The organism is Pseudomonas sp. Sample_21 (assembly GCF_004307525.1).
GTDB lineage: Bacteria > Pseudomonadota > Gammaproteobacteria > Pseudomonadales > Pseudomonadaceae > Aquipseudomonas > Aquipseudomonas atacamensis.
In genome coordinates, this window is record NZ_RCNZ01000079.1 from 1 (window position 1) to 115,343 (window position 115,343).

95 protein-coding genes and 1 pseudogene (1 of these 96 running past the window's edge) are annotated in these 115,343 nt (G+C 60.8%); 38 read left to right on the forward strand and 58 right to left on the reverse strand.

Annotation, left to right across the window (positions count from 1 at the left end; translation table 11 throughout):
• The 6 genes from D8U71_RS13855 to D8U71_RS13880 form a co-directional block, all read right to left on the reverse strand.
• A partial coding sequence (locus tag D8U71_RS13855) for a fumarate reductase/succinate dehydrogenase flavoprotein subunit (protein ID WP_130887972.1) occupies positions 1 to 1,037 on the reverse strand: 1,037 nt, incomplete at its 3' end.
• Positions 1,034 to 1,786: a GntR family transcriptional regulator gene (locus D8U71_RS13860; RefSeq protein ID WP_130887973.1), complete on the reverse strand. Its 753-nt coding sequence runs from the start codon at positions 1,784 to 1,786 to the stop codon at positions 1,034 to 1,036. The genes D8U71_RS13860 and D8U71_RS13855, both read right to left, overlap by 4 nt.
• A 214-nt stretch (positions 1,787 to 2,000) precedes the next feature.
• Positions 2,001 to 2,966 (reverse strand): Gfo/Idh/MocA family oxidoreductase, encoded by a 966-nt coding sequence (locus D8U71_RS13865; RefSeq protein WP_130887974.1) that lies wholly within the window; start codon positions 2,964 to 2,966, stop codon positions 2,001 to 2,003.
• Between the two features lie 9 nt (positions 2,967 to 2,975).
• A complete protein-coding gene (locus tag D8U71_RS13870) occupies positions 2,976 to 3,863 on the reverse strand; it encodes a Dyp-type peroxidase (protein WP_125927448.1) in 888 nt (295 codons plus the stop codon).
• A gap of 74 nt (positions 3,864 to 3,937) precedes the next feature.
• Positions 3,938 to 4,675, reverse strand: a complete 738-nt coding sequence (locus D8U71_RS13875) for a DUF72 domain-containing protein (protein WP_177434907.1) — start codon at positions 4,673 to 4,675, stop codon at positions 3,938 to 3,940.
• Positions 4,676 to 4,685: 10 nt separating this feature from the next.
• Positions 4,686 to 6,473: a thiamine pyrophosphate-requiring protein gene (locus tag D8U71_RS13880; protein ID WP_024012702.1), complete on the reverse strand. Its 1,788-nt coding sequence runs from the start codon at positions 6,471 to 6,473 to the stop codon at positions 4,686 to 4,688.
• Between the two features lie 181 nt (positions 6,474 to 6,654).
• Between D8U71_RS13880 and D8U71_RS13885 the strand changes: the two genes are divergently transcribed.
• From D8U71_RS13885 to D8U71_RS13900, 4 genes are all read left to right on the forward strand, one after another.
• Positions 6,655 to 7,158, forward strand: a complete 504-nt coding sequence (locus D8U71_RS13885) for a cupin (RefSeq protein WP_130887975.1) — start codon at positions 6,655 to 6,657, stop codon at positions 7,156 to 7,158.
• Positions 7,159 to 7,391: 233 nt separating this feature from the next.
• Entirely contained in the window at positions 7,392 to 8,231 is an 840-nt protein-coding gene (gene yghU, locus D8U71_RS13890) for a glutathione-dependent disulfide-bond oxidoreductase (RefSeq protein WP_130887976.1), read from the forward strand.
• 269 nt (positions 8,232 to 8,500) lie between these two features.
• Entirely contained in the window at positions 8,501 to 10,669 is a 2,169-nt protein-coding gene (locus D8U71_RS13895) for a TonB-dependent siderophore receptor (RefSeq protein WP_130887977.1), read from the forward strand.
• 127 nt (positions 10,670 to 10,796) lie between these two features.
• Positions 10,797 to 11,990 (forward strand): GAF domain-containing sensor histidine kinase, encoded by a 1,194-nt coding sequence (locus D8U71_RS13900; RefSeq protein ID WP_130887978.1) that lies wholly within the window; start codon positions 10,797 to 10,799, stop codon positions 11,988 to 11,990.
• Positions 11,991 to 11,998: 8 nt separating this feature from the next.
• Here the strand turns inward: D8U71_RS13900 and D8U71_RS13905 are convergent, their stop codons facing one another.
• Entirely contained in the window at positions 11,999 to 12,931 is a 933-nt protein-coding gene (locus D8U71_RS13905; RefSeq protein WP_130887979.1) for an AraC family transcriptional regulator, read from the reverse strand.
• A 542-nt stretch (positions 12,932 to 13,473) separates the two neighbouring features.
• Here D8U71_RS13905 and D8U71_RS13910 point away from each other — a divergent pair.
• From D8U71_RS13910 to D8U71_RS13925, 4 genes are all read left to right on the forward strand, one after another.
• Positions 13,474 to 14,823 (forward strand): MFS transporter, encoded by a 1,350-nt coding sequence (locus D8U71_RS13910; RefSeq protein WP_056785134.1) that lies wholly within the window; start codon positions 13,474 to 13,476, stop codon positions 14,821 to 14,823.
• 98 nt (positions 14,824 to 14,921) lie between these two features.
• A complete protein-coding gene (locus D8U71_RS13915; protein WP_130887980.1) occupies positions 14,922 to 15,614 on the forward strand; it encodes a fumarylacetoacetate hydrolase family protein in 693 nt (230 codons plus the stop codon).
• 33 nt (positions 15,615 to 15,647) lie between these two features.
• On the forward strand, positions 15,648 to 16,406 hold the full coding sequence (locus tag D8U71_RS13920; protein ID WP_071172046.1) for an SDR family oxidoreductase: 759 nt from the start codon (positions 15,648 to 15,650) through the stop codon (positions 16,404 to 16,406).
• 31 nt (positions 16,407 to 16,437) lie between these two features.
• Positions 16,438 to 17,394 (forward strand): 2-hydroxyacid dehydrogenase, encoded by a 957-nt coding sequence (locus D8U71_RS13925; RefSeq protein WP_130887981.1) that lies wholly within the window; start codon positions 16,438 to 16,440, stop codon positions 17,392 to 17,394.
• 813 nt (positions 17,395 to 18,207) lie between these two features.
• Here D8U71_RS13925 and D8U71_RS13930 read toward each other — a convergent pair.
• The gene (locus D8U71_RS13930) at positions 18,208 to 18,549 is read right to left on the reverse strand and encodes a hypothetical protein (protein WP_071172017.1); all 342 of its coding nucleotides are present in this window, start codon (positions 18,547 to 18,549) and stop codon (positions 18,208 to 18,210) included.
• Positions 18,550 to 18,634: 85 nt separating this feature from the next.
• On the reverse strand, positions 18,635 to 19,276 hold the full coding sequence (locus D8U71_RS13935; RefSeq protein WP_051600691.1) for a class II glutamine amidotransferase: 642 nt from the start codon (positions 19,274 to 19,276) through the stop codon (positions 18,635 to 18,637).
• Positions 19,277 to 19,443: 167 nt separating this feature from the next.
• On the opposite strand from D8U71_RS13935, the gene D8U71_RS13940 reads away from it, so the two are divergent.
• From D8U71_RS13940 to D8U71_RS13950, 3 genes are all read left to right on the forward strand, one after another.
• Positions 19,444 to 19,692 (forward strand): hypothetical protein, encoded by a 249-nt coding sequence (locus D8U71_RS13940; RefSeq protein WP_123442669.1) that lies wholly within the window; start codon positions 19,444 to 19,446, stop codon positions 19,690 to 19,692.
• A gap of 105 nt (positions 19,693 to 19,797) precedes the next feature.
• Positions 19,798 to 20,955 carry a GGDEF domain-containing protein gene (locus tag D8U71_RS13945; RefSeq protein ID WP_073474876.1) on the forward strand — a complete coding sequence of 386 codons (1,158 nt, stop codon included), beginning with the start codon at positions 19,798 to 19,800 and terminating at the stop codon, positions 20,953 to 20,955.
• 8 nt (positions 20,956 to 20,963) lie between these two features.
• On the forward strand, positions 20,964 to 21,479 hold the full coding sequence (locus D8U71_RS13950; RefSeq protein WP_125927958.1) for a PaaI family thioesterase: 516 nt from the start codon (positions 20,964 to 20,966) through the stop codon (positions 21,477 to 21,479).
• A gap of 196 nt (positions 21,480 to 21,675) precedes the next feature.
• Here the strand turns inward: D8U71_RS13950 and D8U71_RS13955 are convergent, their stop codons facing one another.
• Positions 21,676 to 23,880 (reverse strand): OsmC domain/YcaO domain-containing protein, encoded by a 2,205-nt coding sequence (locus tag D8U71_RS13955; RefSeq protein WP_125927957.1) that lies wholly within the window; start codon positions 23,878 to 23,880, stop codon positions 21,676 to 21,678.
• Positions 23,881 to 24,100: 220 nt separating this feature from the next.
• On the opposite strand from D8U71_RS13955, the gene D8U71_RS13960 reads away from it, so the two are divergent.
• Positions 24,101 to 26,710: an EAL domain-containing protein gene (locus D8U71_RS13960; protein ID WP_130887982.1), complete on the forward strand. Its 2,610-nt coding sequence runs from the start codon at positions 24,101 to 24,103 to the stop codon at positions 26,708 to 26,710.
• Positions 26,711 to 26,713: 3 nt separating this feature from the next.
• On the opposite strand, the gene cydB is transcribed toward D8U71_RS13960, so the two are convergent.
• From cydB to ppk2, 5 genes are all read right to left on the reverse strand, one after another.
• On the reverse strand, positions 26,714 to 27,715 hold the full coding sequence (gene cydB / locus D8U71_RS13965; RefSeq protein WP_130887983.1) for a cytochrome d ubiquinol oxidase subunit II: 1,002 nt from the start codon (positions 27,713 to 27,715) through the stop codon (positions 26,714 to 26,716).
• 12 nt (positions 27,716 to 27,727) lie between these two features.
• Positions 27,728 to 29,077, reverse strand: a complete 1,350-nt coding sequence (locus D8U71_RS13970; RefSeq protein ID WP_241664223.1) for a cytochrome ubiquinol oxidase subunit I — start codon at positions 29,075 to 29,077, stop codon at positions 27,728 to 27,730.
• A gap of 27 nt (positions 29,078 to 29,104) precedes the next feature.
• Positions 29,105 to 29,494: a VOC family protein gene (locus D8U71_RS13975; protein ID WP_122507046.1), complete on the reverse strand. Its 390-nt coding sequence runs from the start codon at positions 29,492 to 29,494 to the stop codon at positions 29,105 to 29,107.
• Between the two features lie 23 nt (positions 29,495 to 29,517).
• The gene (locus D8U71_RS13980; protein ID WP_016774424.1) at positions 29,518 to 29,733 is read right to left on the reverse strand and encodes a hypothetical protein; all 216 of its coding nucleotides are present in this window, start codon (positions 29,731 to 29,733) and stop codon (positions 29,518 to 29,520) included.
• A 699-nt stretch (positions 29,734 to 30,432) separates the two neighbouring features.
• Positions 30,433 to 31,248 (reverse strand): polyphosphate kinase 2, encoded by an 816-nt coding sequence (gene ppk2 / locus D8U71_RS13985; RefSeq protein ID WP_130888068.1) that lies wholly within the window; start codon positions 31,246 to 31,248, stop codon positions 30,433 to 30,435.
• 190 nt (positions 31,249 to 31,438) lie between these two features.
• On the opposite strand from ppk2, the gene D8U71_RS13990 reads away from it, so the two are divergent.
• The 5 genes from D8U71_RS13990 (at position 31,439) to msrA (ending at position 36,021) form a co-directional block, all read left to right on the forward strand.
• Entirely contained in the window at positions 31,439 to 33,565 is a 2,127-nt protein-coding gene (locus tag D8U71_RS13990; protein ID WP_130887985.1) for a TonB-dependent receptor, read from the forward strand.
• Between the two features lie 85 nt (positions 33,566 to 33,650).
• On the forward strand, positions 33,651 to 34,010 hold the full coding sequence (locus D8U71_RS13995; protein ID WP_125926178.1) for a hypothetical protein: 360 nt from the start codon (positions 33,651 to 33,653) through the stop codon (positions 34,008 to 34,010).
• A 97-nt stretch (positions 34,011 to 34,107) separates the two neighbouring features.
• On the forward strand, positions 34,108 to 34,569 hold the full coding sequence (locus tag D8U71_RS14000; RefSeq protein ID WP_122507041.1) for an NUDIX domain-containing protein: 462 nt from the start codon (positions 34,108 to 34,110) through the stop codon (positions 34,567 to 34,569).
• Positions 34,570 to 34,604: 35 nt separating this feature from the next.
• Complete coding sequence (sseB, locus tag D8U71_RS14005) at positions 34,605 to 35,390, forward strand: enhanced serine sensitivity protein SseB (RefSeq protein WP_130887986.1); 786 nt, start codon at positions 34,605 to 34,607, stop codon at positions 35,388 to 35,390.
• Positions 35,391 to 35,514: 124 nt separating this feature from the next.
• On the forward strand, positions 35,515 to 36,021 hold the full coding sequence (msrA, locus tag D8U71_RS14010) for a peptide-methionine (S)-S-oxide reductase MsrA (protein WP_016774420.1): 507 nt from the start codon (positions 35,515 to 35,517) through the stop codon (positions 36,019 to 36,021).
• Positions 36,022 to 36,039: 18 nt separating this feature from the next.
• Here msrA and D8U71_RS14015 read toward each other — a convergent pair whose 3' ends face one another.
• Positions 36,040 to 37,257 (reverse strand): MFS transporter, encoded by a 1,218-nt coding sequence (locus tag D8U71_RS14015; RefSeq protein ID WP_016774419.1) that lies wholly within the window; start codon positions 37,255 to 37,257, stop codon positions 36,040 to 36,042.
• Between the two features lie 129 nt (positions 37,258 to 37,386).
• Here D8U71_RS14015 and D8U71_RS14020 point away from each other — a divergent pair, with 129 nt between their 5' ends.
• On the forward strand, positions 37,387 to 38,010 hold the full coding sequence (locus D8U71_RS14020; RefSeq protein ID WP_016774418.1) for a TetR/AcrR family transcriptional regulator: 624 nt from the start codon (positions 37,387 to 37,389) through the stop codon (positions 38,008 to 38,010).
• A gap of 5 nt (positions 38,011 to 38,015) precedes the next feature.
• Here D8U71_RS14020 and D8U71_RS14025 read toward each other — a convergent pair whose 3' ends face one another.
• Positions 38,016 to 39,242: an MFS transporter gene (locus D8U71_RS14025; RefSeq protein WP_130887987.1), complete on the reverse strand. Its 1,227-nt coding sequence runs from the start codon at positions 39,240 to 39,242 to the stop codon at positions 38,016 to 38,018.
• A 62-nt stretch (positions 39,243 to 39,304) separates the two neighbouring features.
• On the opposite strand from D8U71_RS14025, the gene D8U71_RS14030 reads away from it, so the two are divergent.
• Positions 39,305 to 40,303 carry an AraC family transcriptional regulator gene (locus tag D8U71_RS14030; RefSeq protein ID WP_130887988.1) on the forward strand — a complete coding sequence of 333 codons (999 nt, stop codon included), beginning with the start codon at positions 39,305 to 39,307 and terminating at the stop codon, positions 40,301 to 40,303.
• Between the two features lie 39 nt (positions 40,304 to 40,342).
• Here D8U71_RS14030 and D8U71_RS14035 read toward each other — a convergent pair whose 3' ends face one another.
• From D8U71_RS14035 to D8U71_RS14045, 3 genes are all read right to left on the reverse strand, one after another.
• Entirely contained in the window at positions 40,343 to 40,975 is a 633-nt protein-coding gene (locus D8U71_RS14035; RefSeq protein ID WP_241664224.1) for a carboxymuconolactone decarboxylase family protein, read from the reverse strand.
• A gap of 141 nt (positions 40,976 to 41,116) precedes the next feature.
• Positions 41,117 to 41,554 carry a cyclophilin-like fold protein gene (locus D8U71_RS14040; RefSeq protein WP_241664225.1) on the reverse strand — a complete coding sequence of 146 codons (438 nt, stop codon included), beginning with the start codon at positions 41,552 to 41,554 and terminating at the stop codon, positions 41,117 to 41,119.
• A 24-nt stretch (positions 41,555 to 41,578) separates the two neighbouring features.
• Positions 41,579 to 42,607, reverse strand: coding sequence for an alpha/beta hydrolase (locus D8U71_RS14045; protein ID WP_130887990.1), 1,029 nt, complete (start codon positions 42,605 to 42,607; stop codon positions 41,579 to 41,581).
• A gap of 134 nt (positions 42,608 to 42,741) precedes the next feature.
• Here D8U71_RS14045 and D8U71_RS14050 point away from each other — a divergent pair, with 134 nt between their 5' ends.
• The gene (locus D8U71_RS14050) at positions 42,742 to 43,644 is read left to right on the forward strand and encodes a LysR family transcriptional regulator (RefSeq protein WP_130887991.1); all 903 of its coding nucleotides are present in this window, start codon (positions 42,742 to 42,744) and stop codon (positions 43,642 to 43,644) included.
• 202 nt (positions 43,645 to 43,846) lie between these two features.
• On the opposite strand, the gene D8U71_RS14060 is transcribed toward D8U71_RS14050, so the two are convergent.
• From D8U71_RS14060 to D8U71_RS14075, 4 genes are all read right to left on the reverse strand, one after another.
• The gene (locus tag D8U71_RS14060; protein WP_130887993.1) at positions 43,847 to 44,089 is read right to left on the reverse strand and encodes a hypothetical protein; all 243 of its coding nucleotides are present in this window, start codon (positions 44,087 to 44,089) and stop codon (positions 43,847 to 43,849) included.
• A complete protein-coding gene (locus tag D8U71_RS14065; RefSeq protein ID WP_130887994.1) occupies positions 44,089 to 44,619 on the reverse strand; it encodes a hypothetical protein in 531 nt (176 codons plus the stop codon). The genes D8U71_RS14060 and D8U71_RS14065 overlap by 1 nt, the downstream gene beginning before the upstream one ends.
• Before the next feature lie 49 nt (positions 44,620 to 44,668).
• Positions 44,669 to 44,893: a DUF2188 domain-containing protein gene (locus tag D8U71_RS14070; protein WP_039758787.1), complete on the reverse strand. Its 225-nt coding sequence runs from the start codon at positions 44,891 to 44,893 to the stop codon at positions 44,669 to 44,671.
• An 82-nt stretch (positions 44,894 to 44,975) separates the two neighbouring features.
• Positions 44,976 to 45,893: a LysR substrate-binding domain-containing protein gene (locus D8U71_RS14075; RefSeq protein ID WP_024012668.1), complete on the reverse strand. Its 918-nt coding sequence runs from the start codon at positions 45,891 to 45,893 to the stop codon at positions 44,976 to 44,978.
• Positions 45,894 to 46,087: 194 nt separating this feature from the next.
• On the opposite strand from D8U71_RS14075, the gene D8U71_RS14080 reads away from it, so the two are divergent.
• The 9 genes from D8U71_RS14080 (at position 46,088) to D8U71_RS14120 (ending at position 68,114) form a co-directional block, all read left to right on the forward strand.
• On the forward strand, positions 46,088 to 46,837 hold the full coding sequence (locus D8U71_RS14080) for an SDR family NAD(P)-dependent oxidoreductase (protein ID WP_122610062.1): 750 nt from the start codon (positions 46,088 to 46,090) through the stop codon (positions 46,835 to 46,837).
• A 100-nt stretch (positions 46,838 to 46,937) separates the two neighbouring features.
• Complete coding sequence (locus D8U71_RS14085; RefSeq protein ID WP_130887995.1) at positions 46,938 to 48,236, forward strand: MFS transporter; 1,299 nt, start codon at positions 46,938 to 46,940, stop codon at positions 48,234 to 48,236.
• A gap of 17 nt (positions 48,237 to 48,253) precedes the next feature.
• Complete coding sequence (locus tag D8U71_RS14090; protein ID WP_130887996.1) at positions 48,254 to 49,102, forward strand: transketolase; 849 nt, start codon at positions 48,254 to 48,256, stop codon at positions 49,100 to 49,102.
• The gene (locus tag D8U71_RS14095) at positions 49,099 to 50,127 is read left to right on the forward strand and encodes a transketolase family protein (RefSeq protein WP_122699152.1); all 1,029 of its coding nucleotides are present in this window, start codon (positions 49,099 to 49,101) and stop codon (positions 50,125 to 50,127) included. Before D8U71_RS14090 ends, D8U71_RS14095 begins: the two co-directional genes overlap by 4 nt.
• 61 nt (positions 50,128 to 50,188) lie before the next feature.
• Positions 50,189 to 51,148, forward strand: a complete 960-nt coding sequence (locus tag D8U71_RS14100; RefSeq protein WP_130887997.1) for an alpha/beta hydrolase — start codon at positions 50,189 to 50,191, stop codon at positions 51,146 to 51,148.
• Positions 51,149 to 51,555: 407 nt separating this feature from the next.
• On the forward strand, positions 51,556 to 63,282 hold the full coding sequence (locus D8U71_RS14105; RefSeq protein WP_130887998.1) for a BapA/Bap/LapF family large adhesin: 11,727 nt from the start codon (positions 51,556 to 51,558) through the stop codon (positions 63,280 to 63,282).
• 73 nt (positions 63,283 to 63,355) lie between these two features.
• A complete protein-coding gene (locus D8U71_RS14110) occupies positions 63,356 to 64,762 on the forward strand; it encodes a TolC family outer membrane protein (protein WP_125926192.1) in 1,407 nt (468 codons plus the stop codon).
• A complete protein-coding gene (locus D8U71_RS14115) occupies positions 64,759 to 66,921 on the forward strand; it encodes a type I secretion system permease/ATPase (RefSeq protein ID WP_130887999.1) in 2,163 nt (720 codons plus the stop codon). Before D8U71_RS14110 ends, D8U71_RS14115 begins: the two co-directional genes overlap by 4 nt.
• A gap of 8 nt (positions 66,922 to 66,929) precedes the next feature.
• Positions 66,930 to 68,114, forward strand: a complete 1,185-nt coding sequence (locus D8U71_RS14120) for an HlyD family type I secretion periplasmic adaptor subunit (RefSeq protein ID WP_038862077.1) — start codon at positions 66,930 to 66,932, stop codon at positions 68,112 to 68,114.
• Here D8U71_RS14120 and D8U71_RS14125 read toward each other — a convergent pair whose 3' ends face one another.
• The gene (locus D8U71_RS14125; protein ID WP_125916053.1) at positions 68,115 to 68,711 is read right to left on the reverse strand and encodes a trypsin-like peptidase domain-containing protein; all 597 of its coding nucleotides are present in this window, start codon (positions 68,709 to 68,711) and stop codon (positions 68,115 to 68,117) included.
• Between the two features lie 238 nt (positions 68,712 to 68,949).
• Complete coding sequence (locus D8U71_RS14130) at positions 68,950 to 70,839, reverse strand: sigma-54-dependent Fis family transcriptional regulator (protein WP_130888000.1); 1,890 nt, start codon at positions 70,837 to 70,839, stop codon at positions 68,950 to 68,952.
• Between the two features lie 246 nt (positions 70,840 to 71,085).
• Between D8U71_RS14130 and D8U71_RS14135 the strand changes: the two genes are divergently transcribed.
• Both D8U71_RS14135 and D8U71_RS14140 read left to right on the forward strand, forming a co-directional pair.
• Positions 71,086 to 72,909 (forward strand): NAD(P)/FAD-dependent oxidoreductase, encoded by a 1,824-nt coding sequence (locus D8U71_RS14135; protein ID WP_130888001.1) that lies wholly within the window; start codon positions 71,086 to 71,088, stop codon positions 72,907 to 72,909.
• A gap of 114 nt (positions 72,910 to 73,023) precedes the next feature.
• Positions 73,024 to 74,028 carry an NAD(P)-dependent oxidoreductase gene (locus D8U71_RS14140; RefSeq protein WP_130888002.1) on the forward strand — a complete coding sequence of 335 codons (1,005 nt, stop codon included), beginning with the start codon at positions 73,024 to 73,026 and terminating at the stop codon, positions 74,026 to 74,028.
• Between the two features lie 20 nt (positions 74,029 to 74,048).
• Here the strand turns inward: D8U71_RS14140 and D8U71_RS14145 are convergent, their stop codons facing one another.
• The 13 genes and pseudogenes from D8U71_RS14145 to D8U71_RS14205 all read right to left on the reverse strand — a co-directional run bounded on the left by D8U71_RS14145 (position 74,049) and on the right by D8U71_RS14205 (position 90,966).
• Positions 74,049 to 75,158: an NAD(P)/FAD-dependent oxidoreductase gene (locus D8U71_RS14145; protein WP_130888003.1), complete on the reverse strand. Its 1,110-nt coding sequence runs from the start codon at positions 75,156 to 75,158 to the stop codon at positions 74,049 to 74,051.
• A complete protein-coding gene (locus tag D8U71_RS14150) occupies positions 75,155 to 76,258 on the reverse strand; it encodes a DegT/DnrJ/EryC1/StrS family aminotransferase (protein ID WP_130888004.1) in 1,104 nt (367 codons plus the stop codon). The genes D8U71_RS14145 and D8U71_RS14150 overlap by 4 nt, the downstream gene beginning before the upstream one ends.
• Complete coding sequence (locus tag D8U71_RS14155) at positions 76,242 to 77,483, reverse strand: MFS transporter (RefSeq protein ID WP_110599251.1); 1,242 nt, start codon at positions 77,481 to 77,483, stop codon at positions 76,242 to 76,244. The genes D8U71_RS14150 and D8U71_RS14155 overlap by 17 nt, the downstream gene beginning before the upstream one ends.
• Positions 77,480 to 79,744, reverse strand: a complete 2,265-nt coding sequence (locus tag D8U71_RS28485; protein ID WP_206663208.1) for a glycoside hydrolase family 65 protein — start codon at positions 79,742 to 79,744, stop codon at positions 77,480 to 77,482. The genes D8U71_RS14155 and D8U71_RS28485 overlap by 4 nt, the downstream gene beginning before the upstream one ends.
• On the reverse strand, positions 79,738 to 81,450 hold the full coding sequence (locus D8U71_RS14165) for an NAD-dependent epimerase/dehydratase family protein (RefSeq protein WP_130888005.1): 1,713 nt from the start codon (positions 81,448 to 81,450) through the stop codon (positions 79,738 to 79,740). The genes D8U71_RS28485 and D8U71_RS14165 overlap by 7 nt, the downstream gene beginning before the upstream one ends.
• Positions 81,451 to 81,463: 13 nt before the next feature.
• Positions 81,464 to 81,946: an adenylyltransferase/cytidyltransferase family protein gene (locus tag D8U71_RS14170; protein ID WP_039758830.1), complete on the reverse strand. Its 483-nt coding sequence runs from the start codon at positions 81,944 to 81,946 to the stop codon at positions 81,464 to 81,466.
• A 6-nt stretch (positions 81,947 to 81,952) separates the two neighbouring features.
• Positions 81,953 to 82,456 (reverse strand): GNAT family N-acetyltransferase, encoded by a 504-nt coding sequence (locus D8U71_RS14175; protein ID WP_130888006.1) that lies wholly within the window; start codon positions 82,454 to 82,456, stop codon positions 81,953 to 81,955.
• Entirely contained in the window at positions 82,446 to 83,759 is a 1,314-nt protein-coding gene (locus tag D8U71_RS14180; RefSeq protein WP_130888007.1) for an aminotransferase class III-fold pyridoxal phosphate-dependent enzyme, read from the reverse strand. Before D8U71_RS14180 ends, D8U71_RS14175 begins: the two co-directional genes overlap by 11 nt.
• Positions 83,760 to 84,280: 521 nt before the next feature.
• Complete coding sequence (locus tag D8U71_RS14185; RefSeq protein WP_130888008.1) at positions 84,281 to 87,370, reverse strand: efflux RND transporter permease subunit; 3,090 nt, start codon at positions 87,368 to 87,370, stop codon at positions 84,281 to 84,283.
• Positions 87,367 to 88,476 carry an efflux RND transporter periplasmic adaptor subunit gene (locus D8U71_RS14190; RefSeq protein WP_130888009.1) on the reverse strand — a complete coding sequence of 370 codons (1,110 nt, stop codon included), beginning with the start codon at positions 88,474 to 88,476 and terminating at the stop codon, positions 87,367 to 87,369. The genes D8U71_RS14185 and D8U71_RS14190 overlap by 4 nt, the downstream gene beginning before the upstream one ends.
• 99 nt (positions 88,477 to 88,575) lie before the next feature.
• Positions 88,576 to 88,744: pseudogene (locus D8U71_RS28620) on the reverse strand (transporter); the annotation flags it as partial.
• 138 nt (positions 88,745 to 88,882) lie between these two features.
• On the reverse strand, positions 88,883 to 89,509 hold the full coding sequence (locus D8U71_RS14200; RefSeq protein ID WP_130888010.1) for a TetR/AcrR family transcriptional regulator: 627 nt from the start codon (positions 89,507 to 89,509) through the stop codon (positions 88,883 to 88,885).
• A gap of 134 nt (positions 89,510 to 89,643) precedes the next feature.
• Positions 89,644 to 90,966, reverse strand: coding sequence for an APC family permease (locus D8U71_RS14205; RefSeq protein WP_130888011.1), 1,323 nt, complete (start codon positions 90,964 to 90,966; stop codon positions 89,644 to 89,646).
• Positions 90,967 to 91,513: 547 nt separating this feature from the next.
• Here D8U71_RS14205 and D8U71_RS14210 point away from each other — a divergent pair.
• Positions 91,514 to 91,876, forward strand: a complete 363-nt coding sequence (locus D8U71_RS14210) for a DUF6124 family protein (RefSeq protein ID WP_130888012.1) — start codon at positions 91,514 to 91,516, stop codon at positions 91,874 to 91,876.
• 84 nt (positions 91,877 to 91,960) lie between these two features.
• Here D8U71_RS14210 and D8U71_RS14215 read toward each other — a convergent pair whose 3' ends face one another.
• Genes D8U71_RS14215 through D8U71_RS14225 form a run of 3 tightly spaced genes read right to left on the reverse strand, consistent with a single transcriptional unit; the run spans position 91,961 to position 93,490 of the window.
• Positions 91,961 to 92,062, reverse strand: a complete 102-nt coding sequence (locus D8U71_RS14215; RefSeq protein WP_110599553.1) for a YHYH domain-containing protein — start codon at positions 92,060 to 92,062, stop codon at positions 91,961 to 91,963.
• On the reverse strand, positions 92,041 to 93,177 hold the full coding sequence (locus D8U71_RS14220) for a nickel/cobalt efflux protein RcnA (RefSeq protein WP_130888013.1): 1,137 nt from the start codon (positions 93,175 to 93,177) through the stop codon (positions 92,041 to 92,043). The genes D8U71_RS14215 and D8U71_RS14220 overlap by 22 nt, the downstream gene beginning before the upstream one ends.
• A gap of 7 nt (positions 93,178 to 93,184) precedes the next feature.
• Positions 93,185 to 93,490: a metal-sensing transcriptional repressor gene (locus D8U71_RS14225; protein WP_122699136.1), complete on the reverse strand. Its 306-nt coding sequence runs from the start codon at positions 93,488 to 93,490 to the stop codon at positions 93,185 to 93,187.
• A 513-nt stretch (positions 93,491 to 94,003) separates the two neighbouring features.
• Between D8U71_RS14225 and D8U71_RS14235 the strand changes: the two genes are divergently transcribed.
• Positions 94,004 to 94,741 (forward strand): HupE/UreJ family protein, encoded by a 738-nt coding sequence (locus D8U71_RS14235; RefSeq protein WP_130888014.1) that lies wholly within the window; start codon positions 94,004 to 94,006, stop codon positions 94,739 to 94,741.
• Positions 94,742 to 94,753: 12 nt separating this feature from the next.
• Positions 94,754 to 95,419, forward strand: coding sequence for a transmembrane anchor protein (locus D8U71_RS14240; protein WP_130888015.1), 666 nt, complete (start codon positions 94,754 to 94,756; stop codon positions 95,417 to 95,419).
• Between the two features lie 69 nt (positions 95,420 to 95,488).
• Here the strand turns inward: D8U71_RS14240 and D8U71_RS14245 are convergent, their stop codons facing one another.
• Positions 95,489 to 96,463, reverse strand: coding sequence for an AraC family transcriptional regulator (locus tag D8U71_RS14245; RefSeq protein WP_241664226.1), 975 nt, complete (start codon positions 96,461 to 96,463; stop codon positions 95,489 to 95,491).
• A gap of 190 nt (positions 96,464 to 96,653) precedes the next feature.
• Between D8U71_RS14245 and D8U71_RS14250 the strand changes: the two genes are divergently transcribed.
• Positions 96,654 to 97,166 carry a nuclear transport factor 2 family protein gene (locus tag D8U71_RS14250; RefSeq protein WP_130888016.1) on the forward strand — a complete coding sequence of 171 codons (513 nt, stop codon included), beginning with the start codon at positions 96,654 to 96,656 and terminating at the stop codon, positions 97,164 to 97,166.
• Positions 97,167 to 97,385: 219 nt separating this feature from the next.
• Here D8U71_RS14250 and D8U71_RS14255 read toward each other — a convergent pair whose 3' ends face one another.
• The 13 genes from D8U71_RS14255 to D8U71_RS14315 all read right to left on the reverse strand — a co-directional run bounded on the left by D8U71_RS14255 (position 97,386) and on the right by D8U71_RS14315 (position 109,801).
• Positions 97,386 to 98,681, reverse strand: a complete 1,296-nt coding sequence (locus D8U71_RS14255) for an OprD family outer membrane porin (protein ID WP_232245415.1) — start codon at positions 98,679 to 98,681, stop codon at positions 97,386 to 97,388.
• 133 nt (positions 98,682 to 98,814) lie between these two features.
• Positions 98,815 to 99,741 (reverse strand): alpha/beta hydrolase, encoded by a 927-nt coding sequence (locus tag D8U71_RS14260; RefSeq protein WP_130888018.1) that lies wholly within the window; start codon positions 99,739 to 99,741, stop codon positions 98,815 to 98,817.
• A 139-nt stretch (positions 99,742 to 99,880) separates the two neighbouring features.
• Positions 99,881 to 100,771 carry an alpha/beta hydrolase gene (locus tag D8U71_RS14265; RefSeq protein ID WP_158561663.1) on the reverse strand — a complete coding sequence of 297 codons (891 nt, stop codon included), beginning with the start codon at positions 100,769 to 100,771 and terminating at the stop codon, positions 99,881 to 99,883.
• A gap of 60 nt (positions 100,772 to 100,831) precedes the next feature.
• On the reverse strand, positions 100,832 to 101,749 hold the full coding sequence (locus tag D8U71_RS14270; RefSeq protein ID WP_194087864.1) for a transporter: 918 nt from the start codon (positions 101,747 to 101,749) through the stop codon (positions 100,832 to 100,834).
• 121 nt (positions 101,750 to 101,870) lie between these two features.
• Positions 101,871 to 102,890, reverse strand: coding sequence for a 4-hydroxy-2-oxovalerate aldolase (gene dmpG / locus D8U71_RS14275; protein ID WP_130888019.1), 1,020 nt, complete (start codon positions 102,888 to 102,890; stop codon positions 101,871 to 101,873).
• Positions 102,887 to 103,840, reverse strand: a complete 954-nt coding sequence (locus tag D8U71_RS14280) for an acetaldehyde dehydrogenase (acetylating) (protein WP_125926146.1) — start codon at positions 103,838 to 103,840, stop codon at positions 102,887 to 102,889. Before D8U71_RS14280 ends, dmpG begins: the two co-directional genes overlap by 4 nt.
• Before the next feature lie 63 nt (positions 103,841 to 103,903).
• Positions 103,904 to 104,335 carry a RidA family protein gene (locus D8U71_RS14285; RefSeq protein WP_116254804.1) on the reverse strand — a complete coding sequence of 144 codons (432 nt, stop codon included), beginning with the start codon at positions 104,333 to 104,335 and terminating at the stop codon, positions 103,904 to 103,906.
• Between the two features lie 4 nt (positions 104,336 to 104,339).
• Complete coding sequence (locus D8U71_RS14290) at positions 104,340 to 105,110, reverse strand: fumarylacetoacetate hydrolase family protein (RefSeq protein ID WP_116254805.1); 771 nt, start codon at positions 105,108 to 105,110, stop codon at positions 104,340 to 104,342.
• A 10-nt stretch (positions 105,111 to 105,120) separates the two neighbouring features.
• Positions 105,121 to 105,903, reverse strand: a complete 783-nt coding sequence (locus D8U71_RS14295; protein WP_125926144.1) for a fumarylacetoacetate hydrolase family protein — start codon at positions 105,901 to 105,903, stop codon at positions 105,121 to 105,123.
• Positions 105,900 to 107,372: a 2-hydroxymuconic semialdehyde dehydrogenase gene (locus D8U71_RS14300; RefSeq protein ID WP_116254807.1), complete on the reverse strand. Its 1,473-nt coding sequence runs from the start codon at positions 107,370 to 107,372 to the stop codon at positions 105,900 to 105,902. Before D8U71_RS14300 ends, D8U71_RS14295 begins: the two co-directional genes overlap by 4 nt.
• A gap of 198 nt (positions 107,373 to 107,570) precedes the next feature.
• Positions 107,571 to 108,386 (reverse strand): tRNA U-34 5-methylaminomethyl-2-thiouridine biosynthesis protein, encoded by an 816-nt coding sequence (locus tag D8U71_RS14305; protein WP_116254808.1) that lies wholly within the window; start codon positions 108,384 to 108,386, stop codon positions 107,571 to 107,573.
• A 39-nt stretch (positions 108,387 to 108,425) separates the two neighbouring features.
• Entirely contained in the window at positions 108,426 to 109,343 is a 918-nt protein-coding gene (locus D8U71_RS14310) for a tRNA U-34 5-methylaminomethyl-2-thiouridine biosynthesis protein (protein ID WP_116254809.1), read from the reverse strand.
• 29 nt (positions 109,344 to 109,372) lie between these two features.
• Complete coding sequence (locus tag D8U71_RS14315; protein ID WP_177434908.1) at positions 109,373 to 109,801, reverse strand: RidA family protein; 429 nt, start codon at positions 109,799 to 109,801, stop codon at positions 109,373 to 109,375.
• Between the two features lie 206 nt (positions 109,802 to 110,007).
• On the opposite strand from D8U71_RS14315, the gene D8U71_RS14320 reads away from it, so the two are divergent.
• On the forward strand, positions 110,008 to 110,544 hold the full coding sequence (locus tag D8U71_RS14320; RefSeq protein WP_241664227.1) for a MarR family winged helix-turn-helix transcriptional regulator: 537 nt from the start codon (positions 110,008 to 110,010) through the stop codon (positions 110,542 to 110,544).
• Positions 110,545 to 111,190: 646 nt separating this feature from the next.
• Here D8U71_RS14320 and D8U71_RS14325 read toward each other — a convergent pair.
• Together D8U71_RS14325 and D8U71_RS14330 are read right to left on the reverse strand one after the other, a co-directional pair.
• On the reverse strand, positions 111,191 to 112,117 hold the full coding sequence (locus D8U71_RS14325) for a DMT family transporter (RefSeq protein WP_177434909.1): 927 nt from the start codon (positions 112,115 to 112,117) through the stop codon (positions 111,191 to 111,193).
• Positions 112,118 to 112,348: 231 nt separating this feature from the next.
• The gene (locus tag D8U71_RS14330; RefSeq protein WP_130888022.1) at positions 112,349 to 113,266 is read right to left on the reverse strand and encodes a LysR family transcriptional regulator; all 918 of its coding nucleotides are present in this window, start codon (positions 113,264 to 113,266) and stop codon (positions 112,349 to 112,351) included.
• Between the two features lie 145 nt (positions 113,267 to 113,411).
• On the opposite strand from D8U71_RS14330, the gene D8U71_RS14335 reads away from it, so the two are divergent.
• Both D8U71_RS14335 and D8U71_RS14340 read left to right on the forward strand, forming a co-directional pair.
• Complete coding sequence (locus tag D8U71_RS14335; RefSeq protein ID WP_125926138.1) at positions 113,412 to 114,458, forward strand: SDR family oxidoreductase; 1,047 nt, start codon at positions 113,412 to 113,414, stop codon at positions 114,456 to 114,458.
• A 58-nt stretch (positions 114,459 to 114,516) separates the two neighbouring features.
• Positions 114,517 to 115,343, forward strand: the 5' portion of a protein-coding gene (locus D8U71_RS14340; protein WP_125926137.1) for an MFS transporter. It continues 484 nt past the right edge of the window; 827 of the gene's 1,311 nt are visible here — the first part of the coding sequence; it begins with the start codon at positions 114,517 to 114,519; the stop codon falls past the right edge of the window.

Genomic DNA, 115,343 nt, shown 5'->3' on the forward strand with positions numbered 1-115,343 from the left:
GAAATGTGCATTTCGACCATCTGCGTGCGGTAGTCGGTGCCGCGATTGGCGTGGAACTGGCCACGGCTCGGGCGCTCGTTGCTGTGCAGGATTTCCTCGATGTTCTGGATGGTTTCCTCGGCCAGGTGATCGAGTTTAAGGAACACCGGGCCGTTGCCGCTTTCCAGTTCCTGGTGAAATTCCCACATCATCTGCCCGCTCCAGTAGTCGCACTCGATGAAGCGTTCGCCCTTGTTGTTGGCGGTGTAGCCACCCAGCGGGCCGGTGACGTACGCGCAAGCCGGGCCGTTGTAATCCTTGATCAACGGGTTGATCTGGAAGCACTCGAGATTGGCCAATTCGGCGCCGGCGTGATAGGCCATCGCGTAGCCGTCGCCGGCATTGGTCGGGTTTTCGTAGGTGCCCATCAGATAGCCCGACGACGGCAGGCCGAGGCGCCCGGCCGCGCCGCAGGCGAGAATCACCGCTTTGGCCTTGATCACATGGAAGTCGGCGGTGCGGCAATCGAAGCCCATCACACCGTTGACCGCGCCCTCCTCGTCGGTCAGCAACCGCGTGCAGACCAGGCGATTGGTGATGCTTACCCGCGCGCGTTTCAACTGCCGATACAGGACTTTCTTGATGTCGTGCCCTTCCGGCATCGGCAGCACATAGGCGCCCATGTGGTGGACCTTTTTTACCGCGTAGTCACCGGTCTCGTCTTTCTCGAACTTCACGCCCCAGCGGTCGAGTTGTTCGATGGTTTCAAAACTGTGCGTCGCATAGGCGTAGACCGCCGCCTGATTGACGATGCCGTCATTGGCGATGGTGATTTCCTTGGTGTACTGCTCCGGTGTCGAGTGGCCGGGAATGATCGCGTTGTTCAGGCCATCCATGCCCATGCTGATCGCGCCGCTGCGCTTGACGTTGGCCTTGTCGACCAGCAAAACGCGCAAATCGCGGTTCTTCTCCTTGGCCTTGATCGCCGCCATTGGCCCGGCCGTACCGCCGCCAATCACGACGATGTCGTATTCCTGTTCTAGAACTTTGCGGGTCATGCCTGCTCCCCTTTTTGCCGGTCGATCCGCAGGCGGTACTGGAACGCATCGCCACGGTAATAAAGGTGTTCAAAGTCCAGCGGCTGGCCTTGGGCATCGTGGGTCAAGCGCTCGATGCGCATGATCGGCGAGCCCGCTTCGACGTTGAGCGCCTGGGTCAGGTCGCTGTCAGCCAGCACTGCGTCGATGGCCAGATCGGCGTGGCCGAGGGCGATGCCGCAGTCGTTTTCGAGGATCAGAAAGATGTCGCGGGTGACCAGATCCGCCTTCTCCAGCCTTTCGCCTACCGTTTTAGGCAGGTAGGTGATTTCCAGCGAGATAGGCTCGCGGTTGATCAGGCGCACGCGTTTGATCTGCGCGACGATCTCACCTTCGGCCACCTGCAGACGCTCGGCGACACGCTTGTCGGCCGGAATGAATTTGAAACTGCGCAGGCGGTTGATCACCTCGTAGCCGCGCCCGGTCATCGACTCGGCGAGGCCTTGCAGGCTGCTGACGTTCTGAAAGGTTTTCGGTTTGGCGACGAAGGTGCCCTTGCCATGGATCTTGAAGATCAGGCCTTCCTTTTGCAGATCACCGAGTGCCTGGCGCACGGTGATGCGGCTGACTTTGAACAGCGCACCGAGTTCGCTTTCGGAAGGCATCTGACTGTCTTGCGGGTATTCACCGTCGAGAATCCGCGCACGGAGCACGTCGCGCAGTTGGGTGTGCAGCGGAACGCTACTGAGGGAGAGAACGTTATCGGTCATCGCGGGATCACTTGTTATAACGAGTTATGACGTGATCTTAGAGAGGTTATGACGAGGTTGAGAAATATTGTTTGGGCATAACCTTAGATGCGCGTTGCGCCGGAAGACCTGTGGGAGCGAGCCTGCTCGCGAAAGCATTCTGTCAGTCAATACCTCCGTGACTGACACACCGCTTTCGCGAGCAGGCTCGCTCCCACAGGGGATCGTGAGCTATTCAGCGTTTGAGGATCTCGTCCATTACCCAATCGGTCTTGACGGCTTGCTCGGCCACGGCGGGATGCTGTGAATCACCCCGAATATGCGCATTCATCCCCAGCACGTGATGCCACTGAATATGCTCGTGATGAGCGATCTCCAGGCTGATCTGCTCATCGGCATCCAGCTGCACCGGATGCTCGTCAAACACCGAAAACCCGATGCGCCCTTTGCTGCCGATGATCTCGACCCGATCCTCGCGCCGGTCCGCAACAAAGTTCCAGCAGCCCATGCCCAGCGCTCCGGAAGCGAACCGCCACGTGGCGCTGACCGCATCTTCCGCCGCGTACAGACCCGCCTGACGCGCGGTGAAACCGGCGACCTCAACGATGTCGCCAAGCAGATACTGAAACAGGTCCAAGCCATGGCTGGCCAGGTCGGCAAAATAGCCGCCGCCAGCCACCGCAGGGTCGGTGCGCCAATTATCGCGACCCTCAAGATCAGCCGGCGACGGCGCTTTGGTCAGCGTCCAGCTCAGATGGCGGACATCGCCGATGCGCCCCTCCTCCAGCCATTGCCGCACCTGAGCGAAGCGCGGCAGCGAGCGGCGGTAATAGGAGACGAACAAGTGCAGACCGGCAACAGCAAACGCTTGCTGCATCTCGCGGCTTTGCCCGGCGTTGAGTGCCATGGGCTTTTCCACGCAGCAATGCTTGCCGGCGGCGGCGACTTTCAGGCTGTAGGCATGGTGGCTGTCGGGCGGCGTGGCGATGTACACCGCGTCCACCTCGGGATCGTTGATCAGCGCATCGACATCGGTGTAGACGCGACTAATGCCGTGGCGCGCAGCGTAGTCGGTCACCGCTTCGAGGCGACGACCCATCACCGCAATCAGTGCCGAACCGGGCGCCTTGTAAAAGGCCGGTCCGCTCTTGCGTTCAGCGACACTGCCGCAACCGATCATGCCCCAGTGCACCACGTTCATAGGCAGTCCTCAGCCGATGCGCAACGCGCGCAGATCAAGGCGTCCGTCCTTGAGCGGCGGGCACCAGTAGTAGCCGCCGGTGATTGGCCGGCTGATCTGGTACAAGCCATCGGCAATACCGTCCTCCAGGCCGCTCATGCGCCGCAGCTGTGCCTCGAAGGCATCCAGCGAAAAGCCGAAGGCGAGGAACATCAAACCGGCACGATCGCCTTCAATCCACGGCATCGAGCGGCGCACGACGAAGGCTTCCGGGGCGAAGCTCTCCTGCGCGGTGCGTTTGACGTGGGCGGAGATTGGCGCGTCGTCGATTTCTTCGTTATCGCTCAAGCGCCGTCCCATGATGTCGTCCTTGGCGCCGGCAGACAGGCGATGAAAACCCTTGAGGTCGTGCTGCCACTGCTGGATCGCGGCGAAGCTGCCACCGACCAGTCCGTCTGCGCCGGAGCTCAGCAGCGCGGCGGCGACAGCGGCGTCATCGTGGGGGTTTTCCGTGCCGTCTTCGTAACCGGTGAGGTCGTGGCCGTCCATGTGGCGGAAGGCTTCCTGCATCTCGACCAGACGCAAGGCCGGGGCCAGCGCGGCTTCGATAGCGTTGCAGCGGTTGAGCAGTTCACCACGGTCGATACCGTGCAACCAGATCCACAGGGCATGCTGGGTCGACGGGTTGTTCACGCCAACGCCGGTCAGCGCGGGGAAGCTGCGCAGGCCAGCGATTTCGACATTCAGCGCCTTGGTCAACGACTCACCAAAACCAACCACCGCCGACTTGCCATCCACCAGCATCAGCAGGCTGTCGATCGCTTGTGGCAAGGCTTCAACCGACGCCAGGGCGAAAAACAGATGACGTGCTTGCGCAGGAACAGGGGTAGCGAGAATGCCCGGCTGGTAGTAACTCATGTGAACTCCTTGAAAAAGTGCGCGGAGTTTACCTGTAGCCGGATCGTTTGTGTGGGTGGCGAGAGCGTCGTCGTTCAGCGTTCACCGCCTTCGATCAACGCCCTAAAAGCCAGCGCATCGGCCGTGGCGGCGCCGCTGGCGGTGTTGTCGAAGATGCACCAGATGTCTCTGCCGTCGGCCTTCGCGCGCCGCAGGTTCTGAGCAAGCTGGTGCAGATAGGCCGCTTCATAAGCGCTGTGATAAATCCGTGGCGAGCCGTGCAGGCGCCAATACTGCAGGCCTTGCCAGCCACCCGGCGCGGTGTCGCTGCTGATCCGCGAGGGATCGACCACCGCCTGGGCAATCTGCAGCTCCACCAGCATTGCCTCAGCCTCAGTCCACGATTCGTGTCGCGGCTCCAGCACTACACTGCCCGTGAACCGTTCGCGCAGGGCATGAAAAAACGCCTCGGCCACCGGCGCATCGAAGGCAAGTTTCGGTGGCAGTTGCACCAGCAGGCAACCGAGTCGATCTCCCAAGCCCTGGCACTGTCCGAGAAACTCATCGAGCGCGGCCGCGCTGTCCGCCAGCCGCTGTTCATGGGTGATGAGCTTCGGCACTTTCACGGCGAAGCGAAAGTCCGGCGCTACCGAGTCGGCCCAGCGCTCGTAGGTCTGACGCCGATGCGGGCGATAGAACGAGCTGTTGATTTCCACACAGTTGAAGCGCGCGGCGTAGCGTTGCAGGTGCGTGCCTTCGTTGGGGAATGCCGGCCAGTGCTCGCGAGCGAGACTCCAGCCGGCGCAACCGATGTAGATGGTCGACTCGTTCAAGCGCACACCGTCATTTCTTCCCGGGCAACACGGCGCCCAACACCTGCTTGGCGGTCTGCACGATCACCCCGGCTTCGTCCGGATCGCCCTTGAGCAGGGTCGTGGCGAATTTCTTCGCTTGCTCAAGCTTGATGTGCGGTGGCAGCGGCGGCACGTTCGGGTCGGTCTTGAACTCGATCAGCACCGGCACTTCCGAGGCGAGTGCCTGTTCCCACGCAGCGGCGACCTCTTCTTCACGATCAACGAAAATGCCCTTGAGGCCGATGGAAATCGCGAACAGGTGATACGGCACATCGGGAATACTTTGCGACGCTTCGAATTTGGGATCACCCTCCATTACCCGCTGCTCCCAGGTGACCTGATTGAGGTCTTCGTTGTTGAACACCGCGCAGATCCATTTCGGGCTTTGCCATTGCCGCCAGTATTTGGCGACAGTGATCAGCTCGGCCATGTTGTTCATCTGCATCGCGCCGTCGCCGACCAAGGCAATGACCGGGCGTTCCGGGAAGGCAAATTTCGCTGCGATCGCATAGGGCACCGCCGCGCCCATTGAGGCCAGGCCACCGGACAGTGAGCATTTCATGCCTCGGCGGATTTTCAGGTCACGGGCGAACCAGTTGGCGCAAGAGCCAGAGTCGCTGGTGATAATCGCCTGCTCGGGCAAACGCGGCGACAACTCGTAGACCACCCGTTGCGGATTGACTGGATCGGCTTTGGCCATGGCGCGTTTTTCCAGGGTTTTCTCCCAGCTGCTGCGCCAGCCTTCGATCTTCTTGCGCCACTTGTTCGAGGTTTTCTGTTCCAGCAAGGGCAGCAATGCGGCAAGGGTTTCCGCTGAATCACCGACCAGATTGACCTCCATCGGATAACGCAGGCTGAGCATGTCCGGCTGCAAGTCGATCTGCACGCCGCGCGCCTGGCCTTCCTTGGGCAGAAACTCGGAATACGGGAAGCCCGAACCGATCATCAGCAAGGTGTCGCACTCGCTCATCAGCTTGTAGCTGGGCTCGGTGCCGAGCAGGCCGATGCTGCCGGTGACCCACTGCAAGTCATCGGGGAGTGCCGCTTTGCCCAGCAAGGCTTTAGCGACACCGGCACCGAGTTTTTCTGCCACGGCGATGACCAGGTCGGTCGCCTCCAGCGCACCGGCACCGACCAGAATCGCGACTTTCTCGCCGCTGTTCAGCACCTCGGCGGCGCGTTGCAGATCGGCGGCATAAGGAACGACTTTCGGCTTGCTGTAGCCGACGCCGGAATGCGCGGTGCCATGGGCGCGCGCCGGTTGTTCGTAAGGCAGATCCTGCAAGTCATTGGGCAGAATCAACGCGGTGACGCGGCGCTCGCCGACCGCAGTGCGCACCGCGCGATCAAGCAGATGGCGCACTTGCGATGGTGCCGAAGCCTGCTGCACAAACGCACCGGCGACATCCTTGAACATCGACACCAGATCCAGTTCCTGCTGGTAGTGACTGCCCAGCGCCGTGCGCGCCTGCTGACCAACGATGGCCAGCACCGGCATGTGGTCCATGCGCGCATCGTAGAGGCCGGTGATCAGGTGCGAAGCGCCGGGGCCGGAAGTAGCGATGCACACGCCCAGCTCGCCGGTGAACTTGGCGTGGGCCGAGGCCATGAACGCAGCCATTTCCTCGTGCCGTGCCTGAACGAATTCGATCTTGCCTTTGGCCCGGCTCATGGCGCCGAACACGCCATTGATGCCATCCCCCGGATAACCAAAAATTCGCGTGACGCCCCATTCGCTGAGCCGCTCAACCAGAAAATCACCTACTGTCATCGTCATCTTGACCCTCGCCATTTACCGCTGCATGGACATGTAAGGGTCTGGACAGCCCGCTGCGCGATGAAGTTTCGCTGGATTTTCCGGGCATCAACTTCGGCGCCGTGTTTGCGCGGCAATGATTTTTTGAGGCGATTGCCCTGCGCTGCGGTCGACTGATAAATCGAGCGAAGGAGGATTGGCCATGACTGAAGTACAAACCCTGCTGCTTCAACGCAATGACTGGGTGCCGAACAATCCGCGTCTGCCAGTGCTGATCTACCGCCGTGCGGTGGCCGTCGAGGGCAACGATCCGGCAGCACGCTTCGAGCAGACGTTCGGCGCCAATGGCTGGCCGGCGCAATGGCGCTACGGCATTTATGACTATCACCACTACCACACTGAAGGCCACGAAGTGCTTGGCGTGGCGGCCGGGCAGGCGCGGTTGATGTTGGGCGGGCCTGATGGGCAAGTCGTCGACGTCTGCGCTGGGGATGTGTTGTTGCTGCCGGCCGGGACCGGGCACTGCAATCTGGGATCAAGTGATGATTTTCTGGTGGTGGGTGCTTATCCGCCGGGGCAGCAGGCGGACATTTGCCGGGCCGCGCCGAGTGATGCGCAGTTGGCGCGGATCGAGGGGCTGGCGTTTCCTGAGACAGATCCGGTGCAGGGACTCGGGGGTGCGGTTGGGCAGTATTGGAGCCGTTAGGCGCGGCGCCCCCTGCCGGCGCTTTCGCGAGCAGGCTCGCTCCCACGGGAGAGTTGTGCCTGACTCCGAACCTGTGGGAGCTGGCTTGCCAGCGATTGCGGTGGGTCAGCCAATATTGATGCTGGATGTGCCGCCGTCATCGCTGGCAAGCCAGCTCCCACAAGGTAGTGTTCTCAATCCTTTCGAGATACGGTGTCTACCTGTTCTCTCCCAGCATCGACGAGGTCCGTTTCATGAGCAATGCGTCTTACGTTCCGCCCAAGGTCTGGAAACACGAAGCCCCTTCCGGCGGCCATTTCGCCAGCATCAACCGGCCGATCGCCGGGCCGACCCACGATAAGGAACTGCCGGTCGGCAAGCATCCGCTGCAACTGTATTCGCTGGCCACGCCCAACGGTGTCAAAGTCACCATCATGCTCGAAGAGTTGCTCGCACTCGGCCACAGCGAGGCTGAATACGACGCGTGGCTGATCCGCATTGGCGAGGGCGATCAGTTCTCCAGCGGCTTTGTAGAGGTCAACCCGAACTCGAAAATCCCGGCGCTGCTGGATCGCAGCGTCGAGCCGCCGATCCGGGTGTTCGAGTCCGGCTCGATCCTGCTGTATCTCGCGGAAAAGTTCGGCGCCTTGCTGCCCAAGGATCCGGCTGGTCGCACCGAAACCCTCAACTGGCTGTTCTGGCAAATGGGCTCGGCGCCGTACCTGGGCGGCGGCTTTGGGCACTTCTACGCGTATGCGCCGGAGAAGCTCGAATATCCGATCAACCGCTTCACCATGGAAGCCAAACGGCAGCTGGATGTGCTCAACCGCCGTCTCGCCGACAATGCCTATCTCGCCGGCAACGATTACACCATCGCCGACATCGCCGTGTGGCCCTGGTACGGGCAACTGGTGCGCAACAACGTTTACTCGGCGGCGGAATTTCTCGCCGCGCATGAGTACACCCATGTGCAGCGCTGGGCCGAAGCAATCGCCAAGCGGCCAGCGGTCATGCGTGGGCAGCGAGTGAATCGCACCTGGGGTGATGAAGACAGTCAGGTGCCGGAGCGGCATGGGGCGAAGGATCTGGACTGATTTCAAAAAAACCGCATGACCCTGTGGGAGCGAGCCTGCTCGCGAAAGCGGATATCAGACAACGAATCTGTTGAATGACCCACCGCCTTCGCGAGCAGGCTCGCTCCCACATTTGCGTCCGAAGGCCATCGAATCCAATTGTGAAAAAATCATTAACTAACTGACTCGTACGGGTTTATTCCCCCGGAAACTTCCGACATACTAATGCGAATAATTCTTACATGCACTCGCATTAGTTTCGTTTGGGTAAATCTTGGGGAAGCAGATAGATGTCGTTTCACACCATTCACCGCCGCTCGAACCTTTCACCTAACCTCCTCGCAATCGCCATCGGCATGGCCAGCATCGCTCCTGCGTTGGCTGAAGAAACCGCAGCCACAGCGCCCGCCAATGGCCCGCTGGAACTGCAAGCGACCGAAATCGGCGCTACGCAGATGAGCAGCACCACCGAAGACACGCAGTCCTACACCACCGGCCCGATGCAGACCGCGACCAAGCTGTCGCTGACCATGCGCGAAACGCCGCAGGCGGTGACGGTGATCACTCGCCAGCGCATGGACGACCAGAACATGACCAGCGTCAACGACGTGGTGCGCGGCACGCCGGGGCTGTTCCTCAGCGAGGCCAGCGGCCCGGGCCGGCAGACTTACAAGGCGCGCGGTTTCGACATCGACAACATCATGTACGACGGCCTGCCCAGCTCGTATTCGCCGTTCACTTTGGCCGTGCAACCGAACCTGGCGATGTTCGACCGGGTGGAAATCGTCCGTGGCGCGACCGGCCTGGTCACCGGTGCCGGCAACCCGTCGGCGGCGATCAACATGGTGCGCAAACGCCCGACCGCCGATCAGCGCGTGACCCTCACCGGCGCCGCCGGCAGCTGGGATGACTACCGTGGTGAAGTCGACGCCTCCAGCCCGCTGAACGACAGCGGCACCCTGCGTGGCCGGGTGGTGACGTCGTATCAGGGCGCCGATAGTTTTCGCGACAAGGAAGAAAACGATCACGGCCTGTTCTACGCCATCGGTGAAGCCGACCTGAGCGACAGCACCACGGCGACCCTCGGTTTCTCCCGGCAGAACGATCAGACCAATTATTTCTGGGGCGGCCTGCCGATCGGCGAAGACGGCCACCACCTTGATCTGCCCCGCTCCACTTACCCGGGCACCGACTGGGAAAACCGCAAGCTGCAAGTCGACACCGTATTCGGTGAAGTCGAACACCGTTTCGACAACGACTGGAAACTGCATGTTGGCGGTTCCACTTCGACAACCGAAGGCGAATTCTCCGGCACGTACCTGTCGCGTTACGACGGCCCGCTGGAAACCACCGCCTACCAATCGCACCACACCGACAAGCAACGCGCCTTCGATGGTTTCGCCAGCGGCCCGTTCGAAGCGTTCGGCCGTACCCACGAACTGGTAGTCGGCGCCAGCAATCGGGTGTACGACGCCACCACCAAGGAATACTCGCCCTACGACACCGGCCTGCCGATCGCCGCGCCAAAACCTGACTTCGTGCGTAGCGGCAAATCGCGCAACGTCACCACTCAGGACGCGGTTTACCTGACCACGCGCTTGAGCCTGGCCGACCCGCTGACGTTGATCCTCGGCAGTCGTCTGGACTGGTATGACTACGACGATCGCAGCGCCGACGGCGACTTAAAAGTCACCCGCAACCTGACCCGTTACGCCGGCCTGATCTACAAACTCGATGACCATCACTCGGTCTACGCCAGCTACACCGACATCTTCACCCCGCAAACCCAGAAGGACCTCGGCGGCAAAGTGCTTGAGCCGATCGTCGGTGAAAACTACGAAGTCGGTATCAAGGGCGAATATTTCGACGGCGCGCTGAACGGCAGCGTGGCGGTGTTCCAGATGGACCAGACCAACCGCGCCACCCAGGCGGCGACCCAGCTCGGCTGCCCGGAACTGACCTGCTACGAAACCTCTGGCAAGGTTCGCGCCCAAGGCGTGGACATGGAACTGCAAGGTGCGCTGACCGAGCAATGGCAAGTCGGCGCCGGCTACACCTACACCCGCGCCCACTACATCAAGGACGAAAACCCGGCCAACAATAACCAGAAATTCGATACCGACATGCCCGAGCACCTGTTCAAGGTCTCCACCGTGTATCGTTTCAAAGGCCCGCTGGAAAAACTGCGCGTGGGCGGCAACGTCTACTGGCAGAGCCGCATGTACAACGACATCGCTCTGGCCAACGGCGGCAGCTATCGCCTCGAACAGGGCGGCTACGCGGTCACCGACCTGATGGCCGGTTACGAGGTCAACAAGCACCTCGACCTGCAGGTCAACGCCAACAACATCTTTGACCGCAAGTACTATTCCTCCATCGGCACCGACGTGACCTGGGGCTCGACCGATAACTACGGCACCCCGCGCAGCTACATGATGACCGCCAAGTACAAGTTCTGAGGCGATAGCGCTCAGCAAGCACCACACAGGGCGCCGGGAGTTTTCCCGGCGCCCTTTTTTGCAGGTTCATTAGGCATGTCCAACGTTTACCGATAGTCTCTTGCGACACTTTCGCGAAGCGCCTGCCATGCCCCAGACAGATTTCTCCTCCGACCTCCAGGCCATCGGCAGCATTGACGCTGTGCCGGTGATCCTGAGCATGGTCAAGCACATGACCGGCATGCGCTTCGCCGCCGTAGCGCGGGTCACCGAGAGCAAGTGGATCGCCTGCGCCGTGGATGATTCGATTGACTTCGGCCTGTTGCCCGGCGGCGAACTGGTGCTGGAATCGACGATTTGTCATGAGATCCGTCAGCACCATCAGCCGGTGATCTTCGGCCATGCCAGCCAGCACCCGCTGTTCTCCACGCATCACACGCCGAAAACCTATGGTCTGGAAAGCTACATTTCCATTCCGATCATCAAGGCCGATGGCGAGTTCTTCGGCACGCTGTGCGCCATTGATTCGGTGCCGGCAAATCTTGATGACTCGGCCATCGAAAAGACCCTCACCCTCTTCGCCCAACTGATTGCGATGAGCCTGGATACCCAAGGCCATTTGCACGCGACCAAAACCGCGCTGGCCGATGCCAACGAAATGGGCCGTCTGCGCGAGCAGTTCATCGCCGTACTGGGCCATGACTTGCGCACGCCACTCAGTGCCATCCGCATGAGTGCCGATCTGCTGGACAGCAAAGTCGAGGACAAGCGCTCGCGCACGCTGCTGTCGGCGATTCGCACCAGCTCGGTGCGCATGGGCGTGCTGATCGAAAACATCCTCGACTTCGCCCGGGGTCGGCTCGGCAGTGGCATCCCGGTGCAGCGCAAACTGGTCGATGACTTGCAGCAAACGCTGCGCCAGACCCTGGAAGAAATCCAGGTGGCGTACCCGCAGGCGAATTTTATTGATTCGCTTGAGGTGCCGACCGGGGTCTATTGCGACCCGCTGCGGATCAGCCAGTTGTTGTCGAATCTGCTGGGCAACGCGGTGACCCACGGTTCTACGGCCGAACCGATCGTGCTCAAAGCCTTTGCCGAGGGCGACGAAATCGTTATTTCGTTGACCAATCAGGGCACGCCAATCCCGCCTGCGCTGATGCCGCTGCTGTTCGAACCGTTTTCCCGTTCCGAAGCAGGCCAGCGTCATGAAGGGTTGGGACTGGGCTTGTACATCGCCGGGCAGATAGCCAATGCGCACAACGGCACCTTGAGCGTGACGTCCGACCGTGAAACGGGCACCTGTTTTGTCGCGCGCTTCCCTGCCCGCTTCAAGTGGGTCTGAGCGCCGCTCTAAGTATTCAGTGGCGTCTGCGGCGTGTCCGGGTTGAGCTGGCGGCGGCGGAACTGCCCCGGTGGCTGGCCATGAATCTGGCGAAACCGCCGGGAGAAATAGGCCTCATCGGCGAACCCGCACAACCGCGCCACTTCGCCCACCGAGCGCGTGCTGTTGAGGAGGAAGTTGCGCGCGGCGTGCATGCGCCGCTCCAGCACCAGCTCGGTGAAGGTCTTGCCGATCTCTTTGCGCAGCCAGTGCGTCAGGTAGGTCGGTGACAGATAGGTCGCAGCGGCGACTTTGATCAGGTTGAGATCAGGATCGGCGATGTTCTTCCGCAAGTATTCGAACATGCGGCTCAAAGCGTCGCGACGACTGTTCTCGGCGGCATTCTCTTCTGCCAAGCGCTTGAGCGGCTCGGCATAGAGAAAACACACGCTGCCGATCATCTGCAGCAACAAGCCCTTGAGCATTTCCCGCGTGCCGAACTGACGGTTCTCATCGAGTGCGCGCATCTGTTCGATCAGGCCGCAGACCTGAGCGAAATCCTCATCGTTCAAAATGAAATCCAGATGTTCCTGAAAGCGGAACGGCGATAGCTCAGGCGCGAGCAGGATCGACACCTCTTCCAGATCCATCGGGTCGCATTGCAGATGCGGCAAGAGAAACGTCTGGGAAAAATTGATGACGATGAAATTACTGTCTGCGGGATGCGGAATCACATGCACGCGGTGCGGCAGGATGAACGCCAGGGTGTTGCGCGGGAATGGCCGCTGCACGCTGCCGATGTGCTGCACGGTGTCGCCACCGAGGTTGATCTGGATCTGGAAGTACTCGTGCCGGTGAGGCGCGGTTTCGGCGCGCCGCCCCTTTTTGTCGCGAATGTAGAAATCGGTCAATTCGCTGCGTTGCTGCATGACGTAGGTCGGGATACGGCTGGGTGAAGACATGGGCAGAAGGTCCTCCGGGCAGTGAGGTGACGCCTGTCATCTTGCAGGGTTGGGAGGTAGGCGGCAATGAGTCATACGATGACGTTGGCTTTTTTGAATGAAGCCTCCCCATGTGCCTGTCCAAAAACCGCATTACTATAAAAATACAAATAGTCGATATTTTTCAGCCAGTTGAGATCTAAACCTGATCTTTATTCTCAAGACAAATCGTATTTATCTTTTTGGACACGTTCGCCAAACCCACTTTTTTCAAGAAAAAACGTTCTAACCCATCGGTTGATTTAGAACCGTTGTACGACCACTGTAATGACCAACGCAGCCCAACCTCTTTCAAAAACAATCAAAGGTGCGCACGTCATGATCCTGCTATTTCCCCTCGCCGCCCCGCCCGACCTCCCCTTGAAAATCAATCGCACAAAGACGTTCCTGAACGTCTGAACGCCGCGCTGCAGCCCGTTCGCTTGCCTTGCCCCACACGTTGCGGGCAACGGCATCGGCTGCTCGAAAAATCTCGACTCTTCTAACAATAACGAGGTCTCCGCATGTCCAACTCCCATTCTTCCAGTGCCACGGTGCCGCCGGTGATAGCCGGTGCACGCGATGCCGTTTCGGCGCAGCGCCTGCCTACCCGGCGGCGCTGGTTCATGCTGTCGCTGCTGCTGATCGCGACGATCATCAATTACATCGACCGGGTGAACATCTCGATCGCCGCGCCGTTCATGGCCAAGGACTTGGGCCTGGACAAGATCGAGATGGGCCTGATCTTTTCCGCGTTCGCCTGGACCTATGCCTTGGCGCTGGTGCCGGCCGGCTTCATCGCTGATCGGTTTGGCTCGCGCTTCACCTACGGCGTATCGCTGATCAGTTGGTCGACCGTCACCGTTTGCCAGGGTTTCGCCACGGGGTTTGCCTCGCTGTTCGGCCTGCGCCTGGCGGTCGGCGCCATGGAAGCCCCGGCTTTTCCGGCCAACAGCCGCGCGGTGACGGTGTGGTTCCCGGCGCGGGAACGCGGGATGGCCAGCAGCATTTACGTGTGCGGCCAGTACCTCGGCACGGCGCTGTTCACCGGCGCGCTGTTGTGGCTGGCGACCACCTTTGACTGGCGCCACGTGTTCTACAGCACCGGCGCACTCGGCATCGTCTTCGGTGTGCTGTGGCTGTACCTGTATCGCGATCCGCTGAACTGCAAGAAAGTCAGCCAGGAAGAATTGAAGTACATCGAAACCGGCGGCGGTCTGGTCAAGAGCAGCCAGGAGCGCACCCGCTTCAACTGGCGGCAGATTGCCGAGCTGTTCAGCTATCGGCAGATCTGGGCGATCTGCATCGGCAAATTCGCCAGCACCTCGGCGCTGTACTTCTTCCTCACCTGGTTCCCGACCTACCTGATCGAAGAACGCAAACTGACCATGATCAAGGCCGGGATCTTCGCCGTGCTGCCCTTCGTCGGTGCCACGGTGGGGATTCTGCTGGCCGGCATCGTTTCCGACTTGCTGATCCGTCGCGGCTACTCGATGTCGTTTGCGCGCAAGTTGCCGCTGGTGGTCGGTTCGATGCTGGGCATGTCGATCGTGCTGGTGAATTTCACTGACTCCAACCTGATCTGCATCGCCGTGCTGACCATCGCCTTCTTCGCCCAAGGCATCGCGTCCTCGTCGTGGGCGGCGGTATCGGAAGTCGCGCCGAAAGAGCTGATCGGCCTCACCGGCGGCATTACCAGCCTGGCGGCGAATATCGGTGGCATCGTCACGCCGATCGTGATCGGCGCCATCGTCCACGCCACCGGCACCTTCGCCTATGCCTTCTGGTTCATTGGCGGCGTCGCGCTGATCGGCACCCTCTCCTATTCGTTACTGCTCGGACGCCTGTATCGCATCGAGCTGAAGGTGCGCTGAGGCAAGAACCCGGATTTGTCCAAACGCAGGCGGCTTTCGTCCAACTTCACCGACGCCAGCCGCCGTACGCTGCCCTTTCAAACAGGATGACCCGCAGGATGAACATGACTGAATACGTCTTTACCCCGGATCTGCCCGTGACCTTGCCGGTACTCGGCACCGAGCAGCGCTTCCCCATTGGCCGGGTGTTCTGCGTCGGCCGCAACTACCCATGGCCGGACACTCAAGGCCAGTCGCGCCAGCCGCCGGTGTTTTTCATGAAACCGCCGAGCTGCGTGGTCGATGCCGTCGGCGACATCGCCTTCCCGACAGTGTGCGAGGACTTCGTTCACGAAATCGAACTGGTCGTGGCCATCGGTGAAGGCGGCGCCAATATCCCTGAAGATCAGGCTCTGGCCTACGTGTGGGGCTACGCCGCCGGCCTCGACTTGACCCGCCGCGATGTGCAACGCGCAGCCAAGAGCAACGGCCTGCCGTGGGAAGGCGCCAAGGTGTTCGACGGCGCCGCGCCGATGACTGCCGTCGTCCCGGTGAGCCGCAGCGGCCATCCCGAGGGCGAATTGTGGCTGAACGTCAACGGCGAAGAACGCCAGCGCGACAATCTCGACAGCCAGATCTGGTCGGTCAGTGAAGTAATCGCGCGCATCTCGCAATCCGTGGCCCTGCGCGCCGGCGACCTGATCATGACCGGCAGCCCCGCCGGCGTTGACAGCCTGCAACCGGGCGACGTGATCAGCGCCGGCATCGACGGCATCGGCCACCTGGAAATGCGCGTCGGCCCACGGCCCTGATTCCAGCGGATTGAGAAAAAGGAGAACAACAATATGACGACCTCTTTGAAAGTTGCGCTGGTGACCGGCGCCGGCAGTGGCATCGGCCGCGCCGTGGCGCTGGGCCTGATGGCTGACGGTTTCACCCTCGTGCTCGCCGGACGCCGGCCCGAGCCCTTGCAAGCGTTGGCCGAACTGGCGCAGAGCCAGGGTCACCCAGCGCTGGCGGTACCCACCGACGTGCGCGATCCGGCCAGTGTCGACGTGCTGTTCGCGACCATTGCCGAGGTCTACGGCCGCCTCGATGTGGTCTTCAACAACGCCGGCGTCAACGCCCCCGCCGTGCCGCTGGACGAGCTGACCTTCGAGCAGTGGCGCAACGTGATCGACACCAACCTCAACGGTGTCTTTCTCTGCGCTCGCGGCGCCTTCGGGCTGATGCGCAAACAACAGCCACAGGGCGGACGAATCATCAACAACGGTTCGATTTCCGCACACACACCGCGCCCGTTCAGCAGCGCCTACACCGCGAGCAAACACGCCGTGCTCGGCCTGACCAAATCCCTGGCGCTGGACGGCCGCGAATTCAACATCGCCTGCAGCCAGATCGACATCGGCAATGCCCTGACGGAAATGTCGGTGCGCATGACCAAAGGCGTACGCCAGGCCAACGGCAGCATCGCCGTCGAGCCGATGGTCGACGTCAAACACGTCGCCGATGCGGTGCGCTACATCGCCGGCCTGCCGCTGTCGGCCAACGTCCTGAACATGACCGTCATGGCCAGCGCCATGCCGTTTGCCGGCCGCGGTTGAGCCGGCCTTTTTATTGCGTAACGAGGTAGCCATGAAGCCAGAAATCCTGCAACTGAGCCCGATCCTGATCCCGGCAATCAACGCGCGTCTGGACCAACTGTTCACCGTACGCCGCTACTACCAGCAAGCGGACAAACCCGCCTACATAAACGAACACGGCGCCAACATCCGTGGCGTGATCACCGGCGGCCACACCGGCATCAGCCAGGCGCTGATGGCGCAACTGCCGAACCTGGAAGTCGTCGCGGTCAACGGCGTCGGCACCGATGCCGTCGATCTGGCCTACGCCCGCGATCGCGGCATCCGCGTCACCGCCACCATCGGCGCCCTCACCGAAGACGTCGCCGACCTCGCCATCGGCCTGCTCATCTCGGTCTGTCGCGGCCTGTGCACCAGCGACCGCTACGTGCGCTCCGGCCAATGGCCACAAAGCCCGACCCCACTCGCCCCGCTGCCCTTGGCCCGACAAGTTTCCGGCATGCGCATCGGCATCGTCGGCATGGGCCGCGTCGGCCGCGCCATCGCCACCCGCGCCGCCGCCTTCGGCTGCCCGATCAGCTACACCGACCTGCAACCGATGAGCGACGTCCCCCACACCTTCGTCGCCGACCTCAAACAACTGGCCCGCGACAGCGACGCCCTGATCCTCGCCGCCGCGGCGGACAAGGGCGAAGCGATCATCGACGCGCCAGTGCTGCAAGCGCTGGGCAAGGACGGTTATCTGATTAACGTCGCCCGGGGCAAACTGGTGAACGAGGCGGATCTGGTGGCCGCGCTTTCGGCTGGGGAAATCGCCGGGGCTGGGCTGGATGTATTCGTTGATGAACCGAATGTGCCTGAAGCGTTGTTTGCTAATGAACAAGTGGTGCTGCAACCGCATCGGGCCAGCGCAACATTGCAGACTCGCACGCGGATGGGGGAAATGGTGGTGGCGAGTCTGGTTGATACGTTTGCGGGGAAAGTGCCGGTTGGGTGTGTGACGGGGTGAACGGGTTCCGGAGCGCTGTTCGTGATCGCGGCGCACACCGCCTTCGCGAGCAGGCTCGCTCCCACAGGTTTGATTGCGTACATTCAGTGAGAAATGGGGCGTCTGTCAGGCCGCCTTCGCTGGCAAGCCAGCTCCCACAGGTTTTTGTGGCGTGAACAGGAATTGGTCAACACCCAACGTCCAATGCAGGCTTGCTCTCAACAGAAAAGCAAAAGCGAAGGCCAGATCAAAAGATCGCAGCCTTCGGCAGCTCCAGTTGGATCGCGTTCCGCTCAAGAACAGGTCGGCTGTCAGGCCGCCTTCGCGAGCAGGCTCGCTCCCACAGAAAAGCAAAAGCAAACCATGCAGGCCGTCCCGCCACCCAACACGATGAGCGTTAGCTCGAGTAGCTTTTGATCCTGGAGCCCGTCGGCAGGCTGAGTGGAGGGATTGATCCGGGGGTGGGAGCGCAGCGACCGTCTGGCGCAGCCAGACACAGCGGAAGGAGGTGCAGCGAAGCAAACCGTAGCCGCTGCGCCCGGATCGATCCCGGAGCGAAGGAACCCCGAGCCCCAGCGAGCGGGCCGAACGTCAGGGCGAAGCCTTTTTGGGTACTTTTTCGGCGTCTGGAAAAAGTGCCTCGCCGTAAGGGCGAAACCGCCAGCCGCAACACCACCAAAAAAGGATATACACCCAAAAACCCCAAAGCATGGTCGGCCCAAAGGCCGCCAAGACCAAAAAAAAACCCCACAACCGAAAACCAGTGTGGGGCCAAAAAATTGGTTGGTTGCGGCCAACCAAAGGAGCTCTGTCAAAACCCGTCAAGCGCTCAGATCAAATACACTCCTGAGCCGCCCGCTCAAAACTCGAAGGCAACAAATTCGACGCCAGCAAATGCCGCTCATAAATGAACACCTTGCCGCCCTTCCCCGCCTTGTACGCCTCCAGCACGTTATCCGCCGACACCTTGCTCGGCACCACAATCCGATAACTGCGCTGACTCTGCGAAACCGTCGGATTCAAGGCACTGCCCTGCAATTTCGGCACCACGCAATCGGCGTACTGCGCCGGCGTCTTGCTGGTCTGCAAGGTCAGGGTCGGATCGTTCGGCGCCGAAGCGCAACCGGCGAGCAACAGGGAAACAAAAGCCATGGCTGGCACGAATAAAGGACGCATGGAGTAAATCCTGAAAATAAAGGTTCGGTTCAACCGGCAACGGTTCGACTTCACGGCGCCGCCGTTGCCATTTACGTTTTAAGAATCAGCTCGACGCCACCAGGGCCTTGAGCGACACATCGAATTGCTTCAGCGCATTGAGTTGCAGGTCACGCTGCTGATTGATCTGCGCGGCGATCTGCGGCGCCGCCTGGTTGTGCACCCAGACCGAAGGCAACTCTTGCTCGATCGCTCCCTCGGCCTTGCCGATGTACTGCAGATCGGCGTCGTAGAACCGTGCGGAAAAACGCGCCTCGACCAAACTGTTGCGCTGAGTCAGCAAGCGGTTGAACGTGTCGAGCTTGACCACCACGTCCGGATGGGCCTGAACCAGCGCATCGAGGTTGTCATAGACGGTCACCGAGACGAACTGCTGTTGCAGCGAACTCACCAGCCAGTCGAGGGCCAGTTCCGGGTCGGAGCTGCCGACAAAGGCGTCGCGGATTCGCGAGTCCAGTGCGTCTTTCGCACCGTTCAGCGCCATGTCGTGGTAGCGCTCCAGGTATTGCAGGTTCTGCAACGTGTTTTCGCTCAACAACACACCCACGGTCTGCGTGTGCTGCAACGCCGAGGCGCTGGCGGCGATGGGTTGCAGGTGACACGACCGGGCGTCGTCTGCGTAAGCCGGTGCAGTAACCACCCCGCCCATCAGCAGGGCGATCATTGCCAGTCGAGTCAGAATGTTCATCGCGCAATTTCCTTGAGCTGCGTCTTCGATGGAGGCGATTTTCCGCCGATCGCCGGCAAAGCAGAACTTGCGTTTCTTGATGGTCACTATTACTTCCAGCAATAGTTGCGCGTCGCGCAGACTGATGCACACTGAGCACATTCAAGAAAAATGATGAGGGTCTCGCCTTGAGAACGTTTGATCTGATCCGTGACGCCGTGCTGCCCGAATATCGCGATCGCGTAGCCGAATACCTGATGCAGTACGAAAGCGTCCTGCTGGACAAAAACGCCCGCGATGCACAATTGATCCGCGACACTGCCCAGCAACTGCGCGGTTATCTGCGCGGGCTCAACACCACGCGGGTGCTGGGCATGGCCTATTGGGAAGAGCTCGATCGCCGCGTGGTAGACACCTGGCTAAGCCCGCAAGAGTGACCGCTGGAGCGCCAGTGGTCTGCCCGGCAACGCGCCCCCTGCGAAAAACCTGACCAAACGCTTACAATCGCAGGCCTATTGCCATACAGACAGGCCTGCCCGGAAATGCCGCTCGACCCGCCAACGATGCTGACCATCACGATCGCCCTCGCAGCCGCTGCCGCGCTGTACCTGGCGGTCGAGTGGCGCAGCATCCGTGAGCCTTCGCTACTGTTCTGGAGCGCCGGTTTCGCCACCATCACCATCGGTTCCACCCTCGCTCTGCTGCGCAGCAGCGGTTTTCTGCTGCTGGGCATCTGGTTCGCCAACGGCCTGCTGGTGACCGCGCACTTCTTTTTCCTGCTCGGCGTGGCGCGCTTCACCCAGACCCGACTGTCGCCGGCGTGGTACCTGATTTTCGCGACGTGGCTGATCATGTTGATGTTGCCGGACGGCCCGCTGTGGTCCAAGGCCATGCTGGTGGCCAACTCGCTGCTGGTGGCGATCCCGACACTCAAGGCCAGTTCGCTGCTGCGTCCACACGGCAAGTCGTTGAGCGTTGGCGCGGTGCAACTGCGCTATGTGCTGCTCGGCCACGGCATCTTTTATGTGGCCAAGGCCCTGACCGTGGTGATCCCCGGCACGCTGATCGATCTGGCGGCGTTTCGTGGCGAGATCATTCAGATCTCGCTGGTCGAAGGCGCGATGGCGATCATGTTGATCGCCCTGTCGATGACCGGCACCGAGCGTTATCGCCGGGAAAAGCAGATCGCCCGCCTCGCCGAGCGCGATCCGCTCACGGCCCTCTACAACCGCCGCGCCCTGGAAAAACGCACGCCTCGCCTGCTGGCCGGTGTCTCCGCGCAAAGACCGGGTGCGTTGCTGTTGATCGATATCGACAACTTCAAACTGGTCAACGACCAGTACGGGCATATCGCCGGTGATCGCTTGCTGATTGCTCTGAGCGAGATGATCCGCGCCCAGCTGCCGCCCCATGCGTTGACGGCGCGGCTGGGTGGCGATGAGTTTCTGATGCTGCTCAACAACGCCTCAGCCGAAGCTATCCTTGAACTGGGCAATGCCTTGCGCGAACAGTTTCTGGCCTTGGCGTCGCACACATATCCCACGTCCGCTGCGGTGACTTTGAGCATCGGCGCCACCCTGTTCGACAAACCGCCGGCCAGTCTGGCGGCGCTGATCGAGCTTGGCGACGCCGCGCTCTACGAGTCCAAACGCGGCGGACGCAACCGCTTGCGCCTGTCCGGCCTCGCCACTCCAGGATGACCCCAGCCATGTCCAGCCAAGCCACCCCGCTGCAAGACCTCGCCGCCCCCGAAGGCGTTTGTTACGGCTGCGGCGGCCGCAATCCGCAAGGCCTGCACGTGAAAAGTCGTTGGGATGAGGACGGCAGCCACGTCATCGCCGAGCATCTGCCCGACGCCCAATACTGCGGCTGGCCGGACCTGGTTTACGGCGGGCTGATCGCCATGCTCGTCGACTGTCACTCCAACTGGACCGCCATGGCCTGGCACTACCGCGCAGAAAACCGCGAAGCCGGCAGCCTGCCGCGCATCGACTGCGTCACCGGTAACCTTGGGATCAAGTTCATCAAGCCAACGCCGATGGGCGTACCGCTGCTCTTGCGTGCACGGGTCGAAGGTGAAGTCGGGCGCAAGACCCGGGTGATTTGCGAAGTGTATGCCGGGGAAGTGCTGACGGCAGTGGGTGATTCGGTGTTTGTGCGGGTGGATACGGGGCAGTTGGCGGATGCAGCGCATGGCCGCGAAAGCCAAAGCCCCTCACCCTAGCCCTCTCCCAAAGGGAGAGGGAACTGACCGCAGTGTCTGGTGGAAATAGGCCGAACTGGAAAACCGAGTCGAACACAAATTCTGAAAAGCTTGAAAATCGGCTCCCTCTCCCTCGGGAGAGGGCTGGGGTGAGGGGCTGCGGTTCAAGCCACGCAGCCACACTCAAGCCGAAAGCGAAACGTTCGTAGCCAGCTCTTCAGCGCGACAACGCCGCCACACCAGCGCGCGCCGCGTGCAGCTTTTTATAGCTCTCGATCAAGCGCAAATGCCGATCCAGCCCTTCCAGCTTCATGCTCGTCGGTGTCAGGCCATAGAACCGCACACTGCCATTCACCGAACCAATCGCCGCATCCATACGCTCGTCACCAAACATCCGACGGAAGTTGGCCTCGTAGTCTTCCAGCTCGAGATCCTCGTCCAGCTCCATCTCCAGCACCACATTCACAGCCTGATAGAACAAGCCACGCTCAACGGTGTTGTCGTTGTATTGCAGGAACGCCTCAACCAGATCCTTGGCCTCATCAAACTTCTGCAGCGCGAGGTAGATCAACAGGCGCAGTTCCAGAATCGTCAGCTTGCCCCATGGTGTGTTGTCATCGAACTCGATGCCGATCAGCGTGGTGATATCGGTGTAGTCATCCTGCTCGCTGCGCTCCAGCCCCTGAACGAGGTTGCGCAGGCCGACTTTGCTGAGGTTGTGCAGGTTGAGGATGTCGGCACGGAATTGCAGGGCTTTGTTGGTGTTGTCCCAGATCAGGTCTTCGATCGGGTAGATTTCCGAGTAATCCGGCACGAGGATGCGGCAGGCCTTGGCGCCGATGTGCTCGTAGACCGCCATGTAGACTTCCTTGCCCATGTCTTCGAGGATGCCGAACAGGGTCGCGGCTTCTTCGGCATTGGAGTTTGCGCCTTGGCCTGAAAAGTCCCACTCGACGAATTCGAAATCTGGTTTGGCGCTGAAGAAGCGCCACGACACCACACCGCTGGAATCGATGAAGTGCTCGACGAAGTTGTTCGGTTCGGTCACTGCCTGTCCCGAGAACGTCGGCTGCGGCAAGTCATTGAGTCCTTCAAAGCTGCGGCCCTGGAGCAGTTCGGTCAGGCTGCGTTCCAGCGCGACTTCCAGGCTCGGGTGCGCGCCGAAGGAAGCGAAGACGCCGCCAGTGCGCGGGTTCATCAGGGTCACGCACATCACCGGGAATTCACCGCCCAGCGAGGCGTCCTTGACCAGCACCGGGAAGCCCTGCTCTTCCAGGCCTTTGATGCCGGCGAGGATGCTCGGGTATTTCTCCAGTACCTCTTGCGGTACGTCCGGCAGGGCCATTTCGCCTTCGAGGATTTCGCGTTTGACTGCGCGCTCGAAAATTTCCGACAGGCACTGCACCTGCGCTTCGGCCAAGGTGTTGCCGGCGCTCATGCCGTTGCTCAGGTAGAGGTTTTCGATCAGGTTGGACGGGAAGTACACCACTTCACCGTCCGACTGGCGCACAAACGGCAGCGAGCAGATGCCGCGCTGGGTGTTGCCGGAGTTGGTGTCGTACAGGTGCGAGCCACGCAGTTCGCCGTCGCGGTTGTAAATGCCGAGGGTGTAGTCGTCGAGAATCTCGCTGGGCAATTCGTCTTTCGGACCCGGCTTGAACCACTTCTCGTCCGGATAATGGACGAATTCGGCGTTGGCGATGTCTTCGCCCCAGAACTGGTCGTTATAGAAGAAGTTGCAATTGAGGCGCTCGATGAACTCGCCCAGCGCCGACGCCAGTGCGCCTTCCTTGGTCGCGCCCTTGCCGTTGGTGAAGCACATCGGCGAATGCGCATCGCGAATGTGCAGCGACCAGACGTTGGGCACGATGTTGCGCCACGAGGCGATTTCGATCTTCATGCCGAGGTCGGCAAGAATCTTCGACATGTTGGCGATGGTCTGTTCCAGCGGCAGGTCCTTGCCGGCGATGTAGGTGCCTGCCTGGGAATCGGACTGCGGCATCAACAAGGCCTGGGCATCGGCGTCGAGGTTGTCGACTTCTTCGATGATGAACTCGGGGCCGGTCTGCACCACCTTCTTCACGGTGCAGCGGTCGATGGAACGCAGGATGCCCTGGCGATCCTTGTCCGAGATGTCGGCGGGCAATTCGACCTGAATCTTGAAGATCTGGTTGTAGCGGTTTTCCGGGTCGACGATGTTGTTCTGCGACAGGCGAATGTTCTCTGTCGGGATGTTGCGCGTGTCGCAGTACAGCTTGACGAAGTAAGCCGCGCACAAGGCCGACGACGCCAGGAAGTAGTCGAACGGCCCCGGTGCCGAGCCATCGCCCTTGTAGCGAATGGGCTGATCGGCGATCACCGTGAAGTCGTCGAACTTGGCTTCAAGTCGAAGGTTGTCGAGAAAGTTGACCTTGATTTCCATGCGGGATTACCAGAATACGGCTAAACGAATGGCGGCCATTATCCGGTTTTTGTGCGGGAAGTCTCGCCCTTTCGGGATTCGCCGCTGGCCGGCGCTGCTGGAAATTCCAACGGATTCGCTACACTTTGAAAAAATCCAGGCGATACCAATAACAACAATCTGAACATTGTGCGCTCGCCATTGTTCTAGATTCAGAAGACACCGGATCAAGGACGAGCACATGGCCGTTACTCTCCCTGCGCAGCCAATCCCCACCCCGCAACGCGCCGTGACCCGGCGCCTGGCCATCGCCGTTGGCGCACTGTTCATTGCGGGTGTCATCGCCGCGATCAGCACCTTGCTTGGGATCGCCAATACCCTCGACGCGAAAGATCTGGAACAGAACCAGTTCTATTCCGTGCGCGCCGTGGAAAACCGCATCACCGCGTCGAAAAACTACATCACCAGTTACGCCTACTGGACCCGCGCCTATGAGGCCTTGAGCGGGCCGATCGACGTCAACTGGGCCTACACCGAACAGAACATGGGCAAGACCCTGTTCACCAGCGACGGCTACGACGGCGTGTTCGTCCTCGATCGCAAGCGCACCAAGTACGCGGTGATTCGCGGGCAGATGGTTGAAACCGACGTATCCGGCGTACTGCAAGCGCCCGCCTCGGCGTTGGTCGAGCAGGTGCTGAGTCAGCCTGACCTGACCAAGCCGATCAGTAGCTATTCATTGTTCGAAGGCTGGCCGGCGCTGATCACCGCTGCCGCGATCATTCCCAACGACGAGCGCCCGCTGGATGAACTGAGAAACACCTCGGTGCTGGTGTTCGTCGACAAGCTGACCCCGACCAAACTGCGCAAGATCGGCAGCGGTTATGGCCTGACGAACCTGACCCTGGTCCCGGACGGCACCATTGAGAAAGGCCATCCAAGTGTGCCCCTCGACAGCACCGGCTACAGTCTGGTCGCCGACCTGCAACGACCCGGCCAGCAATTGCTATGGACGCTGGTGCCGCCGCTCGGCGCGACGTTTCTGGTGCTGATGCTGCTCACCGCCTATTTTTTCCGCCATGCATTGCGCTCATCGCAATACGTCGACAACAGCATTCATGCCATGCAGGCCTCGAATCAGGCACTCGAGAAAGCCAATCATGCCCTCGAAGCCAGTGAAGAACGCTTTCGCGCCGTGGCCGAAGCGGCGTCGGACTGGATCTGGGAAGTTGATGATCAGTTGGCGCTGACCTATCTGTCGGCGCGCTTCAGCGAAGTCACCGGCTACCCGCAAGCCCTGTGGCTGGGCCAGGACATCGGCGAATTACTGACTTGCGACACCACGCCACTGGAGCTATGGCTGCGCAAACTCAGCGAAGAAAACAGCGCCGGCGATTTGCGCTGCACTTATCGCGATCACTCCGGGCAGCCACGCCACTGCCGGCTCTCGGCGCGGCCGATTTTCGACAAGGACAGCGTCGTCGGCTATCGCGGCACTGCCAGCGATATCACCGACGAAGTCGCCGCCCATGCGCAGATCCAGCACCTGTCGATGCATGACGCCCTGACCGGCCTGCCCAACCGCAACAAACTGGCGCGTTATCTCGACGACGTCCTGGTATTGAAGGAACACGCGCCGCCGCTGTCGCTGCTGATGATCGATCTGGACAACTTCAAACCGATCAACGATTCCCTCGGCCATCCTGCCGGTGACGCGGTCCTCCAGGAAGTCGCCACGCGCCTGCGCGAATGCACCCGCGAGCACGACCTCGTCGCCCGCCTCGGTGGTGATGAATTCGTCGTGGTGCTCAATGGCATGGACAGCCATAACGAGATCGACAAATTCTGCACACGGCTGATCGGCAGCCTGCATCAGCCGATCCTCTACGAACAGCATCCGCTGCATATCGGCGCCAGTGTCGGCATCGCCCTGAGTCGTCGACACGGTTTCGTCGCCAGCGATCTGATCCGCTACGCCGACATCGCGCTGTATCAAGCCAAATCCGACGGCAAGAACACTTGGTGCTACTTCGAAGCGCACATGAGCGACCAGATCCAGACGCGCCGGCAAATGGAAGATGACCTGCGCCATGCGCTAAAACACAACGAATTCGTCTTGCACTATCAGCCGCGCTACAAGGTCGACGGCAAACACATCGTCTCGGTGGAGGCGCTGGTGCGCTGGCAGCATCCGACCCAGGGCCTGCTCGGGCCGGACGTGTTCATTCCGCTGGCCGAGCAGACCGACCTGATCGTACCGCTGGGCCGCTGGGTGCTGCGCGAAGCCTGCGAAACCGCGCTGGAATGGCCCCATGACATTCTGCTGTCGGTCAACCTTTCGCCTGCGCAGTTCGCCCTCAGCGATGTCGTCGAGGATGTTCGTGAAGTGCTGGTGGATACGCGTTTCCCGGCCAGCCGTCTGGAGCTGGAGATCACCGAGAACGTGATGCTCAATGACACCGACGGCGCGCTGACCACCATGAATCAGCTCAAGGAGCTCGGCGTGCGTCTGAACATGGACGACTTCGGCACCGGTTATTCGTCGCTCGGTTACCTACGCGCCTATCCATTCGACGGGATCAAGATCGACAAACGCTTTATCGCCTCGATCAGCAGCGGCACCAACGACCGTGCCGTGGTGCAAGCGATCATCGGTCTGGGCAAAGCCATGGGGCTGACGGTGACGGCCGAAGGCGTCGAGACCGAGGAGCAACTGGCGATTCTCGGCAAGGATCAATGCAACGAGGTGCAGGGTTATTTCATGAGTCGGCCGATCGACAAGGTTGCTTTTGCTGATCTGCTACGAGCTTCGCGACTGTCGCTGGTGAGCAAAAAAGGTCGGGTGACGTGAATCTCAACCATCGTTGGCAACGCGCACCTTGCCGCTGAACACGCGGAAACCGAAGGTGTTGTAGGCCAGGGTGATGGGGATCAGCACGGCGAATCCGACCAACATGAAGATCTGGCTGGTGGGGCTTGAGGCTGCTTCGCTCAAAGTCAGATCCGGCGGAATGATGAAGGGATACAGCGCGACCAGCATCACCGCGAAAGCCAGCACTAAAACGCCCAATGCGGCGAACAACGGCACACAGTCAAAGCGCTCGTGAAAACCTTTGCTGAACACCCATCCTAGAGCGCTGACGATCAGCCCTGCCGGCAACCACAGCCGAATATCGGCGAGCCTCCGGGCATATTGCGGCTGCAATGTCGCCGTCCATGCGATCAGCACCAGCAATAACGCCACAACGACCAGCGACAGCACGCGGGCCTGGCGGGCCGAGTGCTGCTGCAATTCATCAAGGGTGCGCCAGTACAGCCAGCACGTCCCCAGCCAGACGTAACCGAGCACCAGCACCAAACCGCAAAACACAGGGAACGGATTCAGCCAGTCGCGGCCATCGCCAATGTACTGACCGCCCTGATGCGCAACGCCTTGCACGAGAGTGCCGAGCACCATGCCCTGGACAAACCCGGTCAGCAGCGAAGCCAGCGCCAACACGCCGTCGACGATGCGCTTGCGTCGCTCGTTCGGTGCGTAATCGCGAAACTCCAGCGCCATGGCCCGTGCGACCAAGGCGAGGAACATCACGATAAAAGGCACGTACAAGGCCGGCAGCAAGATCGCGTACGCCAGCGGAAACAGCGCCAGCAGCCCGCCGCCGCCGAGCACCAGCCAGGTTTCGTTGGCGTCCCACACCGGCAGAATCGACACCGCCATCACCCTGCGCTGCTTGCTGCAAGCCGTGAGGCCCATGAGCATGCCGACGCCCAGATCGGTGCCGTCGAGCAGCACGTAGTTCATCACCGAGAACGCCAATGCGGCAGCGCACAATAGAGTCAGCCAGTCGGTGTCCATGTCTGCGACTCCTCAGTGCCCGGTTTCGTCGGCCAGCGTGGGCTGCGGCCCGGGTTGATCCTGCTGCGGCGGCTCGCGCAACAGGCGCAGCAACACCCACAGACCGATGCCGAAGATCAACAGATAAAGCAGCAGAATCAACCAGGTCGAGCCGACGACTTGAGCCCTGGACACTGATGACAGACTGTCCGCGGTGCGCAGCAATCCGTAAACGGTAAATGGCTGTCGCCCCACTTCGGTGACGACCCAGCCGCTGAGCATCGCCAGAAATCCGGCCGGCGCCAGCAGCACGCACGCGCCCAGCCAGCGACGCGCCGTGTACAGGCGATTACGTCGGCGCAGGATCAGGCTGACCACACCCTGCCCAAGCATCAACAGTCCCAGCCCGACCATCAGCCGGAACGCGAAAAACACCGGCGCCACGGGCGGGATGTCCTTAGCCGGGAACTCATCAAGCGCAGCGATGGTGCTGGTCAGATCATGCTGCAGGTAGAGGGAGCCGATGCGAGGAATGGCGACTTCCCAATTGTTGCTCCGCTCGTCCATATCCGGCCATGCGAACAGGCGCAGTGGCTCCCCCGCGCCCTCTGGCGGGCGCGTCCATGAGCCTTCGATGGCCGCCACTTTCTGCGGCTGGGCGTGCAAACTGTGCCGGCCATGCAGATCCCCGACAACAATCTGCACCGGCATCAGCAGCGCAATCACCCACAGCGCCATGGAGAATTGCAGGCGAGCACGCGGGTTTTCCCGGGCCTGGCGCAATTGCCGGGCGCTGATCCCGGCAATCAGCGTCGCGCTGCCGATGAACACGGCGAGCAGCATGTGCGCCAAGCGATAGGGAAACGAAGGATTGAAGATGATTGCCCACCAGTCCTCAGCGAGGAAACGCCCGTCCGCGCCAATCGAATAGCCGGCAGGGGTTTGCATCCATGAGTTGGCGGAAAGAATCCAGAACGCGCTGATCAGCGAGCCCACCGCCACCGCACACGTGGCGAAAAAATGCAGACGCGGGCCGACCTTCTTCAGGCCGAACAGCATGATGCCGAGAAATCCCGCTTCGATGAAAAATGCCGCCATCACTTCATAGAACATCAGCGGGCCGAGGACATCACCGGCCTGCACCGACAGCCGCGACCAGTTGAGGCCGAACTGATACTCCAGAATCAATCCCGACGCCGTGCCCACTGCGACATTTAGCGCAAACACTTTGAGCCAGTAGCGATAGACATCCAGATAAACCTGGCGCCCGGTCCTCAACCACAACGCTTCCAGCACCATGAGGAAATTCGCCAGACCGATGCTGAACGCCGCCAGCACGATGTGAAAGCTGATCGTGATCGCGAACTGAGCGCGGGCGGCCATCAGGGCCGAATCAACAGGCTCCATCCATCAGCCGCTGTAGAACACAGCCAGCTTGTTGCCTTCAGGATCGCGCAGATAGGCCACGTAAAAGTCCGGCGTATAGGCTTCGCGCGTGCCAGGCGGTCCTTCATTGCTGCCGCCACTGTCGAGCCCGGCCTTGTGCACCTGATCGACCTGGTGCCGCGAGTCGGCGCGAAACGCCGGCATCATGCCGTTGCCGGGTGTCGCCGGCTCACCATTGAACGGTTGCGAGATGTGCACACTGCCCGGGCCGTTGGACTTGTCGGCGCAATCGGGCAAGTAGAAACAGTAGTGTTCTTCACGGTCATGCCGGTAGCCAAGCGGCGTCAGGATCGCCTTGTAAAAAGCCGCCGAACGCTCGACATCGTTGGCGCCGATAAACAGATAACTGAGCATGGGATGTCCTCCGATGGCAGCTGTCAGCGCTGTGGCTGTTCCTCGTTCAGGGTAAAAACATTGCCGGCGTCACGCACCAATTGGCGCCATTCGGCACTGGTGATCAGGCCCTGCTCCTCCATCTGATCCGCAGCCTTGAGCAACTCGTCATATTGCTGTTCCGGATCCAGATCGCCCTCGGCCTGCTCCGCCATCCTGCGCCATGCCGCCAGTGATGCCTTTTTTTGCTGATCGAACATACGGGTATCTCCTGAGGGACTTACCCGGTAGAAAAAACAGCGCGACAGAGGTTCAGGGCAGATGACGGATGGACGGGTGATACGCAAAACCTTGTCGGAGTGAGCCTGCTCGCGATAGCGGTATATCTTTCAAAACATTTGAATGTGCCTCCGTCATCGCGAGCAGGCTCGCTCCCACAGAAAAGCAAAATCAAAAGATCGCAGCCTTCGGCAGCTCCTACAGTTGGTCGCGTACCACCTCAAGTACAGGTCGGCTGTCAGGCCGCCTTCGCGAGCGGGCTCGCTCCCAAAAAAGCAAAGCAGCGCAGCTGCCCGCGGCGAAGCCGCCCCACTCAACAATGAGCGCAAGCTCGAGTGCTCTTGATCTTGATCCACCGGCGACGTCGGAAGGCTGAGTGGAGGGATTGATCCGGGCGTGGGAGCGCAGCGACCGTACGACGCAGTCGTACACAGCGGAAGGAGGTGCAGCGAAGCAAACCGTAGCCGCTGCGCCCGGATCAGTCCCGTAGCGAAGGAACCCGAGCCTGCGAGGGCCGAACGTAGGAGCAAAGCGTTTTGGTTACTTTTGGGCGTCTGCAAAAGTGACCCGCTGTAAGAGCGGAACCGCCAGCCGCAACACCCGAAAAAACGGATATACACCCAAAACCCCAAGAGCCTGGTCGGCCCAAAGGCCGCCAAGCCCCAAAAAATCCCGCAAAGTCAAAACCGCTCCGCCACCCGCTTGTACGGATAATCCGGCTCCCGATACTTGCCCGGCTTCTGCCGTTTCGGCAACTCGACCTTGTCGCGCTCAACCTCCTCATAGGGGATGCGACTGAGCAGATCAGTGATGATGTTCAGCCGTGCACGACGTTTGTCGTTGGAATCGGCAACCCTCCACGGCGCCCAATCGGTATCGGTATGCTTGAACATCTCGTCCCGCGCCCGTGAGTAGTCATACCAGCGGCTGTAGGATTTCAGATCCATTGGTGTCAATTTCCAGGTCTTGCGCCCGTCATTGATTCGCGCTTCGAGCCGGCGGGTCTGTTCCTCCGGACTGACCTCAAGCCAGTACTTGAGCAGGATCACCCCCGAATCAACGATGGCGTTCTCCACCCAAGGAATCGACTTGAGAAACTTGTCGGCCTGCTCCTCGGTGCAAAAGCCCATGACCCGTTCGACACCGGCGCGGTTGTACCAACTGCGGTCGAAAATCACCACCTCGCCGCCCGCCGGCAGATGCGGCAGGTAGCGCTGCACATGCATCTGGCTCTTTTCGCGATCGGTTGGCGCCGGTAATGCCATCACGCGGAACACCCGTGGGCTGACGCGTTCGGTGATCGCCTTGATCACCCCGCCCTTGCCTGCACCGTCGCGCCCTTCGAAAACAATACACACCTTGACACCTTTGGCGATGACCCACTCCTGCAGCTTGACCAGTTCAATGTGCAGCTTGCGCAGCTGTTCCAGATAGTCCTTGTTTTTCAAGCGTGGACGTTCGATTGCCTTTGCAGGTTTCTTCTTGTCTTTCGCCATGAACCTGTCCTCGCGCTTCAACAGCCCGCTGAATTTGTTTATTGACCCGAAGGGCCTGATCCGTGAGGTTAGTTCACGCCCGGTTGTTTGCCATTGCCGGGCAAAAAAGCCTTGTCGCCATGTGTTTCCTGAGATTGTTCCGACGTCGCACTGTTCATTGCCCGATCCCCTGTTTGCTGGAGTTTTTTCGATGCCGTCGTCCAAATCATTGCCCACTGCCCTGCTCGGTCTGGCCCTGGCCTGCCCGGCGATGGCCGAGACCCAAGGTCTGGAGCTGGGGCAAGTGCTGATTTCGGCGGATCAGCGCAGTAGCAGCGATGCAGCGGTCGAAGAAGCGCGGCAACGCCTTGAGCAGGTTCCCGGCGGCACCAACGTGGTCGACATGCGCCAGCCGTTGCAGGGCCGCGTTGCCAGCAATCAGGATGTGCTCGCCTATCAGCCGGGGGTGTATGCGCAGTCGGCGGGCAACGAAGGCGTGAAAATTTCCATCCGTGGTTCAGGCATCAACCGCGCGCCCGGCGCCCACGCCTCGGGGCTGTACACGATGCTGGATGGCTTGCCCCTCACCGGCCCCGGCGGCACACCGTATGAATTGCTCGAGCCACTGTGGGTCGAGCATGTCGAAGTTCTGCGCGGCGCCAATGGCTTCGATCGCGGTGCGCTGGCGCTGGGCGGCGCTATCGATTACGTCAGCCACACCGGTTACACCGCGCCGAAACTGCAAGTGCGTTACGCCACCGGCAGCCATGGCTATCAGCAGCGCCAGGTCAGCTCCGGGCAAGTCCTGGGAGATTTCGATTACTACGTGTCGCTGACCGATGCCAACGCCGACGGCTATCAGGACCACACCGCCAGCGAGAGCAAAGGCCTGATCGCCAACTTCGGCTATCGCTTCAACCCGAATCTGGAAACCCGCTTCTACTTCCGCTATCGCGAGACCGACAACGACCTCGCCGGTCGCGTGACCAAGCATTCCATCGAACACAGCCCACGGGCAGCCAACCCGGCGTATGTGGCTCGCGATGACAGCCGCAAGCAGCCCGGCAGTACCTTCATCGGCAACAAGACCACGTTCTATCTCGATGACGATTCGAGCATCCAGACCGGCCTCGCCTACCACGACTACCCGATGGATTTGCGCGAAGGCCCGAACCGGCTGAAGGTGGCTTACACCGACGTCAGCGGCACCTTCGACTACAAGCGCCGCGACACCCTGTTCGGCATGGAAAGCCGCAGCAACGTCGGCCTGCGCGTGACCAAGCACCTGCCCAACGATGGCGCCAGCGAGTTCGTGCGCATCCCGAGTGGCAACACCGCCAGCTATGCCCCGGGCACGCGGATGCGTAATTTCACCTATCAGGGTTCGGATACCGTGCTGCATTTCGGCAATGACCTGGAAATTGCCGACGACCTCTGGCTGAGCACCGGCCTCGCCGCGATCTACACCCGCCGCGAAAGCGCCGTGACCTATCCGCAGGGCGGCGGCAAGACCAGTCTCAGCGACTGGGACTATGCACCGCGCATCGGCCTGCGCTATCAGATTACCTCCGACGTGCAAGTGTTCGGCAACCTCAGCCGCTCCGTCGAAGCACCGCACCCGTGGTCGCTGATCTACAGCTCCAACGTGCGCTTCCCTGCCGGCAACGGCGCCGCCACCGGCACCCAGCGCGACCCGGTCGAACTGCAAAACCAGACCGCTACCACTCTGGAACTCGGTGGCCGTGGCGACAGCAAACTGGGCGAATGGAGCCTGGCCTGGTACTACGCGCAAGTTCGTCACGAACTGCTCTCGGTACTGCCGGACGCCAACGCCGTCACGCCCTACGAACTCAATGCCAGCCCGACCGTGCACCAGGGCATCGAGGCCAGCCTCAACAGCAAACTCTGGACCGCCGCCGACGGCCGCCAGCTGAGCTTGCGCCAAGCCTACACCTTCAGCGACTTCCACTACCGCGACGACGAACGCTTCGGCGACAACCGCCTGCCGGGCCTGCCGATGCATTATTACCAGGGCGAACTGCGTTACGACTGGCCGCAGGGCTTCTTCGCCGCCGTGAACACGCAACTGGTGTCCAAAGTTGCCGTGGACTACGCCAATAGCTACTACGCCGACCCTTACGCCCTGTTCGGCGCCACCCTGGGCTACAACGCGCCGAAGGGCGACTGGCAAGGCTGGGTGGACATGCGCAACCTGACCGGCAAGCGTTATGCGGCAACGGTCACGCCGGGGTATGACGACAAAGGTCTGGATGCCGCGCGGTCGACCCCGGGTGAAGGGATGGGGGTTTATGTTGGGGTTTCGTGGAGTTTGTTGTGAGGCCTGTTGGCTGTAGACGGACAACTCCAGCCAATCTGCACTACGCTGGCTAGCGATATGAGACAGCTTGCGGAAGGTTCGCTCAATGACAGTCTGCTGCCCTGATTGTGGGTTCACCACCGATAACCTTCCGCCCACGCATAAATGCCCTGAGTGCGGAGAGTTTTCCCACGATTGGTTGATTTACGACTGGGAAGAATTTGTTGCGATCAAACGTCGGCACATCAAGTACAACGTCGCGATTCTTGGGGGATTGCTGATCAATGTGCTTCTGGCCCTCGCGCTTCAGTCCAGCAATGCTTTCCAGTGGTTTCTGACGCTACTGGCAATACCGGCGATCATCAGCTGGCTTCGTTGTCGCAGACAATTGCGGGCGAGGTCAGCGTATAAAGGCCACGAAGCTGGAGTTGTTTTTCCATGGTTTAGCGGGTTGGGTGGTCTTTAATGGCTGTGCAATAAGGAGCTCTTGCCAGCCCGACGTCCTCTTGCAATACGAATCCGAAACGCAACAAGCAGTGGCAAGCCCTTCAAGGAAGATGTAGATGCGCGAACGCAAAGCAGCACGATTACTGGTCATTAGTCCCTCGCAAGAAGTTCTGCTTTTCAGATTCATCCATGAAAACGGCGCCTTGGCCGGCAGAAATTACTGGGCAACCCCGGGCGGCGGCCTTGAGGCCGGTGAGACATTCCATGACGCTGCAATACGTGAGTTGCGTGAGGAAACCGGTATTGAGGTCCTCACGGTTGACGGACCTGTAGCGCACCGTGATTTTTCCATGCTATTACCCAGCGGCGAAACTGTACTCGCGGTCGAACAATATTTCGTCGCGCATACGCCAAGCGAGCGGCTATCCAGAGCTGGCTGGACTCAGGAAGAAACCGAGGTCATGGCCGATCATCGTTGGTGGTCCGCTGAATCGCTACGAGGCACCGACGATCAGATATGGCCCGAGAGGCTGGATGAAATGCTGGTGAATGCAGGCATCTTCGAGTCGGTCAGGTAATCATCGCTCTCCACTGAAAATAACGGACTGACCTCATGGATACTTCCCAAGAAAACCCATTGGAAACATCGCTCCGACTCGCCGCGGACGAACCCGCGCATCGCCCTGAGTTCTATCGAACCCTCCTGGACTCGACCGTTTACATCCTCGGCACCGCCGGTGCGGCGCAAGGCCATGTCAATCTCGAAGCCGGCAGCAACATCAGCATCGCTCATTGGCAGAAGCCCGATGGCACGCCGGTCATTCCATTCTTCTCCTCGCTGCCAACGCTGCAACAATCCATCGACAGCGAGCAGAGCTATGTGGAGATACCTGCACGATCATTGTTCGAAATCACGCTGGGCGCGCTGCTTTTTCTGAATCCGAAGTCGCCGTACGGCAAGGAATTTCTTCCGGAGGAAGTGCAACGCCTGCTCTCAGGCGAAATCGGTCGGCCCGCCACGCAGCGTACCGTGGAAAAAGAAACCAACGTCTTGCTTGGACAGCCTTCGGACTACCCATCGACGATGGTCCATTCGCTCTCGCAATTGCTGGCCAAACACGCCAATGTGAAACGCGCATTCCTGGCGCTGATGCACGACCCCTCGATTGATGAAAAACCGCACTTGATCGTCGGCATCGAAGCGGATGGCGATATCGAACAGGTCATGCGCGAGGCCGGCAATGTCGCTGGGGATACAGCCCCTGATGGCGGGCCGGTTGATTTTTGCCGCGTGCTGACGGGACAAGCCGGGCTGAGTGATTACTTCCTCAGGGAGACCAAACCGTTCTACGAACGCAAGTCACCGAGCAGGCTGCGTTCGTTATTTGGCTTTGGTTGACACGCCTGCATGCCGCTTGATCAGCAGGCCAGTGGTCGATTCTGATGAGCGTAACCTTGGATTCTCTCAACCCGCCCTCATAACAGTGGGTATCCCCACATCGTCTCGAGAGGAAGCACAAACCATGACCACTCAAACCGAAACTGCCATTCTCGCCGGCGGCTGCTTTTGGGGCATGCAGGATTTATTGCGCCGCTACCCGGGTGTGCTGAAAACCCGCGTCGGCTATACCGGCGGCGATGTGCCGAATGCGACCTATCGCAACCACGGCAACCACGCCGAAGCCATCGAGATTGAATTCGATCCGGCGGTAATCAGCTACCGGCAGATCCTCGAGTTCTTCTTCCAGATCCACGACCCGAGCACGCCCAACCGTCAAGGCAACGATCTTGGCCCGAGCTACCGGTCGGCGATCTACTACCTCAACGACGAGCAGCGTGCCGTCGCCGAAGACACCGCTGCCGATGTCGACGCCTCGAAGCTGTGGCCGGGCCGTGTGGTAACCGAAATCGAACCGGCCGGGCCGTTCTGGGAAGCGGAACCCGAGCATCAGGATTACCTGGAGCGGATTCCGAATGGCTACACTTGCCATTTCATCCGGCCTAACTGGAAACTGCCGAAGCGCGGTTGAAGAAACTGCTGGCGGGGTTCAATGCCCCGCCACCACCGAAGCTTCTACAGAGCGCGGGCCCGACTTGAAACCGTGGGCCCGGGCACCCCAGGCAATGGCGAAGGCGATAGCGACCAGTGCCAGCATGGCCCACGGAAATGAGGCAACGCCCCACTGATCGAGCAGCACGCCGCCGACGACACCGCTGCCAGCGATCGCGCTGTTCCACGCCACTACATTCAACGACAAGGCGACATCCGCTCCGTTGCCCGCCGCGTCAGCCAGCGCCGTTTGCAACAGCGTCGCCGCGCCGCCGAACGTCAAACCCCATACCGCCACGCCGAGATAAATCACCTCTGGGTTGCGTCCGCCAAAACCCAGCGCCACGCAGACCGCGGCAAAGGTCGCCAAACTCAGCAGAACAGTCGAGCGCAGCAGCGGCTCGACCAGCTTCGCCGTCAGCCATATCCCGACCAGCGCGGCGATGCCGAAGATCAACAACACCACATCCACCCGCTCGGCCATGCCCGCCGGCGCCACGAACGGAGCGATATAGGTGTAGAGAATGTTGTGCGCCAGCATCCAGCTGATCACCACTGCAAGCACAGGACGCACGCCCGGGGTAGTCAAGACTTTGCTCAGCGATAGGCGTTGATGGGCCGGCTGCGGCGGGTAGTCGGGCACTTTCACCAGCACCCAGACGATCAGTACCAAGGTCAGCGCCGACATCAGGCCGAATGTAGTGCGCCAACCGACCAGCCCACCGAGCCACGTACCCAGAGGCACGCCCAGCGACAGCGCAATCGGTGTGCCGACCATCGCCAGTGCCAACGCCTTGCCCTGCTGTTCGGGCTCAACCATGCGTCGCGCATAGCCGGCCAACAGACTCCATGCCAAACCCGCTGCAACCCCGGCGAAGAACCGCGCGACCAGCGTAACGCCGTAGTGCGACGACAGCGCGGTAATCGAATTGAACAGCAGGAAACCGACAATCGTCAGCAGCAGCACGTTGCGGCGCCGCCAGCCCCGGGTGGCGATGGTCATCGGGATCACCGCCAGTACGGAACCCAATGCGTACGCGGTAACCATTTGCCCGGCCATGGACGGCGAAATCGCCAGGCCTTCACTGATCAACGGCAACAGGCCCGCCGGCAGGGTTTCGGTGACGATGCAGATGAAGCCAGTCATGGCCAGCGCCAGCAAAGCGCCGATGGGCAGACCTTTTGGCGTAGCCGTTAACGTGATTGAAGGTGTCACTGGAAGCTCCTCGAAAAACCGACTCAGATTTAAATACCGATCGATCTAGATCCTGAGGGTGCATGCGCAGCGTTGTCAACAATTTCTGTATCGACTAGTCTTTATATTAAATCAATGAGGAGTCAGGTCATGGCGAGAACCGGTCGCCCCCGTCAGTTTGATCGCGACGACGCCGTCGATCAGGCTTTGCAACTGTTCTGGCAACACGGCTACGACGCGACATCGCTGGCCCAATTGAAGGCAGGCCTGGGTGGCGGTATCTCTGCACCTAGCTTCTATGCCGCGTTCGGTTCCAAGGAAGCGTTGTTCGATGAATGCGTGCAGCGTTATTTAACCACCTATGCGCAAGTCACCGAGTGCCTGTGGGACGACAGCCTGCCACCACGCCAGGCGATCGAGACCGCTTTGCGCCAGTCGGCACGCATGCAGTGCGACGACACACACCCCAAGGGCTGCATGGTTACCCTCGGCGTCATGAGCGCACCGAGCCCGGAAACCGCCCATGTGGCGCAAGCCCTGACCCACTCAAGGCAGCGCACCCGTGCCGGCATTCAAGCCTGCGTCGAACGCGCTGTGAACGCCGACGAGCTGGCCAGCGGCACAAGTGCGGCGGCGATGGCGACGGTATTCGACAGTTTCCTGCAGGGCATATCCATCCTCGCCAGAGACAACACCGCGCTGGATAACATTGATGCTGCTATCACTCAGGTCATGCAAACCTGGGACATTGCCGTCACGCGTAAGGCGGATTGATCAAATCACAAATGCACCGGTGCCACCGGCGCCGAACCCGGCTCCGGCACATCGACATTGACCTTCAGTGCAATCAGCAGCGCGGCCAGCAACATCAGAATTCCAGCCGCTACAAACACGCCATTGATACCGCTGAAACTGAACACCGAACCGCCGGCGGCGGCGCCTGCGGCAATCGCCGACTGCACCGATGCGACCACCATGCCGCCTGCGCTTTCGGCCTGATCGGGTATCGAGCGCGCCACCCAGTTCGACCATGCGACCGGCACGCCACCAAAGGCCATCCCCCACAGCGCCAAGAGCAACGCCTGCCCGTTGACCGAGGCCGGTAACCCGACCAACGCCAGAGCAACAACGCCCACCAACACTGGCATCAGCACCAACGTTGCCCTTGGATTGCGCTGCAACAGCCAGCCGGCGAACAGCGTGCCGGCAAAGTTCGCCACGCCGAAACCAAGGAGCATCAGTGCCAGCATCTGCGGGCCGACGCCGGTGGTGCTTTCCAGAAATGGCCTGATATAGGTGAACAACGCGAAATGGCCGGTATGCACCAATACACAGCCGAACATGCCGACGGCAATGCCCGGTCGCAGCAACACCTCAAGCACCGTACGCAGGCGTGACGGACGATGCGGCGCCAGACTGGGTAGCGTGAACATCTGAAAGACCAGCGTCACCACGCCCACCGCTGCTGCTGCGAAAAACGCGCTGCGCCAACCAAACTGGCCGCCGAGATAGCTGCCCAACGGCACCGCCACCACGGTACCTACGGCGATCCCGCTGAAGATGATCGACAGCGCACGCGGCAGCAGCGCCGCCGGCACCAGGCGCATCGCCACGGCCGCCGCCATGCTCCAGAATCCGCCCAGAGCTATGCCCAAAAGGATGCGCATGATCAGCAATACTGCGAGGCTGGACGACAACGCGACCAGCAGATTCGAGGCGATCATCAGTGCCGAGAAACCGAGCAAGACCAGGCGCCGATCAAGGCTGCGCGTCAACCCAGGTACGAGCAATCCGGCAAACAGCGCGACCACCGCGGTCACCGTCACCGCTTGCCCGGCCAGCGCTTCGCTGACGCCGAGATCGAGCGCCATCGGCGTCAGCAGGCTGGCCGGCAGATATTCCGCCGTGAGCAGACCAAACACGCCCATCGCCAGTGAAAACACCGCCATCCACGCAGGCACCAGCGGTTCCCCGTCAGTTCGCCCATCACCTACACATTCATTCATTTCAAGACTCCCTCGGACATTTCGAGAGGGCAGTCTATTGGCGGCAAACCGGATGATCTATGATGCGCAGTCTTGAACTTTTGATCGAAACCCCGAACATGAGCAGCACCGATCCCTTTTCACTGTCATCAGACCTGATCACTGAATTGCTGCGCAGCATGCGTTTGCGTGGCGTGCAATATCGGCGGATCCACGCTGGTCCGCCGTATGGTCTGGGTTTCAGCGAGAAGCCCGGCCATGCGTATTTCCACTTCGTCGCCGCTGGATCGACGGTATTGCGACTGGAGGACGGCAGCCTGTACGAGTTGTCAGCAGGCAATGCGGTATTCATTGCCCATGGTGCACCGCACCAGTTGCTGTCACACGCCGGAGCTGAAGTGCAGGACATTGACAGCGCCGTCGCCGCACCGCTCGGCGACACGGTCTGCGCGGTGCAGGTCGGACACAGCGCCGATTCGCCCGACAGCGCCCTGCTCTTCAGTGGCTGTATGGAGTTCGAACTCGGCAGCCTGCAAGGCCTCGGTCGGCTGATGCCGGGTCTTATGCTGATCGACACTGGCGGCCAGCGTTATCCGGGACTTATGCCAATCCTTGCGACCATGGAACGCGAAGTCAGCGCAGCGCGCATTGGCTTCGCCGTGATTCTCGCGCGCCTTGCCGACGTAGTGGCGGCAATGATTGTTCGCGGCTGGGTCGAATGCGCTTGCGGCAATGCCTCCGGCCTCGTCGCCGCCCTGCGTGATCCTCGCCTGGCGCAGGCCTTGCTGGCCCTGCACCAACAACCGGGGCGCGACTGGAGCGTCGCCGAACTCGCAACGCTGTGCAACACCTCACGCTCGGTCTTCGCCGAACGTTTCCAGACCACCCTCGGCACCCCGCCGCTGCGCTACGCCACTGAACTGCGCATGCGCCTGGCCAGTCAGTGGCTGACCCTGGAAAGACTGCCGATCGAAGAAGTGGCGCAGCGCCTGGGCTACACCTCCCAAGCGGCGTTCAGTCGTGCGTTCAAGCGGATAACGGGAAGCTCGCCGGGAGCGAGTCGGCGCCAGCGCGCACTATAAGAATTGCATTAACAGAGCGGCAATGAATCCGAGCCGCCCTCACCGCTGGATTTTGTCCAGCCCCGCGCCCACCCGCTCAGCAGCCTGCAAATCCCCACGCGCCTCCAACTCCTGCGCCACTTGCCGCAACTGCTCAATCGTCAATCCCACATTCAGACTGATCTTCAAATGCGACTCCAGCTGTGATTCCACCCCAGCCATTGCCGCCAGCGCACCAACCGTCGCCAGTTCCCGATCCGTCCATGCCAGGTTGTCGCGGGCGAAGATGTCGCCGAACAAGTGCACTTTCAGAAACTGATCGATCGCCGGGGCGAATTCGAACAGTGGGCCGGACACTGGCGCGCCGACCAGGCGGGTCTGATTGTCGGTGCCGAGTTCGGTGAGCGCATATCCCGACGGAACCGGACCCGGCTCGCGTCCCGGCACGTCTTCGATGCCCCGCGCGGCGCGTTCCTGCAAAACCTTCATCAGCAATGACAAGGCGTTAAGGCTGCGTGGGAACCCGGCGTAGGCGTACAGCTGCACCAGAATTTCCTTGGTCTCGCTGATGCTCAGCCCGGCGTCGAGACCACGATTGAGTGCGTCGTGCAGACGCGGCATGTCGCCGATTGCAGCGTTGGCGGCGATCGGGGCGATCGCTAGTTGTTTAAGCGTCAGAGGCTGTTCTTTCATGATCGGTTTCTCCGGTGAACGGGAAGGATTGGCGCACAGAGGATTCACGCAGGCTGCACTGGCAAGGACCGCGCAGCCGAGGGCGACGATGCGCAGAAGGCGCCCTTGATATAACGATCTCTGGTTCATCAATGACTCTCCTCACTCATGCAGAGTGAACGTCACCCGCACATCGCCACGCCCCAAGGCTTCGGCCAAGTCCTGCGGGCGGTCGATGCGACCAAGACGCGAATAGCGGTAGGACGAATCGAAGGTTTTATAGAAGACCACCAACGTATCGTCGCCATACAAAAGGAAATCGCCGTTGTGGATCGTGCCCGGCCGGTAGGGCTGGGTGGGCAATGGCGGCTGCACGGTGGCGTATTTTTCATTGCCGTGCAGGTCGGTCATTTCCAGGCTCAGCGGCAATCGAGTGAGCAATTGCCGCGTACTCGGGTTGTCATCCAGAGCAATGGCAAAACGCTGTTCCCCGACGGTCATCCACATCGTGCTGGCCTCCATAGCGGTCGGTGCAGACAGAGCAACGGGCAGCCATGCGATCAGTACGAATCCCTTCCAGCCGTTGGCAAAAAACCGCATCGCTTTGCTCCGTCGCGTTGAAAGTTACTTCAGGTTGCTCTTGAAGAACTGCGTCAGCTTGGCAAAAGGAATCAGCTCGACCCGGTCGTACAGATCGACATGGCCGGCATTCGGCACGATCACCAGTTCTTTCGGCTGCCCCGCCAACCGGAACGCCTCTTCGCTGAACTCACGGGAGTGCGCGTCGGCACCGGCAATAAACAACATCGGGCGCGGCGAGATGCTCTCGATATCGACGAACGGATAGAAGTTCATGAACTTGGTGTTGCTGCTCAGCGTCGGACGCGTGGTCTGTTGCGGCGTCGAGCTGGCCGGGGTGAATTCGCCGCGCGGGGTGCGGTAGAAATCGAAGAATTCACGCTGGATCGGATGGGTGTCGGCCTTCAGTTCCAGCACGGTGCCGCCGGTGTATTCGACCTTGCCGCCAGTAAACTCGGCGTAACGCTGCTCGGCCGCTTGCGCAATGATCTGCTTGCGCTGCGCAAGGCTTTGCGAGTGCTTGAGGCCATCACGGTTGGCCGCGCCCATGTCGTACATGCTGACGGTGGCGATGGCTTTCATGCGTGGGTCGATTTTCGCCGCGCTGATCACGAAGCTGCCGCTACCGCAGATGCCCAACACGCCGATGCGCTCGCGGTCGATGAATGGCCGTGTGCCGAGGTAATCGACAGCCGCGCTGAAGTCTTCGGCATACATGTCCGGCAACACCGCGTTGCGCGGCGCGCCCTCGCTTTCGCCCCAGAACGACAGATCCAGCGACAGGGTGACAAAGCCCTGCTCCGCCAGTTTCTGCGCATACAGATTGGCGCTCTGCTCCTTTACCGCGCCCATCGGATGGCCAACGATAATCGCCGCGCTACGCGCTGCCGGGTCGAGTCCTTTAGGGACAAACAGGTTGCCGGCCACGGTGAGTTGATATTGGTTTTTGAAGCTGACCTTCTGCACGGTCACCTTGTCGCTCTTGAAGAAATTGTCGGCACCGTGGGACATGTCAGCTCCGAATGCAGTAAATGAACTCAGGAGAAACCCGAGCAGTATGAACAGTCGTTTCATAGGGGCGTCCTTGATCGAGAAACCAGGCGAGGCCGGGATGGAGGTATTGTTGCGCACGCTCGAGACTTTGATTAGCTAATGAGTGCTTAATGCGGTTATAAACACTGCTAATCAATAAACCTGAGCATTGCCCCATGGCCAAACCCAATTTCAACGACCTGCTCGCCTTCGTCACCGTGGCCCGCACAGGCAGTTTCACCCGCGCGGCGGTGCAACTGGGCGTGACGCAATCGGCGGTGAGCCAGGTAGTCTCGGCGCTGGAAGCGCGTCTGAAAATTCGCCTGCTGACCCGCACCACACGCAGCGTGTCACTGACGGCGGCCGGCGAACGTTTGCTGCACACCGTGGGTCATCGTTTCGATGAAATCGAAGCCGAGCTGGACGCCCTGACCGAGTTGCGCGACAAGCCTGCCGGTACGGTGCGCATCACCTGCGGCGACAACATCATCAAGACCACTCTGCTGCCCAAGCTGACGCCACTATTGCTGCAATACCCGGACATCAAGCTCGAGTTCGATATCAACTACGGTTTCCGCGACATCGTTGCCGACCGCTTCGATGCCGGCGTGCGTTTCAGCGATACCGTCGCCCAGGACATGATCGCCGTACCGATCGGCCCGCCGCTGCGCATGGCCGTGGTCGCTTCGCCCGGCTACTTTGCCCGGCATCCCGCCCCGCAACATCCGCGCGATCTGGCGGCACACCGTTGCATCGACATCCGTTTTCCGACCTACGACGGTGTCGATGCCTGGGAATTCGAGCGGCAGGGCAAAAAGCTGAAAGTGCGGGTCGACGGCCAACTGGTGTTCAACTCCACCGTGCACATCGCCGACGCCGCTGTGAACGGGCTGGGGATTGCCTACCTGCCTGAAGACGAGTTCGGTGCGCATCTGGCTGAAGGGCGTTTGGTCAGAGTGCTGGAAGACTGGTGCGAACCGTTCGGTGGCTTCCACCTCTACTACCCCAGCCGCCGCCAACCGTCGCCGGCGTTTTCTCTGGTGGTGGATGCGTTGCGCGTGGATCCAGCCCCGTTGTAGGAGCGAGCCTGCTCGCGATAGCGTCGGCACATCCAACAGAGTAAGTGCCAGATCCAGCGCTTTCGCGAGCAGGCTCGCTCCCACATGGGATTTGTAAATCGATTGATTTCCGGGATGTGACGCAAATCCCTGTGGGAGCGAGCCTGCTCGCGAAGGCGCCAGACCCGGCACATCATCTCTGCATGCCAGCCCCGCGACACCCTCATAACTTCGACACGTCCCCGGTCGCCTCGGCAATCGTCGCCAACGTTTCCTCCATGCTGGCGATGTCTTCATGAAGTTTCTGAAATACCAGATCCAGCGACTCGGGGGCGTCCACGGTCTGATGGCCACGCAGCGACTCGACGCTGGCGCTCTCCACGTGCTGGAGAATGTCCACACTTTCTCGCAGTGCCAACAGCTGATCGAAGATCGCGACAATCTGCGCCTGGCTGCGGGTGCTCATTATTTCCACCCGAGCCTGGCAATGATTTCACGGCGATACGGCGTGTCGATCTGCGCCGGCACCTGTTCGATATAGTCGCGCGCTTGTTCGTGCGCCGCGCCGCTCAACCCGGCCAGATAAGAAACTGCGTCGTCGACATTCGGCACCAGGCCTTCAATGTTCTTGAATCTGCCGGGCAGCGCCGTCCAGATAACTGCATCCAGTTGCCGAGGAATTGCCCACTCAGCGAGCATGCCCATCGGCGAGGTACCGACGGTGAAACTGCCGATGCCGTCCTCCCTGCCCTCCGGCACGCCTTCTCGAATACGCAGGAGTTCGCGGGCCTGATCGAGATCGGTCACGTCGAGGACCGACCACAGCACTTTGCACGGCGGCGCGTTCGCGCTTATGGCTGTAGTCAACTCGCCAGTGTCACTGACGCGAACGAAGTCGACCGGTACCTGCGGCCCGTCGGCAAACCACTCACTGGCCAGCGGCAAACCGTCCGGTTTCCAGATCAGTGAGCCCCATCCCAGACATGCAATGACCATAAATCAGACCCTTCTGAAGAAACGATGAACACAGAAAAGAACAGCCTGATCAGCCTTTGGTTTTTCGCGGGTCGGCTGCGCGCGGAAAGGTGCGTTCTTCCTGAATCGTCCCGTCTTCTTTATGGATTTTCAGCGAGGCGGTTTTGTCTTGGAGGTAGTCGCTGGCGATCTGGGTGATCTCGGCTTTGGTCGCAGCCGTTTTCGACGCACGCTGCGCGCCCTCTTTGACCAGTTCCCAGCGCTGCTGGTTTTTACTGATGTGGTAGTTATCCATTCCTTCACCTCTGATGTGAATGACGTGACGTTAAAGGATTGACCTTGAGCAGTTCAGAGAGTTTGAAAGAATTGATCCCCACTCAATACGCGAACTCGTGCCCCAACTCGCTCTCCATCCACGCCAGAAAACGCCTGACCCGTGGGAAGCTGGAATGCGCTTTGGGGAATACCAGATGGTGCGCCGCCACCGCAGCACTCAGAGATTCAGGCGCGACTTCAACCAGCGTGCCCGCCGCCAGATACTTCTGCGCCAGCAATGTGCTTTCCAGTGCGAAACCCAGGCCGTGACTCGCGGCTTCCAACGACATGTATGAACGATCGAAGCTCAATGCGTAAGGCCGTTCCGGACGCGCCAGACCATGCTGGGCAAACCATTGCGGCCATTTGAGCAGGGTGGCTTCCGACAGAATCAGATCGCACTCCAGCAGATCCGCCGCGCCGCGTACCGGGCGTTGCGCGAGCAGTTTCGGTGAGGTCAGCACCGCGAACGTCTCGTTCCTGACCGTGCGCACCTCATAACTGGGCCAGTTCGGCAGACCGTGACGGATATCGACGTCGATCTTGTCGCGACTGAAGTGCAGCGATTCATAGGAGCACGACAGATTGATCTGTATGTCCGGGTGACTGGCGCGAAACGCTTCCAGGCGCGGCATCAGCCAGAGCAGGCCGAAGCTTGGCGATGAGTGCAAGCGCAGGCAATCGAGGCTGACATCGCTGGCCGCACGCTCGGTGGCAACGGCGAGGCTGTGCAGAATCCCGGAGACTTCCTTGAGGTACTGCTCGCCGACCGGCGTCAGCGAGACGCCCCGAGCAGCGCGAACGAATAATTGCCGGCCGATCATCCCTTCGAGTTTCGCCAGTTGATGGCTGACTGCCGAGGGCGTCAGGTCCAGCACTTCCGCCGCTCTGGCGACGTTGCCGAAGCGCGCGGTTTGCTCGAAGGCCTGAATTGCTTTCAGCGGTGGCAGGATGATCGATGCCTCAGTGTCTGAGCGCATGGTGACTCCGTGGTGATTTGTTGTGATGTACGGACCGGTTTCATTCAAGCATTTGCGAAACGGCCTGACGAGTGCTGAATTTTTTTCAGCATTGAGTGACTTCCGCGTTATTGCTCACGCTCGCCACGGAGGACAAGCTGAGTCATCGGTTACTTACACACCGACCCAATAAAAACAATTCGAGGGAATCCTCCATGCTTCTTCAAGGCAAAGTCGCAATCATTACCGGTGCCGCATCTGCCCGTGGCATTGGCCGCGCTACCGCCAGCACATTTGCGCAACACGGCGCTCGCGTGGTCATCCTCGATCTGGATGCATCCGCAGCACGTGACGCCGCCGCAGCACTGGGCGAAGGTCATCTGGGCCTGGCGGCCAACGTGGCCGACGAAGCGCAGGTTCAGCAAGCCGTCGCCACCATCATCGAGCACTTCGGGCGCATCGATATTCTCGTCAACAACGCCGGCATCACCCAGCCACTGAAGACTCTGGATATTCGCCCTTCGGACTACGACAAGGTGCTGGACGTCAGCCTGCGCGGCACTTTGCTCATGTCCCAGGCGGTGATTCCGCTGATGCGCCAACAGTCTTCCGGCAGCATCGTCTGCATGTCGTCGGTGTCGGCCCAGCGCGGCGGCGGCATCTTCGGCGGCCCGCATTACAGCGCGGCCAAGGCCGGTGTGCTGGGGCTGGGCAAGGCCATGGCGCGGGAATTGGGGCCGGACAACATCCGCGTCAACTCCATCGCCCCGGGCCTGATTCACACCGACATCACCGGCGGCCTGATGCAGGATGAACGCCGCCACGCCATCATCGAAGGCATTCCGCTCGGGCGCCTGGGTCAAGCGCAGGACGTCGCCAACGCCGCGCTGTTTCTGGCCAGCGACCTGTCCGCCTATCTGACCGGCATCACCCTCGATGTGAACGGCGGCATGCTGATTCACTGAGTAACTCTGGGCGGGCCTGCGTGGCCCGTGCGGTTCTGGATCGATGACGCAGCCGGGCCTGATGGCCTGGCGGTCAATAAAAACAAGAGATCAGACCATCATGACTACCCTGTCGCTCGAAGCGGTTTCGACCGTGCGTTCTTCTGCCTACCGCAAAACAGCCTGGCGGCTGATGCCGTTCCTGATGCTGTGCTACCTGTGCGCCTATCTGGACCGGGTCAATGTCGGTTTCGCCAAGCTGCAAATGATGAACGATCTGGCCCTCAGCGAAACGGTCTACGGACTGGGCGCGGGGGTGTTTTTCATCGGCTATTTCCTCTGCGAAGTGCCCAGCAACATCATCCTGCACAAGGTCGGCGCGCGAGTGTGGATTGCGCGGATCATGATCACCTGGGGCATCGTCTCGGCCCTGTTCGCCTTCGTCGAAACCGCGTGGCAGTTCTATGCCCTGCGCTTTCTGCTGGGGATCGCCGAAGCCGGTCTGGCGCCGGGCCTGCTGCTCTACCTGACCTACTGGTTTCCGTCCTATCGGCGGGCGCGCATGACCGTGTTGTGGTTTATCGCCATTCCGCTGTCGGGCATGGTCGGTGGCCCGCTTTCGGGCTGGATCATGAACCACTTTGCCGGTGTGCACGGCTGGGCCGGCTGGCAGTGGATGTTCGTTCTCGAGGCGGTGCCCACCGTGGTCGTCGGCCTGCTGGTGCTGAGTTATCTGAAGGACGGCGTGCATCAGGCGACCTGGCTCAATGACGACGAAAAAGCCTTGATCACTCGCGAGCTGGCCGAAGACGACCAGCAAAAGGTCACCCACGCCTCGGTCGGCGAGTTCATTCGCGACCGGCGCTTGTGGCTGCTGGCGGCGATCTACTTCTGTGTGGTCATGGGCCAATATGCGATCACCTTCTGGCTGCCGACACTGGTGCGTAATGCAGGGGTTTCCGACCCGCTGCACATCGGTTTCCTGACCAGCCTGCCCTATCTGTGCGCCATCGCCGCCATGCTCCTAGTCGGCCGCAGTGGCGACAAACATCGCGAGCGCCGCTGGCACCTGATCGTACCGATGATTGCCGGTGCGATCGGCTTGAGTCTGGCAGCGCTGATGGGCGGCAATCCGACCTTGTCGATCCTCAGTCTGTGCCTGGCCGCCTCCGGCATTCTCTCCGCCACCTCGTTGTTCTGGATGCTGCCCACCACGCTGCTTGGCGGGGTGTCTGCGGCCGCCGGCATCGCCGCGGTCAACAGCTTCGCCAACCTCGCCGGGTTCTGCTCGCCTTATCTGATCGGCTGGATCACCACCCTGACCGGTTCCAGTGCCATCGGCATGTACCTGATTACCGGCGTGCTGTTCCTCGGCGCCAGCCTGGTCCTGCGTATTCCTGCCGCTTTGGTCAATCGTTGAGTCAACGGAGTTTCATCATGACGACTAATCTTGCACACGCTGCATCGCTGAGCCTGACCCAGCGCGCGCACAACATTCGCCGCCATGCACTGCGCATGGGCCAGGTTCAGGGCCAGGGCTATGTGGGCCAGGCCCTCGGCGCGGCTGACCTGCTGGCGGTGTCTTACTTTCATGCGCTGAACCATCGCCCGACAGATCCCGAATGGGAGCAGCGCGATCGCTTCTATCTCTCCATCGGCCACTACGCCATCGCGCTGTACGCAGCGCTGATCGAAGCCGAGGTCATTCCCCTCGACGAGCTGGAAACCTACGGTTCGGATGACAGCCGCCTGCCGATGTCGGGCATGGCCGCCTATACCCCGGGGATGGAAATCACCGGCGGCTCGCTGGGTCAGGGCCTGGGTATCGCGGTCGGTGCCTGCCTGGGCCTCAAGCGCAAAGGCTCGGCCTCGTTCGTCTACAACCTGCTGTCCGATGGCGAACTCAATGAAGGCTCGACCTGGGAAGCGGTGATGTCGGCTTCGCACTGGCAGCTCGACAATCTGATCGCCATCGTCGACGTCAATAACCAGCAGGCCGACGGTTACTCCAGCGAGATTCTCTCGTTCGAACCCATTGTCGATCGCTGGCAAGCCTTTGGCTGGTTCACCCAGCGCGTCGACGGCAATGACCTCGACGCCCTGGTCGCTGCATTCGATGCCGCGCGCAATCACCCCGGCGGGCAACCGCGCGTGATCATCTGCGACACGAAAATGGGCAAAGGCGTGCCGTTTCTGGAGAACCGGGAAAAGACCCACTTCATTCGCGTCGAAGAGCACGAATGGGACCTGGCACTGAGCAACCTTGAAGAAGGAAAAGACCAATGAGCAACGCCGCCAACAATGCGCCTTCGACTGCTACTGGCGCGCCGGTGAAAAAGCGCCTGACCACCTCGGCGATGATTGCCTCGATTGCCTCCGAGGGCCAGGCGACCCGCTCGGCACCGTTCGGCCATGCGCTCGCAGCGCTGGCAGACCAGCGCGCGGACATCGTCGGTCTCTCGGCTGACCTGTCCAAGTACACCGACCTGCACATTTTCGCCAAGGCGCACCCGGAGCGTTTCTATCAAATGGGCATGGCCGAACAGTTGCTGATGAGCGCTGCGGCGGGCATGGCGCGTGAGGGTTTCGTACCCTTCGCCACCACCTACGCGGTGTTCGCATCGCGCCGTGCTTACGACTTCATCTGCATGGCCATCGCCGAGGAAAACCTTAACGTCAAAATCGTTTGCGGTTTGCCCGGCCTCACCACGGGTTACGGGCCGAGCCACCAAGCCACCGATGATCTGGCTATTTTCCGCGCCATGCCCAATCTGATGATTGTCGACCCGTGCGATGCGCTGGAAATCGAACAGGCCGTGCCGGCCATCGCCGCTCACCAAGGCCCGGTCTATATGCGTTTGCTGCGCGGCAATGTGCCGTTGGTGCTGGACGAGTACGGTTATAAATTCGAGATCGGCAAGGCCAAGACCCTGCGCACGGGCAACGACGTGCTGATCATCTCCACCGGGCTGATGACCATGCGCTCACTGGAGGCGGCCAAGCAATTGCAGGCCGACGGCATTGATGTGGCCGTGCTGCACGTGCCGACCATCAAGCCGCTGGATGAGCAAACCATTCTCGCCGAAGCGCGCAAATCCGGGCGTCTGGTGGTCACAGCCGAGAACAGCTCGATCATCGGCGGTTTGGGTGAGGCGGTTGCCGGGTTGTTGTTGCGCAATGGCGTGACGCCCACCTTCAGACAGATCGCGTTGCCCGACGCCTTCCTCGACGCCGGTGCCCTGCCGACGCTGCATGATCGCTACGGCATTTCGACGCCGGCTGTGTGTGCGCAGATCAAAGCCTGGCTGTAACTCCACCGTGGGCGGCGCTTCGATCAGAGGCGCTCGCTCATTCGAGAACAGGAGGCAGAACGTGAAAGCATATGAACTGCTGGATCCCGACTTCAAAAGCTTTTTAACCCCCGGCGCTGAAGACTGGACTTTGGAAACGCTGCCCGCGATCAGGGAGCGTGTCCATGCGACATTCAAATCCCGAGAACAAGCGTGCGGAGAAAACCTATGGACCAAGGCCCACGACGGTGAGAATTTGCGCCTGCGTCTTTACCGGCCCGCCGCCGCAGCAGCGGACGGTAATTTTGCGGTGATCCTGTACATCCACGGTGGAGGCTTCGTCCTTGGTTGCCCCGAAATGGCCGATGACTATCTGGCTAACCTCGCCGAAGCACTTCAGGCGATCATCGTCGCCGTCGATTACCGTCTCGCGCCAGAGCACCCCTTCCCTGTTCCTCTGGAGGATTGTTACACCGCCCTCGGCTGGGTTTTCGCCCACCAGCAAACGCTCAATATTGACGCCGACAAAGTAATCGTCATGGGCCACAGTGCCGGCGCCGGGCTGGCAGCAGCGCTGGCCATTGTGGCGCGGGATCGCGGCGAACATCCCATCGCCAGTCAGGTGCTGGTTTATCCGATGCTCGATTACCGTTCGGGCAGCGCAGCCTCGCCTCAGCAGAACAGCACGACCGGCGTGATTGGCTGGCCAGCGCAAGCCAACCAGTTCTGCTGGGATTGCCTGCGCGCTGACCAAGCGCTGGATGATCTGCCAATCGGCTGGTTTTCGCCGGCCCTGCAGGACGATCTGCGTGACTTGCCACCGACGTTTCTGGCCGTCGGGGCGCTGGATCTGTTTCTGGAAGAGGACGTGGCATTTGCCCTGCGTCTGTCCCGCGCCGGGGTTGCCGTCGAACTGCATGTCTACCCTGGGGCGCCGCATATGTTTGATCAGTGCCCCGGCAGTGTTAGCGATCAGTCTGCGCTGGATATCGTCCGATCACTTCGGCGATCGATAGCTAGCGCATTAACTGCTGAGGGATAGAAAGAACAGCTGAAACGGTACAACGGGATTTCTTATACAAAGCCTTTCCCCCCTCCCACGCTTATTGATTAATACCTTCGCAGACAGGCAACTGCGGAGTGTGGCCTGCGCTTTGAGAAATTCAATATCGCTTAGCCATCACCCTCGGCGATTCCGCCCGGACCTTTTCCAGCGTCCCTTTGGATAATGTCGAAAACGACACATTTTGTTGCATCCAAAAAGCGCTTGGATCCAACGTCCCGACAAACGGTAACGACCTGAATAGATCAGATTTTCAAATAGATAAACGTGGGCAAATGGCCCATCCATACGCTCGTCAAAAATCAGGCAGCCCCATCTGACACTCCCTATCTATGGTTTTAAAACCACCCGTGGACGTCCGCCCCACCCATTTACAGGGAGTAGTAATGGACAACATCGTCATTGCCGACAAAGCCAATTCTCAACTCACTGCCCAGAACTGGGGCAATGTTCAGCTCAGTCAGCCTTCAGTTGTACAAATGCCGGTTCGGCCCGATCAATTGGCGTCGACCAGTCGCAGCGGTCAGGATTTGATCGTCAATCTGAAGTCCGGCGAGCAAATCAAAATCTCCAATTTCTTTGTCACCAGCCCTGACGGCGTGCCCAATGACATTGTCTTTCAGGGTGACGACGCGACGCTGTGGCAGGCGCGCTACAGCGCCGAGCCGTTCAATGGCTTTACCTTTGACGAAATCAATTCGCTGGACGAGCTGATCGCTGGCGTCGGTGTGGTGGATGGGGCGACGCCGGCATGGGCGATTGCCGGGCTTGGCCTGTTGGGCGCGGGTGGTGCGGCAGCCGCTGCCGGCGGAAGTGGCGGCGGCGGCGGTGGTGGTGGTGGGGGCGGAGACGCGACGCCTCCTGCGCCCGCGACCGGATTAACCTTGTCGGCCGATGGCAGGGTGCTGAGTGGTTTTGGCGAAGCTGGCAGTGTCGTTCAGGTACGCGATGCAGCCGGCAACCTTTTGGGTTCCGGTACCGTTGGCGTCGATGGCAGTTTCCAGGTCGACCTGGGTACGCCACAGAACAATGGCCAGCCGCTCGACGTCACGCTCACCGACCCTGCGGGCAACGTTTCGACACCGGGTACGGTCACTGCGCCGGATACCACCGCGCCCACCGCGCCAGGCAATCTCAGCGTGAGCGCAGATGGCACGCAACTCGGCGGCACCGGTGAAGTGGGCTCGACCGTCCAGGTGCGCGCCGCCGATGGCACGCTGCTCGGCAGCGCCTTGGTTGCGGCGGATGGCACCTTCAGCGTCGTCCTCAGCCCCGCGCAAACCGGCGGTCAGCCGCTGACAGTGAATGCCACCGATGCCGCAGGCAACACCTCGACCGGCGCAACGGTCAGCGCGCCGGAGATCGTCGAACCGACGACGCCAGGCAATCTTGGTTTGAGCAGCGACGGCAGCCAACTGACCGGCACCGCCCGGGCCGGCACCACGATCGAAGTCCGTGCCGCCAACGGCGAATTGCTCGGGCGCGCGGCGGTGGCCGCTGACGGTACTTTCCTGCTGACGCTGATTCGTGCGCAGGCCAACGGTGAAACTTTCAGTGTCGTGGCAGTCAACAGCGCCGGTGCGCAATCGCCGGCCGTCACCTTCAATGCGCCGGACATCACCGGCCCCGGCACTGCAACGGATCTGGCGGTGAGCAGCGATGGCCTCTCGGTCACCGGCCGTGGCGAACCCGGCAGCACAGTCAGCGTCACCAATGCCCAAGGCACGCTACTGGGGACAGCTCTGGTCGCCGCCGATGGCCTGTTCACGGTGCAACTCAACGCCGCGCAAATCGATGGTGAGGCGCTGAGCGTGCTGGTCACCGACGCCGCCGGCAACCCTTCGCCAGCAGCGACCGTTATCGCCATTGATCTGGATGGCCTGACTCAACCCAGCGACATCGCGGTGAGCATCGATGGCACGCAGTTGAGTGGGCGCGGCCAGGTCGGTTCGACCGTAACGGTGCGCGACGCCAACGGCAATGTGCTCGGCACGGCCGTGGTGGTGGCGGCGGACGGCACGTTCAGCCTGCAACTGAGCAGTCCACAGAACAACGGCGAAACACTGCAGATCAGTGCCAGCGACGCCGCTGGCAACACCTCCGCGCCGCTGAGCTACGTCACACCTGACACCCAAGGGCCGACGGCCGTCTCCGATCTCGCGCTCGACGCTCAGGGGCAGACGCTCACCGGTAAGGGTGAGTTGGGTGCGTCAGTCACCGTGCGCGATCCGGCCGGCAATATCATCGGCACCGGCACGGTGGGTGCCGACGGCAATTTTACCGTTCCACTTTCCACACCACAGACCGATGCGCAACAGCTGCAAGTGATCCAGACCGACGCGGACGGCAATCCTTCGGCGCCGGTCAACGTGATAGCACCCGATCTGACCACACCGGTAGCTGTGACCGATGTAAGCATTTCCGCCAATGGCGCCGTGGTCTCCGGCGCGGGTCAGATCGGCGCCACCGTTACTGTCACTGACACCAATGGGACCGTGCTGGGAACAGCTGTCGTCGGCAGCAACGGCCGTTTCGAAGTCACCTTGTCCTCGCCACAAACCAATGGCCAGAACCTCAGCGTCGTGCAGAGCGATGGCTCGCCGTCGGGCTCGCCGGCAGTTCCAGTTGAAGCGCCGGATATCCAGGCCCCAACGGCTCCTTCGGATCTGACGCTGAATGCAGGTGGCACTGAACTGAGTGGCACCGGCGAGCCCGGTGCCACGGTGTCGGTCAAGGATTCGGCGGGCAATGTGTTGGGCACCGCGATCGTCGACGGCAGCGGCGCCTTTACAGTGCCGCTGAACAGCCCGCAGATCGAAGGCCAGCAACTGCAAGTCAGCCAATCGGATGGCGTGAACGTTTCCCCCAGCACACCATTGACGGCGACGGACACCACCGCGCCGCTGGCGCCGGACAATGTCGTGCTCGCCAGTAACGGCGTGACCTTGACCGGCACCGGGCAAGCGGGCAGCACCGTAACCGTCAGCGCGCCCGACGGCACGGTGCTTGGCACTACGGTGGTCGCCAGCGACGGCAGTTTCAGCGTCAACCTGAGCCCGGCTCAGCTCGACGGTCAGGTGTTGAGTGTGATCCAGACCGATGCGAGCGCCCTGCCCTCGCCGGCCACGCCGGTCACCGCACCGGACATCACCGCCCCACCTGCACCGAGCGGTCTGCTCATCGATCCGGCGGGTGCCACGGTCACCGGCACCACGCAGCCCAATAACACGGTGCAGGTGCTGGATGCCGACGGTAACGTCATCGGCACCGCGACCGCTGACGGCACGGGCGCCTTCACGGTCGACCTCGATACTGCGCAGACCAATGGCGAAGCCTTGCAAGTCGTGGTGTCGGACGGCGCCAACAGTTCGCTTCCCGGCAGCGTCACCGCGCCGGACAGCACCCCGCCGGCAGCGGTCAGCGATCTCGCGCTCAACCCGGCCGGCACGCAGGTCTCTGGCCTTGCCGAACCGGGCACCACGGTCACCGTCAGCATTGCCGGCGGTGGCGCTGTGCTGGGCACCGCGACGGCCGATGCGGATGGCCGCTTTGTCGTGACCCTCAGCCCACCGGCCGAGCCTGGCGGCAATCTGGAAGTCATCAGCACGGATGGCGGCGGCAATGATTCGCCCGTCGTGCCGCTGGCAGGACTGGACGGTAGCCAGGTCGCGACCCCGACCGATCTGGCCTTGAGTGCCGATGGTTTCACCCTGACCGGCGCCGGTACGCCCGGTTGCACCGTGACGGTGACCAGCAGCAGCGGCGCTGTGCTCGGCTCCGGGCTGATCAACAGCTTCGGCCGCTTCACCCTGTTGCTCAGTAGCAAACAGATCAATGCGCAAGTCCTCCAGGTGACGGCCACCAGTCCCGACGGTGACGTGTCGATTCCGGGCACGGTGACGGCGGTCGATGGCACAGCGCCGGACGCTGTGACCAATCTGGCGCTGAACACCAACGGCACGACACTCACTGGACGCGGAGAGGCCGGGGCGACGGTCACTGTCACCGACGCCACAGGTACCGTGCTCGGTACTGCACTGGTCGCCAGCAATGGCACGTTCAGCCTGACGCTGACGCCGGCACAACTTAATGGCCAGGCGCTTACCGCGATCCAGAGCGATGCCGCCGGCAACCTGTCGCAACCCGCCGGCATCATTGCCACCGATCTGCAACCGCCAGCCGCAGCGACTGGCGTTACGATCAATGACGTCGGCACCGTGGTCAAAGGCCAGGGCGAAGCCGGCAGCACCGTGACCGTGCGCGATGCCGCCGGTAACGTGTTGGCCACCGGCGTAGTCGATCAGAGCGGCAACTTCCAGGTCACCTTGCCCAATGCGCAGAACACCGGCGAAACACTGCAGGTCACTCTGACCGACGCCAACGGCAACACTTCGACTTCCACTGGCGTGATCACCATCGACGGCACCCCGCCCGCCGCTGTGCAGAATCCACTGATCAGCGCCGATGGCAGCACCCTCAGCGGCACGGGTGAGGCTGGCGCAACAGTCAATGTCACCACCGCCAACGGCACCCTGCTGGGCAGCGCCGTGGTTGGCGCGGACGGCTCGTTCAGCGTGACCCTGGCGCCGGCGCCGACCAATGGTGAGGCGCTGGCGATCAGCCAGACCGACCCCGCCGACAACGTCTCGCCATCGACCAGCGTCACCGCACCCGACATCAGCCCACCGGCGGCACTGACCCAAGTCGCGGTGAATGCCGACGGCGTCACCGTTACCGGCCACGGCGAACCCGGCGCCACCGTGTCTGTACGCAGCGCCGACGGCACCTTGCTCGGCACCGCACAGGTCGGCAGCGGCGGCGCGTTCACTGTCACGCTGAACGCAGCACAACTGAATGCCGAAGTGCTGACCGTCACTCAGGAAGATCCGCCGGGCAACGTATCGACGGCGGTTGAAGTCGTCGCCGCGGATTTGACCGCGCCGACGATTCCGAGCGCATTGACCCTCAATGCTGCTGGCGTGCAACTGGCCGGTAACGCCGAGGCCGGCAGTACGGTGACCGTACGCGACAGCCAGGGCAATCTTCTCGGCACCACCACGGCGGCCGCAAACGGCACTTTCCAGATTACCCTCAACAGTCCGCAAACCAATGGCCAGTCGCTGAACGTGACGGCCACCGATGCGGCAGGCAATCCGTCAGCCCCGGCAATCGTCAATGCCGTCGATAGCACGGCGCCGTTGGTGGCGAGCGATCTGGCGGTCAGCGCCAATGGTGCCACTCTGACCGGCATCGGCGAGGTCGGCGCCAGCGTCGAAGTTCGCGATGCCGGCGGTGTTTTGCTGGGTACTGCGACCGTCGCCAGCAATGGCAATTTCAGCGTCACGTTGTCCCCGGCTGCGGTGGCTGGATCGAATCTTTCCGTGGTGCAGATCGATGCAGCCGGCAACACCGGACCGGCGGCGCCGGTGACCGCGCCGGGCAATCTGGCGGAAAGTGCACCGACCAATCTGGCCCTCAGCGCCGACGGTCTGACCCTGACCGGCTCGGCCACCGCCGGCAGTACCGTGAGCATTCGCAATGCCTCGGGCGTGTTGCTCGGCAGCGCGCTGGTGGCGGCCAATGGCACTTTCAGCGTCACCCTCAACGCCGCGCAACTCAACGGCGAACAGCTGTCTGCCGTGGCAACCTCGAGCACCGGCATTAATTCGTCGCCGACCGACTACACCGCTGCCGATATCGCCGCGCCAACGCCGCTCAGCGAGCTGAGCCTGGCACCGAACGGCACGGCCCTGACCGGGCGCGGTGAAGCCGGCGCCACCGTGACCGTGCTCGGCACCGGCGGAACGGTTCTCGGCAGCGCCGTGGTGGCGGCCAATGGCACCTTCAGCGTCACCCTCAGCCCGGCACAGACCTCTGGCCAGACTTTGAGCCTGAGCCAGGCCGACACCGCCGGCAACGAATCCAACAGCGTCAACCTGATCGCCCCGGATCTGATCGCGCCCAATGCGCCGGCGGCGCTGGTGGCAAGTGCTGACGGCACCCTGCTGTCGGGTACCGGTGAGGCCGGCACCACGGTCAACGTGTACAACGCCGCCGGAGCGCTGGTCGGCACCGGCACGGTGAGCATCGACGGCACGTTTGCGATCACCCTGACCACGCCGCAAGCCAATGGCCAGGCGCTGACCGTGTCGCTGACGGATGCGGCGGGCAACACCTCGGCAGCCACGCCGTTCACTTCGGTCGACAGCACACCGCCAGCGGCCGTTTCGCAACTGAGCATCGGCGGCGACGGCGCAAGCCTGACCGGGCGCGGCGAACCGGGCGCGCAGGTGCGCGTCATCGACAGCGACGGCAACGTGCTTGGCACCGCCGTGGTCAGCGCGACCGGTACCTTCACCCTGCCACTGAACCCGGCGTTGACCAACGCCGAAGTGATCACCGTGGTGCAGGCCGACGCAGCGGGCAACGACTCGCCGGCAGTGAACCTGACCACGCCGGACTTCACCCCGCCTGATCCACTGGACAACGTCGATATCAACTCGTCCGGCGCGCTGGTCATCGGTACTGGCGAACCCGGCGCGACCGTGACCGTGCGCGATGCCAATGGCACCTTGCTTGGCACCAGCGTGGTACTCGGCGACGGCACCTTCAGCGTCACCCTCAATCCGCCGCAGATCAACGAACAGATCCTCAGCGTGCAGCAGGCTGATCCACCCGGCAACGTCAGCGCCCCGGTGACGGTCACCGCACCGGATCTGACCCCGCCAGCGACGCCGGCCGATCTGCAACTGAATGCCGATGGCGGCCTGCTCACCGGTACCGGCGAAGTCGGCGCCACTGTCCGTGTGACGTCGGCCGATGGCACCGAACTGGGCACCGGCACCGTGGGTAGCGATGGTCGTTTCCAGATCACCGTGACCCCGGTGCAGACCAATGGCCAAGCGCTGTTCGTGGTGTTGGCGGATGCGGCCGGCAATGCCTCGCCTGCCGGCACGCTGAGCGCGCCGGACAGCACGCCTCCTGCCGCACTGACCGATGTCGAGATCGACGCCAGCGGCAGCCTCATCACCGGCTCCGGTGCGGCGGGCTCGCAGGTAGTCGTCACCAACGCGGTGGGCACCATCGTCGGCACCGGCACCGTCGCGGCCGATGGCAGTTTCAGCGTGACACTGGATCAGCCGCTGCTCAACGGTGAAGCCTTGTCGGTGATCCAGCGTGATGCGGCTGGCAACCCTTCGCCGATCGTGTCCGTCACTGCGCCGGACATCACCCTGCCCGCTGCGCCCACCGGCCTCGTTCTTACGTCCGACGGCGTGACACTGACCGGTACCGGTGAAGCCGGCGCCACGGTGCGCGTGCTCAGCGCGACTGGCACGGTACTGGGCTCGGCAACCGTGACCGGCAATGGCTCGTTCAGCGTGACTCTCAACCCGCCGCAGGTGAATGGCGAGCTGTTGAGCGTCAATCAGACTGATCCGGCTTCAAACGTTTCACCCACAGCACCTCTGCAAGCAGGCGACAGCACTGATCCACTGGAAGTGGCCGACCTCAACGTCAGCCAGGACGGCTTGACCGTCACCGGTACCGGCGAGCCCGGCGCAACCGTCACCGTGCTTGACGGCGCGGTGGTGCTCGGCACGGCGACGGTGGCCGCAGATGGCAGTTTCAGCGTCACGTTGTCGGCTGCGCAACTCGATGGCCGCGCACTGTCGGTCGTGCAGGCCGACGCACAAAACAACCAGTCCGAGCCCGTTCTGGTCGACGCGCCGGACAGCACTGCACCGATCGCACCAACGGTGACATCGCTGACCGGCGCCGGCACCTTGCTCGCCGGGACCGCCGAAGCCGGCAGCACCGTGACTGTGCTGTCCGCCACCGGCACCGTGCTCGGCACAGCAGTGGCATTGGGCGACGGCACCTATACAGTCACGCTGAATCCGGCCCAGGCCAACGGTCAGTTGTTGTCGGTGATCGCGACGGACGAGGCGCAAAACGCATCGCCAGCGCTGCTCTACCCGGCGGCTGATACTACCGCTCCAGATGCCGTCACCGGTCTGACCATCAGCGGCGATCTGAGCCAGCTCGCCGGTCGTGGCGAAGCCGGCGCGAGTGTCGAAGTGACCGATGCGCTGGGCAATGTTGTCGGCAGCGGCACGGTCGCGGCCAACGGTACATTCCTGATCGATCTGGCCCCCGGCATCACCGCCGGCCAAGTGCTGACAGTGAATCAAACAGACGTCGCGACTAATGTGTCCGCAGACGCCGACCTGACTGTTCCGGCAGTGCCAGCCCCGGCCGCGCCGGACAATCTTGTGCTGACAGCAGACGGCGTGACGCTGACCGGCACGGCCGCCATCGGCACCACCATCAATGTCTACGCGCCGGACAACAGCCTGATCGGCACCGGCGTCACCGGCGGGGATGGCACGTTCAGCGTGGTGCTGACGCCTGCGCAAACCAACGGCCAAAGCCTCGAAGTCACCGCCAACACTGCGTTGGGTGGCGCCTCGCTGCCGACTGAAATCACCGCAGGCGACACTTCGGCGCCGGCGCCACTCAGCGATCTGGCGGTCAATGCCGGCGGCACACTGGTCACCGGTCGCGGCGAAGTCGGCGCGTCGGTGACCATCACCGGCGCGGGCGGCGTGGTGCTGGGCAATGCGACGGTTGGCGCCAATGGCACCTTCAGCGCACAGCTCAATACGCCGCAGGTCAACGGTCAGGTGCTCAATGCGACACAGACCGATGCGTCCAATAACACCTCATCCGGGCTTAACGTGACGGCGCCCGACATCACCCCTCCGGCGGCTCCGACGGCTCTCGCACTCAGCGGCGCCGGTCTGGTCCTCGGCGGGCTCGGTGAAGCCGGCGCCACCGTTACTGTGCGCGGTGTCGGTGGCGCGGTGCTGGGCACGGCGACGGTGGCGGGCAATGGCTCGTTCTCGGTGACCTTGTCATCGGCGCAACTCAACGGCCAGCAACTGAGCGTCACGCAGAGCGATGCGGCGGGCAACGTTTCGCCGGTTACCAATCTCAGCGTCGCCGATACCACCGCGCCAGCGCCGCTGAGCAATGTCAGCCTGAACGGCACCGGCCTGGCGGTCAGCGGCACGGGTGAAGCCGGCGCGACCGTCAGCGTGACCAACGCAGCCGGTACAGTGCTGGGCACCGCTGTGGTCAATGCCGGCGGCACCTTCACCGTACAACTGTCCAGCGCGCAACTGAACGGCCAACAGCTCAACGTCCAACAGGCCGACCCGGCGGGCAATCTGTCGCAGGTCTTCAATCTGACGGCCGCTGACGTGCAGGCGCCGATCGCGGCCAGCGGTCTGACGCTCGCTGCCAACGGTCTGACCTTGAGCGGTACGGGCGAAGCCGGTGCGACGGTCAACGTCTACGGCCCGGGCGGCGCGCTGATCGGCACCACCACCGTAGGCAGTGGCGGCACGTTCAGCTTCAACCTGAACACCGCGCAACTCGACGGACAGCTGTTGACCGTGCGTCTGGTCGACTCGGCCGGCAACCTGTCGCCCAACGCCAGCCTGACCGCACCGGACATTACCGCACCCGGCGCGCCGACTGGCGTCAGCGTCAATGGCAGCGGCACCGTGCTCACTGGCGTCGGCGTGCCCGGTTCGACCATCAGCGTACTCGGCGCCGGCGGGGTGGTGCTCGGCACCGCAACCGTCGCCGCCAACGGCAGCTTCTCGGTGACACTGGCCTCGGCGCAGATCAACAGCCAAGTACTCAGCGTCACCCAGGCGGATCCGAGCGGCAACGTATCGGCTGCGGCGACCGCGACGGCGCCAGACCTGACACCACCCGCTGCCGCCACGGCGCTGCTGGTCGGTGCCGATGGCCTGACCGTCACCGGTACCGGCGAAGTCGGCGCAACCGTGACCATCAAGTCGGCCAGCGGCACCGTTCTGGGCACCGGCACGGTCAACAACCTCGGCGTGTTTACCGTCACCCTGAGCAGTGCGCAGATCAACGGTGAAAACCTCACCATCAACCTCAGCGACGCACGCGGCAACGTTTCGGTGGCCGCCAACGTCATTGCGCCGGATGTCGACGTTAACGCGCCCGTGGTCGCCAGCGATAACCTCGCCGTCGGCACCGTCACTCTGGCCCCGGTCACCGCCTCGCAGACCTTCAACGACTCGTTCACTACGCTGCTGGCCGGATTCTCGAAAACCTTCACCTTCACCGTGGCCGGCGGCACGCGTCTTGATCCGACCCTGACGCTGACCACCAGCAGTCTGATTTCGCTGATCGATGGCGTGGTCTATACCCTGCAAGTCAAGGATGCCAGCGGCAACTGGGTGACTCTGGATGTCAATGGCAGCGGCGGCCTGCTCGACCTGATCGCGCTCGCTGGCCAAGGCGTGCGGGTCGACATCGGTAACCTGCTGTCAGGCGATTATCGACTGACGGTTTCGAGCACCGGCATCGGCGTGCTGACCACGGTCAATACCCAGCTGCAACTGGATGTCAGCAGCCTGACCCAGTTCAACGGCATTGCCGGGCCAGCGGTGACCGGCAACGTCATCACTAACGTCGGTGTCGATGGCACGGCCGATCAGACCGGCCCGGACAACGGCGCGCAGTTGCAGATCTTCAAGAACGGCGCCTGGGTCAGCGCCGGTGCCGGCACCACGGTGCAAGGGTTGTACGGCACGCTGACCATCGACGCCAACGGCAACTACAGCTACAAACCGAACGGCAGTGTTGGCAGCGTCGGCAAGGTCGACGTGTTCAATTACCAACTGGTGCACCCGAACGGTTTGAGCGACACCGCCAATCTGTATGTGCGCATCGACAGCCCGCAAGCCAGCGAAGTGTGGAACGACGCGAACCTTGGCAGCCCGGCGCTGGTGGTGGATGCCACAGCGGACATCGCCTCGACTGACGTCACCCTGATCAACCGTGAAGTCACCACCAACTCAGCCCTCGGCACCTTCAATGTGCTGCTGGGCGGCGGCAGCGGTAACTACAACACGGTGGTCGCGGCCGATACCGTCAGTGACCTGACCGTGGTGGTCAATTCGAGCAACCTGTTGGCGCTGCTCGGTTCGATGACGGTGGGCCTGTACAAACTCAACACGGCGACCAACCAGTACGTGCTGGTCAAGAGTTACGGCGGCAACGCCTTGGTCAATCTCGGCGGCGGCAACTACGGGATCAAGTTCGACGACCAGACCGCCGGCAGTTATCAGGTGCGGGTGGCCGTGGGCGGCCTCGGCCTGCTGACCAGCGTCAACACCAGCCTGATCAACGTCGCGACCTACAACAATCAGTTCGTGGTCGGCAGCTACACGCCGGTATCGGGCAATCTGCTCACCGACACCGCTGGCGGCGGCGCCGATGTGTTGGGCTCGGTCTATACCTTGCTCAGCGTGCTGGTCGCTGGGAGTTACGTCGCGCCGGGTTACAACGGCGTCTCGCTGGTCGGCAACTACGGCACCCTGGTGGTCCAGGCCAACGGCAACTACACCTACACGCTCAAGGCCGGCCTGACCGATGCGGTGATCGGCCAGGAAGACACCTTCACTTACCAACTCACCCACCCCAACGGCACCGTGGATACCGCGACGCTGACCATCGACCTGAACAATGCCGGCGCATTCGCCAGCACCGCGTTCTCGGCACTGGCCAGCGATGACCTCGGTCTGGCCCATGCCACTGGCAGTGACTTGATCCAGGGCACCGAGGGCAACGACACCCTCGACGGCTCGCACGGTGGCGCCGTGACCCTGCAAGGTGGCGGTGGCGACGACACGCTGATCATCGCCGATCAGCAGTTCACCTCGGTGGATGGCGGCAGCGGCACCGACACCCTGCTCTGGGCCGGTGGCGACGTGTCGATCAACCTCGGCGATCTGCAGAGCAAGATCCACAACGTCGAGATCCTCGATCTCAACCATTCCAGTGCGGTTGCGCTGACACTGAATCTCAGCGATCTGCTGGCGATCACGTCCTCGGACAACAACACCCTGCTGATCAAGGGTGACGACAGGGACAGCGTGCACATGACCGATGGCTGGGTCGCCGATGGCACGCAACAGGCCGACGGCATCGACTATGTTCAATACACGGCACAGGAGGATCCGAGCCACCACTTGTGGGTACAGAACGGCATTCAAGTGGTTTGAAACAAGACATCAAACGTTGGTCTCTCAACAGTAAGGGAAGTCTGTGGAGTCAGTTTTTCGCCAGAAATGGCCGGTGGTCCTGTTGACCATCGGCCTCTACCCCGCTTTCACCGTCGACGTTCGCGCCGACGACAATCTCGACAGCAGCTTGCGCAGCATCAGCCCGTCGCAACTGCAACAACCGGCAGGCAATGACAATCGTCAGCGCCCTGCCCCTGCTTCAAAAACGGCCGCCAACGCAGATACTTTGGGGCTGGAACAAGCGGTCAGGCTCGCCGTGGACTGGCACCCACGCATCGGCGAAGCCATCGGCACCCTGTTCCAGCAAGGCGAAGGCGTCAACGTCGCCGAATCCGGCTATTACCCGCAGGTCACCGGCGGCATCAAGGGTGGCTACACCAGCGGTTACGGCAGCGATGCCGGCAGCCAATCGGTGAACATTTCCCTCAAGCAGATGCTGTATGACTTCGGCAAGGTTTCCAGTTCGGTCGACGCCGCCCGCGCCCGGGTGGCGCGCAGTCAGGCCGGGATTCTGCTGGCGATCGACGACATCGCCCGCGACACCGCCAGGGCCTACATCGAGGTGCAGCGTTATCAGCGTCTGCTTGAGGTTGCGCGCGAGCAGATTCAGGGCATCGGCGGCATCGTCGACCTGGCCAAGCAACGCAGCGACATGGGCGCCAGCACCCGTTCCGATATGGTCCAGGCGCAGTCCCGGGCCGAAGGCGCGACGGCGACGTTGCAGGAATTCAAGGCGCAATACGCACGCTGGCAAGCGACCCTGACCAGTCTGCTCGGACGGCGCACGCCGCCGGCGGTCAGCGACGCCGCCGCGCCTACGCTAACCCAGGCCTGCGACGCCTCGCAGATCTCCGACACCCTGCCCGCCGTCCTCCAGGCCGCCGCGCAACGCACCCAGGCCCAGGCCGAGCTGGCCCAGGCCAAAGCCGAGGCCTACCCGACCCTGTCGCTGCAACCGTCGGTCAACCAATACCTGGACGACCACTACGACGATCAGAACTCGCGCGCTGATCGCACCCAGGTGGGGATCTTCCTCAACCTCGAAGTGCCGATCTATCAGGGCGGCGCGATCAGTGCGCGCAGCCGCGCCGCCGGGCATGCGCTGACCGCAGCGGATTCGGCGGAAGACTTCGCCCGCCTGCAAGCGCGCCAAGGTCTGGCTGAAGCCCAGGCGCAAACCTCGGGCCTGAACCGGCGGCTGCGCTCGCTGGAATTTCGCCAGACCAGCATCACCGAAGCGCGCATGCTGTATGGCCGCCAGTACCTGGAACTGGGCACGCGGCCGCTGCTGGACTTGCTCAACGCCGAGCAGGAAATCCATCAGTCGCGCTTCGATCTGGTCAACACCCAGGCTGATCTGCAACGCCTGCAGATCGACTGCTTCTACAACAGCGGTGCGATTCGCCGGGTCTTCGGCATCGACCACAGCGCCATCCAGAATGTCGAGATCCTGCCATGACCGATGCCAGCATCACTGTTCCCGAACCCGCCGCTGCCGAGGCTCGCGAGGATTATTCACCGTGGCTGGAAGCGGTGCTCAAGGTCGCCCGCCACTATCGCCTCGACGTCTCGCCGGAAAGCGCGCGCCTGGCCTCGGTGCACAGCGAAGGCCGCGTCGAAGAAGTGGTTCGGCACATGGCGCGTCAGGCCGGTTTGAGCGTGAAATTCGCGGTATTCGACAACAAGAGCCTGAGCCGCTGGCGCACGCCGCTGGTGGTGCAACTGCGTGATGGTCAGGTCGGCGTGCTCGAAAGCCTCGGCGAAACCGGCGAGCTGGGCATCTGCTTCAGTGGCGACCAGGGTTTGCAGAGTCGCATGGAGGCTGGCGCGCTCGCCGAGCAGGCATTGCGCACGGTGATTCTGCGTCCGACGCAACCGGTGGCCGACGTGCGCACCAACGATTACATCAAGCCCTACGACGAGCACTGGTTCCGGCGCATCGTCCTCACCGATCTGCGCCCTTACAGCCAAGTGATGATCGCCTCGCTGGTGGCCAACCTGCTGGGCATGGCCGGGGTACTGTTTTCCATGCAGGTGTACGACCGGGTGATTCCGGCCGAGTCGCTGCCGACCCTGTACGTGTTGTTCGGCGGGGTGATGCTGGCGCTGCTGTTCGATTTCGTCATGCGCATTCTGCGTCTGCGCATCACCGATGTGCTGGGCAAACGCGCCGACTTGCGCGTCTCCGATCTGGTCTTTGGCCACGCTTTGCGTCTGCGTAATTCGGCGCGGCCGAAATCCACCGGTTCGTTCATATCGCAGTTGCGCGAGCTGGAGCAGATCCGCGATCTGATCACCTCCAGCACTGCCACGGCACTGGCGGACATGCCGTTTTTCCTGCTGTTCCTGCTGGTGTTCTATTTGATCGGCGGGCCACTGGTGCTGATTCCACTGGTGGCGCTGGTGTTCATGTTGCTGCCCGGGATCATCGCGCAACCGCGTCTGGCGCGACTGGCCAATGCCTCGATGCGTGAAGCGGCGCTGCGCAACGCCATGCTGGTGGAAAGTATTCAGGGTCTCGACGACATCAAGGCATTGCAGGCCGAGCAGCGTTTCCAGCAACAATGGAACCAGTACAACGCCGCCTCGGCGGACAGCAGCCTGCGCCTGCGCACCCTGACCAACAGCCTGGTGGCGTGGACGCAGAACGTGCAAGGCGGAGTGTTCGCAGTGGTCATCGTGTTCGGCGCGCCGATGGTGATTGCCGGCGACCTGACCACCGGCAGTCTGGTCGCGGCGTCGATTCTGTCGTCGCGGATGATGGGGCCGATGGCGCAACTGACCCACGTGCTCACCCGATGGCAGCAGGCCAAGGTCGCGCTCGAAGGCTTGAACCGGATCATGCAGATGCCGGTGGATCATCCCGAAGGCAGTCAGCGCGTGCACCTGCCGGCGATTCGCGGCGACTACCGCATGCGCCAGGCCAGTTTTCGCTACAGCGAGGAATCGACCCCGGCGCTCAACAACATCGACCTGAGCATTCGGCCCGGCGAGCGCATCGCCCTGCTCGGCCGCAACGGTGCTGGCAAGTCGACGTTGCTGCAAGCACTGGGCGGCGCGATGGATCTGAGCAGCGGTGAAACCACCCTGGACGGCATCGCCCTGGCACATCTGGATCCGGCCGACCTGCGCCGCGATGTCGGCCTGCTGTCGCAACAGGCGCGACTGTTTCACGGCACCTTGCGCGACAACATCACCCTCGGCGCCGGTCAGGCCAGCGATCAGGAAATCATCGCCGCGCTGACTGTCACTGGCGCGCTGGATTTCGTCCGTCAGCTGCCCAAAGGCATGGATCATTTAGTGCTTGAAGGTGGCTTGGGCCTGTCGGGCGGTCAGCGTCAGAGCTTGCTGCTGTCGCGCTTGTTGATCCGTCAGCCACAAGTGCTGTTGCTCGACGAACCGACGGCCGCGCTCGATGACGTCACCGAGCGTCTGCTGCTGGAAAAACTCGCGACCTGGACCCAGGGTCGAACGCTGGTGGTCGCCACGCATCGGGTCAGCGTGTTGCAACTGGTCGAGCGGATCATCGTCCTCGACAACGGACGTATCGTCATCGATGACCACCGCGACGCCGCATTGGCGCGGCTGCGCGCACCGGGCAAAGGAGTGGCGGTATGAAGCCGATGATGACCGACGTGCCGGACCCGATGTCCTACCTCGACGGCCGCGATGAGCGCGCACTTGCCGGTGGCGCAAAGGTGATCTGGGGTTGCGCGCTGATGCTCGCCTGCTTCATTGCCTGGGCCGCGTGGTTCGAGATCGTCGAGGTCTCGACCGGCACCGGCAAAGTGGTGCCCAGCTCGCGCGAGCAGGTGATCCAGTCGATGGAGGGCGGCATTCTCGAACAGCTCAATGTCAGCGAAGGTGCTTTGGTCGAGCGCGGGCAGATCCTCGCGCAATTGGACCCGGTGAAGAACCAGTCCAACGTCGGCGAAAGCGCGGCCAAGTACCGCGCGGCGCTGGCCAGCGTCAACCGCTTGCAGGCCGAAGTCAGCGAAAAGCCCCTGACCTTCGACGCATCGCTGCAGGAGTTTCCTGACCTGATCCGCGCCGAAACCGAGCTCTACCAGACCCGGCGCAAAGGGCTGGCGGAAACCCTCGACGGTATTCAGAGCTCGCTGAAACTGGTGCGCAGCGAACTGGCGATAACTGAAAACCTGGCGAAGATCGGCGCCTCGAGCCGGGTTGAAGTGCTGCGCCTGACCCGTCAACGCTCGGAGCTGGAATTGAAGGCCACCGAAGCCCGCTCCGATTACATGGTCCGCGCCCGCGAAGACCTGGCCAAGGCCAACGCTGAAGCGCAGATGCTCGAAGCGGTGATCCGTGGGCGCACCGATTCACTGTCGCGCCTGACCCTGCGCTCGCCGGTGCGCGGCATCGTCAAGGACATCGAGGTCAGCACGATTGGCGGCGTCATTGCGCCCAACGGCCAGGTCATGCAGATCGTGCCGCTCGATGAACAACTGCTGATCGAGACGCGCATCTCGCCGCGCGACATCGCCTTCATTCACCCGGGCCAGGCGGCGAAAGTGAAAATTACCGCCTATGACTATTCGATCTACGGCAGCCTCGACGGCGAGGTGGTGACGATCTCGCCGGACACGATTCAGGACGAAGCCAAGCCGGAAATCTTCTACTACCGCGTGTTCATCCGTACCGCTTCGGATGAACTGCGCAACAAGGCCGGCAAACGCTTCGCCATCGTGCCCGGGATGATCGCCACGGTGGACATCCGTACCGGCGAAAAAACCGTGCTCGACTACCTGATCAAACCACTCAACCGCGCCCGCGAAGCGTTGCGCGAACGCTGATCAGCGGCTGGCCAGTTTGGTCGCTGGTGGCGTCGTTGGAGTGATGCTGGCCTGATAGCGCGACCACTCGCGATTGATCTCCGCGTACGGCAAAAAGATGCTTACGCGCGGTTGATCGAGCAAGTCTTTGCGCTTGAGGCGGCTGACGTCGTCACGGGTGAGAAACGCCACGTTGATGCCAACCACTTTGCCATCGGCGGAAAACACAGGCCCGCCGGACATGCCTTTGGCCAGCGCGCCATTGTGGGTGCCGTAAAGCACGTTGCCCTCTTTGACGTCGAGGCGAACCATGGCCGGCAACGCCTGGCCGGTGCCCTTGACCGACATGTACAGCGAATTGAACCCCACCGAAGTCAGCTCCTCGCCCGGCTTGTAGCCGCGCCACGCCGGCACGCTATTGGCCTTGTGACGGAAAAACTGCACGTCTGCCTGCCCTTGGAAAACCGTGCCCGACAAGTAAGGAATGTGCTTCACCGTCACGGCGAAGTCTTCATTCCATTGCACAGCCGAACCCATCAGCAGGTAAGGCAAAGGCGCGCCGGAGTGGACGACAAAGGCTTGGTCTAAAACAGGATCCTGAACAAAAGCGACTGGCATTCCATTGCACCCGCTGAGCAGCAACGACGCTGCAACAAGTGACTTGAGGGGGCGCATTTTCGGTACATCTTGAAGTGAGGAAAGGTGCTGCAATATGTCATTGCGCCATCACTTCTAGCAATAGGCTCAGCCTACCGCTTGTCGGCATGCGATATAGTGAGTTAATGATTGGATCCAAGCGATTTCCAGGCAATACGCGCAATCAACAGCGAATGAACGCAAATGATCGCGATTGTCTTCAACCAGGTCGAGCGATCCCATGCTGACGAAGCTTGCGGTACAGGGTATTGCGGCTAATCCCAAGACGACGGGCAACTCGCGCGACATGCCAGTGTTCAGCTTCAATCATGCTGAGCAGAGTTTGCCGTTCGGATACGCCCAGTGGATCAGCTACAGGTGAATCGCCCCTTGCGGGCAATAACTCCTGCACGTCCTCCAGCGTGACCCGGCCTTCCACTGCCAACGCCACCAACGTCCGCAAACAGGTGCGCAGTTGCCGGACATTGCCCGGCCAGGGCTGCGCCAGCAAGCGCTCTCGAACTCCCGCTTGCAGCCGCACAGTGGCGCCCGCCGCTTCTTCGCGCAGCAGCAGGTCGAGCAGACGGCCCTTGTCGGAACGCTCGCGCAGCGGCGGCAGTTCCACGGCGAAACCGCCAATGCGATAGAACAGGTCCTCGCGCAGGCGTCCGTCGGCCACGCAGGCTGGCAGATTCTGGTGGCTGGCGCTGATCAGGCGTACATCAAGCGGTCGCGGCGTTGCGCTGCCCAGCGGCACGACCTGGCGCTCTTCGAGCACCCGCAGCAGACGGGTCTGTAGCGCGAGGGGCATGTCGCCGATTTCGTCGAGAAACAGAATGCCGCCATGGGCCTGCTCAAGCTTGCCGACCATGCCGTCCTTGCGCGCGCCGGTGAAGCTGCCGCCGCGATAGCCGAACAGCTCGCTTTCAATCAGCGTCTCGGGGATCGCCGCGCAGTTGATCGCGACAAACGGCTGGCCGGCGCGCGAGCTGGCGCGATGCAGCGCTGCCGCAAAGGCCTCCTTGCCGGTGCCGGTTTCACCTTGCAGAAACACCGGCACGTCGCGCTCCAGTACACGGAGTGCGCGGGCGAATCCGCGTTGCAGGCGCGGGTCTTCCAGGCACACGCGCTCATCCTTGATTGGCGGGACAGGCGCAAGGGTCAACGGCGCGGAGCGGATCGGTTCGCGCAACTGGCCGTAGAACAAGCGCCCGTCGGCCAGGCGCATCGGCCAGCAGACGTGCGCCTGAGCACTGGCCTGATCGAGCAACTGCTCCATCGGCGTTTCCAGCAACATGGTCAACGACTGCCCGACCATCTGCTCGCGGCTCAGGCCCAACAGATCCAGCGCCGCCGCATTCACCGAACAGATCCGCGCACTCTCGTCGAAGCTGAGCAGGCCTTCACCCAGCAGCCCGACAAACCCGGCATCGGGATGAAACCGCAGCAAATAGCGTTGCGGATCGTGGCCAAGGAAAAAACAGCTCTCGATCAACCTGGCCGACAGATTGGTCAGGGCCATGGCCTTGAAGCGTTGCTCAAGGCTGCTTTCCTCGCGCACGGAGGAAAGGTTGAGCACCGCGAGCAACCCACCGCTGGCGTCGAATATCGGGCTGGCCGAACAGGTCAGGCCGACGTGCTGACCACGGAAATGCTCGTCGCGGCGAATGGTCACGTGCTGGCGCTCGACCAGGCAGGTGCCGACACCGTTGGTGCCCTCGTGCTCCTCGCTCCAGACCGAGCCGAGCCACAGCCCGGAGCGCTGGAACTCGCCGCGTTCGGCTTCGTTGAACACGCTGTCGATCGCCACGCCGCGCGCATCGGTGAGCAGCACGACATGGCCGTCACGTCCCAGTTGCTGGTGCAGGCTGTTCATCTGCCAGTGCGCCACGGAAATGATGTGTTCCAGCGGCGCACGGTGTTCGCGCAAACGCGCCTGTTCGAGCACGTCCGGCGCGCGGCGGCTGGCCGGATCGAGCTGGTATTGATCCAGGCAGCGCCGCCACGAACGGGTGATCGCCAGGTCTGCCGCCGCGCTGTGGCTGGCAACAGAGCCCTGCACGGCTTGCAGTACCTGGCGCGCGTGGGCGTTGATCGAGGCCGGTTTCATTGTTGTTGTTCTCCGCTTCGGTGAAGACACGGGTGTGTCCGCAGCTTAGATGAAAAGCTCATTGCGGGGGAATTTCGCGCCGAGTGACACAGTGTCATTCGCGATTCTCGAATTTGTGACATGTCGCCTGCGCCAAGCCTTGTCGGCCTTTGCATCAAACGCTCTGGCCCGCGCCTTTCAAGGAGATGGCCCAAGCCTTGCTCTGATGCCATGGCTTACCAAAACAACAAGATCGGGAGTGGCCCCATGAACATCGCTATTGAAACCCCTTTGCAATCGCCAACAGCGCAACTTGCGGCCTGGGTCGAACGCCTCGGCGAACGTCTGGCGCAACGAGATGTGGACGGCACGCTGGAGCTGTTTGCCGAAGAAAGCCACTGGCGTGACTTGCTGCTGTTCAGCTGGAACCTCGTCACCCTGGAAGGCAAACCGGCGATTCGCGACATGCTCGAAACACGCCTTGAGCAGACCCGGCCCGAACGCTGGCAACTCGAAGGTGAAGCCACGCTTAGCGACGGCGTGCTCGAAGGCTGGATGAGTCTGGAAACCGACACCGCGCGTGGCAAAGGCTACGTGCGCCTGAAGGACGGTCTGTGCTGGACGCTGTTGACCACCATGCGCGAGCTCAAGGGTTTCGAAGAACCCAGCGGCCGCCGCCGGCCGATGGGCGCGAGCCACGGCCATGCCCACGCTGACAAGCGCAACTGGCTGGAGCGCCGCCGCGATGAAGAAGCGGCGCTGGGCATCACCACGCAACCGTACTGCCTGATCGTCGGCGGCGGTCAGGGCGGGCTCGGCCTCGGCGCAAGGCTCAAACGCATGGGCGTACCGACGCTGATCATCGACAAGGCCGAACGCCCCGGCGATCAATGGCGCGGCCGCTACAAGTCGCTGTGCCTGCACGACCCGGTCTGGTACGACCACATGCCCTACCTGCCCTTCCCCGACCACTGGCCGGTGTTCACCCCGAAAGACCAGATCGGCGGCTGGCTGGAGATGTACACCAAGGTCATGGAACTCAACTACTGGCCGCGCACTGAATGCCTCGGCGCTACGTTTGACGAAGAGACTGGCCGCTGGACCGTGGAGGGCCTGCGCAACGGCGAGCCCGTCACCCTGCAACCGACGCAACTGATCCTCGCCACCGGCATGTCTGGCGTACCGAATGTTCCGGTGTATCCCGGCGCCGAAGACTTCCAGGGTCAGCAACATCACTCCAGCCGTCACCCCGGCGGCGATGCGTGGAAAGGCAAGCGCGCAGTGGTCATCGGCGCGAACAATTCAGCCCACGACATCTGCGCCGATCTGGTGGAAAACGGCACCGAGGTGACCATGGTGCAACGTTCGAGCACGCACATCGTGCGTTCGGACAGCCTGATGGAAATGGTCTTCGGCGGGCTTTATTCCGAAGAGGCGCTCGAGTCGGGGCTGACCACGGATAAGGCCGACCTGCTGTTCGCCTCGATTCCGTACAAGGTCATGCCACAGTTTCATCGGCCGATCTTCGACGCGATCAAGGAGCGCGACAAGGACTTCTATGAACGCCTGAGCCGGGCGGGTTTCATGCTCGATTTCGGCGACGATGAATCGGGTTTGTTCATGAAATACGTACGCCGTGGCTCGGGTTACTACATCGACGTCGGCGCCTCGGAACTGATCGCCAACGGCACGATCAAGCTCAAGAGCGCGCCGGGCCTCGGTGTCGAACGCATCGAAGCGGATGCGGTGGTGCTCACCGATGGCAGCCGCTTGCCGGCCGATCTCATCGTTTATGCGACGGGTTATGGCTCGATGAACGGCTGGGCCGCGAAGCTGATTTCCCAGCAAGTCGCCGACAAGGTCGGGCGCTGCTGGGGCCTGGGTTCCGGCACCACCAACGACCCCGGCCCGTATGAAGGTGAACTGCGCAACATGTGGAAGCCGACCCAACAGCAAAACCTCTGGTTCCACGGCGGCAACCTGCATCAGTCACGGCACTATTCGCTGTATCTGGCGTTGCAGTTGAAAGCCCGTTTCGAAGGCCTCGACACCGATGTTTATCGCCTTGCACAGCGGCATCATCTGGGCTGATTCCTCAAGTGGTCGTTCGTCGGTGCGCAGGCCAAGCGCACCGGCGAACTGGAAAGTGCGTGCTAGGGTGTCTAGCCCAAGCACGTTTCAATCCAGGAAAAATGAGGAGGATTCATGCCACTTCATCCCATTCTGTTCATGGGCGGCTCCGGCGCCATCGGCCACCAGACGGCTCGCGCATTGCGCGCGGCGCATCCCGACGTCCCGTTGCTGATCGGCGGACGCGACCTCGCCAAGGCTGAGCAAACCGCCGAGCAAATCGGCAATGCCCAAGGTGTGGTCATCGATGCTCGCGCAGAAGATCTGGGACTGGGTGATCGCCCGGTCAGCGCCATCGCCCTGTTCTACATGGACCACGCCCTCGCCGGGCTGCGCTTTGCGCAAAAGCGCAAGGTGCCGCACCTGAGCATCTCTTCCGGCGTATTCGAAATCGCCCCGCAGATCGCCAGTTTCATCCACTCGCCCGACGCGTCGCCCATTGTCCTCGGCTACGAATGGATGGTCGGCGCCACCACCGTCGCAACGCTGCACATCGCCAAGGCATTCGCCCGCGTGCACGACATCCGCATTCATGCCCTGGTCGACGAACAGGACGGCGGCGGCCCGACCGTAGCCGTCGATTTCGAGCACCTGAACAAAATGCTGCCCGCCGCGCTGACCCGCCGTGACGGCGAATTCATCTGGCGTGAAGGCGACGATGCCAAGGTCAGCTTCCGCGCCGTCGACGGCACGACCCTGCAGGGCGCCGGCTTCTCCTCCATCGACGTGACAGGCCTGGCCGCCGCCACCGACGCCCCGAACGTCGAGTTCAACCTCGCCAGCGGCATCAGCTCGACCCGGCGTCAGGGTCTGCCGATGTCGACGGAAATACTCATTGAACTTGAAGGCACGGATCACGAGGGCCAGCCATTGCGCACACGCCACGCCGTAGTTCACCGATCAGGCGCAGCAGCGTTGACCGGGCTCAGCGTGGCCATGTTGCTGGAGCGACTGGTTGGGCTGGATGGGCAAGCGCCTGTGAGGCCCGGGCTGTATTTTCCGTATCAATTGCTGGAGGCGCAGGTGTTTTTACAGCGGCTGGAAAAAGACGATGGCGAGCTGATCGAATTGGACGTGTGACCCCCCTGGACAAAGGCTGGTCAATTTTGCCCGAGCGCCTGTACGACACGCTCCGCGATGGCGAGACAGCTCGTCAATCCTGGAGATTCGATGCCGAACAGATTAACCAGCCCCGGCACTCCATGCACCGATGGGCCACTGATGACAAAGTCCGCCGCCGGTTCGTGTACGGCGTTGATTTTCGGGCGGATGCCGCTATAGGCCGGTTCCAGGCTGCCATCGGGCAGGCCGGGCCAATAGCGGCGAATCGCCTGATAGAAACCTTCGGCCCGCTGAGGATCCACACGGTAATCAACCTGATCGACCCACTCGACATCCGGTCCGAAACGCGCCTGCCCCCCCAGGTCAAGCGTCATGTGCACGCCGAGACCCGCGGCTTCGGGCGCGGGATAGATGAGATGGCGAAAAGGTATCCGACCGCTGAAGCTGAAGTAGCTGCCTTTGCACAACCTGGCCAACGGGACGTATCGTGAAGACAGACCGACAATGTGACCCGCAAGCTGGGGCGCAGACAAGCCCGCACAGTTGATCAGTTCGCCACAGCTGACGTTCATGGGTTGCGCACCGCCGATCTGCAACTCAAAACCCTGCGGGCGACGACAGGCCGATTCGAACGGCGTGTTAAAGGCAAACGAGGTGCCCGCCGCCTCGGCGTCTGCCTGCAAGGCAAGCATCAAGGCATGGGAGTCGACAATTGCGGTAGAGGGCGACCAGAGTGCCGCGATACATGACAACTCAGGCTCCAGTTCCAGCGCCTGCCGGGCGCTGAGCAGTTGCAGGTCGTTGACGCCATTGCGCCGTCCCTGCTGCCATAACCGCTGCAATGCCCCGCACTGCGCCTCATCGGTTGCGACAACAAGCTTGCCCAGAGGTTGGCGCGCTACTGCGTGCGCTTCGCAAAAGGCATACAGGCGATGCCTGCCGTCGACGCACATTTGCGCCTTGAGGCTGCCAGTGGGGTAGTAGATGCCGGCGTGAATGACTTCTGAATTGCGCGAGCTGATGCCGGTTCCAATGCGTTCACCCGCCTCCACCACGATCACTTCACGGCCGCTCACGGCCAGGGCCCGGGCGACAGCCAGCCCGAGCACTCCGGCGCCAATCACGACACATTCGATATCGACGCTCACCACCTCACCGCGCGTTCAAATTGCTTGATCAGCGTGACGACCTTTTCTACATCGCCATCCGACAAATGATGGTGGCAAGGAAGTGTGATCATTTGCCGGGACAGGCGTTCGGTTGTGGGCAACGCAATGCGCGGCTGACTGCTCAACCATGCCTTCTGCCAATGAATGGGCACCGGATAATGAATGGCCGCTTGCACATCATGCTCTGCCAGATAAGCCTGCAGCTCGTCACGATGCGTGGATTGCACGACATAGTGATAGTAGGCATTTCCCGGTTTGCCGCGCCCCAGGTCAGTGCCCGTGCGGGTTGTCGAGAGGACGTCATCATAGAACGCGGCAATTTCCACGCGTCGCTTCAGCCACTGATCCAGATACTGCGCTTTGATGTTGAGTGCTGCTGCCTGCAACGAGTCGAGTCTGGAGTTGATGCCGAACCGGATCGATTCGTTACGGTTTTCCAGGCCGTGATTGCGTGCAATCCGCGCGTATTCGGCAATTCCCGGATCGCGAGTCACCAGCATCCCGCCGTCACCCAGACCACCGAGCGTCTTCAACGGATGCATGGAAAACGCTGACGCATCAGCGCGAGTGCCGACTTGCCGGCCATCGATCACGGTGCCTATCGCCTGAGCGCAATCCTCGATCACGGCAACCCCGCCCGAGCGGCACAGGTCGATGATTGGGTCGATATCCAAAGGGCGTCCGCGCAGATAGACAGGAATCACGGCTTTGGTCCGATCATTCACAAGTGGCGCAATCGTCTCGACGCTCAGGAGTTCATCGTCACCCACATCTGCCAGGATCGGCCGGGCACCAACAGCAACAATGGCTCCGACAGTGGCAACAAAGGTATTGGCGCAGGTGATCACCTCGTCACCGGGGCCGATATCGAGCGCGCGCAATGCCAGAAACAGCGCATCCGTGCCTGAATTGAGGGCAACGGCGTGCGCGCCGCCACAACGATCCGACATCCATGACTCGAACGCCAGAACCTGATCGCCGAGAATGAACTCGCCCGATTGCAACAGCTCCCGCCAGCGTTCAAAGATCTCGCCACAGAGATCCTGGGCCTGTTCCTGTACGTTATTGCACTTGATCATTACGCGCACTCCCTGGCATGAACATGATGGACGTCAGGACGATCAGCAGAGTGCCAACCGCGCTGATGACGGCGGTCAACGCAAGCGTCTGGGAATAGCCGATCATCCCGCCGACTACGCCGCTGCCCAGATAAATGAACGGGTGCACACCGCTGGTGACAAAGGTATCCACCGCCACGACTTTGCCCAGATCCTTTTCGGGCGACAGTGTTTGCATGGCGGTTGCCCAGCCGGTGAGCCAGGACGCTTCGACGATACCGACGAACGTCGCCCCCAGAACCGCCATCCATGCCGCCGTCCCCAGCCCGAGTAACGCCATCGCTCCGGCCAGGAACAACCCGCATACCACCGCAAGTCCCACCAGGCGTTCGTGCCCCGAGGCCAGCACGGTGACAACCGATCCGAGACAAGCGCCGAACCCTGATGCTGCCAGGCAATATCCCCACATTTCTTCGCTGAAACGAAGACTGATCGCGTAGGGTGCAACGACCAGAAAAATCGGAAAACACAGCACGTTCACCACCAGCGTCGCCGCAAACCCCAGCAGCAGCGTGGCGTTACGGCTGACCACGGTGATGCCCTTGAACGCCTCGCGTAGGGAGAACTCCTCTTCGGATTCATGACGGCCGACATTCGGTAACTGAGCGGTGTAAATCGCCGCGCCGAAGAAGGTCAAGCCATCGATCAGTATCCCCCAGACCGGATCCCACAAGATGATGAACACGCCCAACGTCGCCGGAAACAGAATGGCGACCAGGTTATCGATGAAGTTCATCGCGCCGTTGCCCGCGACCAGCGCCTTTTTGGGTAACAGGCTGACCAGCAGCACCTGAGCGCAGGGCCGAGAAACGCCGATGCCGATGCCGAAGATCAGATAGGCCAGCACCAGCCAGCCCCAAGGCGCACCGGTCAGAAGCAGTGCGACGGCCGCAAGCTGCGCCATGCCTCGGGCCGTATCGGTGTAGATGAGCACCTGTCGAGGCGACTTGCGATCCGCCAGCATGCCGCCGGCCAGAGCACCGACGACGGTTCCGATTCCGACTGCGGCCATGATGAAGCCAAACACATCACCACCAAAACCGTCCCGTATCAGCGCTATCGGCAGCGCCGCCAGACAGATGGCGTCGCCGGCCATCGACAGGCCCTGGCCGATCAGCAACTTGCGAAAAGGCAAGACTCGCAGCGCATCGTTATAGGGGGATAAGCGTTCTTTGATAGAAATCATCGGTGCCCCTCCTTGAGGCATATATATCCATCCTGGCCACGTTCGGTTGGCAACTGCCGGCCGCCCTCGCGGATTTCCAGCTCATCGTCTCCGATTACGGAAATGCGCAGACGCCGGCCCCGAAACTCAAGGGTGAAGTGGTAGGCATCCCAATCGGCGGGCAACCTCGGGCGGAAGGCCAGTTGGTCCGCAACGAGATCAAGTCCTGCCAACCCTTCCACCAAGCCCTGCCAGGCTCCGGCATAGGCGGAAAGATGCAGGCCATTGCTATAGTCGTCGAGCGGAGTGAAATCGAGGTTGTAGCGGCTGGCCCGAGCAATGAAATCGGCACTGATCGACGTCTTGCCCAAGTGCGCGGCGACAACCGCGTGCGGGCCGTAGCTCAATGACGATTCATGCACCGTACGCGGTTCATAATATTCGAACGCTGCGCGTTTCACGTCCGTTGAAAAATCTTCTGGAAACATCGACATCAACAACACGATGTCCGCCTGTTTGACTACCTGCGACGCGAAATTCTGCAGATTCTCTGCGCTCTCCCGTTCGGCCTCGTCCGCAAACTGCGGCCCACGCTTTTTGTCGGAACGCAGCTGCGTGTCAGGTAAGGCGGCATAACCCTCAAACTCTTCAGGAATGACCACCCCACCCACAGTTATCCAGGGCAGAAAGACGTTATCGGCTATCGACTGCCAGCGCCTGAACTGTGCCTCGGGCAATCCCGGAAAGCCCGGCCGGTCGCACAGGGAAAGCGCTGACCGGAGGCACCAGCGCAGCATGTAATTGGTAAAAAAGCTGTTGTCCACATGATAGTGGTATTCGTCCGGCCCCATGACCGATTCAACGACATACGCCTGACGACTCTCGGACCACTTGAACACGGACGCGGCGAAACGGGCGCACTCGAGCAGCATTTCAAAGCCGCGAGAGATCATGAACGCATCGTCACCGGTGACCTTCCAGTATTTGTTCACGGCATAGCAAACGTCTGCCGAAATGTGGAGCACCTCATGGACACTCCACTCTCGTCGAATGTCCTGTTCGGGATACGCCAGCACATAATGGGGACCATTTTCCCGCCCTCGATCATTGGCTGCTTCCGGAAAACGCGCTCCCTCATAGCCACTGGCCCGAGCAAACTCCCGCGCTTGTTCCAGACAGTGGTAGCGATAGTCAATCAACGCCCTGGCGACACCGGGTTCGTTCCAGATCCAGAACATGCACTTGTGCAGTTCGGTATCGAAAAACGTCGCTCCGGAGTGATACGTACTGGTCAGGCCGCGCGCCGGCGAGAGCGTTCCCCGCTCGGGGGGTGCGACTCCCACGCCGTGCTGTAGCAATTGAAACATCGCGTATTTGATGCCCAGATCGGTACGTCTCTGCGCGGTTTGAACAGTGACGTCATGCTCGCTCCAGATCCTGCTCCATCGGTCAAGATGGCTGCTCTGGATATGGGTCACATCGAAGTCGCCAGAAAGCGCGTCGGGCATACTGTGCTCGCCATCGATTGCAACCCGCCAATGCGTGGCGATGCGATGCTGCAACACCGAGTCGAAATCCATGGTGACGGAAGTAATACAACCCTGCAGGCCGTGTCGCCAGCAAACAACGGAACTCGCCGCTGAACCGGACTGTTCGACACGTACGTCGTAGCGCAGCCGATACTCTGCGGCATCGACATCCACAGTGAAGGCCGTTCGATCGACAACACTTTGCCCAAAACGGTAATGTCGGGCGGTCAGCCAGTCACTGGTGCCCAGGTATTCATTCTCGGCACTGCCATCCACGCCGTAATCCAGTCGCAATCGGTGCGCACCGGTCGGCTCGCCCAGTCGAGTCAGACTGATGCGGGTCGACACGGCACTGTCATCTGGGGCATCAATGAACTGATCAATCGTCAGCTCATAACGGACGCCCCGCAGTTGGAACAGCTCGCGACTGCTGACTGTCGCCTGATCCATTGCCAACACCACCGCCGGTCCATCGCCTGATGGCTCGAGAGGTTCGCCCGTGTCCACATCGTAGAGGCGCAGGACTGCCGGCGCTGGCAAAGAAATGATCTCCCGCGAAACGCCGACCCCGGGTGCATAGACCCCCGCGCAGAGCAGTTGCGTGCGCCGTGTGCGCGGCGAGGCACTGGGCACATGCGGGCGCACGCCGATCAAGGGATTGGCCAGCATTGCCACGCAGGCTGCGAAGGACGATGTCCGCGGCTCGATACCGACGATATCCTCGCACTCCTCTCCATAAGCGATGGTCAGCACGACGTGTCCCCCGACGGCTGGAACGACCAGTCTTTGTGCAGCATGTTGCGCACATTGTGATAGCGGGTGTCGGACAACACATCGTCACTGTCGTTGAAGTTCCCGGATTGCCATTGCTCGCAGATTTCCACGATGGCATCCCTGATCGAATAGATGAACTCGAAACCCAGTGTCTCCTGCACCCGTCGCGAATCCAGACGGTAAGACCGAACATCATCGCTGCGGGTAGTGGTGATCGGCACGTTGACGAGGAAGTAACGATCGACAACCTGTTTTACCTGATCGGCTATCTCGGTCACCGTGTGGTTTTCGTAGCCGACGTTGATTGCGGTTCCGCAGACTTCGTCCAGCGATTCGCGCTCCACGAGCATCGTATACAGCCGGGTCAGATCGCCGATATGCACATTGGGGCGGTATTGACTGCCGCCGAACACGGTAATTTCACCGCGCGCCAGCGCACTGGCGGTAAGGATATTGACGGTCAGATCCAGGCGCTGGCGAGGCGACCAGCCGCACACGGTAGCGGCTCGAACCGCGACGGTTTCAAAGGATGCATCAGTGAGCCCGAACAGTATTTTTTCGCCGTCAGCCTTGAAGCGGTTGTAGTCGGTGATGGGCACGCAGGGTTGGCGCTCATCGACAAATGGTTCTGTATTGACGCCGTAGACACTGGCTGAGGATGCATAGATAAAGCGCCGGCAGCCAAGGCGCTTTGCACTGCTCATGAGATGCGGCAGACAATCGATATTGATGGACTGGCCGAGTTCGGGTGCCGAATTGAAACTGGGATCATTGGCCACTGCGGCAAGATGGACAACGGTGTGCATCCCCCGAAGCGACTGCTCGACGAGCAGCGGATCGCGAATATCGCCCTTTATGAATTCCAGTGCCGGATGGTTCATCACGCCCTCCAGGCCGTTGCCGAAATAAAGCGCATCCAGTACCCGGACCCGGTAACCGGCAGCCAGCAGTTTTGGTACCAGACGCGAGCCAATGTAGCCCGCACCGCCTGTAACGAGAACAGCGGATTGATTATTCATGGTCCTTCCTTGGGATGGGTTTGCCAGCGGGTATTCATCAAGCGATGACAGTATTGATGCCTGTGGATGAGCAGCCTTGGGCTCAAGAGCATGCCGGCGGATCTGCCAGGCATGGAGCCCCAGGCCACAGGCCAGATCCGTTGCATAGGGACTGTCGTCAATCAGCTCGACATCCTGCGGATCGCGGCTTCCGACCAGTTGTTGAATCAGCGCTTCGCGGCTCTGACCGGGCGCCTGTCGGGTAATCGATAACCTGGATTCTTGCCGCAGACTGGAGCGCTCGATAGCCGCCTCGAACAACTGCGGCGCATTCAGAGACGCCGTATAAAACATCACTGGCTGTGCGGCTTGTGCAATGCGTTCCAGCAAGCGCTTTGCATCCTCGAACAGCTCAGTGCCTTGGGAGAGTTGTAGAAATTCCTTTTGTTTGTGCTGCGCCAGTTCGTCTGCGCTGAGCGAGCCGCTCCTTTGAGCACCGATGTCATCGGTGATCAGCGCCAGCAATCGTGAAGCGCCTTCCATGCGAGGACGTCCGGCAATGTGGTCAATGTATTCGCGCTGAGTCAGTTGTTTGCCGGCAAGTCTGTGAGCGACGTTGCTCCACGCTTGAAAATGCGGCGTGTCGATCATTGTTCCGTCGAGGTCAATCAGCAAAAGTTTTGACATGATTGTTTACCTGTCATCTGTGCGTGGACATGACGAGCCGGGCGATTCTGGACGTCGAGTCGAATATCTTGTCGTCCGTCAAGATCATTCGCCCCCCTGCGCTTTCAACCAGTGCGCGCTCCGCCTGAAGTCTCACGTCTGACCCGTCACTGTAATCCGCACCCTTGAAATAGAGGTTGGGACGTAGCGTCTTGATCATCAATTCAGCAGTGGGTGTGTGATTTACGATGACATGATCGCAATAGCGAATAGAGGCAAGAAACTCTGCGCGTTTTTGATCGGGGAATACCGGCCGGTCCGCTCCTTTATTGACATATGGGTCGGCGGTAACTGACACGAACAATCGATCCACCATTGTTCTGGCACGTTGCAAATGATAAAGGTGCCCAGGATGCACAATGTCGAAACAGCCGTGACAAAGACCGATAGTCAAACCTTTTTCGCGGCAATAAACCGCCTCATCCTGCAATGCAGTGATGTCACTTAAAACGCCCATGATTATTCATTCCTTTGAGATAAGAGATTTAGCCATGATGTTCAGGTGTTCAAGTTCTCCCCAGTAATCGGGAAGCTGCCCGACGATTTGAAAACCATTGCGTAAATGAAAACGGTAGGCTGCACGTTCTTTGTCAATATTTCCTATATCCAGACATAACCATGTCTTTTCATTTGCCAGAGCGTACTTTTCAATTTCGTCATACAACAACGAAGCCACCCCGTATCGACGGTATTCGCTATCAACAATCAACCAGTCTGCCCACAGGACATACTTCGAGGGGATCGGACCTGCGGCGCAGCCCATCGTCCCGATCACCCGTCCGTCTACTGTGGCGACAAATCGCCCCCCTTCAAATTGAGGATTGGCAAGTTCATTGGCAAATTGCTGACCCGCAGACTCGGTAAGATCCTCGCCAGAGGCAATCTGGGCGACCAACCCCAGAACAGCTTCCATGTCAGCCTTTGCAAATCGCCGCAGGCGAATCTTCGTAACAGGTTCATTTGGCATGGTACTGAACCCTCTTGAGTGCCGAATCCAGCCGCTCACAGGCGTCCGCCAACATTTCAGTCGTATGCGATGCACTCAGGGTGACAGGCTCTGGGCAATAACTGAGGGGCATCAAAAAGCCATACAAGTTGTACTCACGGGATAGCAGGGCGAACAACTTCTGGGCAAAGTCGATCGGGTAGAAATGCTCTATCTCCCTCATGGTTCGAGGACGTTCGGAGGTTCCGATGTGGACGCCGATTCGACCGCCATACCCATCGATATGACAGGGTATGTGGTGTTTATCGAAAACGTCCCTAAGCCCGGCCTTCAAGCGCGATTCCAGCGCGGCGATGTGCCGGTGCACCGTTCCATCCTGCAAATGCTCGATGGCGGCAAGCGCGGCGGACACGGACAGGTATCGCCCCGTATTGGTCCCGCTGACCTGAACAGGACCGCGTGGTGCGATTACGTCCATGTATTCGGCTTTACCGGCAATACCCGCGATCGGCATGCCGCAGCCGAACGCCTTGCCGAAGGCGGCGATGTCGGGTACGACACCGAAGTCCTTTTGCGCACCACCAATGTTTGCGCGGAAACCGGTGAGCACTTCGTCGAAGATCAGCAGCGCACCCTTACGACTGGTCAGCGCACGCACATTTTGCAGAAAACCTTCATCCGGTCTGATGCATCCGATATTCAATGCAACAGGTTCCAGGATCACCCCTGCCACATCGTCCTTGTATTTTTCAAAAGCATTTTCCAGCGCTTCCAGATCATTCCATGAAACCGAAACCGTCAAGTTGCCGAATTCGTCAGGAATCCCCACAGTGCCCGATAAACGTTCCAGTTCTCTTCCCGCCAATAACGCGCCAGAGCGCGGTGAAGAGTCCACGTTCCAGGTCAAAGAGTCATTAAGCCCATGAAAATGCCCTTCGAACTTGATGATGATGCGTCGACCGGTAACGGCACGGGCGATACGCGTCGCATACATGGTCGCTTCCAGTCCGGAGTTGACCAGCCGCAACTTTTCGGCGCAGGGGACGACCGCACAGAACCGCTCACTCAACAGACGATGTTCATCGGTCTCATACTGCTGAAGAAAGCCCCGCTCCAGTGCCTTTAGAATGGAGTTTTTGATGACCGGACTATCGTGTCCCAACAGGCAGGATCCCCAGCCCATAATATAATCATCGCGCCATTCGCCCGATGTCAGCTGAACGCGCGCGCCGGCGGTATTCTGCACATTTATCGGCCCGACTACCGACAAGTGATTCCATCCCGATAGAACATTGCCAACACGTGTTTCCTTTAAACAATCCATGACGACTGACTCTCCCTTTAAAAAGTTTAGAGCGAACAAAGTCCAATACCCAGGCAAATGAAATTCGCCATGGCATTCGAACAAGATTCGATCGTGCGATACGCAATAACGTAGAAAGCAGCGCAGCAAGTTGGAGGAAAAACTAGCCCCGCCATCTACGCCGCGTCAATTTAAAAAATAAATGGCCGCCTAACAGCTTGTTTGCCAATGAAAACTGTTTTTCTTAAGAGAAAGTAGCGCAAAACATCAGGCGCATTATTTCAAACAGATATAAATGAATTTTCGCACTTATATTTCAGCAAGTTAGCCACAGCAAAACGCATTCTTTCAATGATTGGAAAATCTGATCCGCAAGTTTCGCAAACAACTGTGATGCTTATTAATCACATCCTGTATAAGCGGCGGACCTGGTTAATGACGAGGGTCAACTCCGCACACTTGAAAACTCCAATAGCCAAGAGAGAGAGTTAGTCGCGGATAGCAAAAGGCCCGTCATTGACGGGCCTCTTTCAAACCTGACCTTATACCGAACGCGAGGGTTGAACCTGCCCCCTGTTCTCAGGCCGAATCCTGAACCAGATCGCATACATCGCCGGCAGAAACACCAGCGTGATGATGGTGCCAACAAACGTGCCGCCGATCAGCGTGTACGCCAGCGTGCCCCAGAACACCGAGTGGGTCAGCGGAATGAATGCGAGAATTGCCGCCAGCGCGGTCAACAACACCGGCCGCGCCCGTTGCACTGTCGCTTCGACCACGGCATGGAACGGCGCCAGCCCTTCCTGCTCGTTGTGATGAATTTGCCCGATCAGAATCAGCGTGTTGCGCATCAGAATCCCGGACAGCGCAATCAACCCGACCAGCGCATTGATGCCGAACGGCTGGTTGAAGATCAGCAGCGTCGGCACCACACCGATCAAGCCTAACGGCGAGGTGAGGAAGACCATGATCATCGCCGAGATCGAGCGTACCTGGACGATGATGATGAGCAGCGTCATGGCGATCATGATCGGCAGCAATGGCAGAATCGCTTTGCCGGCCTTGCCGGATTCTTCGATGGCGCCCGCCTGTTCAATCCGGTAGCCGGAAGGCAGGTTTTCGATGATCGGCTGCAACTGCTGGATGATCGCACCGGAAACGTCCGGTGGCTGCAAACCTTCGGCGATGTCGCCACGGACGGTGATGGTCGGCGTGCGATCGCGGCGGCGCAGGATCGGGTCTTCCATGCGCACTTCGACCTGGCCGATCTGCGACAGCGGGATGCGCTGCCCCGCCGCACCGACCAGGGTGAAGCCTTCGATCTGTGCCGGGTCCAGGCGGATATTGCCCGCCGCACGGCCAACGACCTGCACGGAACGGATGTCCTCGCGCACCGCCGTGATCGGCACGCCGCTGAGCAGAAATTGCAACTGCTGGGCGACCGCGCTGGACGTAAGCCCCACCGCCTGCAAGCGGTCCTGATCCAGGTTGAAATGCAAGGTCGGCGTCAGCGGCCCCCAGTCAGTGTTGACGGTTCTCATCATCGGGCTGTCCTGCATCACTGCCCTGACCTGCTCGGCGATGTCGCGCAATTTCGCCGGATCAGGCCCCATCACCCGATAGGCCACCGGAAATGGCGAATACGGGCCGAAGACAATTTGCGTCGCCCGAACCCGCGCCTCTGGAGCAAGCCCTTCGGCGACCGCTTCGCGCAAACGCAACTTCAGAGTTTCACGGGCGTTTTGGCTGTCGGTCAGCACAACGATTTTGGCGAACGATGGGTCCGGCAACTCCGGCGCCATCGCCAGGAAAAACCGTGGTGCACCCTGACCGATATAGGCGGTGACGATTTTGGCCTCTTCCTGCTGATGCAGCCAGGCTTCGACCTTGGCCGCCGCGGCACTGGTCTGCTCGATGGACGTGCCGTAGGGCATCTGCACTTCGATCATCACTTCGGGGCGGTCAGAGGTCGGAAAGAACTGCTTCTTCACCAGCCCCATGCCTGGAATCGCAACGGCAAACAGCGCGACCACCGCACCGGCCACCAGCCATTTGCGCGTGATCACCCACGCCAGAACACGCCGGAAACGGTTATAGCGCGGCGTGTCGTAGATTGCCGCGTGCCCGCCTTCGACTTTCTTGATGTCCGGCAACAGCTTCACGCCCAGGTACGGCGTGAAAGCCACGGCGACGACCCACGACGCAATGAGCGCGATGCCGACAATCCAGAACATGTTGCTGGTGTATTCGCCCGCCGTTGATTGCGCGAATCCGTTGGGCAGAAAGCCAATCGCCGTCACCAGCGTACCGGCCAGCATTGGCGCTGCCGTGTGGCTCCAGGCATAAGCGGAGGCCTTGATGCGGTCGTAGCCCTCCTCCATCTTCACCACCATCATTTCGATAGCGATGATCGCGTCATCGACCAGCAGCCCGAGCGCCAGAATCAGCGAGCCGAGGGTGATCCGGTCAAAGTTCTTGCCGGTGGCCGCCATCACCACAAACACGATCGCCAGGGTCAAGGGCACCGCCGCTGCGACCACCACGCCGACACGCCAGCCCATGCTGAGAAAGCACACCAGCATGACCACCAGCAGCGCGACAAAGAACTTGACCATGAACTCGCCGACCGCCGAGTCGATATTCACCGCCTGATCGGTGACTTTCGACAGCGTCATGCCCAACGGCATTTCCCCGTTGATCCTGACTGTCTCGGCATCCAGCGCCTTGCCCAGGTCGAGACCGTTCCAGCCCTCGCGCATGATCACGCCGAGCAATAACGCTTCTTCGCCGTCGTTGCGCACCAGGAAGGTTGCCGGGTCTTCGTAGCCGCGCTCGACCGTGGCCACGTCAGACAGCTTGAGTGTTCGGCCCTGAGCGACAACAGGCGTGTCACGGATTTTCTGCAACGTATCGAACGCGCCATCGACGCGCAGAAAAACCTCCGGCCCTTTGGTTTCGACCGACCCGGCGGGCGTCAATACGTTCTGATTGTTCAGCGCGGCGAAAATGTCCTGCGGCGACAAGCCCAGCGTCGCCAAGCGATCATGGGAAAACGAAACGAATATCCGCTCGGCCTGCTCGCCGATGATGTTGACCTTTTTCACCCCCGGCACGTGCAACAGGCGCTGGCGTAAAGTTTCCGCGTCGCGCACCAACAAGCGCTGCGGCTCGCCCTTGGCTTTCAAGGCGAACAGCGCGAAGGTCACGTCGGAGAACTCGTCGTTGACCATCGGCCCGATAACACCCGCCGGCAGCCTGATCGCTTCATCATCGAGCTTCTTGCGTGCCTGGTAGAACTCTTCCTGCACTTGCGACGGCGGTGTGCTGTCGAGCAACGAAACCATGGTGAATGCCAGTCCCGGACGCGTGTAGGTTTCCGTGCGGTCGTACCACTTCAATTCCTGCAGACGCTTTTCGAGGGGTTCGGCAACCTGATCCTGCATCTCCTGCGCGGTCGCCCCTGGCCACGCCGTGATCACCGTCATCTGCTTGACCGTGAACGGAGGATCTTCCGCCCGGCCCAATTTGAAGAACGACAGGACGCCGGCAACGGCGATCAGAAAAATCAGAAACACCGTGATCGCACGTTGGCGCACGGCGATAGCTGAAAGGTTGAACCGGTCCTCGCTCATGGACGACTCCCGGCAATCTGCCCATCGTCGCGGGCAAGCAGGCGCACTTCTTCGCCATCACGCAGCAGATGCGCGCCCAGCGCGACAATCGGTTCACCGACGTTGAGCTGGCCAGCGACACGGGCCGAGTCATCGCTCAAACCCAGGACCTCGACCGGGCGCCAGCTCACTGTCGCCGGTGTGCCGGCGATGACCCACACGCCGGGGCCTTTGCCCGGGTCGTAGATCGCCGCGACGGGCACTTTCAGCGCCTGATCTGGCGAGGAACCTTGAGCAATTTCGACGGTGACCGTCGAGCCGATTGGCGCATTGGCCAAACTGCCTTCGAGCACATAGCGCGCCTCGAAAGTACGAGTTGTGCTGTCGGCCGAATCGGAAAGCAGACGCAGTTTTGCGCTCACGGCAGCCGACGTATCGCCATACAGTTTTGCCTGAGCGGTTGAGCCCGGCGCGGGGCGCAAGGTCTCGGGCAGATGGACGATGGCCTCCCGCTGACCGGCCCTCGCCAGCCGTACCACCGGTTGTCCCGGGCTGACGACTTGACCGGGCTCGGCGAGGGTTTCCACCACCACGCCATCAGCGTCCGCCACCAGAACCGCGTAACCCGAGGCGTTGCGCGCTACGTCCGCTTGCGCCACAGCGGCATTGAGTTGCGCCCTGGCGGTGTCGGCTGCGGCTTTGAACTGATCGTAGGCCGATGCCGAAATAGCGCCGGCGGCGACGAGTTTGCGATTGCGCGCTTCGTCACCGGCAGTCTGTATGGCTCGGGCGCGAGCGGCGCTCACCGCTTCTTGCTGGGCTCGCGCCTGCAGGCCGAGGTCGATGGGGTCGAGGCGCATCAGTGGCTGGCCGCGCTTGACCGTCTGCCCGGTATCAACCAGACGCTCGAGCACCTTGCCCGAAACGCGAAAGCCCAGATCGCCCTGGGTGCGCGCAGCGACGACGCCGGTGAATGATCGAGATCCATTTTCTGCCGGTTGCACCGTTGCCGATCTGACAATCGGCGCCAAGGTACGTGGATCTTTTGCGCTGGAGGAATTCCCGCACGCCGTCAGGGCCAAGGACAACAAACATACCGCGAGGGGGAAAGGTCGGAGCCGGCGCATGGAATTCCTTTACTGAAATAGGATGATCATCATATTCTCAGTCTTGTGACCAGCATCGTCAATAGTCACAAATTCAGCGGCCCGATTTTCAGCGCTGAATCAGAACCGATAGCTGACAGACGTACCGAACCCGCTGGCGCTGTTCTTGTATTTCGCGCCGTACGAACCTTTGCCCGCCGAGGTGTCGTTGATCTCGACGCTGAATACGCGGCCCGCGATTGGTGTTGTTCGCGGGAGGCTGATCAACCGAGAACCCAGTAAGCAGCACTGAAATAACCAAACTGCGGCGGCCATGTTGCCCTAGTGACCATACCAGTAAAGAGTCACAAACAGATCAGCGGAAATGTCGTTGCGTCAGGAACAGGATGGGGTTGGGGCGACTGATCCGACTCCTCGGATCAGACGGTCAAGGCATCAAGCTGCGCAAAATGAGGTTCGAAGTCAGCGTGGGCGCCACTTCGATGAAATCGAGATTGTGTTGCAGCATCAGTGGATTGACGAAGGGCCGCAGCGCCAAGTGGATCGACTCGACCGTCTCGTCCAGCGGCGTCCTGCGCTCGAACTCACCGGCCTCGCGCCCTTCACGGACAATGTCGGTGATGAAACGCTTGATCTGCGCATCGTAACGCTGCGCACTCGGCCAGTTCTCACCCGCTGCAAACGCGGCAATGTCGTAGAGTTTGCGATCGTTGAAGAACAGGTTCACGCCCGTAGCGATCACAGTTTTCACCAACCGGCGGAAACGCTCGGTGGGCGGCAGGTCTTCTTCGTTGATCGCTTGCTCGACCGCCGCAACGATCTGCCCTAGACAATTCGCGCAGATGGCTTCGCCAATCGCCTGTTTGGAATCGAAGAATTTGTAGATGTACGCCTTGGAGAAACCGATGGCCTTGGCCAGATCGGACACCGTGGTCTTGGCGTAGCCGTACTGGCTGAAATGCTCGTTGGCCGCCGCGACAATCTGATCACGAATGTCGTGATCAACGGGACCACGCGGGCCGGGGAAGGATGGGGAAACTGAGGACTGATTCATGTCGGCAGCTTACTCACCCGCCCGCCGACTGACAACGTGTTGCACATCCTGAATATCACCACCCATCCACTGTGGGAGCGAGCCTGCTCGCGAAAACGTTCGCCCAAACAACACCAATTCCCCAAGCTGCTGCACTACCCGGCCTTACTGATCGCGGAAAATTTGATACGAGAAAAGCCATGCAGCAACATCCCGACAATGATCAACGCCCCCGCCCGCAACCACGTTTCCCACCCCTGCTGACTGAGCAGAACCAGACACGACACGATCGCAAGCACGGGAACGAAGGTCGGCACGCGAAAGTGGTCCTCCTCTACCCTGTCACGACGAAGGACGAGCACCGACACATTGGTACTCAGAAAAACGAACAGCAGCAGCAAAACCACTGTCTCTGCCAACGTTGCCAAAGTACCGGTGAGCGTCAGGGCAATCGCTACCACCGTAGTTGCGACAATTGCAGCCCACGGAGTTTTTCGTTCACGCAGCACCGCACCCAAAACACCCGGCAACAGCCCCAGATTCGCCATGCCATAGGTCAATCGGCTGGCCATGATCATGGTTAACAACGCACCGTTGGCCACAGCAATCAGCGCAATAAAAGAGAACAGCGCCGGCGGGATTGCGAGGGTCGATGCGCGGACAACTTCTAGCAAAGGCGCCGATGTTGCCACCAACTTCTCGGTAGGCAACACCGAAGAAGCCGCCACGCCCACCGCCATGTAAACCACCCCAGCGGTGAGCAAAGCGGCGAACAAGGCCCGCGGGTAGACCTTGCGCACGTCTTTGATTTCCTCGGCCAGATTGGCCGAAGTTTCGAAACCGACGAAGGAATAGAAAGCCAACAATGCAGCCCCCAGCACCGCCAGCATGGGACTGACGCCCGGTTTGAACGTGAGCGTCCGCCCCAGGTCCGCATCGCCTGTGCGGAAATACCAGACCGCAGCCACGATCACCAGAATCAGCCCGGACAGTTCAATCACGGTCATCACCAGATTCGCCCCAAGCGACTCCTTGATCCCCCGCGCGTTGAGCAGGCCGATCGCCAGGAGAAACACCAGCGCTGCAATCTGCGGCGATACGTCGACAAAGGCGTTGAGGTAATCACCGGCAAACGCCAGCGACAAACCCGCAGCGCTGGTGACCGCAGCCGCCAGCATGCAGAAACCGACCAGGAAGGAAATGAGCGGCGACTTGAAGGCCTTTTCCGCGAACACCGAAGCCGCGCCGGCGTGGGGATATTTGGTCACCAGCTCCGCGTAGGAACCTGCCGTCAACATGGCGAACAACAACGCGATCAGCAGCGGGACCCAAATCGCGCCGCCCACCTCCCCCGCGATCGTTCCGGCGAGTGCGTAAACACCCGCGCCGAGTACATCGCCGAGAATGAACAGAAACAGCATCGGGAAAGTGATAGCCCGGCGCAGAGCAGGTTTATGAGTGGGAGCCGTCACGGTCATTCCTTGGTTCAGGTGTGGAGGAGCTGGAGGGTTGTCACCTCAAACAATGGAAAATGGTGAGCAAAGCAAAGTTCCAAATCTATGACGGCCCGATTGGCACGGCGCTATAAACATTGCCCACTCGACACCTGTGGGAGCGAGCCTGCTCGCGAAGACTCCAGCCCGTTCAACACAAAACCTCAGCCAAAACCATTTCCCTAAACACCTCGTTTAAAACCGACATCCAGACTATTCCAGCAAGCTACAACGCCTTGCGCCATTGCCTACGACTACGCCAGAATCCGCCGGCTTGTGCGCCTCGGGCCGGGGCTCTATCGTTGGCCGGTCACTGAAAAACAGTGATCGGGTTTGGTAGCCCGCTTTCCACATGGCGCATAACGTCATCCTATGCAGATGCTTTCGCATCGGTTTTATGGTGGCCATGCGCAGGGCGTTTTCGAGCGCGCCGGTTTTTCCATGTGGGCCGGTCTACCAACCTTCGTATGGCCACCACCCTTCGTTTGGTAGCGAGAGTGATGGCTCCCTTGGTCACATATGGAGCTTCACCATGTTCAAAGTCACGCCAAACCCGCCACAGTCAGACGCAACCTCCCCATACGAATCCCTCGACTCAAACAAACTCCACAAAGCCGCCGACCGCGCCCTCGACCACTACCTCAAACCCACCGACACCCTCAAAACCACGCCCTACCAGACCAGCAGCATGTTCCTCGCCAACCCGAAAACCGCGACTGAAGAATTGCTGGTCAACGCCAGCGAATCGCTGGGCTCGGCTTCGGTGATGTTGAGTGATGTGATCGGGATGGTTGAAGGATCTGCTCGCAAGACACTGCAAGGTATCGCGCAAGTGGTAATGCTCGGCGAGCTGGCGGTTAATCAGGCGTTGGATAACGTCGTGCCGGTCGAGTAATCCTGCGGATGCAGGCGTTCGCTAATGCCTCGCGCTCATCGCGCGCGCCTCGATAGCCCAGCCTTGCGCTGGGCTTTTTGCTCGTCAGTGGCAGTGGTAGTCGTTGGTTTTATGGTTGCGATGGCAACCCTTTGCATCAGTGCCACCGCTGTGCGCAAAGGGTCTTATGCGCTCAGGCCGATCCAGCCATGAAAGCCGACATACAGGCCAACGCCAATGATCAGCACGCTGGACAGGTAAGGAGCGCGGCGCGCCAAGGTTCCCAGCCACGGCCAGCGATTGGAAGCCTGTCTGGCACCGATGGCCGCAGCGGCACCGACAGTGACCAGAGTCAGCGCCAGGCCGATGCTGAAACACAGCACGAGCATGCCGCCGAGCGCGACCTCTTTGACTTGCAGGCACAGCAACAGGACAGTGATGGCAGCCGGACAGGGAATCAGGCCGCCAGTCAGTCCGAACATGACGATCTGACCCGTGGTCACTTCGCGGTTGGTGAAGCGCTTACGGATGTCGTTGGCATGAGCACGTTCGTGCGCATCCTGATAGCCATCAATCGACAGCTCCAGGCCTTCGAGTTCGGAATGCGCATGCCCGTGATCATGCTCCTGGAACGTCAGGTCGTAATCATGCGAATGCCCGGCATGTCCAAGGCTCAAGCGAGCGCTGAACTCGTGCGGTTCCGGAATATCCACCGTCGACTGCAGAAAACCTTCACGCTCGACGAACGCGAACGATTGGCTGCTGCCGTCCGGACGCGTCGTGGTCAGGCGAACATCCGAGGCTGCCCAGGCGTGTCCGCTCAAGGTCTTCAGGCGCCAGTGCGGTGGCATGCCTTCCTCGAAGATCGACAGTTCAACACGGCCATGGCCGGTATCTATTCGGTGCGTTTCATCATGATGACCATGGTCGTGTTCGCCGTGATGGTGATCATCGCTTTGCTCGAACTTGAACATCTGCTCACCGCGCCAGGTACGCCACAGCATCCACAGGGCAATCGCGATGATCAGTGCAGAGGAAGCAAGCTGGAAGTACGGCTCAGTGGTTTCAGCGTCCAGGCCTTTGCCCAGGTACATGCCGCCGATGGCGACCAGCCACACCACGGCGGTGTGCGAAAGCGTTGCGGCCAACCCCAACAAAACAGCCTGTTTGACCGAGCCACGGATGGCCACGATGAAGGCCGCCATCATGGTTTTCGAATGACCTGGCTCCAGGCCATGCAAGGCGCCGAGCAGAATCGCGCTCGGGAAATACAGCCAGGCGTGAGCCCCGCCTTGCTGCAACAGTTCAGCGAAATCGGGCATGTCAGACCTAAAGGTACTTGGTGATTTGTTTGAAGGCTTCCAGCGGTGCGCGCTCGCCATTGCCTAGCGCCGAAACGGTATCTTCGAGGCAGTGGTCGATGTGATCCTGGATGAGCGTGCGTTTGGCCTGGCAGATCGCTTTCTCGACCGCATGAAGCTGCTGGGCGATATCCACGCACTGACGCCCTTCTTCGATCATGGTGATGATGCCGCGCAAATGCCCGTCCGCCCGTTTGAGGCGTTTGATGATCGCCTCATGACTTTGGTGGGTGTGGGGATGGCTGTGGTCGTGTTCGTGTTCGTGTTCACTCATGAGTTGAGTCTCAGGGCTCGATGAATTACGCTGGAATCGTATCCCCCCTGGGGGGATTAGGCAAATCGCTTGAACGCCCTGTCAACGAGTTGAAACCTTTAACGCCATGTTCAGCAAAACACTGACAACGACGGTAGTAATCGCGCTTGCTCTCGCCATGTTCATGGCCTGGGCCGGGCATACCTATTCGTTGTCAGTCACCTCGGGGCAGCCAGCCTGGGAGATCGCTCAGGACGTCCATCATGCTCACGGCGAAGAGTCGTCATCCAGCCACTCAAGCTTTTCAGAACACTATCACTCGCCATTGACCCCTGATCATCAGCACGAAACGCCGCAACTCACAGCCGCGTTGATGTTGGCGACATCGCCGATGCCATCGATCCGGGTCGATACACTTCGACACTCGGTTCCTCTGCCGCCGATATTTTTGATCGAGCGTCCACCTCGCCCTTCGTTCGCATCCTGACCACGGCCGCAATGCGGCCCAAAATCATTGCAACGTAGGATTAATTCATGCAATCGCACTCAATGAGCGGTGTTGGCGTGTTCGCTGCGCCTGGGCATCGCCCGCTATTACTCTTGTTTTTATTTTTAGCGGCACTTTTCTTCGGCATGCCCGAAGCGATGGCGCATGCCGTCGCTGAAGGTGACAAGGGTTTCATTCAGGAAAGCACCGGCGTCATGTTGTTGCCCTTCATCTACATGGGCGCCAAGCACATGATGACCGGCTACGACCACCTGCTGTTTCTGTTCGGGGTGATCTTCTTCCTCTACCGCCTGAAGGATGTTGGCCTTTACGTCACGCTGTTCGCCGTAGGCCACTCGGTCACGCTGCTGCTTGGCGTGCTGGCCGAAATCAGCATCAGCTCCTACATCATCGACGCCATTATCGGCTTTTCGGTGGTGTACAAAGCCCTCGATAACCTCGGCGCATTCCAGCGCTGGTTCGGTTACCAACCCAATACCAAAGTGGCCACGCTGATCTTCGGCTTGCTCCACGGTTTTGGTTTGGCGACCAAGATTCAGGAATACGAGATCTCACCAGACGGCCTGATTCCGAACCTGATCGCCTTCAACGTTGGTGTCGAGATCGGCCAATTGCTGGCCCTCAGCGCGATCCTCATTTTGATGGGGTATTGGCGGCGCACCGGCAGTTTCTGGCGCCACGCGTATACCGCCAACGTCGCCATGATGAGTGCCGGTTTCCTCTTGATGGGTTACCAGATCACCGGCCTGTTTGTCTCCGCCTAAGGAATTCTGACCATGTTCAATACTCCGCTTCCAACTGTTAATGAACTGCCCAGCACCCGCAAACTGCTGCGCTCGACCGTCATCGCGATACTGGTCGCCGCCGGCCTTTTGGTGACCGTTGTCATGCCGTCTGAATACGCCATTGATCCTACAGGTGTGGGCCGAACACTGGGGCTTACCCAGATGGGCGAGCTGAAACTCATCCTTGCTCAAGAAGCGTTGGCGGAAGCCGCTGCGCCTCAAGCAACCGCTCCAGCTCCGACTGCAACTTCTGCTCGAGCTCCGGTGCAGCAAGTTGCGCAAGTCCAAGCCATTGAGAAGCCTGTTACCAAGCCAGTAACCGCGCCCGCCCCGGCGCTGAGAACCAATCAGATGAGCGTAACGCTCAAACCTGGCGAAGGTACGGAAATCAAACTGGAAATGCTGAAGGGCAAGACTGTCAGTTATGAATGGACAGCCACTGGCGGGCTCGTGAACTACGATACTCACGGCGAGCCCTCCAACGGCGAAAAGGGTTACTTCCACAGCTACAACAAGGGCAAGCAGGTCGAAGGACATAAAGGCCAATTCACCGCGTTATTTGACGGCACCCATGGCTGGTTCTGGCGTAACCGCAGCAACAAGGACGTGACCATCTCGCTGAATACGACCGGCGATTACCTGAGCGTCAAACAGTAGTCCGGAACACATTGAAAACGAGGCCGCAAATGCGGCCTCGTTTTTTCTGCGCGAAGAAAAGTGCTGGATTCAAATCCCGCAAATGTCCGTGCGCAGCCGCCAAGCGTCTTTCGCTGGTGGCATGCCGAACAGACGGGCGTAGTCTCGACTGAACTGCGAGGGACTTTCATAACCGACTGCATATCCCGCCTCTGCGGCATCGACCGCTTCGGTGACCATCAGCCGACGTGCTTCCTGTAGCCGCAACTGGTTGCGAAACTCCAGCGGGCTCATCGAGGTGATCACCTTGAAATGGGTGTGAAACGAAGAACGGCTCATGCCGGCGATTTCGACGAGTTCATCTATTCGACACGCTTCGTTGTAGTGGCTGCGCAGCCAGGCAATGGCCTTGGCAATCTGGTTCAAGCGGCTGTCTGCTTGTGCCATCTGCCTGATGATGCTGTTGCCATTCTCGGTTAGAAGGCGATAAAGCATTTCGCGAATCACCAACGGAGCGAGCGCTTCGATATCCCGTGGCCTGTCGAGCAGCCCGGCCAGCCGAACCGCAGCATCCAACAGTTCTGGAGTCGTATCGTTGAGCGTAATGCCTGCCGGCGGTGCACTGACGCCCTCTTCTCTTAGCGGATGGCGCAGCGCAAGTTCACTCAACACAGCGGTATCGAGATCCAGCGCCAGGCACAGATAGGGAACAGCCTCACTCGCCTCGATGACCGAGCCCATCACCGGAAGGTCTACCGATGCAATCAGGTACTTGGCCGGATCGTAAACATAGGCGGTAGTACCCAGCATCGCTTGTTTACGTCCCTGAGCGACAAGGCAGAGCGTTGGCTCATACACCACCGGCATAGGCATCGTGGGCGTAGCCGAGCGAATAAGGCTGACACCCGGGATCGCGGTGCTGTGAATGCCGTCATCCCGGACGTGACGACCAATGATATCGACAAGCTTTGAAAGGGAATTCAAACACAACTCCATCACGTGGGGATGCGGCGGTTGGGCATCTGGTATCGGATGATCAAGCAAGAAATCAGGACGATCCTGCAACAGCCCTCCTCCGCTCATAAGTCACACTTCAGATGAGGCCCAGAGATACTGCCGTCCACACCCGCGCCGATTCTTTGCCAATGCCTCATATAGAACAACGGCGTGTGGGAACGCAACTAGCGGCTTCAGATAACAACAACGGCCCACCCAACTCGACGGGGCTCATCGAACAGATTAAGGAGCACAGGAAATGACGCTTGTTCAACGCCTCTCTACAGCGCTAGCACTAGTCTTCACCACACTCATTGCAGGGCCGGCGCCCGCCATGGCCAGCGAACCAACTACGGAACGCAATCGTCAATTCGTTGCGCAAGCGTTCAACCAGTGGGCTCAAGGCGGCCGGACGTTCTTCACAGATGTGCTGGCTCCCGATGTGATCTGGAAAATCAAGGGGACGAGCCCCTCGGCAGGCACTTATCGGGGCCGAGATGACTTTCTGAAACGCGCAGTCCAACCCTTCGCAAAACGGCTCACCTCGCCCGTCCGCCCGACGGTGACGGATATCTGGGCTGAAGGCGATGACGTCGTTGTGCACTGGGACGGCACCGCCACCGCAGCCGACGGCGCGCCTTATCGCAACAGCTACGTATGGATCATGCGCATGCGAAACTTGCAGGCAGTTGAAGTCATTGCCTTTCTCGATCTGGTGCCTTATGACGACGTTATCAGGCGAATTCCGCTTGAAGCGGGCAATGTTGAATAGATAATCCTGCCAAGATCGGCTGGAGGATCTGCTCGCGAGACGTTGCGAGATATCAAGTAAGTGGGCATGTCGCGAATGTCGGCTTTCGGCCAGAAGCTGCCCGTCACGGGCGTCCCCCCTTTGGTTGATGACAGTCTTCGACGACCACCCTGCCGCGCACCCCAAGATGCGCGGCAGGAGGATAAATATCCACCTGGCCAAGCGCGACGCGGTGGAATCTCAGAACAACGACACCGGTATTTTCACGATGACCCGCAGCTCGTCAAAGTTGCCCTCGACCTGATGACTGCTCGCGCGATGCCAGGCGTAACCGGCAAGGATATTGGCCCCCTTCAGCTCGGTTCCCTGGAAGGTATAACTGGCGAAAACACCGGTTTCATTATGGTGCTCGTTATCCTGAAGAGGTGAAGCGGTATAAACACCTTTGCTGCCTCCGTTGTAACCGGTGCCGTCAATACCCCAGCCACGTGTATGCCAAAGTATGCTTTTGAAGCACGGCACGCCGTAGGCCGCCCAGTCATTGATGTACTTGATCTGCAACGAGGTTTCGTTCGGCCCGTTGAAATAGGAAACCATGGTATTGGGCAACGAAATGGCATTTGATTCTTTGACGTAATCGAAGAACTCATCACCGACTATTTTCTGCAGGCCAAACTCGACGGTATGGTTCTTGAAGCTGGGGGTAACCGTCAGGCCATAGGCCTGCTGATCGATATAACCGGCCTCTTGTTTTCCGCTGGATTGGGTGTTGTAAGCCGACAACTTGACGGAGGTTTTTATTTCTCCTGTCTTGAAGTCCCGGCTTAGGCCTAGATATTCCCGATCCCAGATATCCTGAATACGGGAAACATAGACACTGCTCTTCAACCCGCCCGCACTGGTGTAATCACCGCCCACGTAGGCGGTCCAGTCACTGCTGACCGGGCGCATTGCATATTGAAGCCCTATGGGCTCGGTACCGGCCGCATAGCGGGGCGCCATTTTCGAGAAATAACCGGACTTCAATACCAGACCTTTGATGGATGAGTTTTCGAACGACCATCCATCAAAAGACGCCGGCACGGTACGTGTATCGGAAAAGTTCATCACGGGGTTGGCCACTTGATGACGGCCAATTTTCAATTCCGACTCAGCCATTCGCAACTTCAGCGCGGCAACGCCCAGGCGGCTCCAGCTCGGCTCGACATCACCGTCACTGTTGACCAGCATGCGGTTACTGCCGCCTGCCGCATCAGCGGGGTTGCGCTCCAGTGCAACGACCGAATATGCAGCGAGATCAAGCCCGACGCCCACCGCCCCAGGTGTATACCCGGAGATAAAACCCAGCTTGAAGCCCTGTTGCCAGGCGACTCGGTCATGCGAAACCCGTGGCCCATCATCGGTACGATAACGGTAGACCGTGTCTCCCCTGCCGATCTCTTTGGAATACCAGTGCCGGGTATCCAGTGTCAGAGAACTTCCCTTAAAAAAACCGCTGTCGGAATTCTCCGCCAGTGCTTCAACACTCAGCAGCATGCCGGGCAAGACACACGCCAGCACAGCTCCACTCTTTACAGGAAGCCACATAGGGATAACCCTCAACTTTTATTATTTTTATATGCCAATAGCGGATTGTTACGAAGCGACCGAAAGTCAGTTAACCAAAACCTTATCGGGACAGTTCGGACACATACTTGACCAGCTTCTCTGCCATCTCGGCGTTGGCCGTGTTCACGGGAGCAAAGTGATTGGAATCACACAGCGCGTCATACCGCGATTGCACGCCCGCGGTAGTCGCGCGCTTCACGTAATCGCGAACGGAGGGAAAACGGTCACTCTGATTGGTGATGAATATCTGCGGGACTTTTACCAGTGGCATCTGCGCCGGGGAGACTTCCTGCAAACGCTTCTGCAGCGCCTCACCTTGAATGTTGCCGAGCACCTTGGCCTGAACATCGCCGCGTGGCAGGGTCGAATACCACGCCAAGTCGACCACACCATCGAGCACGACCACGCCGGAGATTTTCAACGGGTTTGCGGCATACAGTTCAGACTCCGGCTTCAACAGGCTTCTACCGGCCAGCCACAGCGCGTAATGCCCCCCCGATGAGTGACCAATGGTGACCGTTTTCTTCAAGTCCAACGGGTACGTCTTCGCCAGCTCCTGCAACTTGTCCGCCGCGCTGGCGACCGTTTTGAAAGAGTTCGGCCATTCGCCGTAACTGCCCACACGACTGTATTCGATGTTCCACGTCGCGAAGCCTGCCTTGGTCAGCAGATCAGCGACCGGCGCCATGTAGTCGAGGCTGACATCAGCGCTCCAGCGTCCACCGTGAACAACCACTACAACCGGAAACGGCCCTTTGCCTTTGGGTAAACGCAGGTCGCCGAAGTTATCCAGGCCTTTGCCATAATATTCACGGTGCACATCGCCCATGACCGCGGGTGCGCGCTTCACCGTTTCCTGAAACAGTGACCATTCATCCTGAGGCGCCGACAGCGGCAGTGGTTTTTCGCAGCCAACATTGTTCTCTACGGCCTGAACACCGAAGGCCACAGAGGCCAGCAATAGCGACACGGCAATTTTGCATTTCATTGGGAACCCTACCTTTTTTTGATTTTAAAGTTCACAGCCAGGTTGTTCTTGAGTCGGTTTCGCAGAGCATCAACGCAACAAGCCAAAGCGCTCAGCGAGCGAAAGAGCAGTTACAACCCGGCAAAGATCGCTGTCGGATTCAGGCCCGAGCAGCGTCCAGTTTTAGCCACCGCTTGATCCACTGCACCATGGGGCCGCTGCCTGCCGCCAGGTCGTCGAGGATGTTGAAATGGTCTGAGTCCAGCGCGAGCAGCTCGGCCGGTGCGCCTTGTTCTATGCAGGCGCAGGCATAGTCCATCGTCTGGCGGCGGAATTCGTCCGTCTCGCGCAGCCCGTAGGCCAGCATCAGGGGCGGGAGCCGCGCCGGAATGTGCAATATCGGGCTCAGCGACTCGACTGATTGCCAGGTGAAATCAATCGTCGAGGCCAGAAAGGTATGCGGTAGCGGACGCAAGTCAAACACCCCGCTGACAGCGATGGCGCCTTGGTAGGGTTGGGCCGGCAGGCCATAGTCGCCCACCCAATCGGTCGCCAGCAGCTCGGCCACTCCGTGGGCTCCAGCTGAATGCCCGACCACCACGATGCGCTCGCGATCAATCCCGAACCGCTCGGCGTTGCGCCACAGGAAGCAGAACGCCGCGCGATGCTGGCGTACGATCTCGGCAATGGTGACTTTCGGCGCCAGCGTGTAGTTCTCAATCACCGTCACCACGCCCAGCGCGGCCAAGCCCTTGGCCACGAAGCTCCACTCCTTGCTGGTGGTCGCCCGCCAGTAACCGCCATGAACGAAGAACACTGCCGGGCGCAAGGTTCCGGGGGTTGCCTGTTGGGGGAAAAACACGTCGAAGGTTTCGTCTAGGGTCGGGCCGTAGGGCACGTCCAGCTTATTGGGCAGTTGGGCGCGTGCGATTTGGCTTTGCTCGATGAACCGCTGAACATAGCCATCGAAGTCTTTGACCGAGGCCTCGATGTCGTACTGCTCGTCAAGCTGCGCCGTCGTGGTAAAACGTTGGTAGATCGGGATTTTCATACAGGCATGCTCCGGGGAGTTCTTGGGGGCCAGCGCCATTGGCAATCGTTCGGCAAGAGGTCAGAACGGAAAAACGAGCTTTAGCCAATAGGCGTCGCCTTCGGCGCGATTGCGCACCGCGCGCTCCTGCTGCCACTTTGCGGTCACGAACCAACCCCGCTGACTGCTGTATTTGATCGATGGGCCGATGGCGAACGCGCGGCCTTTATTGTCCTCGACCCGCTCACCGCGGACATCGTCGTCGGTGGTCTGCCGGTACACGTAGCCGCCCACACCGAGCACCCAGCCATTGCTGAGGCCCCAGCCAATGGCATAGTCGGCGTGCAGCTCCTGGCCGGAACGGTAATCAGTGTCGCGGTTGCGCAGGTTGAAGTCGTACATGGTCTTGATGTCGATGTTCAGCCCGTTCGGATCGACGTAGCTGAAGGCCGCCACCGGTTGCACGGTCCAGTAATTACGGCCGATATTGACCAGATCGTCGCGGTCAAAACGTCCCGTGGGAGCGAAGAAATCGATGCCATAGGCGGCATGCATTTTTTCACTGTAGTGGTAGCCCAGGCCGGGGCCGAACGTGATGTCGCCCAGCTCGCGCTTGCGCTGACTGGTGCCGTCGAGCGAGACCTTCAACTCGACCAGCGGCGCGATGGCATGGAACGCCAGACTGCCGCCCAACACCTTCTGCTCGGTGACCCACACGACGCGCGGCGCAATGACATCGGCGCGCAGGCGGAAGTCCACTGGCAGCTGCCGCCCGTCATTGCCGCGCAAACGGTCGGCGCGGTAACGCTGGGCGTAGACGGTGCCATACAGGCCCGGTGGCGGCATGGCGCCAGACAAGTAGTTCTCGGCACCCATAGGGTACATGGAGCCGCCACCTTCGGTGGCGAGGGTTTGCGCGGCCGGCGCGGTCAGCGAGCAGCCCAGTAACAGCCGCGCGGTGACAAGAGATGGGCTTACTGCACTGTTGTTATTGTTCATCGTGTCTACCCATTGATTGGCGAAAAAACCAGGCAGGCGCTCACCTTTCACAAGCGCAGCCGCCCCAGGTCAGGCCCGAATCACCTGCGGGCCTTATCGGAAAAACCTGCAAATAAGCGCTTCAGGTCTTTTTGAGCATGTCGAGGGCAACGTCGACGATCATGTCTTCCTGGCCGCCGATCATCCGGCGCTTGCCCAACTCGACGAGGATGTCGAAAGCCGACAAGCCGTATTTGCTGGCGGCCGCTTCGGCGTGGCGCAGGAAGCTTGAATAAACCCCGGCATAACCCAGCGCGAGCGTTTCGCGGTCGACCCGCACCACCCGCTCCTGCATAGGGCGGACGATGTCTTCGGCGGCATCGATCAGCTTTTTCACATCACAGCCGTGGTTCAGGCCCATGCGCTCGGCCGCGGAGACGAACACTTCCATCGGTGCATTACCTGCGCCGGCGCCCATACCGGTGAGGCTGGCATCGATGCGATCGCAGCCGTTTTCAAGCGCAATCAGGCTGTTGGCCACGCCGAGGCTGAGGTTGTGATGGGCATGCATGCCGGTCTCGGTTGCCGGGTCGAGCACGTCCTTGAGGGCCTTGAAGCGCTCGGCAATGTCCCACATGTTCATCGCCCCGCCCGAGTCCACCACGTAGACGCACTGTGCACCATAACTTTCCATCAGCTTGCCTTGCGCGGCGAGTCCGGCGGGGGTTTGCATGTGGCTCATCATGAGGAAACCGACGGTGTCCATACCCAAAGAACGGGCGTATTCGATGTGCTGGCGGGATACGTCGGCTTCGGTACAGTGGGTGGCCACGCGCACGATGCGCGCGCCGGCGTTGTAGGCAGCCTTGAGGTCGTGCACGGTGCCGATCCCCGGCAGCAACAGCGTTGCAATGCGGGCACGCTTGACCACTGCCGCCGCCGACTCGATCCACTCAAGATCGGTGTGGGCACCAAAGCCGTAGTTGAAACTCGACCCCTGCAAGCCATCGCCGTGCGCAACTTCAATGCTGTCTACGCCGGCGTCGTCCAGCGCCTGGGCGATCCGTGCAACTTGTTCGAGGCTGTAGCGGTGACGCACGGCATGCATACCGTCGCGCAGGGTGACGTCGGAAACGTGGATTTTTCTATTCTTGTCGATCATTTTCCCACCCCTTCAGCGGCGAGTTGCGCTTGGGCAATACGTTCGGCGACGGTCAACGCCGCGCTGGTCATGATGTCGAGGTTGCCAGCGAACGCCGGCAGGTAATGCCCGGCACCTTCCACTTCGAGGAACACCGCGACCTTGATGCCGGTGCTCCAGCCCAGACCGGGAATGTTCTGCCGGTTGTCCTCGCCGAAGTGCTCGAACTGAACTTGTTGTTTGAGCCGATAACCCGGCACATAACGACGCACTTCAGCGACCCGCGCCTCGACGGCGCCGGCGATTGCCTGGGTGTCGGCATCCGGCGGCACGAAGCAGTAGATGGTGTCGCGCATGATCAGCGGCGGCTCGGCCGGGTTGAGGACGATGATCGCCTTGCCACGGGCGGCTCCGCCCACTTCTACGATGGCGCGAGACGTAGTCTCGGTGAACTCATCGATATTGGCGCGGGTGCCGGGGCCGGCAGACTTGCTGGAAATCGCCGCGACGATTTCGGCGTAATGCACCGGCGCCACGCTCGCCACTGCATGCACGATCGGGATGGTCGCCTGGCCACCGCAGGTGACCATGTTCAGGTTCGGCGCCTCGGCATGCTCGGCGAAGTTCACCACCGGAATCACGAAAGGCCCAAGCGCGGCCGGGGTCAGGTCGATGACGCGCACACCATGGTCGCGCAGTCTGGCGTCATGCACCTTGTGCGCACCTGCCGAAGTGGCGTCAAAGGCGATGCGGATTTTCTTGAAATCGGGCAGCGCGAGCAGTCCGTCGATGCCCTCTGCGGTGGTGGGCACGCCGAGACGTTCGGCACGCGCCAGACCGTCGGAGGTCGGGTCGATGCCGACCATTGCAGCCACTTCGAGCATGTCGGAATTGCGCAGGATCTTGATCATCAGATCGGTGCCGATGTTGCCCGAGCCAATGATTGCCACGGGAATGCGAGCAGATGACATCTGTTCTTCTCCTGTCGAGTGCAGGCCAGCCCCTCGGCTGCGGCCCGCACTCGGTGAGTGGGTTCAGCGCAATGGCTTGTAGGCCACGGCTTTGATTTCGATGACCAGATGCGGGTGAGGCAACTGGTGCACGGCTACAGTGGTGCGCGTCGGGCCGTCGGCGTCGAAGAACTGCGCGTAGACCTGGTTGTACTGAGCAAAATCGTTCATGTTGACCAGATAGCTGCACACCTCAACCACGTCTTCGAGGTCGGCATCGACACTGCGCAGAATGTCGCGAATGTTGTTCAGCACCTCGCGGGTCTGCACTTCAATGCACGGGCGCACGCGCCCAGTGGCATCCAGCTCGGCACCGGCGATGCTGTTGTCGGGGCGGCGCGAACTGGTGCCGGAAACGAACAGAAAGTCACCGGCGCGTTTGACGTGCGGAAAGGCGCCCAGCGGGGTGGCCTTGCCATCGACCACGCGGGCACGGGTTTGCGCTTTGTCACTCATGGCTTTACTCCTCGCGCAGCGTTTGGAACGCCACGCTGCCCAGATGCTGGAATTCACAACGCACCGCGACCCCCGGACGCAACGCCACGGCTGCCGTCGCGGCACCGGCCAGCACCAGGCTGCCGGGTTCCAGCGCTTCGCCGTGCTGCGCAGCCAGGCGCGCCGCCGCCACCAGCGCACGTACTGGTGCCCCGAGGATCGCCGCCGTGCTGCCCATCTCCACCGCGCGGCCGTCGAAGCTCATCACCAGCCCCAGATTGTCGAGATTGGTGTCGGGCCGCTGCCATCCGCCGACCACGAAGCCGGACGACGAAGCGTTGTCGGCGACCACGTCAGGCAGCGAAAACTTGAAGTCGCGGTAGCGCGAGTCAATTACCTCCAGCGCCGGCGCGACGGCTTCGACTGCGGCCAAGGCCTGCAACGGCGTCACCTGCCCTTGCAGGCGCTTGCCGAGCAGAAAGCAGACCTCCGGCTCGACACGCGGGTGCACATACCGGGACAAATCAATGCTGCCGCCCTCCTCGATCCACATGTCCGAGGTCAAGCGCCCCCAGATCAGATCGGAAACACCCATCTGGGCCATTTTCGCGCGGCTGGTGAAGCCCATTTTCATGCCCACCTGACGCGCGCCACGGGCAAGACGTTGTTCGATCAACTGGCGCTGCACCTGATAGGCCTCGTCCAGCGTGACGGTGTCTTCACCGCTGAGTTGCAGGGTCGCCTGAGCGAGCCGGGCCGCCTCATCGAGGCGCTGGGCAATACGTTGAATTTTCATGCGGATCACCTCAATTGGCGGGTTCGAAACAGGCCCGGACGCTGCCCAGACCCTGAATGCGTGCCTCGAAAACATCACCGGGCGCGACACTGACCATCGGTCCCAAGGCACCGCTGAGCACCACATCGCCGGCCCGCAGTGGCGTGCCCATATCGACCAGGGTGCGCGCCAGCCACAACGCGGCATTCAAGGGGTGACCCAGGCATGCCGCACCGACGCCGAAAGATACGGGCTCGCCCTGGCGCTCCATGACCATGCCGGCCAGGCGCAAATCCAGATCGGCAAGTTTCACCGGCCGCTGGCCGAGCACGTAGAGGCCGGCCGAGGCGTTGTCGGCGATGGTGTCGAGAATGCTGATGTTCCAGTTGGCGATGCGGCTACCGACCACCTCAATGGCAGGCAGTGCATAGGCGGTAGCCGCGAGCAAATCGCTTAGCACGATGTTTTCGCGGTCCAGATCGCGCTCCAGCACCAGCGCCACTTCCGCCTCGCACTTGGCCTGCATAAGGCGCGGCCAGGCGATCGCCTCGCCATCGGCGACCTCCATGCTGTCGTACAAGGTGCCGAAGTCCGGTTGATCCACGCCCAACTGCTGCTGCACCGCATGCGAGGTGAGGCCGATCTTGCGCCCGGTGATACGCCGCCCGGCGTGGACCTGGCGCTGGGTGTTGAGCTGTTGCACCCGGTAGGCGTCGGCAATCGAGGCCAACTGATCGCGGACCGGCAGCACCGGTTCGCCGCTTGTGGCCGCCTGGTCGAGCAGATCGGCAACTCGTTGAAGTTGATCGCTCATTGCTCGCTCTCCTGGTCAATGCGTACGCAGACGTTGGTCAGTTCCGAATAAAAGTTCAGTGAGTGCATGCCGCCCTCACGGCCGATGCCGGACAATCCAGCGCCACCGAACGGCGTACGCAGATCGCGCAAAAACCAGGTGTTTACCCAACTGATGCCCACGCGCATGGCCTCGCTGACGCGGTGCGCGCGGCTCAGGTTGGTGGTCCAGATGGTGGCGGCCAGGCCGTAACGGGTGTCGTTGGCGCGGGCGATGACTTCACGCTCGCTGTCGAACGGCGACACGTGGCAGATCGGCCCGAAGATTTCTTCGCGCACCGAACGGGCGTCGTCGGACAGCCCGGCAATGACGGTCGGCTCGACCCATGCGCCGTTATCACGTGCATCACCAAAATGCGGTACGCCGCCACCGGCGATGAAGGTCGCACCTTCCCGGCGCGCAAGTTCGAAGTAACTCAGCACCTTGTCGCGATGCTTGGCCGAAATCAGTGGCCCCATCTGCGTGGCAGGATCGTGGGGCCAGTCGATTTTCATCACCTTGATGCGCTCGGCAATCGCTGTGCAGAAACGCTCGAAAATCGGCCGTTCGACATACACCCGTTCGGAGCACAGGCACACCTGACCGCTGTTGAGAAACAGCGCGCGCATCATGCCGTCGATCATTTTCTCGAAGTCGCAGTCGGCGAAAATGATCGCTGCGTTCTTGCCGCCCAGCTCGAACGACACCGGCTTAACTCCTTCGGCGGCAGCACGCATGATGGTGGTGCCCGTGCGTGATTCGCCCGTGAATGTGATGGCGCTGATGTCCGGGTGCCGGGAAATGAACTCGCCGGCCGAGTCCGGACCGAAACCGTGCACCAGGTTGAACACGCCATCCGGTACACCGGCGGCTTGCATCACTTCGGCGAGCAGCGTCGCGGTGCCGGGAGTGTCTTCGGAAGGTTTGACCACCACCGCGTTGCCGCACGCCAAGGCCGGTGCGACCTTCCAGGTCAGCAACAGCAACGGCAGGTTCCACGGGGAAATCACTCCGACCACGCCGAGTGGCTTGCGGGCGGCGTAGTTCAGCGCGTAGGCACCGTCTGGCAGGTCCAGGCGATGGCTGTCCAGCGGCGCGGTGGCGAGGATGTCTGCGAAGGTACGGAAATTGGCGATGCCGCGTGGCACGTCGATCACCGAGGCCATGGCCAGCGGCTTGCCGGTGTCGGCCATTTCGGCGGCCAGGAAATCGGCCTGGCGACGCTCCATTTCGTCAGCGATCCGGCGCAGGACGTCGACACGTTCAGCGGCGCTGGTGCGGCCCCAGGCGCCAGCGACGGCGCGATGGCCAGCCTTGACCGCCTCGTCCACCAGCTCGCGGCCAGCCTCATGGACCACGGCGACGACGGAGCCGTCGACCGGGCTGATGTCCTCGAAGGTGCGCGGGCTCTCGACCCAGCGACCATTGATAAAATTTCGATAGTTTTTCATGACTGACCTCAATGACACGGCTGACGGCGAGCCTGCAGCCGGCTCGCGAATTTGCAGAGGCCCGGCCCGATAAATCGCGGGCGCAGGCATGCACGGCTTGCGTTGCAACGGCAACGCAAACGGTCTACGGAAAAAAATTGATGCGGCGCGCTTCAGCAGCGGTGATGAGCGAGATCGCGCACCTGCTCGTTCATCCCCTCAGGGGTTGAACTCCACGACAGCGGCGCCGCTGCCATACAACGCGCCGTAGTGATGCACTGTGGCGCCCTGGAAACGCCCACCGAGTGCGCCGAGCAACCAGTGGAAATGCTTGAAACCCATGTCCACCCGCGCTTCGGCGGCATAGGCCGGCAGCACTTCGCGCAGCGCATCGACATCGCCCGCCTCGATCAGCGCCAGAACCTTGCGATTCCAGGCGTCTTCTTCTGCGTGGACGATGCGGTCGTCCTGCGCTTCGATGGGTTTTGTAAACAGGCTCCCGGACAAGCCACCGACGCCCACCACTGCCACGCGCTTGCCTTGTTCGGCAGCGCAGGCCACGGCAATCGCCGCCAGCTTCTCGGTCGCTTCGGCGTTGTCGTAGAGGTTGTTGGACGCCACCACCAGCGGCAACGCTTCGCTGCCCACACTGAGCGCGGTGCTGGCGACGATGGTTCCGGTGTCGATCGGAAAGCCTTGATAGTCGGCGCCACGGGCATTCACACCTTTGGCCCGGCAGGCCTCGATGCAAGCGTTGGCCAGGCTCACATCGCTGTACAAGTCATAGGCCATCTCACCGAATTCGTGCCAGTTTTCGTCGACGTGAATGTCTTCGCTGCGGCGCCGGGTCAGCCAGATCTCATCAAGCACGGCGAACCATTGCGTGGAATAGAGCAGCACCACGTCGGGCCGAGAGGCACGTAATGCGGCGCCGGCCTGTTGCATGGCCTGTCGGAAGCGCTGCCAATTGGGCACATCGGGGCAAAGTTGCGGCAGCGGGCTACCGTGGACCAGAAAAGCCGATACAAGCGTCATGGTTGTTCACCTTGAAAAGAGGTCTGCGAGTCGCGAGGTTCAGGCGGCTTCTGCTGCGGCACGGGCGAGACCGGCCTTGAGCAGATTCCATTCCATTACCGCGTTGCCAGTGCCGATTACCGTGCCGTAGCCGTGCAGTTCCGCCGCCAGTTGCGGGTACTGCATGGCCGCGTGCATCCAGGTGAACGCACCGGACTTCACTTCGGCGAACGCCTCGTCGATGAACTGCGGCAGCAGACGAAAGACTTCATTCATTTCCCCGCGCCGCATCAGCTCGATCATGCGCATGTCCCACTGATACCCCAGTTGGCTCTGCGGATGTTCCTGGGTCATGTCTTCTGGCGGCTCCGGCTCTTGATGAAAATGCCAATGCGATAGAGTGTTGGACGCCAGCAGCACCGCGCGCTTGCCCGATTTGGCGATCGCTTCGCGGGTGGCCTTGCCCAACAGATCCATCTCCACCTGGCCCTCTTCCATGCTCAGGTAATAAGGCGTGTTGTTGGCCGAGATCGACACCACTGGAATGTCCCACTGCGGACGGATCATATGCAGTGCGGTGATGGTGCCGTAGTCGACGCGAAAACGCGGGTTGCGCATCATCTTGGTCTGCAGCCCTGCCTTGCGGCCTTCTTCACAGCAGGCCTCGGCCAGTTCGACGTCGAATTTTATCGAGTAGTCGAAGCGAAACAGGTTGGGAAAGATCGGGTCGACCGAGCGCCCGGCCAGGTGCTCGACACCGATGAAATGATGCCCCACGGACGTGATCCAGTGCGGCGAGTGCACCAGCAGTACGTCCGGCTTCAACGCCTCGACACTGGCGCGCGCCCGCTCATACGCCCAGCGCAATTGTTCCCAGCCGCCCTGGGAGCGTGGTTCGTTCTGCGGTGGGTTTTCCGCATAAAGAATGTGCGGTGGATGAGGGGCCAGAAACCCGCTGATAATTTCACCGTTTGCCATGTCGCTTCTCCTGTTCTTTTTGTGTTGCATCAAGGCAGTGAAGAATCAATCGCGAACTGGAATTCCATTTCAACCAACGCCCCCAACGGCAGCGCATCAACCCCTAGCGAAGTTCGCGCAGGTGGGGTGCGCCCCTCGAAGAAAGCTTGCCAATGCTGATTGAGCACGCCGAACTGGCTGAAGTCAGCGCAATAGATCCGCACCAACATCAATTTCTCCAGTCCGAACGTCAGCTCCTTGCACAATTCGCTGAGGTTGATCAGGATCTGCTGCACCTCTGCGGCCATACCGCCGTCTACCAGGCCGCCGTGGGCCGGGTCGAGACCGACCATTCCCGAGACGAAAATGAAACCGCCGGCCCGTACCACAGGGCTATAGGCAAAATGCGGCGCAGGCAAGGCGCGGCTGACCAGAGGAGTCCATGTAACAGCAGTTGTCGGGGTCGCTGACCAAGTCATTTTGTTATTCTCATTAAGTACGTATACGTCCTTTATGGAGCCGATGCTATGACCGGTCATACGGCCTGTCAACGACTTTTTGGCAGTCAGCCAGCAAAACAATAGTACGTGCACGTTGATTATTGGCAGACTTGTTTCGCCGTGCTGGAAGACCAATACTTAACTGGCTGATTTGCCTGACAAATAGTACGTGCACGTACTTATGATTGATCCCCAAAGGATCGCCACCGCAAGGAATGACCGGACGTCCAATGCCATCCACACGCACGCCAGAGCCCGCGAAACTTTCTTCCCAAAGCCAGCTACTCGTCGACCAGTTTCACCTGGAAGACATCGTTTCCCACCTGCTGCGGCGGGCACACTTCGTCGCGGAAGAACTGTTCAACGCAGAATTTTCCGGCGAATCGATCACCCCGCGACAGAAAGCAGCACTGATCGTGGTATCGCAACACCCCGGCCTGACCCAGAACGCACTGGCCGGTCACCTGTTCATGGATCGCAACACCGTTGCCGAAATGGTCAAACGCCTGTGCGCCAACGGCATGCTGATCCGTACCAGCGCTAAAACCGACCAACGCGCCTATCAGCTGTACCTCGGAACCGAGGGCGCCGAGCTACTGGATCGCGTGCTGCCGCGTGATGCAGAAGTGGAAAGGAAACTGCTGGAACGCCTGCCGGAGGAATATCGGCCGCTTTTTTTGAAGTGCCTGAAGATGATGGTTGCGCCGTTGGATGAGTCATAACGTGGACAGCGGCGCTCGGTTTTCTCTGATTTGCAGATTGGCAAAAAACGAACCCTTTGAATGGCGCTATGTAACGTCTTAACGTAATTGCTGATTACAGAGAAGATGATCACTTGCCTGAATAGAGTCTGGTCTTCTGGGTTGATCGCACAAGCTTCAATGACGCTGATCAACGCCGGAAAGCTGGTTTTGTCTACATCGATTTAAACGACGCTAAAGTCATGCTTGGGCAAGTCAACTTGGACGATGGTTGACTGCGTTACAAAGCAAGCCGTTCGGCTGAGGGTCCAATCTGCAGATAGATGTCAAGGCTGCTGCGCTCTGCATGAAAAACCTTAATTGGCTGCATTTTCGCACCTTCGCGAATGATCAAACTCTCCGTATAGAGCGGCACATGTGCAAGCCGGCTGTCCAACTCCTGCCTGGTCGTACGAAACTCCAAGCACTGTCAAGTACTTGGGCATTGAGGTCGATGGTGCTTTGGAAATTGCAGAGCAGACAGGGATTTAACCAAGCCACTCACCTGCTCTGAGTCACAATTTGTTTTTGGCACAATCCAAAAGCTTGAGGTTTATCGAGGGCTTTGACTGGCTGCTTTTGGCCGACAGCTGCCGCTCACGAACGACGTCTCTGGGCCAAGAACCGCTTATTTATTAGATTTTTGGGCACGCAGAATCAGGAAGCCGGCAATGACAATCAAAAAAATTCCAGCCCATGTGAAGACGTCCGGCGTTTCCTGGAACAATACATAACCCCAAAGGCAGGCAAAAACCAAGTAGGCATAATCGAAAGTCCCGATAAGTGCTGGAGGCGCAACTTGGTAGGCCTTGGCGGTAGCCGTATTTATGAAAATCAGGGCGCAGGCGTAACAGAAGATAAAAAGAATCTCCTGCCAACCAAGCGTCTGCCAAGGCGAGAGTAGAAATGCAGCACCAGCGACGGTGGACTCACTGACCATTAGCGATGCGATGCCTCCTATGACGGCGGCGAAAAGAAAAGCGATATTCAAGCCCAGAGCCAATACAAGTGGATGATCATTGCGACAATGTCGGCGTGTCACAACCATCGCGATCGCATAGAAAACAGCCGCAATCACAGGTAGCAGGGTTGCAAGGACGAAAATGTCTGATCCCGGGCGTAATACCGTGGCGACACCCGTGAAGCCTATTCCTATCGCTACCCAACCCCGCAGTGGTAAAGGCTCACCTCCGTAAAAGGTGGAGAAAAGCGCTATGAAAAGGGGAGTTGTGTAGATCGCCACGGCGGCCACTGATAATGGGATCAACGGTAACGCTGAGTAGTACGTTACCCACATTAACAACAGCAGAATGCTCCTGATTGTGACCCAAAACATCGAGGCGGTTGAGTGTCGATCCGATCTGATGCCCGTGGCGAGCCAGGCTACAAGGGTGGGCACCGACAGGCAGGATACGATGAGGAACAACTGCCAGAGTGGAAGTCTGGCGCTGAAATATTTGACCGCTGCATCGGCCAGAGAAAGGAGAAAGACAGCGGCGCTTATTAGCCATATGCCCTTGGGAACGCTGTCGGCGCTTGCACTGTACTTGCTCACGAACCGCACTCCTGTTCCGTCAGTGAACTTAGATCCTAACAGACGGTGGCGCCTTCCTAGGGCAAATAACCAACACGTCAGACGGCAATGTTCAGTGCTGGCCGTTGTGACTATCGTCCCACCAGCTCTGGGCCTTAAGGGCCAACTGCGAACGGCTGCTTCTGGCCGATTGCTGCCAGTCGCCATAGGCGCTTGTTGCGAAGCCATGTATTCGCCTTACAAAACAGCGCTTCAAACATCTGAGCTTTCCGCAATCTCCCCTTCCCCCCGCAAAAAATCCACAAACGCCCTCAGCGGCGAAGGCATGTGGCGGCGGCCGTGGTAATACAGAAACGGACCGTCGAAGGTCTGCCACCAGTCCTCGAGAATCGGCACCAGTCGACCATCGGAGAGCGGCTCGCGCAGGAAGTCCTCGAAGGTATAGACGATGCCCAGTCCGTTGATGGCAGAGCGAATTTTCAGATCGTGCGACGACGTCAGCAGTTGCCCCTGAGGCGGGATACGCACGATACGGCCGTCTCGATGGAACTCGAATACGCCGACTTTGCCACTCTCGAAGCGATGGCCAAGCAGGTCATGGCCCGGCAGTTCTTCGGGGTGAGTGGGCGTACCGCGTTCAGCCAGATAGCCCGGGGCGGCGGCTGCAACGAAGCGTTGGCGACGCGGGCCGATGGGGACGGCGATCATGTCCTTGGCCAGGCTCTCTTCATAGCGCACGCCGGCGTCATACCCGCCAGCGTTGACGTCGACGAAGGTGTTGTCCATGACGACTTCGACACTGACTCCTGGATAAAGGCGCAGAAAACGCGCCAGCAGGTCGGGCAACAGAAAGCGTGCCACCGGCACTGGCACATTGAGCTTGAGCGTGCCGACCGGGCGCTGAGCGTCGTCGTCCAGATCGTTGAAAGCGGCGTCGATTTCCTGCAAGGCCGGGCGCAGGCGCTCGAGCAATCGCTCGCCGGCGGCCGTCGGCGTGACGCTGCGCGTGGTTCGATTGAGCAGGCGCACGCCCAGGTCGCTTTCCAGCCGACGCATGCAGTCGCTCAACGAGGAGGCGGACAGCCCGCGCTTTTGCGCGGCAGCACGAAATCCCCCCGCCTCGACCACCGCAGCAAATATCGACACATCGGTAAGGTTTGGTTTACGCATGAATGCTTCCTCCGCAGGCGCCTGACTGTACGCCATACCGTACGGGTCATCCACCAATGCCCGACTTATCCTCGCGCAATCGTACACCGATACTGCTCACTCGCCCCGCCAAGCGGGAACCTGTCACGCGAATGAGAATCCCCCGATGAGCCATTCACCCGCTACGCCGAGCAATACCGCGACCCAACGCCTTCTCAAGGCCACCCGAATGCTGTTCGCCATTTCCGCGATGGCCGGCACACTGGCTGCGCAGGCGACTTCCCGAACGGAGCCGAAGCCGGACTGGTCCACCCACGACATGCCCAGCCAGAAAGGCCGCATCGTGCTGGTGACCGGAGGAACCAGCGGCATGGGCTATGAAGACGCGCTGGCCCTGACCCGAGCCGGTGCCGAGGTGATCATCGCCGCACGCAACGCCGAGCGCGGCCGCGAAGCGATCACGAAGATCAAGCAAGCCGTGCCCGAGGCGCGGGTGCAATTCGAAACGCTGGACCTTGCCAATCTGCAATCGGTGCGCGACCTCGCCAACCGTCTGCAAGGGCGCCTGCCGAGGCTCGACGTGCTGATCAACAATGCCGCGATCATGTCGCCGCCTGTTCGAGGCGTTTCCGCCGATGGCTACGAGATGCAACTGGCGACTAATTACTTGGGGCATTTCGCCTTGACCGGCCTGCTGATGCCCCTGCTACGCAAAAGCGACGATGGTCGGGTGGTCAGCCTGTCGAGCATCGCCGCCGGGCGCGCAAGCCTGAACTTCGATGACCTGCAGGCTGAGCGCAGTTACGACCCTTTTGCCAGCTACAGCCAATCGAAACTGGCGGTTCTAAAGTGGAGTATTGAGCTGCAGCAGCGCAGCGATGCCGCCGGTTGGGGGATACGCAGCATCGCCGCGCACCCCGGCGTTGCCGTGACGGATCTGATCGCCCGGGGGCCTGGCCTGGACAGTGAATTCGGCAAACAATGGGCTGTAGAGCGGGACCTGTATCATTCCGCAGCGCAGGGCGCGCTGCCGACGCTGTATGCAGCGACGGCGCTGGAGGCGGTTGGCGGCGCCTACTACGGCCCTACCGGTGATAACGAGAAGCGCGGGCCGCTGGGCTTCGCCAAGATGCCGCCGGCCGCTGCCGATCGCTCGAATTCGGCCACACTGTGGCAACTCTCCGAGCGGCTGACCGGCGTCACCTACCGCTGACCGCCCGGCACGGGGTAGGCCCCGTGCCATTGCCCCACCACTCCCACAGGAGCGCAACATGGATACGTCTCTTCTCGCCCACCGCGCCGGCGCCATCATCAATGCCGAGGCTCACGAGCTGCGCCCTGCGCTCAACGGTTTTCTGCTGTTCGTTTGCCTGTTCGCCGGCTATTTCATGCTCCGTCCGATCCGCGAATCGATGGGCATCACTGCCGGCGTCGAGAACTTGCATTGGCTGTTCACCGCGACCTTCCTGGTCATGCTGGCGGCCGTGCCGCTGTTCGCCTGGCTCAGCGCACGCGTGCCGCGCCTGCATTTCGTGGACTGGGTGTACGGATTCTTCTGCACCAACCTGCTGTTGTTCGCCGCCTTGTTCCTGGGCGAGGAAAGCCCGTGGCTGGCGCGCGTGTTTTATGTGTGGATATCGGTCTACAACCTGTTTGTCGTATCGGTCGCCTGGAGCCTGATGGCCGATGTATTCGACAGTGCCCAGGCCAAACGTCTGTTCGCGTTCATCGCGGCGGGCGCCAGCGTCGGCGGCCTGAGTGGCCCTGCGCTGAGCGCCTTGCTGATCGGTCCGCTGGGTGAGTCCGGCCTGATGCTGCTGGCCGCTGTTCTGCTCGGCGCTGCGATGTGGTTCAAGCGCCAGCTGATGCACTGGCGTGAACGGGGTGGCGCAGGACGCCCCGATGCCGCGCCGAGCGAAAGCCCTCGCAGGCCGTTGCCGGGAAATCCGTTCAGCGGTATGACGGCCGTTTTGAAATCACCCTACCTGCTCGGCATCTGCGGCTTTGTGGTGCTGCTGGCGACAGTTTCCACCTTCCTTTACTTCGAGCAGGCACGCGTCGTCGCCGAACACTTCCCGGACCGCGAGGCGCAGGTGCG

Excerpts from the sequence above, each read along its gene's own strand:
- D8U71_RS14330 (WP_130888022.1), bottom strand. The coding sequence starts at position 113,266 with ATGCGTAAACCAAACCTTACCGATGTGTCGATATTTGCTGCGGTGGTC.
- D8U71_RS14085 (WP_130887995.1), top strand. The coding sequence starts at position 46,938 with ATGACTACCCTGTCGCTCGAAGCGGTTTCGACCGTGCGTTCTTCTGCC.
- D8U71_RS14240 (WP_130888015.1), top strand. The coding sequence starts at position 94,754 with ATGTTCAATACTCCGCTTCCAACTGTTAATGAACTGCCCAGCACCCGC.
- D8U71_RS14205 (WP_130888011.1), bottom strand. The coding sequence starts at position 90,966 with ATGACCGTGACGGCTCCCACTCATAAACCTGCTCTGCGCCGGGCTATC.
- D8U71_RS13970 (WP_241664223.1), bottom strand. The coding sequence starts at position 29,077 with ATGGCCGCCCGCGCTCAGTTCGCGATCACGATCAGCTTTCACATCGTG.
- D8U71_RS13975 (WP_122507046.1), bottom strand. The coding sequence starts at position 29,494 with ATGCTCAGTTATCTGTTTATCGGCGCCAACGATGTCGAGCGTTCGGCG.
- ppk2 (WP_130888068.1), bottom strand. The coding sequence starts at position 31,248 with ATGGCGAAAGACAAGAAGAAACCTGCAAAGGCAATCGAACGTCCACGC.
- D8U71_RS14000 (WP_122507041.1), top strand. The coding sequence starts at position 34,108 with ATGCGCGAACGCAAAGCAGCACGATTACTGGTCATTAGTCCCTCGCAA.
- D8U71_RS14020 (WP_016774418.1), top strand. The coding sequence starts at position 37,387 with ATGGCGAGAACCGGTCGCCCCCGTCAGTTTGATCGCGACGACGCCGTC.
- cydB (WP_130887983.1), bottom strand. The coding sequence starts at position 27,715 with ATGGACACCGACTGGCTGACTCTATTGTGCGCTGCCGCATTGGCGTTC.
- D8U71_RS14060 (WP_130887993.1), bottom strand. The coding sequence starts at position 44,089 with ATGAGCACCCGCAGCCAGGCGCAGATTGTCGCGATCTTCGATCAGCTG.
- D8U71_RS14255 (WP_232245415.1), bottom strand. The coding sequence starts at position 98,681 with ATGCTGCTGAGTGTTGAAGCACTGGCGGAGAATTCCGACAGCGGTTTT.
- D8U71_RS13860 (WP_130887973.1), bottom strand. The coding sequence starts at position 1,786 with ATGACCGATAACGTTCTCTCCCTCAGTAGCGTTCCGCTGCACACCCAA.
- D8U71_RS14225 (WP_122699136.1), bottom strand. The coding sequence starts at position 93,490 with ATGAGTGAACACGAACACGAACACGACCACAGCCATCCCCACACCCAC.
- D8U71_RS13930 (WP_071172017.1), bottom strand. The coding sequence starts at position 18,549 with ATGCGTCCTTTATTCGTGCCAGCCATGGCTTTTGTTTCCCTGTTGCTC.
- D8U71_RS14280 (WP_125926146.1), bottom strand. The coding sequence starts at position 103,840 with ATGTCATCTGCTCGCATTCCCGTGGCAATCATTGGCTCGGGCAACATC.
- D8U71_RS14150 (WP_130888004.1), bottom strand. The coding sequence starts at position 76,258 with ATGATCAAGTGCAATAACGTACAGGAACAGGCCCAGGATCTCTGTGGC.
- D8U71_RS14180 (WP_130888007.1), bottom strand. The coding sequence starts at position 83,759 with ATGGATTGTTTAAAGGAAACACGTGTTGGCAATGTTCTATCGGGATGG.
- D8U71_RS14045 (WP_130887990.1), bottom strand. The coding sequence starts at position 42,607 with ATGAAACGACTGTTCATACTGCTCGGGTTTCTCCTGAGTTCATTTACT.
- D8U71_RS14080 (WP_122610062.1), top strand. The coding sequence starts at position 46,088 with ATGCTTCTTCAAGGCAAAGTCGCAATCATTACCGGTGCCGCATCTGCC.
- D8U71_RS13995 (WP_125926178.1), top strand. The coding sequence starts at position 33,651 with ATGACAGTCTGCTGCCCTGATTGTGGGTTCACCACCGATAACCTTCCG.
- D8U71_RS13915 (WP_130887980.1), top strand. The coding sequence starts at position 14,922 with ATGAACATGACTGAATACGTCTTTACCCCGGATCTGCCCGTGACCTTG.
- D8U71_RS14130 (WP_130888000.1), bottom strand. The coding sequence starts at position 70,839 with ATGAAACCGGCCTCGATCAACGCCCACGCGCGCCAGGTACTGCAAGCC.
- D8U71_RS14065 (WP_130887994.1), bottom strand. The coding sequence starts at position 44,619 with ATGGTCATTGCATGTCTGGGATGGGGCTCACTGATCTGGAAACCGGAC.
- D8U71_RS13935 (WP_051600691.1), bottom strand. The coding sequence starts at position 19,276 with ATGAACATTCTGACTCGACTGGCAATGATCGCCCTGCTGATGGGCGGG.
- D8U71_RS13920 (WP_071172046.1), top strand. The coding sequence starts at position 15,648 with ATGACGACCTCTTTGAAAGTTGCGCTGGTGACCGGCGCCGGCAGTGGC.
- D8U71_RS14270 (WP_194087864.1), bottom strand. The coding sequence starts at position 101,749 with ATGAACAATAACAACAGTGCAGTAAGCCCATCTCTTGTCACCGCGCGG.
- D8U71_RS14025 (WP_130887987.1), bottom strand. The coding sequence starts at position 39,242 with ATGAATGAATGTGTAGGTGATGGGCGAACTGACGGGGAACCGCTGGTG.
- yghU (WP_130887976.1), top strand. The coding sequence starts at position 7,392 with ATGAGCAATGCGTCTTACGTTCCGCCCAAGGTCTGGAAACACGAAGCC.
- D8U71_RS14295 (WP_125926144.1), bottom strand. The coding sequence starts at position 105,903 with ATGAGCGATCAACTTCAACGAGTTGCCGATCTGCTCGACCAGGCGGCC.
- D8U71_RS13990 (WP_130887985.1), top strand. The coding sequence starts at position 31,439 with ATGCCGTCGTCCAAATCATTGCCCACTGCCCTGCTCGGTCTGGCCCTG.
- D8U71_RS14035 (WP_241664224.1), bottom strand. The coding sequence starts at position 40,975 with ATGAAAGAACAGCCTCTGACGCTTAAACAACTAGCGATCGCCCCGATC.
- D8U71_RS13945 (WP_073474876.1), top strand. The coding sequence starts at position 19,798 with ATGCCGCTCGACCCGCCAACGATGCTGACCATCACGATCGCCCTCGCA.
- D8U71_RS14185 (WP_130888008.1), bottom strand. The coding sequence starts at position 87,370 with ATGAGCGAGGACCGGTTCAACCTTTCAGCTATCGCCGTGCGCCAACGT.
- D8U71_RS13910 (WP_056785134.1), top strand. The coding sequence starts at position 13,474 with ATGTCCAACTCCCATTCTTCCAGTGCCACGGTGCCGCCGGTGATAGCC.
- D8U71_RS14250 (WP_130888016.1), top strand. The coding sequence starts at position 96,654 with ATGACGCTTGTTCAACGCCTCTCTACAGCGCTAGCACTAGTCTTCACC.
- D8U71_RS14210 (WP_130888012.1), top strand. The coding sequence starts at position 91,514 with ATGTTCAAAGTCACGCCAAACCCGCCACAGTCAGACGCAACCTCCCCA.
- D8U71_RS14155 (WP_110599251.1), bottom strand. The coding sequence starts at position 77,483 with ATGATTTCTATCAAAGAACGCTTATCCCCCTATAACGATGCGCTGCGA.
- D8U71_RS14140 (WP_130888002.1), top strand. The coding sequence starts at position 73,024 with ATGCCACTTCATCCCATTCTGTTCATGGGCGGCTCCGGCGCCATCGGC.
- D8U71_RS14040 (WP_241664225.1), bottom strand. The coding sequence starts at position 41,554 with ATGCGGTTTTTTGCCAACGGCTGGAAGGGATTCGTACTGATCGCATGG.
- D8U71_RS14305 (WP_116254808.1), bottom strand. The coding sequence starts at position 108,386 with ATGACGCTTGTATCGGCTTTTCTGGTCCACGGTAGCCCGCTGCCGCAA.
- D8U71_RS14175 (WP_130888006.1), bottom strand. The coding sequence starts at position 82,456 with ATGCCAAATGAACCTGTTACGAAGATTCGCCTGCGGCGATTTGCAAAG.
- D8U71_RS13950 (WP_125927958.1), top strand. The coding sequence starts at position 20,964 with ATGTCCAGCCAAGCCACCCCGCTGCAAGACCTCGCCGCCCCCGAAGGC.
- D8U71_RS14335 (WP_125926138.1), top strand. The coding sequence starts at position 113,412 with ATGAGCCATTCACCCGCTACGCCGAGCAATACCGCGACCCAACGCCTT.
- D8U71_RS14090 (WP_130887996.1), top strand. The coding sequence starts at position 48,254 with ATGACGACTAATCTTGCACACGCTGCATCGCTGAGCCTGACCCAGCGC.
- D8U71_RS13960 (WP_130887982.1), top strand. The coding sequence starts at position 24,101 with ATGGCCGTTACTCTCCCTGCGCAGCCAATCCCCACCCCGCAACGCGCC.
- D8U71_RS13870 (WP_125927448.1), bottom strand. The coding sequence starts at position 3,863 with ATGAGTTACTACCAGCCGGGCATTCTCGCTACCCCTGTTCCTGCGCAA.
- D8U71_RS14135 (WP_130888001.1), top strand. The coding sequence starts at position 71,086 with ATGAACATCGCTATTGAAACCCCTTTGCAATCGCCAACAGCGCAACTT.
- D8U71_RS14190 (WP_130888009.1), bottom strand. The coding sequence starts at position 88,476 with ATGCGCCGGCTCCGACCTTTCCCCCTCGCGGTATGTTTGTTGTCCTTG.
- D8U71_RS14310 (WP_116254809.1), bottom strand. The coding sequence starts at position 109,343 with ATGGCAAACGGTGAAATTATCAGCGGGTTTCTGGCCCCTCATCCACCG.
- D8U71_RS13865 (WP_130887974.1), bottom strand. The coding sequence starts at position 2,966 with ATGAACGTGGTGCACTGGGGCATGATCGGTTGCGGCAGTGTCGCTGAA.
- dmpG (WP_130888019.1), bottom strand. The coding sequence starts at position 102,890 with ATGATCGACAAGAATAGAAAAATCCACGTTTCCGACGTCACCCTGCGC.
- D8U71_RS14265 (WP_158561663.1), bottom strand. The coding sequence starts at position 100,771 with ATGAAAATCCCGATCTACCAACGTTTTACCACGACGGCGCAGCTTGAC.
- D8U71_RS14315 (WP_177434908.1), bottom strand. The coding sequence starts at position 109,801 with ATGACTTGGTCAGCGACCCCGACAACTGCTGTTACATGGACTCCTCTG.
- D8U71_RS14285 (WP_116254804.1), bottom strand. The coding sequence starts at position 104,335 with ATGAGTGACAAAGCGCAAACCCGTGCCCGCGTGGTCGATGGCAAGGCC.
- D8U71_RS13900 (WP_130887978.1), top strand. The coding sequence starts at position 10,797 with ATGCCCCAGACAGATTTCTCCTCCGACCTCCAGGCCATCGGCAGCATT.
- D8U71_RS13980 (WP_016774424.1), bottom strand. The coding sequence starts at position 29,733 with ATGTTCGATCAGCAAAAAAAGGCATCACTGGCGGCATGGCGCAGGATG.
- D8U71_RS14170 (WP_039758830.1), bottom strand. The coding sequence starts at position 81,946 with ATGGGCGTTTTAAGTGACATCACTGCATTGCAGGATGAGGCGGTTTAT.
- D8U71_RS13895 (WP_130887977.1), top strand. The coding sequence starts at position 8,501 with ATGTCGTTTCACACCATTCACCGCCGCTCGAACCTTTCACCTAACCTC.
- D8U71_RS14030 (WP_130887988.1), top strand. The coding sequence starts at position 39,305 with ATGCGCAGTCTTGAACTTTTGATCGAAACCCCGAACATGAGCAGCACC.
- D8U71_RS14125 (WP_125916053.1), bottom strand. The coding sequence starts at position 68,711 with ATGCCAGTCGCTTTTGTTCAGGATCCTGTTTTAGACCAAGCCTTTGTC.
- D8U71_RS14070 (WP_039758787.1), bottom strand. The coding sequence starts at position 44,893 with ATGGATAACTACCACATCAGTAAAAACCAGCAGCGCTGGGAACTGGTC.
- D8U71_RS14300 (WP_116254807.1), bottom strand. The coding sequence starts at position 107,372 with ATGAAAAACTATCGAAATTTTATCAATGGTCGCTGGGTCGAGAGCCCG.
- D8U71_RS13880 (WP_024012702.1), bottom strand. The coding sequence starts at position 6,473 with ATGACGATGACAGTAGGTGATTTTCTGGTTGAGCGGCTCAGCGAATGG.
- D8U71_RS14050 (WP_130887991.1), top strand. The coding sequence starts at position 42,742 with ATGGCCAAACCCAATTTCAACGACCTGCTCGCCTTCGTCACCGTGGCC.
- D8U71_RS14105 (WP_130887998.1), top strand. The coding sequence starts at position 51,556 with ATGGACAACATCGTCATTGCCGACAAAGCCAATTCTCAACTCACTGCC.
- D8U71_RS13925 (WP_130887981.1), top strand. The coding sequence starts at position 16,438 with ATGAAGCCAGAAATCCTGCAACTGAGCCCGATCCTGATCCCGGCAATC.
- D8U71_RS13905 (WP_130887979.1), bottom strand. The coding sequence starts at position 12,931 with ATGTCTTCACCCAGCCGTATCCCGACCTACGTCATGCAGCAACGCAGC.
- D8U71_RS14220 (WP_130888013.1), bottom strand. The coding sequence starts at position 93,177 with ATGCCCGATTTCGCTGAACTGTTGCAGCAAGGCGGGGCTCACGCCTGG.
- D8U71_RS14165 (WP_130888005.1), bottom strand. The coding sequence starts at position 81,450 with ATGTCAAAACTTTTGCTGATTGACCTCGACGGAACAATGATCGACACG.
- D8U71_RS14120 (WP_038862077.1), top strand. The coding sequence starts at position 66,930 with ATGACCGACGTGCCGGACCCGATGTCCTACCTCGACGGCCGCGATGAG.
- msrA (WP_016774420.1), top strand. The coding sequence starts at position 35,515 with ATGACCACTCAAACCGAAACTGCCATTCTCGCCGGCGGCTGCTTTTGG.
- D8U71_RS14095 (WP_122699152.1), top strand. The coding sequence starts at position 49,099 with ATGAGCAACGCCGCCAACAATGCGCCTTCGACTGCTACTGGCGCGCCG.
- D8U71_RS14260 (WP_130888018.1), bottom strand. The coding sequence starts at position 99,741 with ATGAAATGCAAAATTGCCGTGTCGCTATTGCTGGCCTCTGTGGCCTTC.
- D8U71_RS14200 (WP_130888010.1), bottom strand. The coding sequence starts at position 89,509 with ATGAATCAGTCCTCAGTTTCCCCATCCTTCCCCGGCCCGCGTGGTCCC.
- D8U71_RS14075 (WP_024012668.1), bottom strand. The coding sequence starts at position 45,893 with ATGCGCTCAGACACTGAGGCATCGATCATCCTGCCACCGCTGAAAGCA.
- D8U71_RS13885 (WP_130887975.1), top strand. The coding sequence starts at position 6,655 with ATGACTGAAGTACAAACCCTGCTGCTTCAACGCAATGACTGGGTGCCG.
- D8U71_RS14290 (WP_116254805.1), bottom strand. The coding sequence starts at position 105,110 with ATGAAAATTCAACGTATTGCCCAGCGCCTCGATGAGGCGGCCCGGCTC.
- sseB (WP_130887986.1), top strand. The coding sequence starts at position 34,605 with ATGGATACTTCCCAAGAAAACCCATTGGAAACATCGCTCCGACTCGCC.
- D8U71_RS13955 (WP_125927957.1), bottom strand. The coding sequence starts at position 23,880 with ATGGAAATCAAGGTCAACTTTCTCGACAACCTTCGACTTGAAGCCAAG.
- D8U71_RS14115 (WP_130887999.1), top strand. The coding sequence starts at position 64,759 with ATGACCGATGCCAGCATCACTGTTCCCGAACCCGCCGCTGCCGAGGCT.
- D8U71_RS14235 (WP_130888014.1), top strand. The coding sequence starts at position 94,004 with ATGCAATCGCACTCAATGAGCGGTGTTGGCGTGTTCGCTGCGCCTGGG.